General features: G+C 64.3%; 98 protein-coding genes, 2 tRNA genes, 1 other RNA gene, 2 pseudogenes and 1 riboswitch (2 of these 104 cut by a window edge). Of the genes and pseudogenes, 69 read left to right on the top strand and 34 right to left on the bottom strand.

What is annotated here, in order from left to right; all coding sequences use genetic code 11:
* From IB234_RS14270 to IB234_RS14250, 5 genes are all read left to right on the top strand, one after another.
* Positions 1-410, top strand: the 3' end of a protein-coding gene (locus tag IB234_RS14270) for an efflux RND transporter permease subunit (protein ID WP_192318802.1). The gene continues 2,116 nt to the left of window position 1, outside the view; 410 of the gene's 2,526 nt are visible here — the last part of the coding sequence; the start codon falls outside the window, past its left edge; the stop codon is at positions 408-410.
* Positions 403-1,290: a hypothetical protein gene (locus IB234_RS14265; protein WP_192318800.1), complete on the top strand. Its 888-nt coding sequence runs from the start codon at positions 403-405 to the stop codon at positions 1,288-1,290. Before IB234_RS14270 ends, IB234_RS14265 begins: the two co-directional genes overlap by 8 nt.
* 10 nt (positions 1,291-1,300) lie before the next feature.
* Positions 1,301-2,083, top strand: coding sequence for an outer membrane lipoprotein-sorting protein (locus IB234_RS14260; protein ID WP_192318797.1), 783 nt, complete (start codon positions 1,301-1,303; stop codon positions 2,081-2,083).
* Complete coding sequence (locus IB234_RS14255) at positions 2,083-3,285, top strand: DUF1302 family protein (RefSeq protein WP_192318795.1); 1,203 nt, start codon at positions 2,083-2,085, stop codon at positions 3,283-3,285. Before IB234_RS14260 ends, IB234_RS14255 begins: the two co-directional genes overlap by 1 nt.
* A gap of 315 nt (positions 3,286-3,600) precedes the next feature.
* Entirely contained in the window at positions 3,601-4,353 is a 753-nt protein-coding gene (locus tag IB234_RS14250) for an RsiV family protein (RefSeq protein ID WP_192318793.1), read from the top strand.
* Here the strand turns inward: IB234_RS14250 and cytX are convergent, their stop codons facing one another.
* The gene (gene cytX / locus IB234_RS14245; RefSeq protein ID WP_192318791.1) at positions 4,354-5,619 is read right to left on the bottom strand and encodes a putative hydroxymethylpyrimidine transporter CytX; all 1,266 of its coding nucleotides are present in this window, start codon (positions 5,617-5,619) and stop codon (positions 4,354-4,356) included.
* A 69-nt stretch (positions 5,620-5,688) separates the two neighbouring features.
* Positions 5,689-7,572 carry a phosphomethylpyrimidine synthase ThiC gene (gene thiC, locus IB234_RS14240; protein WP_192318789.1) on the bottom strand — a complete coding sequence of 628 codons (1,884 nt, stop codon included), beginning with the start codon at positions 7,570-7,572 and terminating at the stop codon, positions 5,689-5,691.
* Positions 7,573-7,652: 80 nt separating this feature from the next.
* Positions 7,653-7,759, bottom strand: a riboswitch (TPP riboswitch).
* A gap of 224 nt (positions 7,760-7,983) precedes the next feature.
* On the opposite strand from thiC, the gene IB234_RS14235 reads away from it, so the two are divergent.
* The 3 genes and pseudogenes from IB234_RS14235 to IB234_RS24405 all read left to right on the top strand — a co-directional run bounded on the left by IB234_RS14235 (position 7,984) and on the right by IB234_RS24405 (position 11,501).
* Positions 7,984-9,426, top strand: coding sequence for a TolC family outer membrane protein (locus IB234_RS14235; protein ID WP_192318787.1), 1,443 nt, complete (start codon positions 7,984-7,986; stop codon positions 9,424-9,426).
* A 98-nt stretch (positions 9,427-9,524) separates the two neighbouring features.
* Positions 9,525-10,643, top strand: a pseudogene (locus IB234_RS24410) (HAMP domain-containing protein); the annotation flags it as partial.
* Positions 10,617-11,501, top strand: a complete 885-nt coding sequence (locus tag IB234_RS24405) for a methyl-accepting chemotaxis protein (RefSeq protein ID WP_412547923.1) — start codon at positions 10,617-10,619, stop codon at positions 11,499-11,501. The pseudogene IB234_RS24410 and the gene IB234_RS24405, both read left to right, overlap by 27 nt.
* A gap of 108 nt (positions 11,502-11,609) precedes the next feature.
* On the opposite strand, the gene IB234_RS14225 is transcribed toward IB234_RS24405, so the two are convergent.
* A tRNA-Leu gene (locus IB234_RS14225) sits at positions 11,610-11,696 on the bottom strand.
* A gap of 107 nt (positions 11,697-11,803) precedes the next feature.
* Positions 11,804-11,890 (bottom strand) — tRNA-Leu (locus IB234_RS14220).
* Positions 11,891-12,086: 196 nt separating this feature from the next.
* Here IB234_RS14220 and rnr point away from each other — a divergent pair.
* The 8 genes from rnr (at position 12,087) to alr (ending at position 20,436) form a co-directional block, all read left to right on the top strand.
* Positions 12,087-14,615 (top strand): ribonuclease R, encoded by a 2,529-nt coding sequence (gene rnr / locus IB234_RS14215; RefSeq protein ID WP_192318783.1) that lies wholly within the window; start codon positions 12,087-12,089, stop codon positions 14,613-14,615.
* Positions 14,612-15,382 (top strand): 23S rRNA (guanosine(2251)-2'-O)-methyltransferase RlmB, encoded by a 771-nt coding sequence (gene rlmB / locus IB234_RS14210; RefSeq protein WP_192318781.1) that lies wholly within the window; start codon positions 14,612-14,614, stop codon positions 15,380-15,382. The genes rnr and rlmB overlap by 4 nt, the downstream gene beginning before the upstream one ends.
* A gap of 161 nt (positions 15,383-15,543) precedes the next feature.
* Positions 15,544-15,957 (top strand): 30S ribosomal protein S6, encoded by a 414-nt coding sequence (rpsF, locus tag IB234_RS14205; protein ID WP_043310390.1) that lies wholly within the window; start codon positions 15,544-15,546, stop codon positions 15,955-15,957.
* Between the two features lie 28 nt (positions 15,958-15,985).
* Entirely contained in the window at positions 15,986-16,216 is a 231-nt protein-coding gene (rpsR, locus tag IB234_RS14200; RefSeq protein ID WP_043310391.1) for a 30S ribosomal protein S18, read from the top strand.
* 37 nt (positions 16,217-16,253) lie between these two features.
* The gene (locus IB234_RS14195; RefSeq protein WP_043310392.1) at positions 16,254-17,147 is read left to right on the top strand and encodes a hypothetical protein; all 894 of its coding nucleotides are present in this window, start codon (positions 16,254-16,256) and stop codon (positions 17,145-17,147) included.
* Between the two features lie 21 nt (positions 17,148-17,168).
* Entirely contained in the window at positions 17,169-17,615 is a 447-nt protein-coding gene (rplI, locus tag IB234_RS14190) for a 50S ribosomal protein L9 (protein WP_192318779.1), read from the top strand.
* Positions 17,616-17,765: 150 nt separating this feature from the next.
* Positions 17,766-19,160, top strand: a complete 1,395-nt coding sequence (gene dnaB / locus IB234_RS14185) for a replicative DNA helicase (RefSeq protein WP_043310394.1) — start codon at positions 17,766-17,768, stop codon at positions 19,158-19,160.
* Positions 19,161-19,362: 202 nt separating this feature from the next.
* Positions 19,363-20,436: an alanine racemase gene (gene alr, locus IB234_RS14180; RefSeq protein WP_192318777.1), complete on the top strand. Its 1,074-nt coding sequence runs from the start codon at positions 19,363-19,365 to the stop codon at positions 20,434-20,436.
* Positions 20,437-20,536: 100 nt separating this feature from the next.
* Here the strand turns inward: alr and IB234_RS14175 are convergent, their stop codons facing one another.
* Complete coding sequence (locus IB234_RS14175; RefSeq protein ID WP_192319111.1) at positions 20,537-22,411, bottom strand: diguanylate cyclase; 1,875 nt, start codon at positions 22,409-22,411, stop codon at positions 20,537-20,539.
* Positions 22,412-22,620: 209 nt separating this feature from the next.
* Between IB234_RS14175 and IB234_RS14170 the strand changes: the two genes are divergently transcribed.
* Complete coding sequence (locus IB234_RS14170; RefSeq protein ID WP_192318775.1) at positions 22,621-24,933, top strand: YgiQ family radical SAM protein; 2,313 nt, start codon at positions 22,621-22,623, stop codon at positions 24,931-24,933.
* Positions 24,934-24,977: 44 nt separating this feature from the next.
* On the opposite strand, the gene IB234_RS14165 is transcribed toward IB234_RS14170, so the two are convergent.
* Entirely contained in the window at positions 24,978-25,382 is a 405-nt protein-coding gene (locus IB234_RS14165; protein ID WP_192318773.1) for a bacteriohemerythrin, read from the bottom strand.
* 132 nt (positions 25,383-25,514) lie between these two features.
* On the opposite strand from IB234_RS14165, the gene IB234_RS14160 reads away from it, so the two are divergent.
* The 3 genes from IB234_RS14160 to IB234_RS14150 are packed head-to-tail and all read left to right on the top strand — an operon-like array spanning position 25,515 to position 32,262.
* Positions 25,515-28,826 carry a DUF2126 domain-containing protein gene (locus tag IB234_RS14160; RefSeq protein WP_192318772.1) on the top strand — a complete coding sequence of 1,104 codons (3,312 nt, stop codon included), beginning with the start codon at positions 25,515-25,517 and terminating at the stop codon, positions 28,824-28,826.
* 32 nt (positions 28,827-28,858) lie between these two features.
* The gene (locus tag IB234_RS14155; protein ID WP_192318770.1) at positions 28,859-31,351 is read left to right on the top strand and encodes a circularly permuted type 2 ATP-grasp protein; all 2,493 of its coding nucleotides are present in this window, start codon (positions 28,859-28,861) and stop codon (positions 31,349-31,351) included.
* A complete protein-coding gene (locus IB234_RS14150; RefSeq protein ID WP_192318768.1) occupies positions 31,348-32,262 on the top strand; it encodes a transglutaminase family protein in 915 nt (304 codons plus the stop codon). Before IB234_RS14155 ends, IB234_RS14150 begins: the two co-directional genes overlap by 4 nt.
* A gap of 143 nt (positions 32,263-32,405) precedes the next feature.
* On the opposite strand, the gene IB234_RS14145 is transcribed toward IB234_RS14150, so the two are convergent.
* Positions 32,406-33,644 carry a TIGR03862 family flavoprotein gene (locus tag IB234_RS14145; RefSeq protein ID WP_192318766.1) on the bottom strand — a complete coding sequence of 413 codons (1,239 nt, stop codon included), beginning with the start codon at positions 33,642-33,644 and terminating at the stop codon, positions 32,406-32,408.
* A gap of 120 nt (positions 33,645-33,764) precedes the next feature.
* Here IB234_RS14145 and IB234_RS14140 point away from each other — a divergent pair, with 120 nt between their 5' ends.
* On the top strand, positions 33,765-34,895 hold the full coding sequence (locus IB234_RS14140; RefSeq protein WP_192318764.1) for an aminotransferase class V-fold PLP-dependent enzyme: 1,131 nt from the start codon (positions 33,765-33,767) through the stop codon (positions 34,893-34,895).
* 124 nt (positions 34,896-35,019) lie between these two features.
* Here the strand turns inward: IB234_RS14140 and IB234_RS14135 are convergent, their stop codons facing one another.
* Positions 35,020-35,940, bottom strand: coding sequence for a histone deacetylase (locus tag IB234_RS14135; RefSeq protein WP_192319108.1), 921 nt, complete (start codon positions 35,938-35,940; stop codon positions 35,020-35,022).
* Between the two features lie 184 nt (positions 35,941-36,124).
* Between IB234_RS14135 and IB234_RS14130 the strand changes: the two genes are divergently transcribed.
* The 4 genes from IB234_RS14130 to IB234_RS14115 are packed head-to-tail and all read left to right on the top strand — an operon-like array spanning position 36,125 to position 39,732.
* A complete protein-coding gene (locus tag IB234_RS14130) occupies positions 36,125-36,679 on the top strand; it encodes a GNAT family N-acetyltransferase (RefSeq protein ID WP_192318762.1) in 555 nt (184 codons plus the stop codon).
* Complete coding sequence (locus tag IB234_RS14125) at positions 36,669-38,279, top strand: SagB/ThcOx family dehydrogenase (RefSeq protein ID WP_192318760.1); 1,611 nt, start codon at positions 36,669-36,671, stop codon at positions 38,277-38,279. The genes IB234_RS14130 and IB234_RS14125 overlap by 11 nt, the downstream gene beginning before the upstream one ends.
* Entirely contained in the window at positions 38,276-39,145 is an 870-nt protein-coding gene (gene tesB / locus IB234_RS14120) for an acyl-CoA thioesterase II (protein ID WP_192318758.1), read from the top strand. The genes IB234_RS14125 and tesB overlap by 4 nt, the downstream gene beginning before the upstream one ends.
* Before the next feature lie 32 nt (positions 39,146-39,177).
* Complete coding sequence (locus IB234_RS14115) at positions 39,178-39,732, top strand: HAD family hydrolase (protein WP_192319105.1); 555 nt, start codon at positions 39,178-39,180, stop codon at positions 39,730-39,732.
* On the opposite strand, the gene IB234_RS14110 is transcribed toward IB234_RS14115, so the two are convergent.
* Positions 39,726-41,555 carry a long-chain-acyl-CoA synthetase gene (locus IB234_RS14110; protein ID WP_192318756.1) on the bottom strand — a complete coding sequence of 610 codons (1,830 nt, stop codon included), beginning with the start codon at positions 41,553-41,555 and terminating at the stop codon, positions 39,726-39,728. The genes IB234_RS14115 and IB234_RS14110 overlap by 7 nt on opposite strands.
* Before the next feature lie 145 nt (positions 41,556-41,700).
* On the opposite strand from IB234_RS14110, the gene IB234_RS14105 reads away from it, so the two are divergent.
* Positions 41,701-42,717 carry an AraC family transcriptional regulator gene (locus IB234_RS14105; RefSeq protein ID WP_192318754.1) on the top strand — a complete coding sequence of 339 codons (1,017 nt, stop codon included), beginning with the start codon at positions 41,701-41,703 and terminating at the stop codon, positions 42,715-42,717.
* Positions 42,718-42,730: 13 nt separating this feature from the next.
* On the opposite strand, the gene IB234_RS14100 is transcribed toward IB234_RS14105, so the two are convergent.
* Complete coding sequence (locus IB234_RS14100; RefSeq protein ID WP_192318752.1) at positions 42,731-43,603, bottom strand: neutral zinc metallopeptidase; 873 nt, start codon at positions 43,601-43,603, stop codon at positions 42,731-42,733.
* Positions 43,604-43,671: 68 nt separating this feature from the next.
* Entirely contained in the window at positions 43,672-44,103 is a 432-nt protein-coding gene (locus IB234_RS14095; RefSeq protein WP_192318750.1) for a DUF411 domain-containing protein, read from the bottom strand.
* Between the two features lie 125 nt (positions 44,104-44,228).
* Between IB234_RS14095 and IB234_RS14090 the strand changes: the two genes are divergently transcribed.
* Positions 44,229-44,618, top strand: coding sequence for a DUF4345 family protein (locus IB234_RS14090; RefSeq protein WP_192318748.1), 390 nt, complete (start codon positions 44,229-44,231; stop codon positions 44,616-44,618).
* Here IB234_RS14090 and IB234_RS14085 read toward each other — a convergent pair.
* Entirely contained in the window at positions 44,604-45,239 is a 636-nt protein-coding gene (locus tag IB234_RS14085; protein ID WP_192318746.1) for a TetR family transcriptional regulator, read from the bottom strand. The two genes, IB234_RS14090 and IB234_RS14085, sit on opposite strands and share 15 nt — an antisense overlap.
* A gap of 168 nt (positions 45,240-45,407) precedes the next feature.
* Here IB234_RS14085 and IB234_RS14080 point away from each other — a divergent pair, with 168 nt between their 5' ends.
* Genes IB234_RS14080 through adeC form a run of 3 tightly spaced genes read left to right on the top strand, consistent with a single transcriptional unit; the run spans position 45,408 to position 51,140 of the window.
* Complete coding sequence (locus IB234_RS14080; RefSeq protein ID WP_192318744.1) at positions 45,408-46,550, top strand: efflux RND transporter periplasmic adaptor subunit; 1,143 nt, start codon at positions 45,408-45,410, stop codon at positions 46,548-46,550.
* A 10-nt stretch (positions 46,551-46,560) separates the two neighbouring features.
* Positions 46,561-49,698: an efflux RND transporter permease subunit gene (locus IB234_RS14075; RefSeq protein WP_192318742.1), complete on the top strand. Its 3,138-nt coding sequence runs from the start codon at positions 46,561-46,563 to the stop codon at positions 49,696-49,698.
* Positions 49,695-51,140 carry an AdeC/AdeK/OprM family multidrug efflux complex outer membrane factor gene (gene adeC / locus IB234_RS14070; protein WP_192318739.1) on the top strand — a complete coding sequence of 482 codons (1,446 nt, stop codon included), beginning with the start codon at positions 49,695-49,697 and terminating at the stop codon, positions 51,138-51,140. The genes IB234_RS14075 and adeC overlap by 4 nt, the downstream gene beginning before the upstream one ends.
* Before the next feature lie 128 nt (positions 51,141-51,268).
* Here adeC and trmA read toward each other — a convergent pair whose 3' ends face one another.
* Together trmA and IB234_RS14060 are read right to left on the bottom strand one after the other, a co-directional pair.
* Entirely contained in the window at positions 51,269-52,354 is a 1,086-nt protein-coding gene (trmA, locus tag IB234_RS14065; protein WP_192318737.1) for a tRNA (uridine(54)-C5)-methyltransferase TrmA, read from the bottom strand.
* Entirely contained in the window at positions 52,351-53,649 is a 1,299-nt protein-coding gene (locus IB234_RS14060) for an NCS2 family permease (protein ID WP_192318735.1), read from the bottom strand. Before IB234_RS14060 ends, trmA begins: the two co-directional genes overlap by 4 nt.
* A gap of 193 nt (positions 53,650-53,842) precedes the next feature.
* Here IB234_RS14060 and IB234_RS14055 point away from each other — a divergent pair, with 193 nt between their 5' ends.
* Positions 53,843-54,400 (top strand): DJ-1 family glyoxalase III, encoded by a 558-nt coding sequence (locus tag IB234_RS14055; RefSeq protein WP_192318732.1) that lies wholly within the window; start codon positions 53,843-53,845, stop codon positions 54,398-54,400.
* Positions 54,397-54,846 (top strand): SecDF P1 head subdomain-containing protein, encoded by a 450-nt coding sequence (locus IB234_RS14050; RefSeq protein ID WP_192318730.1) that lies wholly within the window; start codon positions 54,397-54,399, stop codon positions 54,844-54,846. Before IB234_RS14055 ends, IB234_RS14050 begins: the two co-directional genes overlap by 4 nt.
* A 114-nt stretch (positions 54,847-54,960) precedes the next feature.
* Here IB234_RS14050 and IB234_RS14045 read toward each other — a convergent pair whose 3' ends face one another.
* Complete coding sequence (locus IB234_RS14045) at positions 54,961-55,488, bottom strand: hypothetical protein (protein WP_192318728.1); 528 nt, start codon at positions 55,486-55,488, stop codon at positions 54,961-54,963.
* A gap of 140 nt (positions 55,489-55,628) precedes the next feature.
* Positions 55,629-56,048, bottom strand: a complete 420-nt coding sequence (locus IB234_RS14040; RefSeq protein WP_192318726.1) for a MerR family DNA-binding protein — start codon at positions 56,046-56,048, stop codon at positions 55,629-55,631.
* 61 nt (positions 56,049-56,109) lie between these two features.
* Here IB234_RS14040 and IB234_RS14035 point away from each other — a divergent pair, with 61 nt between their 5' ends.
* On the top strand, positions 56,110-56,742 hold the full coding sequence (locus tag IB234_RS14035; protein WP_192318724.1) for a cation transporter: 633 nt from the start codon (positions 56,110-56,112) through the stop codon (positions 56,740-56,742).
* Positions 56,732-57,073 carry a DUF3703 domain-containing protein gene (locus tag IB234_RS14030; protein WP_192318722.1) on the top strand — a complete coding sequence of 114 codons (342 nt, stop codon included), beginning with the start codon at positions 56,732-56,734 and terminating at the stop codon, positions 57,071-57,073. Before IB234_RS14035 ends, IB234_RS14030 begins: the two co-directional genes overlap by 11 nt.
* Before the next feature lie 42 nt (positions 57,074-57,115).
* On the opposite strand, the gene IB234_RS14025 is transcribed toward IB234_RS14030, so the two are convergent.
* The 3 genes from IB234_RS14025 to IB234_RS14015 are packed head-to-tail and all read right to left on the bottom strand — an operon-like array spanning position 57,116 to position 59,669.
* Positions 57,116-57,238 carry a DUF2474 domain-containing protein gene (locus IB234_RS14025; RefSeq protein ID WP_192318719.1) on the bottom strand — a complete coding sequence of 41 codons (123 nt, stop codon included), beginning with the start codon at positions 57,236-57,238 and terminating at the stop codon, positions 57,116-57,118.
* Positions 57,238-58,242, bottom strand: coding sequence for a cytochrome d ubiquinol oxidase subunit II (gene cydB, locus IB234_RS14020; protein ID WP_192318716.1), 1,005 nt, complete (start codon positions 58,240-58,242; stop codon positions 57,238-57,240). Before cydB ends, IB234_RS14025 begins: the two co-directional genes overlap by 1 nt.
* Entirely contained in the window at positions 58,239-59,669 is a 1,431-nt protein-coding gene (locus IB234_RS14015; RefSeq protein ID WP_192318714.1) for a cytochrome ubiquinol oxidase subunit I, read from the bottom strand. Before IB234_RS14015 ends, cydB begins: the two co-directional genes overlap by 4 nt.
* A gap of 165 nt (positions 59,670-59,834) precedes the next feature.
* Here IB234_RS14015 and IB234_RS14010 point away from each other — a divergent pair, with 165 nt between their 5' ends.
* The 3 genes from IB234_RS14010 (at position 59,835) to IB234_RS14000 (ending at position 63,798) form a co-directional block, all read left to right on the top strand.
* Positions 59,835-60,341 carry an RNA polymerase sigma factor gene (locus tag IB234_RS14010; protein ID WP_192318712.1) on the top strand — a complete coding sequence of 169 codons (507 nt, stop codon included), beginning with the start codon at positions 59,835-59,837 and terminating at the stop codon, positions 60,339-60,341.
* Entirely contained in the window at positions 60,338-61,264 is a 927-nt protein-coding gene (locus IB234_RS14005) for a FecR family protein (protein ID WP_192318710.1), read from the top strand. The genes IB234_RS14010 and IB234_RS14005 overlap by 4 nt, the downstream gene beginning before the upstream one ends.
* Before the next feature lie 131 nt (positions 61,265-61,395).
* Complete coding sequence (locus IB234_RS14000; protein ID WP_192318708.1) at positions 61,396-63,798, top strand: TonB-dependent receptor; 2,403 nt, start codon at positions 61,396-61,398, stop codon at positions 63,796-63,798.
* A gap of 58 nt (positions 63,799-63,856) precedes the next feature.
* Here the strand turns inward: IB234_RS14000 and IB234_RS13995 are convergent, their stop codons facing one another.
* Positions 63,857-64,981, bottom strand: coding sequence for a methyltransferase (locus IB234_RS13995; RefSeq protein ID WP_192318706.1), 1,125 nt, complete (start codon positions 64,979-64,981; stop codon positions 63,857-63,859).
* 290 nt (positions 64,982-65,271) lie between these two features.
* Here IB234_RS13995 and IB234_RS13990 point away from each other — a divergent pair, with 290 nt between their 5' ends.
* The 3 genes from IB234_RS13990 (at position 65,272) to IB234_RS13980 (ending at position 68,913) form a co-directional block, all read left to right on the top strand.
* Positions 65,272-66,255: a DctP family TRAP transporter solute-binding subunit gene (locus tag IB234_RS13990; RefSeq protein WP_192318704.1), complete on the top strand. Its 984-nt coding sequence runs from the start codon at positions 65,272-65,274 to the stop codon at positions 66,253-66,255.
* A 75-nt stretch (positions 66,256-66,330) separates the two neighbouring features.
* Positions 66,331-67,107, top strand: coding sequence for a ferredoxin--NADP reductase (locus IB234_RS13985; RefSeq protein WP_192318701.1), 777 nt, complete (start codon positions 66,331-66,333; stop codon positions 67,105-67,107).
* 246 nt (positions 67,108-67,353) lie between these two features.
* Positions 67,354-68,913 carry a TerC family protein gene (locus tag IB234_RS13980; protein ID WP_192318699.1) on the top strand — a complete coding sequence of 520 codons (1,560 nt, stop codon included), beginning with the start codon at positions 67,354-67,356 and terminating at the stop codon, positions 68,911-68,913.
* A 33-nt stretch (positions 68,914-68,946) separates the two neighbouring features.
* On the opposite strand, the gene mscL is transcribed toward IB234_RS13980, so the two are convergent.
* Both mscL and IB234_RS13970 read right to left on the bottom strand, forming a co-directional pair.
* Positions 68,947-69,354: a large-conductance mechanosensitive channel protein MscL gene (gene mscL, locus IB234_RS13975; RefSeq protein WP_192318696.1), complete on the bottom strand. Its 408-nt coding sequence runs from the start codon at positions 69,352-69,354 to the stop codon at positions 68,947-68,949.
* Between the two features lie 112 nt (positions 69,355-69,466).
* Positions 69,467-69,715 carry a YdcH family protein gene (locus IB234_RS13970; protein ID WP_192318694.1) on the bottom strand — a complete coding sequence of 83 codons (249 nt, stop codon included), beginning with the start codon at positions 69,713-69,715 and terminating at the stop codon, positions 69,467-69,469.
* 159 nt (positions 69,716-69,874) lie between these two features.
* Here IB234_RS13970 and IB234_RS13965 point away from each other — a divergent pair, with 159 nt between their 5' ends.
* Complete coding sequence (locus tag IB234_RS13965) at positions 69,875-70,153, top strand: YdcH family protein (RefSeq protein WP_192318692.1); 279 nt, start codon at positions 69,875-69,877, stop codon at positions 70,151-70,153.
* Between the two features lie 79 nt (positions 70,154-70,232).
* Here the strand turns inward: IB234_RS13965 and IB234_RS13960 are convergent, their stop codons facing one another.
* The gene (locus IB234_RS13960) at positions 70,233-70,727 is read right to left on the bottom strand and encodes a GNAT family N-acetyltransferase (RefSeq protein ID WP_192318690.1); all 495 of its coding nucleotides are present in this window, start codon (positions 70,725-70,727) and stop codon (positions 70,233-70,235) included.
* Between the two features lie 114 nt (positions 70,728-70,841).
* On the opposite strand from IB234_RS13960, the gene IB234_RS13955 reads away from it, so the two are divergent.
* From IB234_RS13955 to IB234_RS13945, 3 genes are all read left to right on the top strand, one after another.
* Positions 70,842-72,335: a lytic transglycosylase F gene (locus IB234_RS13955; protein ID WP_225580574.1), complete on the top strand. Its 1,494-nt coding sequence runs from the start codon at positions 70,842-70,844 to the stop codon at positions 72,333-72,335.
* Positions 72,336-72,401: 66 nt separating this feature from the next.
* Positions 72,402-73,769 (top strand): DNA repair protein RadA, encoded by a 1,368-nt coding sequence (radA, locus tag IB234_RS13950; RefSeq protein WP_192318688.1) that lies wholly within the window; start codon positions 72,402-72,404, stop codon positions 73,767-73,769.
* Positions 73,770-73,876: 107 nt separating this feature from the next.
* Complete coding sequence (locus IB234_RS13945) at positions 73,877-74,041, top strand: hypothetical protein (protein ID WP_192318686.1); 165 nt, start codon at positions 73,877-73,879, stop codon at positions 74,039-74,041.
* A 129-nt stretch (positions 74,042-74,170) separates the two neighbouring features.
* Here IB234_RS13945 and IB234_RS13940 read toward each other — a convergent pair whose 3' ends face one another.
* From IB234_RS13940 to IB234_RS13930, 3 genes are read right to left on the bottom strand one after another with little or no spacing between them, the layout of a single operon-like run.
* Entirely contained in the window at positions 74,171-74,542 is a 372-nt protein-coding gene (locus tag IB234_RS13940) for a PilZ domain-containing protein (RefSeq protein WP_192318684.1), read from the bottom strand.
* Positions 74,535-76,727 carry a hypothetical protein gene (locus tag IB234_RS13935; protein WP_192318682.1) on the bottom strand — a complete coding sequence of 731 codons (2,193 nt, stop codon included), beginning with the start codon at positions 76,725-76,727 and terminating at the stop codon, positions 74,535-74,537. Before IB234_RS13935 ends, IB234_RS13940 begins: the two co-directional genes overlap by 8 nt.
* Complete coding sequence (locus IB234_RS13930) at positions 76,714-77,892, bottom strand: DUF3142 domain-containing protein (RefSeq protein ID WP_192318680.1); 1,179 nt, start codon at positions 77,890-77,892, stop codon at positions 76,714-76,716. The genes IB234_RS13935 and IB234_RS13930 overlap by 14 nt, the downstream gene beginning before the upstream one ends.
* A gap of 153 nt (positions 77,893-78,045) precedes the next feature.
* Here IB234_RS13930 and IB234_RS13925 point away from each other — a divergent pair, with 153 nt between their 5' ends.
* The 4 genes from IB234_RS13925 (at position 78,046) to yjiA (ending at position 81,519) form a co-directional block, all read left to right on the top strand.
* Entirely contained in the window at positions 78,046-80,112 is a 2,067-nt protein-coding gene (locus IB234_RS13925) for a carbon starvation CstA family protein (RefSeq protein ID WP_192318633.1), read from the top strand.
* Between the two features lies 1 nt (position 80,113).
* Complete coding sequence (locus IB234_RS13920) at positions 80,114-80,317, top strand: YbdD/YjiX family protein (protein WP_043308942.1); 204 nt, start codon at positions 80,114-80,116, stop codon at positions 80,315-80,317.
* A gap of 60 nt (positions 80,318-80,377) precedes the next feature.
* Positions 80,378-80,457: non-coding RNA, sX9 sRNA (locus IB234_RS13915), on the top strand.
* Between the two features lie 54 nt (positions 80,458-80,511).
* Positions 80,512-81,519 carry a GTPase gene (gene yjiA / locus IB234_RS13910; RefSeq protein WP_192318631.1) on the top strand — a complete coding sequence of 336 codons (1,008 nt, stop codon included), beginning with the start codon at positions 80,512-80,514 and terminating at the stop codon, positions 81,517-81,519.
* 134 nt (positions 81,520-81,653) lie between these two features.
* On the opposite strand, the gene glyA is transcribed toward yjiA, so the two are convergent.
* Both glyA and IB234_RS13900 read right to left on the bottom strand, forming a co-directional pair.
* On the bottom strand, positions 81,654-82,907 hold the full coding sequence (gene glyA / locus IB234_RS13905) for a serine hydroxymethyltransferase (RefSeq protein WP_192318628.1): 1,254 nt from the start codon (positions 82,905-82,907) through the stop codon (positions 81,654-81,656).
* Between the two features lie 181 nt (positions 82,908-83,088).
* Positions 83,089-87,174: an EAL domain-containing protein gene (locus tag IB234_RS13900; protein WP_225580573.1), complete on the bottom strand. Its 4,086-nt coding sequence runs from the start codon at positions 87,172-87,174 to the stop codon at positions 83,089-83,091.
* Positions 87,175-87,540: 366 nt separating this feature from the next.
* Between IB234_RS13900 and ettA the strand changes: the two genes are divergently transcribed.
* On the top strand, positions 87,541-89,208 hold the full coding sequence (ettA, locus tag IB234_RS13895) for an energy-dependent translational throttle protein EttA (protein ID WP_192318626.1): 1,668 nt from the start codon (positions 87,541-87,543) through the stop codon (positions 89,206-89,208).
* A 159-nt stretch (positions 89,209-89,367) separates the two neighbouring features.
* Here ettA and IB234_RS13890 read toward each other — a convergent pair whose 3' ends face one another.
* Both IB234_RS13890 and IB234_RS24400 read right to left on the bottom strand, forming a co-directional pair.
* Positions 89,368-89,979: a sulfotransferase family 2 domain-containing protein gene (locus tag IB234_RS13890; protein WP_192318596.1), complete on the bottom strand. Its 612-nt coding sequence runs from the start codon at positions 89,977-89,979 to the stop codon at positions 89,368-89,370.
* Positions 89,980-90,087: 108 nt separating this feature from the next.
* Positions 90,088-90,197 (bottom strand): annotated as a pseudogene (locus tag IB234_RS24400) (hypothetical protein); the annotation flags it as partial.
* 237 nt (positions 90,198-90,434) lie between these two features.
* Between IB234_RS24400 and gdhA the strand changes: the two are divergent.
* The 5 genes from gdhA to IB234_RS13865 all read left to right on the top strand — a co-directional run bounded on the left by gdhA (position 90,435) and on the right by IB234_RS13865 (position 96,469).
* Positions 90,435-91,772, top strand: coding sequence for an NADP-specific glutamate dehydrogenase (gdhA, locus tag IB234_RS13885; RefSeq protein ID WP_192318594.1), 1,338 nt, complete (start codon positions 90,435-90,437; stop codon positions 91,770-91,772).
* A gap of 262 nt (positions 91,773-92,034) precedes the next feature.
* A complete protein-coding gene (locus IB234_RS13880; RefSeq protein WP_192318592.1) occupies positions 92,035-94,485 on the top strand; it encodes a Lon protease family protein in 2,451 nt (816 codons plus the stop codon).
* 189 nt (positions 94,486-94,674) lie between these two features.
* Complete coding sequence (locus tag IB234_RS13875; protein ID WP_192318590.1) at positions 94,675-95,016, top strand: hypothetical protein; 342 nt, start codon at positions 94,675-94,677, stop codon at positions 95,014-95,016.
* Positions 95,017-95,211: 195 nt separating this feature from the next.
* Positions 95,212-95,703 carry a TIGR00645 family protein gene (locus IB234_RS13870; protein WP_192318588.1) on the top strand — a complete coding sequence of 164 codons (492 nt, stop codon included), beginning with the start codon at positions 95,212-95,214 and terminating at the stop codon, positions 95,701-95,703.
* Positions 95,704-95,851: 148 nt separating this feature from the next.
* Positions 95,852-96,469, top strand: coding sequence for an FKBP-type peptidyl-prolyl cis-trans isomerase (locus tag IB234_RS13865; protein ID WP_192318586.1), 618 nt, complete (start codon positions 95,852-95,854; stop codon positions 96,467-96,469).
* A 139-nt stretch (positions 96,470-96,608) separates the two neighbouring features.
* On the opposite strand, the gene IB234_RS13860 is transcribed toward IB234_RS13865, so the two are convergent.
* Positions 96,609-96,851 (bottom strand): hypothetical protein, encoded by a 243-nt coding sequence (locus IB234_RS13860; RefSeq protein ID WP_192318584.1) that lies wholly within the window; start codon positions 96,849-96,851, stop codon positions 96,609-96,611.
* Positions 96,852-96,984: 133 nt separating this feature from the next.
* On the bottom strand, positions 96,985-97,953 hold the full coding sequence (locus tag IB234_RS13855; RefSeq protein WP_192318582.1) for a polyprenyl synthetase family protein: 969 nt from the start codon (positions 97,951-97,953) through the stop codon (positions 96,985-96,987).
* A 304-nt stretch (positions 97,954-98,257) separates the two neighbouring features.
* On the opposite strand from IB234_RS13855, the gene rplU reads away from it, so the two are divergent.
* The 5 genes from rplU (at position 98,258) to IB234_RS13830 (ending at position 101,840) form a co-directional block, all read left to right on the top strand.
* Positions 98,258-98,569 carry a 50S ribosomal protein L21 gene (gene rplU / locus IB234_RS13850; RefSeq protein WP_192318580.1) on the top strand — a complete coding sequence of 104 codons (312 nt, stop codon included), beginning with the start codon at positions 98,258-98,260 and terminating at the stop codon, positions 98,567-98,569.
* A 24-nt stretch (positions 98,570-98,593) separates the two neighbouring features.
* Positions 98,594-98,851 (top strand): 50S ribosomal protein L27, encoded by a 258-nt coding sequence (rpmA, locus tag IB234_RS13845; protein ID WP_021702937.1) that lies wholly within the window; start codon positions 98,594-98,596, stop codon positions 98,849-98,851.
* A 107-nt stretch (positions 98,852-98,958) separates the two neighbouring features.
* Entirely contained in the window at positions 98,959-100,182 is a 1,224-nt protein-coding gene (cgtA, locus tag IB234_RS13840; protein ID WP_192318578.1) for an Obg family GTPase CgtA, read from the top strand.
* Positions 100,183-100,248: 66 nt separating this feature from the next.
* Positions 100,249-101,367, top strand: a complete 1,119-nt coding sequence (gene proB / locus IB234_RS13835; protein WP_192318574.1) for a glutamate 5-kinase — start codon at positions 100,249-100,251, stop codon at positions 101,365-101,367.
* An 11-nt stretch (positions 101,368-101,378) separates the two neighbouring features.
* Entirely contained in the window at positions 101,379-101,840 is a 462-nt protein-coding gene (locus IB234_RS13830) for a CreA family protein (RefSeq protein WP_192318573.1), read from the top strand.
* Between the two features lie 112 nt (positions 101,841-101,952).
* On the opposite strand, the gene rpsT is transcribed toward IB234_RS13830, so the two are convergent.
* Positions 101,953-102,225, bottom strand: coding sequence for a 30S ribosomal protein S20 (gene rpsT, locus IB234_RS13825; protein WP_192318572.1), 273 nt, complete (start codon positions 102,223-102,225; stop codon positions 101,953-101,955).
* 183 nt (positions 102,226-102,408) lie between these two features.
* On the opposite strand from rpsT, the gene murJ reads away from it, so the two are divergent.
* The 5 genes from murJ (at position 102,409) to IB234_RS13800 (ending at position 108,784) form a co-directional block, all read left to right on the top strand.
* On the top strand, positions 102,409-103,953 hold the full coding sequence (gene murJ / locus IB234_RS13820; protein WP_192318571.1) for a murein biosynthesis integral membrane protein MurJ: 1,545 nt from the start codon (positions 102,409-102,411) through the stop codon (positions 103,951-103,953).
* A gap of 82 nt (positions 103,954-104,035) precedes the next feature.
* Positions 104,036-104,974: a bifunctional riboflavin kinase/FAD synthetase gene (gene ribF / locus IB234_RS13815; RefSeq protein ID WP_192318569.1), complete on the top strand. Its 939-nt coding sequence runs from the start codon at positions 104,036-104,038 to the stop codon at positions 104,972-104,974.
* Positions 104,975-105,005: 31 nt separating this feature from the next.
* The gene (ileS, locus tag IB234_RS13810) at positions 105,006-107,837 is read left to right on the top strand and encodes an isoleucine--tRNA ligase (RefSeq protein WP_192318567.1); all 2,832 of its coding nucleotides are present in this window, start codon (positions 105,006-105,008) and stop codon (positions 107,835-107,837) included.
* The gene (gene lspA / locus IB234_RS13805) at positions 107,830-108,339 is read left to right on the top strand and encodes a signal peptidase II (RefSeq protein ID WP_192318565.1); all 510 of its coding nucleotides are present in this window, start codon (positions 107,830-107,832) and stop codon (positions 108,337-108,339) included. Before ileS ends, lspA begins: the two co-directional genes overlap by 8 nt.
* Positions 108,332-108,784, top strand: a complete 453-nt coding sequence (locus tag IB234_RS13800) for an FKBP-type peptidyl-prolyl cis-trans isomerase (RefSeq protein ID WP_192318563.1) — start codon at positions 108,332-108,334, stop codon at positions 108,782-108,784. The genes lspA and IB234_RS13800 overlap by 8 nt, the downstream gene beginning before the upstream one ends.
* 39 nt (positions 108,785-108,823) lie before the next feature.
* On the opposite strand, the gene thiO is transcribed toward IB234_RS13800, so the two are convergent.
* Entirely contained in the window at positions 108,824-109,924 is a 1,101-nt protein-coding gene (thiO, locus tag IB234_RS13795) for a glycine oxidase ThiO (protein ID WP_318652019.1), read from the bottom strand.
* A 163-nt stretch (positions 109,925-110,087) separates the two neighbouring features.
* On the opposite strand from thiO, the gene IB234_RS13790 reads away from it, so the two are divergent.
* From IB234_RS13790 to IB234_RS13770, 5 genes are all read left to right on the top strand, one after another.
* Positions 110,088-110,594 (top strand): GspH/FimT family pseudopilin, encoded by a 507-nt coding sequence (locus IB234_RS13790; RefSeq protein WP_192318560.1) that lies wholly within the window; start codon positions 110,088-110,090, stop codon positions 110,592-110,594.
* A gap of 117 nt (positions 110,595-110,711) precedes the next feature.
* Positions 110,712-111,251, top strand: coding sequence for a GspH/FimT family pseudopilin (locus IB234_RS13785; protein ID WP_192318558.1), 540 nt, complete (start codon positions 110,712-110,714; stop codon positions 111,249-111,251).
* A gap of 8 nt (positions 111,252-111,259) precedes the next feature.
* Positions 111,260-111,814 (top strand): type IV pilus modification protein PilV, encoded by a 555-nt coding sequence (gene pilV / locus IB234_RS13780; protein WP_192318556.1) that lies wholly within the window; start codon positions 111,260-111,262, stop codon positions 111,812-111,814.
* Positions 111,811-112,683 (top strand): PilW family protein, encoded by an 873-nt coding sequence (locus IB234_RS13775; protein ID WP_192318554.1) that lies wholly within the window; start codon positions 111,811-111,813, stop codon positions 112,681-112,683. Before pilV ends, IB234_RS13775 begins: the two co-directional genes overlap by 4 nt.
* On the top strand, positions 112,680-113,043 hold the 5' portion of the coding sequence (locus IB234_RS13770; RefSeq protein ID WP_192318551.1) for a pilus assembly protein PilX. Its footprint extends 266 nt past the window's final position; only the first 364 of its 630 coding nucleotides appear in the window; it begins with the start codon at positions 112,680-112,682; its stop codon lies off the right edge, out of view. Before IB234_RS13775 ends, IB234_RS13770 begins: the two co-directional genes overlap by 4 nt.

The raw sequence follows: 113,043 nt of genomic DNA, 5'->3' as shown, positions 1-113,043 counted from the left end.
CGCTGCTGCCGCTGTTGTTTACCCTGGTCGGCATCAGTGGACTGATGGCGCTGTCCGGCACCGACCTGGACATCGGCACCTCGATCATTGCGGCCATCTCCTTCGGCATTGGCATCGACTACGCCATCCATGTGATCGCCGCCATGCGCCACAGCAAAGGCACACCCCAGGAGGCCACCCAGTACGCCTTGCGGCACACCGGCAAGCCGATCCTAATCAATACCCTGGCGCTCGGTCTGGGCTTCCTGGTGCTATGCCTGTCGGGCTACGAGGCGCTGGTCAACCTGGGCTTCTTCATCTCCCTGACCATGCTGTTCGCCGCGCTGTTCGCCCTGCTGGTGCTGCCGGTGTTCGTGCGTACCCGTCAGGAGTCGCAGCCCACTGCGCAACTGGAGCCGGTCAATGCGTAAGCATCTGCTCTGGCTGCTGTGCGTGGCCCTGCCGGCGGGCGCTCAGGACTGGCTGGCGCTGACCCTTTACCCCGGCGGCGACCTGTATCAGGCGGGGCACCTGCAGCAACTGGTAGGTGCCACGCAGAACCTGTGGGAAGTGAAGGATGGCCAGGGACGGACGCCGATCCAGTCCCTGGACAGCCTGGCCAGCACCAACGCCATCGCCACCCAGGGGGACGATGTGCGCTTCCGCCGGTTGATCGAGACCCGTGAGCTGACTCCAGCTGGCCTCAAGACCCTGGCCGGCCTGGTCGAGACGCATCCGCTGCTTGGCCCACGCCTGGTTACTGCCCAGCACGACGGCACGCATTTCTGGCTGCGCCTGGCGCAACCCTACGCCAAGGCCGAGAAGGCCGAGCTGCTGCTGAGTTACGCCAAGCACCTGGCGGCGGACTTCAACCCCAACTGCCGCGTCGCCAGTGGTGCACAAGGGGCGCTGGAGGGCTTCCAGCTCAACGAGTGGACGCTGCAGGCCGAAGGGGCGGTGCCATCGCGCACCGCCACCCTGCAGGCGCTGCAGCAGGCCACCGTGACCCTGCGTGAGCGCAGCCTGCAGGCCTACTCGGCTGCAGACATCCTGGCCTACCTGCGGCAGGTGTTGAACGGCGAGTCCGGCCTCCCGGCCAGCGATGACGAGGTCGGCCAGCTCTACCTGATCGCCGAGAGTCTGCGCAGCCGCGATCTGCAGGACCTGGCCCGGCCCGACTTCCAGCGCCTCAAGGTGGTTGTGCTCGGTCGCCAGCGTCCGGACACCCCATCCCTGCCGGGCTACCGCCTGGACACCACGGCTCGCTGGTCATCCACCCCGAACAGCTACCTGACAGTCGACTGTCGTTAAGGAGTTTTCCATGCGTATTTCCCTGATCGCCCTCGGCCTGCTGCTGAGTCTGCCGGCCCTGGCCGAGGCTCTCGACCCCACTACCATCATGCGCACCGTGCGTGACCGTGATGAAGGCCAGGACCGTCGCTCCGAAGTGACCCTGGTGCAGACCATGGCCGATGGTTTCGTCCGCGAGCGCAAGCTGCTGATGCTGGAGAAGGAGTATGGCGAGGAACGCAAGTCCACCCTGTACTTCACTGCGCCCAGTGACACTGCCGGCACCGGCATCCTCATGCACAGCTACGCCGAGGCTCAGGCCCGTGAAGACGACCAGTGGCTGTACCTGCCGGCGCTGCGCAAGACCCGGCGCATCGCCACCAACTCCAAGGAAGGCCCGTTCCTCGGCACCGACTTCTCCTTCGCCGACATCGAGCGCATGCGTGTCGACGACTACCAGTACAAGCTGTTGCGCGAGGAAGAGTTCAAGGGCCGGCCTGTCTACGTGATCGACGCGCGCACCGCCGACGGCCTGGAAAATCCGCGCACTGGCTACAGCCAGCGCCTGGTGTATATCGACCGTGAGCGCAACCTGATCCTGCGCGACGAGTTCTTTCGGGGCGGTCGTCAGATCAAGACCTTCGAGGTGGTGGATGTAGCCGAGGTGGAAGGTTTCTGGACGGTCAACGAGTCGCTGATGAGCAACCTGGTCGAGGGAGGCCAGACCCGGCTGCTGCGTACCGCCGCCGACTACAACCTGGATCTGGCTGACCAGAACTTCAGCGAGCGCGCCCTGCGCAATGGGGTCCGCTGATGCGTGCAGTGTTTATCGGTCTGTTGGGTCTTACCAGCCTGCCGCTGGCCGCGGCGACCTTCAGCAGTCGCGGCTACCTGGAAGACAGCTACCATCATGACGCCACCGATGCCAGCAGCTCCGGCCATCGGGCCGAGGCGCTGCTGGAAAGTCGTATCAGCGAGGGCAACTGGACCCTCGACAGTGTGCTGCTCGGACGCTACCGCAGCCAGTATGACGATGCTGGAGGCAAGCTGGAGGATCGTATGGAGTCCGACCAGGAGCTGCGCGAGTTGTACGTCACCTGGGCCGGCGACAACTGGCAGTGGCGCCTCGGTCAGCAGCAGATCGCCTGGGGCCGCGGCGACTACTTCCGACTGGTCGATGTGCTCAACCCGCTGGACCTGCGCGAGTTCCTGCTGCCCTATATCGACGACTACTCCCTCGGTCGCCAGACCCGGCCGATGGCTGTGGTGGAGATCTACGGCGGCAGCCTGGAGCAGCAGTTCGTCGTCGCTCCCAAGACCAAAACCACCCGCTACGCGCCAGCCGGTGCCGACTTTGCCATCGCTGGCCGGCCGGAGGGACTGGCCGAGGACGACGAGCACGAGCGACCGGATATCGGCTGGCGCGGAAAGATGCTGGTCGACGGTACTGACCTGGACTTCTATCTGTTCGACGGCCTCAGTCCTGATCCTCTATACGTGGTGGAGAAGGGGCAGATGGTCGAGCAACAGCGCCGCCGTAGTCTGGTCGGCGCCTCGTTCGCCCGCCCGGCTGGCGACTGGGTGGTGCGCGGCGATCTTGTGTACCTGTTCAACGAACCGCTGCAGACCCCGGAAGGCGCCGACAACGTGCCCAAGTCGGCGGCGCTGCTCGGCCTCGACCTGACTCGCAACGAATGGACGGTGAACTTGCAGGCCACGGTCAGTCATCGCCACGGCGCGCCGGCCAGCCTGCAGCGTGAGACCGGTTGGGAAGCATCGGCGGCGGTGCTCAAGGACTGGTCCAAGCAGCGCCTCAACGCCGGCATCCTTTGGCTGTACAACCGAGAAGTGCAGAGCAGCCACATGGTCAAGGCCAACCTCGGCTACCGACCGTGGAACCAGTGGTACCTGGAGACGGGCTACATCGCTTTCAGCGGCGGGCAGACTACCCAGTACGGTCAGTTCGATAACCGTGATCGTCTCTACCTGCAGGTACGCCGCGACTTCAGCCTTTGAGAACCGGTTTACGATCTCCTGGTCGCCGGCCATACGGCGTTAAAAGCAGTCCGGGACGCGGCGTCTCGGAATGCCCATTTACAGCTCGTAAACCCGAATGCGGGCCCCGTCCGTTCCTCGGCGCTTTGACCCGCCGGAGGCTGTTACTGGCGTAGCGCCTTGTCCGGCTGTAGTCCAGAAGCTCGTAAACAGGTTCTGGGCGAGTTGCGGATGGGCTTGGATGGCAAGGCGCGTGCGGCGACAATGGCCGCGCGCGCCGGGAACGCCCGGCGTCGTGAATAGTCGAAACGCCCGTTGCCGTCCCGAGGAAAGTCCATGCGTCCCATTGCTGTTGCCGGCCTGCTGTCTCTCTCGCTGTTGCTGAGCGGGTGCCAGGCAATACTGCTCGCCGCCAAGCCCAAGTCGTCGGCGCTGCCCGTCACGCGTGACGCCTGGGAGCATCGCGCGCCGGGCTGCGAAGGCAAGGAGTGCCCGTTGATCAATGTCGACGTGCAGCGTTTCGACGAGCTGCCCGAGCTGAATGCGCGCATCGAGCAGGAGCTGCTCAAACTGACCATCGAGCTGCCGGGTGATCCGCCGTCGCCCTCGCTGCAGATCTACGAGCGAGAGTTTCTGGCCACGGCCAAACCGGGCTGGATGAGCTACCTGCAGGCCAAGGTGCTGGAGCAGCACGACCGCCTGGTGGTGATCGAGCTGTCCAGCTATCGCTTCACCGGCGGCGCCCATGGCATCCCCGGGCGCGCCTACCTCAACTACGACCGTGAGAAGGGTCGCCTGCTGAGCCTGGACGACCTGCTGCTGCCGGACGGAGAGACCGCCTTCTGGCAGCAGGCCGAGTTGGCGCACCAGGCCTGGCTCAAGTCCAGCGGCCTGGGCGATGACCTGGAATACCAGGCCGAGTGGCCCTTCGCCCGCACCGCCAATGTGGCCCTGCTGCGCGACTCGGTGATGCTCAAGTACGAGGTCGGTCGCATCGCGCCGTACGCCAGTGGCCATCCCGAGTTACGCATTCCCTACTCGCGGCTTAACGGCATCGTCAAACCTTTCTACTTCCCTGGTCGCGGCTGATCAGCGCCCGGCCAGCTTGCCCAGCAGCAGTTGCAGGGCGGCGGCCAGGCTCAGCGCCGGCAGGGTGGCGCCGACGGCGGGGTAGAAGCTGACCAGCACATGGAAGGTGGCCACGCCGCAGGCCCAGGCCAGCAGGCTGTCCCAGCGCAGCAGCGGCACGCTGCTCGGCAGCTGGCGGCGGCGCAGGACGAAGTGGTCCATCAGCACCACGCCGAACAGCGGGGCGAACACCGAACCGATCAGCAGCAGGAAGTGCTCGTACTGCGCCAGCGGGGCGAACCAGGCGATCAGGGTGCAGAGCACGCCGATTGCCAGCGCCAGGTGCTCGACCTTGAGCGGCAGCAGGGTGCCGCTGGAGACGGCGGCCGAGTGGATGTCGGCGAAGGCCTTCTCCGACTCGTCGAGCAGGATCAGCAGCAGCGGGATACCCATGCCAGCACCGGCCAGGGCCAGCAGCAGGCTGTTGGCCTCTTCCGGTGCAGCGAAGGCCAGGGTGTAGGCCACGCCCAGGCTCATCAACCACAGGCAGCCGACGAAGAAGCCCAGCGCCGCGCCGGCGAATATGCCGCCAGCACGCTTGCCGAAGCGCGAGTAGTCGGCGATCAGCGGCAGCCAGGACAGCGGCATGGCGATGGCCAGGTCGAAGCCCAGGGCGAAGCTCATCGAACCATCACCCGGGCGAGCCCACAGTGCGGCCATGTCGGCCTTGGCGAACAGGTTCCAGGTCAGCCAGGCGCAGGCGCCGAGCAGTAGCCAGATGCCCCACTGGCGCAACACGCGACGAACGAAGGCCAGCGGGCCGGCCACTGCCAGCAGGGTGGCCAGGGCGCCGAACACCAGGGTCCACAGGGTGGCGTTGATCCAGGCGCTGTCCGCGCCCAGGTACTTGCCGACCAGCAGGCTGGCGGCGTCACGCATGACGATGATCTCGAACGCGCCCCAGCCGATCAGCTGCAGCAGGTTGAGCAGTGCCGGTAGGGTTGCGCCGTGGCGGCCGAGGCTGAGGCGCAGGGCAGCCATCGAGGCCATGCCGGTGTCGCTGCCGATCACACCTACCGCGCCGAGCAGCAGGGCGCCGAGCGCCACGCCGAGCACGATGGCCAGCAGGGCGCCGGCCAGGCCCAGGCCTGGCGCGAGCAGGGCGCCGGCCTGCAGCACCATCAGGCCCATGCCGAGGGAGAACCACAGCACGAGCAGGTCGCGGGCGCTAAAGGCGCGTTCGGTCAGCGGCACGGCGAGGTTGGGTGAATAGTTGGGCGTGTTCACTTCGTTATTATTCTCTGCAGGGGAATAAACAGGCCCCGAGAACTGCGCGGGGCCTGGCAAGGGCAGGGCTCAGACCTGCTTGTAGATCACCGCACCTTCGTCCTTGAAGCGTTCGGCCTGTTCGGCGAAACCGGCCTCGATGGCCTTCTGTTCGTCGGTCAGGCCGTTTTCCTTGGCGTAGTCGCGCACTTCCTGGGTGATCTTCATCGAGCAGAACTTCGGCCCGCACATGGAGCAGAAGTGCGCCACCTTGGCCGAATCCTTCGGCAGGGTTTCGTCGTGGAAGGCACGGGCGGTGTCCGGGTCGAGGCCGAGGTTGAACTGGTCTTCCCAGCGGAACTCGAAGCGCGCCTTGGACAGGGCGTTGTCGCGGATCTGCGCGCCCGGGTGACCCTTGGCGAGGTCGGCGGCGTGGGCGGCGATCTTGTAGGTGATGATCCCGGTCTTCACGTCATCCTTGTTCGGCAGGCCCAGGTGTTCCTTGGGCGTGACGTAGCAGAGCATGGCGCAACCGAACCAGCCGATCATGGCGGCGCCGATGCCCGAGGTGATGTGGTCGTAGCCCGGCGCGATATCGGTGGTCAGCGGGCCGAGGGTGTAGAACGGCGCCTCGTCGCAGCACTCCAGCTGCTTGTCCATGTTCTCCTTGATGAGCTGCATGGGCACGTGGCCGGGGCCTTCGATCATGCACTGCACGTCGTGCTTCCAGGCGATCTTGGTCAGCTCGCCGAGGGTCTCCAGCTCACCGAACTGCGCGGCGTCGTTGGCGTCGGCGATGGAGCCCGGACGCAGGCCGTCGCCCAGCGAGAAGCTGACGTCGTAGGCCTTCATGATTTCGCAGATTTCCTCGAAGTTCGTATAGAGGAAATTCTCCTTATGGTGCGCCAGGCACCACTTGGCCATGATCGAACCACCGCGCGAGACGATGCCGGTGACCCGCTTGGCGGTCAGCGGTACATAGCGCAGCAGCACGCCGGCGTGGATGGTGAAGTAGTCCACGCCTTGTTCGGCCTGCTCGATCAGGGTGTCGCGGAACAGCTCCCAGGTCAGGTCCTCGGCGATGCCGTTGACCTTTTCCAGGGCCTGGTAGATCGGCACCGTGCCGATCGGCACTGGCGAGTTGCGGATGATCCACTCGCGGGTCTCGTGAATGTGCTTGCCGGTGGACAGGTCCATCACCGTGTCCGAGCCCCAGCGGATGCCCCAGGTCAGCTTGGCCACTTCTTCTTCAATGGAGGAACCCAAAGCCGAGTTGCCGATATTGCCGTTGATCTTCACCAGGAAGTTGCGGCCGATGATCATCGGCTCCAGCTCCACGTGGTTGATGTTGGCCGGGATGATGGCGCGGCCGCGGGCGACTTCCTCGCGCACGAACTCGGCGGTGATCTCTTTCGGGATCGAGGCGCCGAAGCTCTGGCCTCCGTGTTGCTCCTTGAGCAGGCCGGCTTCGCGGGCCTCGGCCAGCTTCATGTTCTCGCGGATGGCGACGTATTCCATCTCGGGCGTGATGATGCCTTGGCGGGCGTAGTGCATCTGGCTGACGTTCTTGCCGGCCTTGGCGCGGCGCGGGTTGCGCACGTGGGCGAAGCGCATGGCGGTCAGCTCGGCGTCGTTCAGGCGGCGCTGGCCGAACTCGGAGGACAGGCCGTCGAGGCGTTCGGTGTCGCCACGATCATCGATCCAGGCGCTGCGCACATCGGCCAGGCCCTGGCGCACATCGATCTGCACGTTCGGGTCGGTGTAGGGGCCGGAGGTGTCGTAGACGGTGACCGGTGGGTTGATCTCGCCGCCGAAGGCGGTGGGGGTGACGTCCAGGCTGATCTCGCGCATCGGCACGCGGATGTCCGGGCGCGAGCCCTGTACATAGACCTTCTGCGAGCGCGGGAAGGGCTGCACGGACTGTTGGTCGACGCGGGCGCTTTCGCTCAGGTGTACTTGTTGTTTGCTGCTCATCGGCTCGGCTCCTTGCGGGATGTCGGAGCGAACCTGATGACGGAAGGCGCGCCATGACTGGCGCGAGAGAACTCGCCGAATGGCGAGGACATCTTGTTCCCTACGCAGGCGTTAACCTGATCAGGTTCAACGGGATCCGGAACTATCCGATCTCAGCCCACGACTCTGGGCACCCCGACAAGAACAGTCGGCAGTCTAATCAAGGTTGACCCAGAACAACAATCGGAGCCGGCGGCCGGCCAGGCATTTCGTCGGGAATCCCCAGGCCTGAGCGGTGCGGCAGTGGCATTGTTGCGAGCAAGCAACAAAGCTTGTCGAAAACCGGCCTGCCGTTGCGTTGCGCCCGCCTTGACCGCCGCCAGCCGCAGCCTTAGCCTTGCCCGATTCCTCTCCCCGTATCTAGGACTGATCATGCTACGCAGACTCTCTCTGGCGCTCGCAGTAGCTGCTGCCACTTCAGGAATGGCCTGGGCTGAAGACGCTCCCCTGGCGACCAAGACCGACTTGGTCACCGTCTACAACGAGGCGGTGAAGAACAACGCCGACCTGGCTGCCGCTCGTGCCAATTACTCCGCCATCAGCGAAGTGGTGCCGCAGGCTCGTGCCGGCTTGCTGCCCAATCTTTCCGCCGGTGCCGATTCGATGAACACCGAGACCGACGTGGATACCCGCGCCGGCAACGTAAGCGCCTCACGCAGCGGCCTGTCCTACCGCGCCAGCTTGAATCAGCCACTGTTCCGCGCCGACCGCTGGTTCCAGTTCCAGGCGGCCAAGGCCACTGATCAACAGTACGCTTTGCAGCTCTCCGCTACCGAGCAGAACCTGATCCTGCAGAGCGCCGAGACCTACTTCGCTGTGCTGCGCGCCCAAGACACTCTGGCCTCGACCAAAGCCGAGGAAGCGGCGTTCAAGCGCCAGCTGGATCAGGCCAACGAGCGCTTCGACGTGGGCCTGTCGGACAAGACCGATGTGCTTGAGGCCCAGGCTGGCTACGACACCGCCCGTGCCAACCGCATCCTGGCTCAGCGTGCCGTGGAGGACTCCTTCCAGGCGCTGGTCACCCTGACCAATCGCGAGTACGCGTCCATAGAGGGCATCCTGCACACGCTGCCGGTGCTGGCGCCGACGCCGAACGACGCCAAGGCCTGGGTTGATACCGCCGCCCAGCAGAACCTCAACCTGCAGGCCAGCAACTACGCGGTGGATGCTGCCGAAGAGACTCTGCGTCAGAACAAGGCTGGCCATGCGCCGACCTTGGACGCCGTGGCTCAGTATCAGAAGGGGGACAACGACTCCCTCGGCTTCACCAACAACGATCTGTCCTCACCCTATAACGGCGATGCCGAACAGACCAGCATCGGCCTGCAGCTGAACATCCCGATCTACAGCGGCGGCCTGACCAGCTCCCAGGTGCGCGAGGCCTACCATCGCCTGACCCAGAGCGAACAGGAGCGCGAAAGCCTGCGCCGCCAGGTCGTGGAAAACACCCGTAACCTGCACCGTGCGGTGAATACCGACGTGGAAACCGTGCAAGCGCGCCGCCAGTCGATCATCTCCAACCAGAGCGCCCTGGAGGCCACCGAGATTGGCTACCAGGTCGGTACACGTAACATCGTCGACGTGCTCGATGCCCAGCGCCAGCTATACAGTTCGGTGCGCAACTACAACGATGCCCGCTACGATTACATCCTCAATAACCTGCGTCTGAAACAGGCCGCCGGAACGCTGGCACCGACCGATCTGGAAGCTCTGTCCAGCTTCCTCAAGCCGGATTACAACCCAGACCAGGACTTCCTGCCTCCGGATCTGGCCAAGGCTGCGGAATCTCAGCTTAGGGGCAACCCGGAGTACTGATCGACACGCGAAATCGAAGCCCCGCATCTGCGGGGCTTTTTTTTATGCTGGCATTTGGCCTATACCTTGCTTAGCTACAGCTTTGCTGAGCGCGGCCGATGCAATTGGCATCAGGTCGCCTGACCGGAAGGAGTTTCGTTGTGTCCGTTCTGTTCTCGCTGTTGCGCAGTCGGTTGCTGCGCCCCGTATTCATTGCCCTCGGGCTCGCCATGCTGGCGCAGGTCGGCATCGCCGTCTGGCTGACGCGCGCCACTGTCGATAGCCTGGTCAACGACTTGACCCAGCGTCTGGGGGGCGAGAGCCAGCGCCTTGCCGACGAGTTGGGCAGTGCCGAGGATGAGATGCGCGCCGGCCTGGCTGCGCTCTCCACCAATACTCGCCAGCGCCTTTCCGGTGGACTGACAGGTCAGCTCAAGGATGAACAGACGCAGTTGCGCCAGGTGCTGGAAGAGAATCTCAAGCAGTCGGGCAGCTCCATCGCTCAGTTGCTCGCTGGTGTTGCACCCAAGGCCATCTGGGACAACGACGCCCCGGCTTTGACCGCACTGACTCGTATTGTCCAGCGTGATCCGGCCGTGCTTTTCGCCGTGTTCTACGACGCTCAGGGGCAGCGTCTGACGCGCAACTTCAACCGCAGCAATCCGCGCGTGCGCGAGTTGGTGGCGGTGGGGCAGGGAGATACTGCGCTGGCCAAGTTGGTTGACGCTGCTTCACGTGATCCCAAGGTGCATCTGGTCGAGGTGGAGATCAATCCAATGGGGGCGCCCATCGGCAAGGTGCAACTGGGCATGTCGCTGGACGGCGTGGAGCAGGAGTTGACCGCGCTGGATGCTCGTTTCGCCACCCTGGTCGGCAGCGCGGGCGAGCTGGTGGATAAGAGTCTCTCCGGCGCAGCCCAAGACAGCACTCAGGCCCTGCAGCAACGCCTGCAGCTGGCTGAGCAGGCTACCACCGACATGGCGCGCAACGGCAGCGAGACTGTGCAGCAGGCTGCCGAAAGCCTGCGCTGGCGAATTGCGAGTGGCCTGCTGGTGGTCGGTCTGCTGACCCTGGCCGTTGTGGCCTTGGTGCTTGGCTGGCGTGTGCTCAGTCGCCTGCAGCTGTTGATCGCCGCGCTCAAGGACCTGGCTGCCGGCGAGGGGGATCTGACTCGCCGGGTACAGTTGGACAGCAACGACGAGGTCGGCGAGATGGCCGATGCGGTCAACCGGTTCATCGCCAAGCTGCAACCCATCGTCCGCGAAGCGGGTGAAGTGGCACAGCGCACCGGTGAGGAGATTCGCAGCCTGGCCCAGCGTAGCGCTGCGGCTGAAGCGGCGGCTGGGCGCCAGCGCGATGAGGTGGCTGGCAGCCTGCAAGCACTGGAGGAGATGGCGGCGGCGGCCCAGGCCGAGAGCCGGGCCATGCATGATGCTCAGCAGCGTGTCGCGGCGATCCGCCAGGCGGCCCATGAGAATGCCGCTATCGCCAGCAAGGTCGGCAGCCTGATCGAGGCGCTGGTGGCGCGGGTCGACAGCGGCTCGGCGGTAATCGAGAAGCTGGCCAAGCAGAGTGAGCAGATCGAGGTGGTGCTGACGGTTATCCAGTCCATCGCCGAGCAGACCAACCTGCTGGCCTTGAATGCGGCTATCGAGGCGGCGCGGGCGGGAGAGAGTGGTCGAGGCTTTGCCGTGGTCGCCGACGAGGTGCGTGCCCTGGCGAGCAAGACCCAGCAATCCACCGGCGACATCCAGGCTCACATTACTGCTTTGCAGCAGGGGGCGCGCGAGGCGGTGGCTGTGATCGGTCAGGCCGGCGGCCAGGCGGCCGAAGGATTGCAGGCGCTGCGCGACAGCGCGCGCCTGCAGCAGTCTGTGCAGGCGTCGGTGGACGAGGTACATGGTGCGATCGACACCGCGACCCGTTCCGCTGCCCACCAGGCCGATGGTGCCTCGGCTGTGCGCGGTCGGGTTGAGGTGATTCACAGCGAGGCCCAGCGTGCAGCGCAGGCGGTCAGTGAGACAGTGGCCAGCGGCAGGGTGGTGGATGGCCTGGTGGCTCAGCTCAAGGCTAGCTTCGCCCAGTTCAAGGTCTGACGGCCTGGGCGTGGGGAGTAGCCCGACCTGGGGCTGCTCCTGCTGCAGAGATTTGCAGACACCAGAAAAGACAAAACCGAGCCATTAGCTCGGTTTTGCTTTGAAGAGTGGTGCCCAGGAGAAGACTCGAACTTCCACGGTGTTGCCACCGCTAGGACCTGAACCTAGTGCGTCTACCAATTCCGCCACCTGGGCACATTGCGACAATTGCTCGCCGACTTTTGCAGCATTCACCGTTTTCACGGTACGGAAGCTGCTCCGTTAAAAGCGAAACCGAGCTGTTTGGCTCGGTTTCTGAAGAGTGGTGCCCAGGAGAAGACTCGAACTTCCACGGTGTTGCCACCGCTAGGACCTGAACCTAGTGCGTCTACCAATTCCGCCACCTGGGCACGGGAAACTATGATTACTCAGTCGCTTCCGTGTTACAACGTCTCAGCAACGCTGTGGGCGCGAACTATACGGAGCACCCTTTTGCTTGTAAACCCCTGATGGCGAAAAAATTATTGTGCTGACCCCCGATGCCGTTTCGCGCTTCAATAGGGGCATGGCACACCATCTATATATGCGTAAAGGTGATTTCACTTAATGGCCGATTGGCAATCCCTCGATCCCGAGGCCGCCCGTGAGGCGGAAAAATACGACAACCCCATTCCCAGCCGCGAGCTGATCCTGCAGCACCTGTCCGAGCGCGGTTCGCCCGCTGCCCGCGAGGAGCTGGTGGAGGAGTTCAGTCTGACCACCGACGAGCAGCTCGAAGCGCTGCGTCGCCGCCTGCGCGCCATGGAACGCGACGGCCAGCTTATCTACACCCGCCGCGGCACCTACGCGCCTGTTGATAAGCTCGACCTGCTCCGCGGTCGTATCAGCGGCCACCGCGACGGCTTCGGCTTCATGATCCCGGATGACGGCAGTGACGACCTGTTCCTCAGCCCGGCGCAGATGCGCCTGGTGTTCGATGGCGACCGCGTACTGGCCCGCGTCTCCGGTCTGGACCGCCGTGGTCGCCGCGAGGGCGCCATCGTCGAAGTCATCGAACGTGCCCATGAGACTATCGTCGGTCGCTACTTCGAGGAGGCCGGCATCGGCTTCGTCGAGGCCGACAATCCGAAGATCCAGCAAGAAGTGCTGGTTACTCCGGGGCGTACTGGCGGTGCCAGGATCGGCCAGTTCGTCGCGATCAAGATCACCCACTGGCCGACTTCGCGCTTCCAGCCGCAGGGCGACATCGTTGAAGTGATCGGCAACTACATGGCGCCGGGCATGGAGATCGACGTGGCGCTGCGCAGCTACGACATCCCGCATGTCTGGCCGGATGCAGTGACTAAAGAAGCGCGCAAGCTCAAGCCGCAGGTGGAAGAGAAGGACAAGGAGAACCGGGTCGACCTGCGTCACCTGCCGTTCGTCACTATTGATGGCGAGGACGCCCGCGACTTCGACGATGCTGTCTATTGCGAGAAGAACAGCAGCCGCTGGAAGCTGTTCTCCGGCGGCTGGAAGCTCTATGTCGCCATCGCTGACGTGTCGCACTACGTCAAGGTCGGTTCGGCGCTGGACGAAGAGGCGCAGAAGCGCGGCAACTCGGTGTACTTCCCCGAGCGCGTGGTGCCCATGCTGCCGGAAGAGCTGTCCAACGGTCTGTGCTCGCTGAACCCGCACGTCGACCGTCTGGCCATGGTCTGCGAAATGAGCATGTCCAAGTCCGGCGAGCTGGTCGACTACCAGTTCTACGAGGCGGTCATCCACTCCCATGCGCGCCTGACCTACAACAAGGTCAGCTACATGCTGGAGCAGCCCAAGAGCAGCGAAGGCAAGTCCCTGCGCGAGGAATACAAGGAAGTCCTGCCGCACCTCAAGCAGCTCTACTCCCTGTATCAGGTGCTGCTGGCCGCCCGTCACGAGCGTGGCGCCATCGACTTCGAGACCCAGGAGACGCGTATCGTCTTCGGTGCCGGGCGCAAGATCGCCGAGATCCGTCCGACCCAGCGCAACGACGCACACAAGCTGATCGAGGAATGCATGCTGGCGGCTAACGTGGCCACCGCGCGCTTCATGCTCGATCACTCGATGCCTTCGCTGTACCGCGTGCACGATGGCCCGCCGGCCGAGCGCGTGGAGAAGCTCAAGGCATTCCTCGGTGAGCTGGGTCTGGCCCTGCACAAGGGCAAGCAGGCGCCGGTGCCAAAGGACTACCAGAAGCTGCTGGCCAGCATTCAGGGGCGTCCGGACTTCCATCTGATCCAGACCGTGATGCTGCGCTCGCTGAGCCAGGCGGTGTATAGCGCTGACAACAACGGCCACTTCGGTCTGAATTACGAGGCCTATACCCACTTCACTTCGCCGATCCGCCGTTACCCGGACCTGCTGGTGCATCGCGCCATTCGCAGCGTGATTCGTTCCAAACGTGAGACCAAGCACGTGCAGCGCGCTGGTGCGGCGAGCATGCCCAAGGCACGCATCTATCCGTACGACGAGGCGGCGCTGGAGAAACTCGGCGAGCAGTGCTCGATGACCGAGCGTCGTGCCGACGAGGCGACCCGTGACGTGGTCAACTGGCTCAAGTGCGAGTTCATGCAGGATCGCGTCGGCGAGACCTTCGAAGGTGTGATCACTGCGGCGACCGGCTTCGGCATCTTCGTCGAGCTGAAGGATATCTATGTCGAAGGTCTGGTCCACGTCACCGCGCTGCCGGGCGACTACTACCACTTCGACCCGGTGCACCATCGTCTGTCCGGCGAGCGCAGCGGGCGTAGCTTCCGCCTCGGCGACAGCGTGGAAGTGAAGGTCATGCGCGTCGATCTGGACGAGCGCAAGATCGAGTTCGAGCTGAGCGAAGGCAAGGCCGACAAGGCGCCGGCCGGCCGCGGCCGTGCCGGTAGCGACGGGCGCAAGAAGCCTGCGCCGAAGTCTGCCGGCTTCGGCAATGCCGACGTGCAGAAGAGCCGCGACGTGAAGAAGGCGCTGCTCGATGGCGCCAAGAAAAGCGGCGGTAAGGCACCTGCGAGCAAGAGTGGTGCGGCCAAGAAGCCTTCGTCCCATCGCAAGGGTGCGCCCAAGTCGGGCGGCGCCGCGCCTGCGGCCGGCAAGCCGAGCAGCAAGCGTAAGGCGAAGCGATGAGCCAGCTGGAGAAGGTCTACGGCGTGCATGCCGTCGAGGCATTGCTGCGCCACCATCCCAAGCGGGTCAAGCAGCTGTGGCTGGCCGAGAGTCGCCAGGACCCGCGGGTGCAGACCCTGCTGGAGCTGGCTGGGCAGAATCGCGTCCCGGTCGGCAACAAAGATCGCCAGGAACTGGATGAGTGGGCCGAGGGCGTGCACCAGGGTGTGGTCGCTGAGGTCAGCCCGAGCCAGGTGTGGGGCGAGAACATGCTCGACGAGCTGCTCGAGCGTAGCGAAGGCCCGGCGCTGTTGCTGGTGCTGGACGGCGTGACCGACCCGCACAACCTCGGCGCCTGCCTGCGCACCGCCGATGCCGCCGGCGCCCAGGCGGTGATCGTGCCCAAGGACAAGTCGGCCACCCTCAACGCCACCGTGCGCAAGGTGGCTTGCGGCGCCGCCGAGGTGATCCCGCTGGTGGCGGTGACCAACCTGGCGCGCACCCTGGAAAAGCTGCAGAAGAAAGGCTTGTGGATCGTCGGCACCGCCGGCGAGGTCGATCAGGAGCTGTATCAGCTCGACATGACCGGCCCCACGGTGCTGGTCATGGGCGCCGAGGGTAAGGGTATGCGCCGCCTGACCCGCGAGCACTGCGACTATCTGGTGAAGCTGCCGATGGGCGGCAGCGTCAGCAGTCTCAACGTCTCGGTCGCCACCGGCGTCTGTCTGTTCGAGGCGGTGCGCCAGCGCCGCGCGGTCATGCCCAAGGCCGGACGGCTGTTCAAATAATCGCCAATTCGCCTTGCGTGCGGCAGGGGGCTTCTCTAGAATGTCGCCCCTTGCCGTGACGGCAGGCGCTTGCGCGCCTTCGCTTCGGCAAGTTCAAACGAGTCATTCACTCCTTGCCTGACCACCTTCTGTTGGCAGGCTACAACCCGTAAGGAGCATTCATGCGTCATTACGAAATCATCTTCCTGGTTCACCCGGACCAGAGCGAGCAAGTCGGCGGCATGGTCGAGCGTTACACCAAGCTGATCGAAGAAGACGGCGGCAAAATCCACCGCCTGGAAGACTGGGGTCGTCGCCAGCTGGCCTACGCCATCAACAATGTTCACAAGGCTCACTACGTGATGCTGAACGTTGAGTGCAGCGGCAAAGCCCTGGCCGAGCTGGAAGACAACTTCCGCTACAACGACGCCGTGATCCGTAACCTGGTCATCCGTCGCGACGAAGCCGTTACCGGTCAGTCCGAGATGCTCAAGGCCGAAGAAAACCGCAGCGAGCGCCGCGAGCGCCGTGAGCGCGTTGAAACCGAATCCGCCGAAGGCGAAGACGGTGACAACAGCGACAACGCTGACGAGTAATCCACGGATCTATTGAGGAGCCACATTCATGGCACGTTTCTTCCGTCGTCGTAAATTCTGCCGTTTCACCGCTGAAGGCGTGAAAGAGATCGACTTCAAAGATCTCAACACCCTGAAAGCCTACGTATCCGAAACCGGCAAGATCGTTCCTAGCCGTATCACCGGTACCAAGGCCAAGTACCAGCGTCAGCTGGCCGTCGCTATCAAGCGCGCCCGCTACCTGGCCCTGCTGCCCTACACCGACAGCCACGGCCGTTGATAGCAGACCGTCGATTTCGTAGTAAGGGATAAATCGCATGCGCGCCTTGGCTGATTTCATCATGCGCGGCCGCATGCAGGCCACCCTAGTGGTGGTCGGTTCGGCGGCAGTGCCGCTGTTGTTCTGGTTGAGCGCCGCTGCCAGTTGCCTAGTGCTGCTGCGGCGGGGGCCGAGAGATGCCGTTGGCATCCTCGCCTGGGCGATGCTACCGGCCGTGGTCTGGTGGCATTTCGGCGAACCGCGCACCTTGCTGGTGCTGCTCGGTTCGCTGGGGCTGGCGTTGTTGTTGCGCGCCGGTCACTCCTGGGTGAGGGTTGTGCTGGCCAGCATCCCCCTTGGTCTGGTGTATGGCGTGATTCTGGGTGCGGTGTTCCGCGAACCCATCACAGCAATGGCGGGTGAGCTGTACAAGCTGATGCCGCAAATGCTCGATGGGGTCTACCAACAGATGTCGGTAGAAGAGCGGACCCGCCTGGAGGCGCTGATCGCCCCGGTGCTCACCGGATTGATGGCTGCGTTGCTGCAGATCGTCAGCCTGCTCTGCCTGATGCTCGGGCGGTACTGGCAGGCGGCGCTGTACAACCCCGGCGGCTTCGGGCTCGAGTTTCGTGCCCTGCGCTTGCCTGCACCGCTGGCCTTCGGGCTGTTGGCGGTCATGCTTCTGGCGCCCAATCTGGGTCTGGAGCTGGCCATGCTGACGCCGCTGTGCAGTGTGCCCCTGGCGTTTGCCGGTGTGGCTCTGCTGCATGGCCTGGCCGCAACAGGGCGCCTGGCGCGCTTCTGGCTGGTGGGGCTGTACGTGTCGCTGCTGCTGTTTATGCAGCTGGTTTATCCGTTACTGGTGGCTGCGGCCACCATCGACAGTCTGATGGATTTTCGCGGTCGCCGAACGCGCAATAACGGCGCCGGTCCCGCGAACGGTGAAGGTTAAAAGTTAAGAGGTAAGACCCAAATGGAAGTTATCCTGCTGGAAAAAATCGCCAACCTGGGCAACCTGGGCGACAAGGTGAACGTCAAGGCCGGTTACGGTCGTAACTACCTGCTGCCGCAAGGCAAGGCCACCGCCGCTACCGCTGAGAACGTTGCTGCGTTCGAAGCTCGTCGCGCCGAGCTGGAAAAAGCCGCTGCCGAGAAGAAGGCTTCCGCCGAATCTCGTGCTGCTCAGCTGGCCGAGCTGGAAGTCACCATCACTGCCGTGGCCGGTGACGAAGGCAAGCTGTTCGGTTCCATCGGTACCCACGACATCGCCGAAGCACTGACCGCCTCTGGCGTTGAAGTGTCCAAAGCCGAAGTGCGTCTGCCGAACGGTACCATCCGCCAGGTCGGCGAATTCGACGTTGCTGTGCACCTGCACACCGACGTAGAAGCCACCGTCAAGGTGATCGTGGTAGCAGCCTAAGGCATGCGACCTGCGGGCTTGCACGAAGGTGCGAGCCTGCCGACAATCGGGCACTCACCGCTTTGCGGTGCGTGCCCGTTGTTTTTTCTAGAGCCTTTTGCAAAGTGGGCCTTTGCCAAAGCCTCTGCGCTTTTCGGAATCACAGGTGCCATGAACGATATCAGCGTCCCCCAGCAGTACGACCTGGAAACCGCCGCACTCAAGGTGCCGCCGCATTCCATCGAGGCCGAGCAGGCCGTGCTGGGCGGTCTGATGAAGGACAACAATGCCTGGGAACGGGTCTCGGATGCGGTGTCCGATGGCGACTTCTACCGCCATGACCACCGCCTGATCTTCCGCTCCATCGTCACCCTGGCCGAGCGCAACTCGCCGTTCGACGTGGTCACCGTGTCCGAGCAGCTGGACAAGGAAGGTCACCTGAGCCAGGTCGGCGGCCTCGGCTACCTCGGCGAGCTGGTCAACAACACTCCGTCCGTGGCCAACATCAAGGCCTATGCGCAGATCACCCGCGAGCGCGCCACCCTGCGCCAGCTGATCGGCATCAGCAACGACATCGCCGACATGGCCTACGCCCCCCAGGGCAAGAGTGCGGTGGAAGTGCTCGACGAGGCCGAGCGGCAGATCTTCCAGATCGCCGAGGCGCGGCCCAAGGTCGGCGGACCGGTGGGGATCAACGAGATACTGGTCAAGACCATCGACCGCATCGACGAGCTGTTCAACACCAACGAGGGCCTGACCGGCATCTCCACCGGCTTCACCGACCTAGATGGCATGACCAGCGGCCTGCAGCCGGCCGACCTGGTGATCGTCGCCGGCCGTCCGTCCATGGGTAAGACCACCTTCGCCATGAACCTGGTGGAGAACGCCGTGCTGCGTTCCGACAAGGTAATCCTGGTGTTCTCCCTGGAGATGCCCAGCGACTCGATCGTGATGCGTATGCTCTCCTCGCTCGGCCGCATCGACCAGACCAAGGTGCGTTCCGGCAAGCTGGATGACGACGACTGGCCGCGCCTGACCTCGGCGGTCAACCTGCTCAACGAGCGCAAGCTGTTCATCGACGATACCGCCGGCATCTCGCCGACCGAGATGCGCGCCCGCGCCCGCCGTCTGGCGCGCGAGCACGGTGAGATCGGCATGATCATGGTCGACTACCTGCAACTGATGCGTATCCCGGGATCAAGCGGCGACAACCGCACCAACGAGATTTCCGAGATCTCGCGCTCGCTCAAGGCGCTGGCCAAGGAGTTCAACTGCCCGGTGATCGCCCTGTCGCAGCTCAACCGCTCGCTGGAACAGCGCCCCAACAAGCGCCCGGTCAACTCCGACCTGCGGGAATCCGGGGCGATCGAGCAGGACGCCGACATCATCATGTTCGTCTACCGCGACGAGGTGTATCACCCGGAGACCGAGTACAAGGGCGTCGCCGAGATCATCATCGGCAAGCAGCGTAACGGCCCCATCGGCACCTGCCGCCTGGCCTTCATCGGCAAGTACACGCGCTTCGACAACCTCGCACCGGGGCTGTACAACTTCGAGGAAGACTGACCCTTCAAGGGGCCAACCTGCCCTGCGATCCATGGGCTGTGGTGCTCGGTGCTCGTCATTCGCATGAGCCATTGAGCTCACTCCTCCTACCTTGTGCCGAGTCACTCGCAACGGTTTAACCGGTGAAGGGCCCGGCCTGGATCAATGAAAACGGGTGCCCAGCGGTTAAGATGGGCGCCCGTTTTCTTTTCGGAAGTTGCCCATGCGCCCCCTCGTCGCTGCCATCGATCTGGAAGCCGTCTGCCATAACTACGCGCTGGCCAAGCGTTGTGCGCCAGGCCGGCAGGCCTTCGCCGTGGTCAAGGCGAATGCCTACGGGCACGGCGTGCGTGAGGTGGTCAGTGTGCTGCAGGAGGCTGATGGTTTTGCCGTGGCCAGCCTGGCGGAGGCTGCGGAAGTGCGTGCCATGCACGGCGAGGCGCGCATTCTGTTGCTGGAGGGCTGCTTCTCCGTCGATGAGCTGCCGATGGTCGCCCACCTTGGCCTGGATCTGGTGTTGCAAAGCTCTGAACAGCTTGAGGCACTGTTGGCCGCCGAGCTGTCGCGGCCACTGAACGTCTGGTTCAAGCTCGACTCCGGCATGCATCGCCTGGGGCTTTCTCCGGAAGCAGTGCGTCAGTATTTCCCCCGCCTGCGTAGCGCCCCGCAGGTAGCCGAACTGAATCTGATGAGCCACTTCGCCTGTGCCGACGAGCGTGGTCACAGCCTGAATGAGCTGCAGCTGGAGTGCTTCCTCGACCTGCTCGACCTCGATTTCGACCAGCGCAGTCTGGCCAACTCTGCCGCCCTGCTGATGATTCCGGCCGCGCACATGGATTGGATTCGCCCTGGCATCATGCTCTACGGCGCCACGCCGTTCGCCGACCTGTCTGCCGCCGAGCTGGGCCTGAAACCGGCCATGACCCTCAGCGCGCAGCTGATCGCCGTGCGCGATGTGGCGGAGGGGGAGAGTGTCGGCTACAGCGGTGGTTGGATCGCCGAGCGTCCTTCGCGCATAGGTACCGTGTGCTGCGGATATGCCGATGGCTATCCGCGCCATGCACCTGCCGGCACGCCGGTCTGGATCGATGGGCGGCGCGTGCCGTTGGCCGGTCGTGTGTCCATGGACATGTTGACGGTCGACCTTACCGATCTGCCCGAGGCCAAGGTCGGTGACGCCGTTGAGCTATGGGGCGCCAACCTGCCGGTGGATGACGTTGCCCAGGCCGCCGGTACTGTCGGCTACGAATTGCTGACCAAGGTCACGGCGCGGGTGCCGCGGCGCTATCATTCCTGATCGCTGATTCGTCCGAGGGATGACGAACTAGGCGTGCATAGCCGCCCTGGCGGCGGGATGCCTGGGCGTGGGGTGATGAGCACCCATCAGCGTGGCTGATTCAGCTCAGCCCGCTGGGCACCTTGAGCACGTCCAGCATCAGGCAGGTCTGTGGGCTCAGCTCGCCGTCGCAGCCCTGCAGCACGAAGCCCGAGCGGCCCTTCTGCTTGGCCCTGTACATGGCCTCGTCGGCGGACTTGTAGAGGCCGGCGAACTGCATCGCGTGCTGTGGGTAGAAGGCCGCGCCGATGCTGATGGTTACCGCCAGGCGGTTGGCGCCGTACAGTACCGGTCGCGACAGTTCGCCGAGCAGACGCACGGCGATTTCCTGGGTGTGCTGCTGGGCGTCCGGGCCGCACACCAGTACGGCGAACTCGTCACCGCCCAGGCGCGCCACCATATCGTTGGCCCGCACGTGCTCGCGCAGGCGATGGCCGATGGTGCGTAGCATCAGGTCACCGGCGTCGTGGCCGTAGCGGTCGTTTATCGGCTTGAAGTGGTCGAGGTCCACCAGCATCAGCGCCACCGACTCATCGCGGCGCTGGGCGTCGGCCAGGGCGACTTCGGCACGCTCGATCAGGTAGCGGCGATTGGGCAGTTCGGTCAGTGGATCGTGGAAGGCGGCGTGCTGCAGACGCTCTTCGCGCTCGCACAACTGCTGGTTGGCCTGAGCCAGCTCGGCAGTACGCAGGCGCACGGCCTCCTGCAGTTCGTCGGCGCTGGCCTGCATCTGCGCCAGGCGTGCGGTCTTCTCGCGGTCGGCCTGCAGCATGGCCTCGGCCTTCTCCTGTTTGAGCATCTGGATGCGGTAGGCCAGGGCAAAGGAGAACAGGATCGATTCGGCCGCTACCGCCAGCGGAAAGACATAGGCATTCCAGGTGGCCGGCTGGACGATGCCGGTGGAGCGCAGCAGCGCTAGGCTGATGCTGGCGAGGATCAGACCATAGCCGAACAGGTAGAGCAGGGCCGGGAAGTAGCCCTGGCGCCAGCGGATCATTGCCGAGCCGAGCGCCGCCGGGATGCTGGTCAGCGACAGCAGGGCGATCAACCAGGCCGCGGCGCCTCGCTGGCCGAGTGCCTCCAGTGCCACGGCGATCACGTAGCAGACGCAGGCGAAGCTCAGCAGGTGATGCGCCCAGCGGACATACAAACGGGTCTGCAACAGGGTCTGGGTGAAGCGACAGGCGCACAGGCCCCACAGCGACGGTAGGGTGATGCGATCCAGCCAGAAGGGCACGGGAGCGTTGGGCCACAGGTACTGGAAGCCGTGGCCGCTCATGCTGACGATCAGCAGCAGGGCGCCTGTGGTGGTCAGCACGTACCAGAAGTAGGCGGAGTCGCGCAGGGTGAAGAAGATGAACAGGTTGTACAGCAACAGGGCGGTGATGATGCCGTAGATCAGCCCCAGGCCGAGATTCTCATGGCTGGCCAGGTGATCCAGCTCGTCCAGTTGCCAGACCTTGAGCGGGAAAGAGTTACCGGCCGGATCGAAACTGCGCAGGTAGAAGGTCTGAGGCGCCTCGCCCAGCTCCGGCAACTGCAACAACGTGCGCCGGTAATCGTGGTCGCGACCCTCGGCGAAGGTGACCTTCTCGCCGGATTGGCGTAGGTTCCACCCGCCCTGGCCGTTGGGCGTGTATAGCTGCAGGTCGAGCTGGGTCACCGCGCCGTTCTCCAGCCACCACAGCGCCGGCGCATCGGCTGCGCGTTGCAATTCCAGCTTGATCCACCAGGGATTGGCATTCTGGCCGACACTGGCGCGGCCATTGGCGGGCTGGAAGCGTGCCTGCACGGCCGGGTCGGCCATATCGTCGATGCTCAGTTTGCCGCCGACATCTTCCAGCAGCACGATCCGGTCGTTCAGCTCCAGCCCGCTACTGTCGGCCTGCAGTTGGATGGGCGCCGCCTGCAGCCGCACGCTGAGCAGGCAAAGCATCACGAGCAGTGCACGCGCAAGAGAGCATCGCACCGGGGGACTCCTTGAACCGGGTTCTTATTGGTGTGGGCAATCAGGCGGGAGTATAGCCATGTAAGTGATCGTGATCACAAATCAGCGGCAGGATGCGTCCGAGTAGCTTGGTCGGACTCTGTATATTTTTTGTGCTATATTCCGCGCCCCCGTGAGAGCCCGTCTGATCAAAAAATATGCAAGCTGCCAAGCCGCTGTTCGACTATCCGAAATACTGGGCCGAGTGTTTCGGACCCGCTCCTTTCCTGCCAATGAACCGGGCGGAGATGGATCAGCTCGGCTGGGACAGCTGCGACATCATCATCGTCACCGGGGATGCATACGTCGATCATCCATCGTTCGGCATGGCCATCATCGGCCGCCTGCTGGAGGCCCAGGGTTTCCGCGTGGGCATCATCGCCCAGCCGGATTGGCGCTCCAAGGACGACTTCATGAAGCTCGGCCAGCCGAATCTGTTCTTCGGTGTGGCGGCGGGCAACATGGATTCGATGATCAACCGCTACACGGCGGACAAGAAGGTCCGCAGCGATGACGCGTATACCCCTGGCGGCCTCGCCGGCAAGCGCCCGGACCGCGCCAGCCTGGTGTATAGCCAGCGCTGCAAGGAGGCCTACAGCCAGACCCCGGTGATCCTCGGCGGCATCGAGGCCTCTCTGCGTCGTATCGCCCACTATGACTACTGGCAGGACAAAGTGCGCCGCTCGATCCTGATGGACGCCACCGCCGACATCCTGCTGTACGGCAACGCCGAGCGTGCGGTGGTCGAGATTGCCCAGCGCCTGGCCTTCGGCGAGCAGATCGAGCAGATCACCGATGTGCGCGGTACGGCCTTCGTTCGCCGCGATACTCCGGAGGGCTGGTTCGAAGTGGACTCCACCCGCATCGACCGCCCGGGCAAGATCGACAAGATCATCAACCCCTATGTGAACACCCAGGACACCGCTGCCTGCGCCATCGAGCAGGACAAGGGCGAGGCCTCTCCGGTCGAAGACCCCAACGAGGCCAAGGTCGTCGAGCTGCTGCCCAGTCCGAAGATGACCCGCGCCAAGACGGTGATCCGCCTGCCGTCCTTCGAGAAGGTGCGCAACGACCCCGTGCTCTACGCCCACGCCAACCGCGTGCTGCACCTGGAGACGAACCCGGGCAACGCCCGCGCCCTGGTGCAGAAGCATGGTGAGGTAGATGTGTGGTTCAACCCGCCACCCATCCCGATGACCACCGAGGAAATGGACTACGTGTTCGGCATGCCCTATGCGCGCGTGCCGCACCCGGATTACGGCAAGGAGAAGATCCCTGCCTACGAGATGATCCGCTTCTCGGTCAACATCATGCGTGGCTGCTTTGGTGGCTGCACCTTCTGCTCGATCACCGAGCACGAGGGTCGCATCATCCAGAACCGCTCGCATGAGTCGATCCTCGCCGAAATCGAGGAGATGAAGAAGGTGCCGGGCTTCACCGGCGTGGTCTCCGACCTCGGCGGGCCGACCGCCAACATGTACCGCATCGCCTGCAAGAGCTCGGAAATCGAATCCGCCTGCCGCAAGCCGTCCTGTGTGTTCCCCGGCATCTGCCCGAACCTGAATACCGACCACAGCTCGTTGATCGAGCTGTACCGCAAGGCCCGCGCCCTGCCGGGCGTGAAGAAGATCCTGATCGCCTCCGGCCTGCGCTACGACCTCGCCGTCGAGTCGCCGGAGTACGTCAAGGAGCTGGTGACCCACCATGTCGGTGGCTACCTGAAGATCGCCCCGGAGCATACCGAGGAAGGCCCGCTGAATCAGATGATGAAGCCGGGCATCGGTAGCTACGACAAGTTCAAGCGCATGTTCGAGAAGTACTCGAAGGAAGCAGGTAAAGAGCAGTACCTGATCCCATACTTCATCGCCGCCCACCCGGGCACCACCGACGAGGACATGATGAACCTCGCGCTGTGGCTCAAGCGCAACGGCTTCCGCGCCGACCAGGTGCAGGCGTTCTATCCCTCGCCGATGGCCTCGGCCACGGCCATGTACCACTCGGGCAAGAACCCGCTGCGCAAGGTCACCTACAAGAGCGACGGCGTGACCATCGTCAAGAGCGAGGAGCAGCGTCGCCTGCACAAGGCCTTCCTGCGTTACCACGACCCGAAGGGTTGGCCGATGCTGCGCGAGGCGCTGGAGCGCATGGGGCGCAGCGACCTGATCGGCAACGGCAAGCACCAGCTGATCCCGACCTACCAGCCGCAGACCGACGAGTACCAGAGCGCCCGGCGCAAGAACTCCACCCCGGCCGGCAGCAAGAAGGTCGCCGGCAATGGCGGTGACAAGGGCAAGACGGTTGGTCGTATCCTCACCCAGCACACCGGTTTGCCTCCGCGCGCTAGCGACGGCAGCAAGGCCTGGGACAAGCGTGAGCAAGCCAAGGCCGCCGCCGAGGCACGGCGCAAGGCAGAGAAGTCCGGAGGCAATTCCGGCAAGAAGCCCATCAAGCGTCCTGTTGCACCGCGCTGAGGCGAGTGCCAGGGTGTGCGCGCACCACTAGGGTGCGCGCTGAGTCAGCCCAGCCCGTGATCGCGGAAGTGCGCCACGTACGCCTTGTCCACCTTGAGGATATGGTGCACCAGCCAGTCCTTGAGCAGCTCCAGGGCATCCGCCCCGACCTCTTCATCGGATTCGTGCCGTGCCAGTAGCGTCATCACCTGGCCGCTGAACAGGTTGTGCTGGGCCTGGTGCGCCTCGGCCTCGGGGTAGCCGAGCCGTGAAAACAGGTTCTCCTCGACGATGAAGTGGTTCATCACATAGTCCATCAGGCCTTCCAGCAACTCGCCAACCTGCTCGCGCGAGGCTCCGCCCTGTAGTGCCTCGTGCAGACTGTTGGTCTGGTCCACCAGCCAGCGATGTTGCTCATCTATCTCCTCTATCCCTACCTCAAGTGCTTGTGTCCACGGCATGAAGACCATGCGCCCCTGCTCCCCTCGTTGTTATTCCGACGATCTTGCCCGGCGCCGCCAATGTCTCTTTGATCCCGGTCAATGCCAGTGGCACAACTCTTGCCCCTCTCAGGTATCGCCCTGGCTCGCAGGAGGCACGCCGTGTCGATCCATGTCGCACTGCAGCACGTCACGCACTACCGCTACGACCGCCCGATCAACCTCGGCCCGCAGGTAGTCCGCCTGCGCCCCGCGCCGCATAGCCGCACGCGCATCCTCTCCTATGCGTTGCAGGTCTCGCCGGGCGAGCACTTCGTCAACTGGCAGCAGGACCCGCAGGGCAACTACCTGGCGCGCCTGGTGTTTCCGGAGAAGACCGAGGAGCTGCGGGTCACCGTCGACCTGGTCGCTGAGATGGCGGTGTTCAACCCCTTCGACTTCTTCCTCGAACCACATGCCGAGAAGATTCCCTTTGCCTATGTCGAGGGCGAGCAGCGCGAGCTGGCGCCGTACCTGGTCACCGAGGCCGGTGGCGCTTTGTTCACCAAGTACCTGGCCGGCGTCGACCGTAAGCCGACCGCGAGCGTCGACTTCCTGGTGGCGCTGAACCAGCGCCTGTCCCACGACATCCGCTACCTGATCCGCATGGAGCCCGGCGTGCAGACGCCGGAAGAGACCCTGGAGCTGGCCTCCGGCTCGTGCCGCGACTCGGCCTGGCTGCTGGTGCAGCTGCTGCGCCACCTGGGCCTCGCTGCGCGCTTCGTCTCCGGTTATCTGATCCAGCTCACCGCCGACGTCAAATCCCTCGACGGCCCCAGCGGCACCGAACAGGACTTCACCGACCTGCACGCCTGGTGCGAGGTGTACCTGCCCGGCGCCGGCTGGATCGGCCTCGATCCGACTTCCGGCCTGTTCGCCGGCGAGGGCCACGTGCCGCTGGCCTGCAGCCCGGAGCCGTCCTCGGCAGCGCCGATCAGCGGCGTGCTTGATGAGTGTGAATGCGAGTTCGAGCACGACATGCGCGTCGAGCGCATCTGGGAGGCGCCGCGGGTCACCAAACCGTACGACGAGGAGCAGTGGCAGGACATCCTCAACCTCGGCCGCCAGGTCGACGCCGAGCTGACCTACGGCGACGTGCGCCTGACCATGGGCGGCGAGCCGACCTTCGTCTCCCTCGACTACCCGGACGACGCCGAGTGGAACACCGCGGCTATGGGCCCGAACAAGCGTGCCCTGGCCGCCGACCTGTTCCATCGTCTGCGCGCGCACTACGCGCCGCAGGCGCTGGTGCATTTCGGCCAGGGCAAGTGGTACCCCGGCGAGCAGTTGCCACGCTGGTCGCTCAACTGTTTCTGGCGCAAGGACGGCGAGCCGATCTGGCAGGACCCGGCGCTGTACGCCGACGAGACCCGCTACTACGGCGCCGATGCGCGCCTGGCCGCGCGCTTCCTCGGCACCCTGGCCGGGCACCTCGGCCTGGAGGCCGAGCATGTGTTCCCGGCCTACGAAGACTGGCTCTACTACCTGTGGCGCGAACGCCGCCTGCCGGCCAACGTCGCCCCGGATGATGCGCGCCTGAGTGATCCGCTGGAGCGCGAGCGCCTGCGTAAGGTGTTCTGCCGTGGTCTCGGCGAGGTGGTCGGGCATGTGCTGCCGTTGATGCGCAGCGCCGGCGACGACGCCTGGCTGACCGGCCCCTGGTTCCTGCGCGACGAACACTGCCGACTGATTCCCGGCGACTCGGCGTTGGGCTATCGCCTGCCGCTGGACTCGCAGCCCTGGGTCGGCGAGCTGGACTATCCCTACGTCACCGGTCAGGACCCGCACCAGCCGTTCCCGCCACTGCCCAGCCGGCAGAGCATCCAGCAACAGCTGCGCCGGCCGCTGCACCCCGCTGGCAACGGCAAGCCGCTGCTCGAGGGCGAGGGCCCGCAGGCGCCCGGACTCAACGAGTCGGCCGCCGGCATCGTGCGTACCGCGCTGTGCGCCGAACCGCGCGACGGCCGCCTGTACCTGTTCATGCCGCCGCTGCAGCGCCTGGACGACTACCTGGAGCTGGTCGCCGCCATCGAGGCCACCGCCCGCGAGCTGCGCTGCCCGGTGCTGCTGGAGGGCTACGAGCCGCCGCAGGACCCGCGTCTGACCTATTTCCGCGTCACCCCGGACCCCGGCGTGATCGAGGTGAACATCCATCCGGCTTCCAACTGGGACGAGCTGGTCGAGCGCACCGAGTTCCTCTACGAGGCCGCACGCCAGTGCCGGCTCTCCAGCGAGAAGTTCATGCTCGACGGCCGCCACACCGGTACTGGCGGCGGCAACCACTTCGTTCTCGGCGGCGCCACTCCGGCCGAGTCGCCCTTCCTGCGTCGCCCGGACCTGCTGCGCAGCCTGATCAGCTACTGGCATAACCACCCGTCGCTGTCCTACCTGTTCAGCGGCCTGTTCATCGGCCCGACCTCGCAGGCGCCACGGGTGGACGAAGCGCGCAACGACGCCCTCTACGAACTGGAGATCGCCTTCGCCCAGATGCCCGAGCCGGGCCGCGAATGCCCGCCCTGGCTGATCGACCGCCTGCTGCGCAACCTGCTGGTGGACGTCACCGGCAACACCCATCGCGCCGAGTTCTGCATCGACAAGCTGTACTCGCCGGACTCCAGCAGCGGCCGCCTCGGCCTGCTCGAACTGCGTGCCTTCGAGATGCCGCCGCATGCGCGCATGAGCCTGGTCCAGCAACTGCTGCTGCGTGCGCTGATCGCGCGCTTCTGGAACGAGCCCTACCGCCCGGCCAAGCTGGCGCGCTGGGGCACCGAGTTGCACGACCGCTTCCTGCTGCCGCACTTCGTCGAGCAGGACTTCGCCGACGTCATCTTCGACCTCAACGCCGCCGGCTATCCGCTGCGCGCCGAGTGGTTCGCCCCGCACCTGGAATTCCGCTTCCCCAAGCTGGGCGACTACGCGGTGAAGGGCATCGAGCTGGAACTGCGCCAGGCCCTGGAACCCTGGCACGTGCTGGGCGAGGAGGGCGCCGTCGGTGGCACCGTGCGCTACGTGGATTCCTCGCTGGAGCGCGTGCAGGTACGCCTCGACGGCCTGGCCCCGGACCGCTACCTGCTCACCTGCAATGGCGTGCCGGTACCGCTGCGCCCGACCGGCAAGGTCGGCGAGTTCGTCGGCGGCGTGCGTTACCGCGCCTGGCAGCCGGCCAACTGCCTGCAACCGACCATCGGCGTGCACGCACCACTGGTGTTCGACCTGGTCGATACCTGGATGCAGCGCTCCCTGGGCGGCTGCCAGTACCATGTGGCGCATCCCGGCGGGCGCAATTTCGAGGCGCTACCGGTCAACGCTTACGCCGCCGAAAGCCGGCGCATGGCGCGTTTCTTCCGTCACGGGCACAGCCCGGGCGAGCTGTCGGTGGAGGCAGCGATCAACAATAATGAATTGCCCATGACCCTGGACCTGCGCCGCGGCTGATGCCCGGCGCCAGGGCGCCTTGCGAGACTTGCATGCCTGATTTGCTTGCCGATTACCCGCGCCCCGGCGCGGCCTACCACGAATTGCTCGACGCCCAGGGCCAGGTGCGCCCGCACTGGCGCCGCCTGTTCGACCAGCTGCAGCGCAGCAGCCCGGCGCAGCTGCAGCAGCGCCAGGCCATGCTGGCGCGGCAGATCCAGGAGAACGGCGTTACCTACAACGTCTACGCCGACCCGGAGGGCGCCGACCGCCCCTGGGAGTTGGACCTGCTGCCCAACCTGATCCCTGCCGAGGAGTGGCAGCAGATCGCCGCCGGCGTGGCCCAGCGCGCCGGCCTGCTCAACGCCGTGCTGGCCGACCTGTACGGCTCGCAGCAGCTGCTCGCCGAGGGCCTGCTGCCGACCGAGCTGGTGTTCGGCCACGACAACTTCCTCTGGCCCTGCCAGGGCATCCAGCCGCCCGGCGGCACCTTCCTCCACCTGTACGCAGTGGACCTGGCGCGTGCCCCGGACGGTCGCTGGTGGGTCACAGCCGACCGCACCCAGGCGCCCTCCGGCGCCGGCTACGCGCTGGAGAACCGGCAGATCCTCTCGCGCGCCTTCCCCGAGCTGTATCGCGACCTGCGCGTGCAGTACCTGGCCGGCTTCTTCCGCACCCTGCAGGACACCCTGGCGCGCCAGGCCCCGGCCGAGGGCGAGACGCCGCTGGTGGTGCTGCTCACTCCCGGCCGCTTCAACGAGAGCTACTTCGAGCACCTGTACCTGGCGCGCCAGCTCGGCTACCCGCTGGTCGAGGGCAGCGACCTCACCGTGCGCGACGCCAAACTCTACCTGAAGACCCTGGCCGGCCTGCGCCGCGTGCACGCCGTGCTGCGCCGCCTGGACGACGACTACTGCGACCCGCTGGAGCTGCGCACCGACTCCGCCCTTGGCGTGCCCGGCCTGCTGGAGGCGGTGCGCCAGGGCAACGTGCTGGTGGCCAACGCGCTCGGCAGTGGCGTGCTGGAGTCGCCCGGCCTGCCCGGCTTCCTGCCGGCCATCGCCGAGAAGTGGCTGGGCGAGGAGCTGCTGCTGCCCTCCATCGCCAGCTGGTGGTGCGGCGAGGAGCCGGTGCTGGAAGAGGCGCTGGGCAAGCTCGACGAACTGCTGGTACGGCCGAGCTTCCCCTCCCAGAGTTTCGTCGCCCAGTTCGGCCGCGACCTCGACGAGGCCCAGCGCGCTGCCCTGGCCGAACGCATCCAGGCGCGGCCCTACGCTTACGTGGCGCAGGCCCGCGCGCAGCTGTCGCAGGCGCCGGTGTGGCTGGCCGAGGAGGGCGGCGTGGTGCCGCGCGCCATCGGTATGCGCGTGTACGCCGTGGCCAGCGCCGACGGCTACCGCGTGCTGCCCGGCGGCCTGACCCGCGTCGCCGCCGATGCCGACGCCGAGGTGGTGTCGATGCAGCGTGGCGGGGCGAGCAAGGACACCTGGGTGCTCGGCGAACGCCACCCCGGCGGCGAGCCCTGGCAGTGGCTGCGCCCGCTCGGCGTGGCCGACCTGGTGCGCAGCGACCCTTACCTGCCGTCGCGGGTGGTGGAAAACCTGTTCTGGTTCGGCCGCTACGGCGAGCGTTGCGAAGATAGCGCGCGCCTGCTGCGCATCATGCTGGCCCGCTACGTCGACGATGATGACGATCCGCAGGCGCTGCAGGCCGCGCTTTCCCTGGGCGAGAGCCTCGGCCTGCTGCCGGATGCCGGCAGCGGCAGCCTGGAGCAGCGCCTGTTCGAGGCGCTGCTCGGCGCCGACTGGCCGACCAGCCTGCGTGCCAATCTGCAACGCTTGCAGTGGGCTGCCGGCAGCGTGCGCGGCAAGCTGTCCCAGGCCAACTGGCAGGCGCTGGTCGAGCTGCAGCGCGAGGCCCAGAGCCTGGAACGCGAGGGTGCGGACTTCGGTGACCTGCTGGATTTCCTCAACCGCCTGCTGATGTCGCTGGCGGCCCTGGCCGGCTTCGCCCTCGACGACATGACCCGCGACGATGGCTGGCGCTTCCTTATGCTCGGCCGCTGCGTGGAGCGCCTGCAGTTCCTCTGCGAGAGCGTCGCCGGCTTCCTGCGCAGCCACGCGGTGCACGACCAGTCGGCGCTGGAGTGGCTGCTGGAGCTGGGCAACAGCAGCATCACCTACCGCACCCGCTACCTGGCCAGCGCCCAGCTGATCCCGGTGCTCGACCTGCTTCTGCTCGACGAACAGAACCCGCACGCCGTGCTGTTCCAACTGCGGCAGATGCTGCGCTCGCTGGAGCGTCTCGAAGAAGGCTTCGGCTTCGTCGCCGGCAGTCGCCTGGATGAGCTGGCCAGCAAGCTCGCCACCTTCCGCCTGGGCAGCCTGGAGAGCCCGCTGTTCGGCACCTCCGGCGTGCGCGCCGTGCTGGGCGGCCTGGCCGGCCTGTTGCTGCAGATCGGCGAAGCGTCTGGCGAGGTCTCCGACCAACTGGCCCTGCGCTTCTTCGTGCACGTGGATGCCAGTCGCGGGACACTCTCGTCATGAAGCGCGCTCATTATCAGGTTCTCCACGACACCCATTACTGCTACTCGGCGCCGGTTTCCCTGGCCCAGCAGTTGGCCCATCTGTGGCCGCGTGACTGCGCCCGACAGCTGTGCCACGAGCGACATCTGACCATCACCCCGCAGCCGACCCGGCGCCAGGACGGTCTCGACCTGTTCGGCAATCCGCTGACCCGTTTGGCCTTCGAGCGCCCCCACGACGAGCTGCGGGTGATCGCCTGCCTGCGCGTCGAGGTGCTGGCTCGCGAGGGTCTGGTGCTGGAGGATTCGCCAGCCTGGGAAGAGGCGGTCGCTGCGCTGCGCTACTCCGGCCAGCCGTTGCCCGCCGAGCTGCTGGAGGCGGCGCGCTACCGTTTCCAGTCGCCCTACGTGCACCTCAAGCAGGCCTTCGCCACGTTCGCTGCCGACTGCTTCGCCCCGGGCCGGCCGCTGCTGCTGGCAGTACGCGCGTTGATGCAGAAGATCTTCAAGGAATTCACCTTCGACGCCGCCGCTACCCAGGTGGCAACCCCGCTGCTGCAGGTGCTGGAGGAGCGCCGCGGCGTGTGCCAGGACTTCGCCCACCTGATGCTCGCCTGCCTGCGCTCCCAGGGCCTGGCGGCGCGCTACGTCAGCGGCTACCTGCTGACCCAGCCGCCACCCGGCCAGCCCCGGCTGATCGGCGCCGACGCCTCGCACGCCTGGGTCTCGGTGTACTGCCCGCGCCAGGGTTGGGTGGACTTCGACCCGACCAACAACCTGCTGCCGGCGCTGGAGCACATCACCCTTGGCTGGGGCCGCGATTTCGCCGACGTCTCGCCGCTGCGCGGGGTGATCCTCGGCGGCGGCAGCCATGATCCGGACGTGCGGGTGACGGTGACGCCACTGGAAGAGCCGTTGCCGGCGGTGGGGTGAGGCGCGCGAGATGCCTGTGCTCCCCTCTCCTGCATGCGGGAGAGGGGCCGGGGGAGAGGGTGATAACCATAAAGCGCCCTCTCCCTAACCCTCTCCCATAAATGGGAGAGGGGATGTCGCCCGTAGCCCGGGTGACATCTGGGCTACCGCCGCTTGAGCCACTCCAGCGCACCCAATCCCGCCACTCGCCCGCTGGCAAAACAGGCGGTAAGCAGGTAGCCGCCGGTGGGGGCTTCCCAGTCGAGCATCTCGCCGGCGCAGAAGGTGCCGGGAAGGGCGCGCAGCATCAGCTGTTCGTCGAGCGCCGCGAAGGTCACCCCACCAGCACTGGAGATGGCTTCGTCCAGCGGGCGGGTGCGCAGTAGTTCGATTGGCAGTGCCTTGATCGCTCGCGCCAGACGGCGCATATCGGCGAAGTCATCGGCACGGGTCAGCTCGCGCAGCAGCGCGGCCCTGGCGCCGTCCAGGCCGAGCTGGCGGTGCAGGTGCTTGGCCATCGACGCCGAGCCGCGTGGCTTGCTTAGCAGTGCAGTGACTTTCTCCAGATCGCGATCTGGCTGTAGATCCAGATAAATCCGCGCGCGGCCGTGCTGCTCGATGCGCTGGCGAATGGCGGCGGACAGCGCGTAGACCAGGCTGCCTTCGATGCCGTGTTCGGTGAGAACGAACTCGCCACGCCGAGGTGCCTCGCCGTCCAGTGCCAGAGTGACGTTCTTCAGCGGTGCGCCGGAGAATCTTCCCCGCAGGTGCTCGCTCCAGCCGGCCACTTCGAAGCCACTGTTGGCCGGGCGCAGCTGTGAGATACCGACTCCGCGCTGCTCCAGCGGCGGCACCCAGGCGCCGTCCGAGCCAAGCCGTGCCCAGCTGCCGCCGCCCAGGGCCAGCACGCAGGCATCGGCGGCAACCAGGCGCTCACCATCCGGTGTGGCGAGACGCAACTCGCCCTGGTCATTCCAGCCCAGCCAGCGGCTGCGCGTATGGATCGCCACGCCGGCCTCGCGCAGGCGCTTGAGCCAGGCGCGCAGCAGTGGCGCGGCCTTCATATCGGTGGGGAACACTCTTCCCGATGTTCCGATGAAGGTGTCGATGCCCAGGCCATGAATCCACTCGCGCAGGGCTTCGGCGTCGAAGTCCGCCAGCAGCGCGGCGATCTCCTGTTCACGCTCGCGGTAGCGGGCGAGGAACGGCGCCTTGGCTTCCGAGTGGGTGATGTTCATCCCGCCGACACCGGCCAGGAGGAACTTGCGCCCGACCGAGGGCATGGCGTCGAACAGCTCGACCCGCGCGCCACCGGCGGCCAGCACCTCGGCGGCCATCAGCCCGGCGGGGCCGCCGCCGATGATGGCGACGCAGGGGGCGGGACGAGTGGCGGAGTTGGTCATGGCGAGTCGCAATTGGCGCGGGAAAGCCGGCATTCTACCCGAGGCATCGGTCGCCAGCCTTGTCATCTGCGCGGGCTTCGGGCAGGGTCTGGGGCTTTAATCCCAGCAGGAGCCAGTGTCATGTCCGGCCTCTATCCCAGCGTCGACCCCGAAGGTCTGCTCGAATATTCGGTGGTCTACACCGACCGCTCTCTCAATCATATGTCGCAGTCCTTCCAGGGCGTGATGCGGGACATTTCCAGCACCTTGAAGCAGGTCTACAACGCCCACGCCGTGGCCGTGGTGCCCGGCAGCGGCACCTTCGGCATGGAGGCGGTGGCGCGCCAGCTGGCGACCGGGCAGAAGGCCCTGGTGATCCGTAACGGCTGGTTCAGCTACCGCTGGACGCAGATCTTCGAGATGGGCCAGATCCCCGCCTCATCCACCGTACTCAAGGCGCGCCCGGTCAGCGAGGGCAGCCAGGCCGCCTATGCGCCGGCGCCGCTGGACGAGGTGCTGGCGACCATCGCCGCCGAGAAGCCGCAGGTGGTGTTCGCGCCCCATGTGGAGACTGCCTCGGGGATGATCCTGCCGGACGACTATTTGCGCGCGGTGGCCGATGCCGTGCATGCGGTGGGCGGCCTGTTCGTGCTCGACTGCATCGCCTCCGGCACCCTCTGGGTGGACATGCAGGCGTGCGGCGTCGACGTGCTGATCAGCGCGCCGCAGAAGGGCTGGAGCGCTTCGCCCTGCTGCGCCCTGGTGATGCTCAGTGCGGCGGCCCAGGCCCGTGTCGAGGCGACCCAGAGCAGCAGCTTCGCCTGCGACCTGAAAAAGTGGCTGCAGATCATGCAGGCCTACGAGCAGGGCGGCCACGCCTACCACGCGACCATGCCCAGCGACGCCCTGGCGCGCTTCCGCGACGCGATGCAGGAGGCCGAGACCAAGGGCTTCGCCAAGGTCTGCGAACAGCAGCGTGAGCTGGGCCGACGCGTGCGTGCGCTGTTGGCGGCCAAGGGCTTCAAGAGCGTCGCCGCCGAGGGCTTCGAGGCGCCCGGCGTGGTGGTCTGCTACACCGACGATGCGCAGATCAAGAGCGGCAGCAAGTTCGCTGCTCAGGGCCTGCAAACCGCTGCCGGCGTGCCGCTGCAGTGCGACGAGCCGGCGGACTTCCAGACCTTTCGTCTCGGCCTGTTCGGCCTGGACAAGCTAGGTAATGTCGAGCGCACCGTCGCTACGCTGGAGCAGGCGCTGGACAAGGTTCTGGCCTAGGCCCTCTTGATCGTCGGCCAGGCTGCGTTGAAATTGGTATCGGGCTGCTCATTTACTGTTTGTAAACTCCGCGCCCTCAACCAATTTCGCTTTGCCTGGCTCTAGCTCAAAAGCCCCTAGAAAATCAGCGCAGCCCCGCCGCGCGCCATACCCGCGCGGCGCTGTGATGCAGAATGCCGTGGCGGCGGGCGAGCAGGGCGCGATCCTGGTCGTAGCCGCCGCCGATCACCCCGACTACCGGAATGTCGCGCTCCAGACAGTGGTGGAACACCACCTCGTCGCGGGCGGCGATGCCGGCGTCGGTCAGCTGCAGATAGCCGAGGCGGTCGTCCTTGTGCACATCGACGCCGCCGTCGTAGAGCACGATATCCGGCTGGTACAGGGCCAGCAGGTAGCCCAGGCTGTCATGCACCACCTTCAGATAATCGGCGTCGCCCATGCCGATGGGCAGGCCGATGTCCCAGTCGCTTCTGGCCTTGCGCGCCGGGAAATTCTTCTCGCAGTGCAGCGATACCGTGATGGCGTCCGGCACCTTCTCCAGCAGGCGCGCGGTACCGTCGCCCTGGTGCACGTCGCAGTCATAGATCAGCACCCGGCCGACGCGGCCGCTCTCCAGCAGGTAACGGGCGATCACCGCCAGGTCGTTGAAGATGCAGAAGCCGGAGGCCTCGGCGAAGTGTGCATGGTGAGTGCCGCCGGCCAGGTGGCAGGCCATGCCGTGTTCGAGGGCCAGGTCGGCGGCCAGCAGCGAGCCACCCACAGCGCGCACGGTGCGCCGGGCCAGCGCTGGACTCCAGGGCAGGCCGAGACGGCGCTGCTCCTGATAGGTCAGCTCGCCGCTGGCGAAGCGCTCGATATAGTCCGGGCAGTGCGCCAGGGCGAGGATCTCCGGTGGGCAGATTTCCGGGCGATGCAGCTCTTCGTCGCGCACCAGACCGCTGTCCACCAGGTGATCGCGCAGAAGGCGAAACTTCTCCATGGGGAAGCGGTGGTTGGCCGGGAAGGGTGGGCTGTAGTCGTCGTGGTAGATCAGCGGCAGCATAATGAGTTCTCAGAACCTATTTACGATCTCCTGGCTCGCGGCCATACCGCGTTAAAAACGGCCCGGGACGCGGCGTCTCGGAATACTCATTTACAGCTCGTAAACTCCGCTTCCTCGGCCGTTTTTGCCTTGTCTGGCTCTAATCCAGAAGATCGTAAACAGGTTCTCTCAAAGGTAAGCGCAGTATATGACCAACCCCCTGAACAGCGAGCGCCTGATCCTGCGGCCCTGGCGCGACGACGATCTCGACGCCCTGGCGCAGCTGTGCGCCGACCCCGAGGTGATGGCGCATTTTCCCGCCGTGCAGGACCGCGCCGGCAGCGCCGCGCTGCTCGGCAAGTTGATGGCGCACCAGGCCGAGCATGGCTTCACCTTCTGGGCGCTGCAGGGGCGCGAGGATGGTGCCTTTATCGGTTTCACCGGGCTGGCGCGGGTTGGCTTCGATGCGCCCTTCGTACCGGCGGTGGAGACTGGTTGGCGCCTGGCTCGATCCTACTGGGGCCAAGGTTATGCTCTGGAAGCGGCGCAGCGTTCGTTGCAGTTCGCCTTCGAGGATTTGGCGCTGGACGAAGTGGTGGCCTTCACCGTACCGGCCAATCGACGCTCCTGGGGCGTGATGCAGCGCCTGGGCATGCAGCGCGATCCGGCCGATGACTTCGAGCATCCCGGCCTGCCGCCTGGCCATCCGCTACGTCCGCATCTGCTCTATCGCATCAAGCGGGAGGGCTGGCATGGACGCTGAACAGCAGGTGCGTGCCTATCACGAACTCAGCAAGCACGCGCCGAACGCCTATGCGCCAGGCCCCGGTCAACTGGACTGGGCGACCCAGCCGGCGCCGTTCCGCCGTTACACCGGCAGTCGTCTGATCGAGCTGTGGCAGCGCCCGCTGGAAGAAACGTCAGGCTACGACGTGCCCTTCGCTGGTCCTATTGGCAAGGCGCAGCCACTGAGTCGCGCCAGCCTCTCGCAACTGCTGTACGACAGCCTGGCCCTGTCGGCCTGGAAGGAGTCCGTTGGCAACCGCTGGGCGCTGCGGGTCAATCCGTCATCCGGCAATCTGCACCCGACCGAGGCTTATCTGCTGTTGCCGCCGGGCAGCGTCGAAGAGGCAGGGCTGCTGGCGCATTACGCGCCGGATGCGCACGGCCTGGAAGTGCGCGCCGAGCTGCCGGCGCCGCTGGGTGAGCAGCTGCAGGCCGCGTTGCCGGCCGGTGGCTTCCTGCTTGGCCTGGCCAGCATCCCCTGGCGCGAGGCCTGGAAGTACGGCGAGCGCGCCTACCGCTACTGCCAGCACGATCTCGGCCACGCCCTGGCCTGCCTGAGCATCGCTGCAGCGATTCAGGGTTGGCAGGTGCGTCTGCTGGGTGGTGTGGCCGAGGCGCGCCTGGACGGCCTGCTGGGACTGGATCGCGAGGGTTTTCACGAGGCCGAGTATGGCGATTGCCTGCTCTGGGTCGGACCGCCGAGCGAAGAGTTCGCTCTGCCCGAAACGCTGCTGCGCGGCCTGACGGCGCTGGAGCTGAGTGGCGCGCCCAATCGTCTGTCGCGCCAGTACCGTGATTGGCCGGAGCTGGCGCTGGTGCATGCGCTGTGCCGGGCACCGGCTCAGTCAGCTCTGAGCTGGCAGGCGCCGGGCGGGCATAGATGCATCGACAATCCTGGCCTACCGCTGCGCCCGATCCTGCATCGGCGGCGCAGCGCCCAAGCCTTCGACGGTCGCAGTGGCATCCAGGCCGCGCTGCTGTTCGCCTGGCTACGCCGCCTGCTGCCGGCAAACTCGCCGGTGCCCTTCGCGCTGAGCGCTGCACCGGCGCAGGTCGACCTGCTGCTGTTCGTCCACCGTGTGCAGGGCCTGGAGCCGGGGCTGTACTGGCTGGCGCGCGGCGATGGCCAGCCGCAGCCGGAGGGGATGCGTGGCGACTTCGCCTGGCAGCGCGTGCACGACGAGCTGCCGCTGTACCGCCTGCTCGAAGGCGATGCCCGTGGCCTGGCCGGCTTCCTCTCCTGTGGCCAGGACATCGCCAGCGACGGCTGCGTGGCCCTGGCCATGCTGGCGCGCTTCGACGCGGCGCTGGCCGCTGGCGCCTGGCACTACCCGCGGCTGTACTGGGAGTGTGGGCATATCGGCCAGCTGCTGTATCTGGAGGCCGAGGCGGCGGGGCTGTCCGGTACCGGTATCGGCTGTTTCTTCGACGATCAGGTGCACGAATTGCTGGAACTGGCCGACAGCCGCTGGCAAAGCCTTTACCATTTCACTATCGGCCGCGCGGTGTGGGATGAGCGCCTCACCAGCGCGCCGGCCTATAACGAATTGCGTGTGCCGCCGAGGAGTGATGTATGAGTCAAGTGCTGGATGATCTGGTGTCCCTGTTGGGCATGGAGCAGATCGAGGAAAACCTGTTCCGTGGGCGCAGCCAGGACCTGGGTTTCCGCCAGCTGTTCGGCGGCCAGGTTCTCGGCCAGTGCGTGTCGGCGGCCAACCAGACCGTCGAGCAGGCGCGCCACGTGCACTCGTTGCACGGCTACTTCCTGCGCCCCGGCGATGCCAGCCTGCCAGTGGTCTACCACGTCGACCGCGTGCGTGACGGTGGCAGCTTCAGCACCCGCCGGGTCACCGCGGTGCAGAAGGGCCAGCCGATCTTCTTCTGCTCGGCCTCGTTCCAGGCCGACGAAGAGGGCTTCCATCACCAGTTGCCGATGCCCGAAGTGCCGGGGCCGGAGAACCTGCCCTCGGAGACCGACATCGCACGCCAGGTGGCGCACCTGATCCCCGAGCGTATGCGTGATCGGATGATCAGCGAGAAGCCGATCGAGATCCGCCCGGTGACCCGCATCAATCCCTTCGCCCCCGAGCCGTGCGAGCCGATCAAGTACGTGTGGTTCCGCGCCAACGGCCAGCTGCCGGACGAGCCGCAACTGCACAAGCTGCTGCTGGCCTACGCCAGCGACTTCAACCTGCTGACCACCTCGATGCAGCCGCACGGCGTGTCGGTGTTCCAGAAGTTCATGCAGGTGGCCAGCCTCGACCACTCGCTGTGGTTCCACGCCGACCTGCGCATGGACGACTGGCTGCTGTACGCCATGGACAGCCCCTGGTCCGGCAATGCCCGCGGCTTCTCGCGCGCCAGCATCTTCGACCGCAGCGGTCGCCTGGTGGCCTCCTCGGCGCAGGAGGGGCTTACCCGCCTGCGTGAGGATTGGAAGTGAGTTTGCAGGACTGCCGCCACTGGGTCTTCGACATGGACGGCACCCTGACGGTGGCCGTGCATGACTTCCCGGCGATCAAACGTGCGCTGAACATTCCCCAGGAAGACGACATCCTCCATCACCTCGCGGCGCTGCCGGCGGACGAGGCCGCGGCCAAGCACGCCTGGCTGATGGAGCACGAGCGCGAGCTGGCCATCGGCTCGGTGGCCGCGGTCGGCGCCGTGGAGCTGGTGCGGGCTCTGCATGAGCGTGGCTGCCGCCTCGGCATCCTCACCCGCAACGCCCACGAGCTGGCGCTGGTGACCCTGGCCGCCATCGGTTTGGGCGACTGCTTCGCATCGCACGATGTGATCGGCCGCGGCGAGGCGATTCCCAAGCCCGATGCCGACGGCTTGCTGCAACTGGCGGCGCGCTGGGGCGTGGCGCCGAGCGCGCTGGTGATGGTCGGCGACTACCGCTTCGACCTGGAGTGCGCCCAGGCCGCCGGCGCCCAGGGCGTGCTGGTCAACCTGCCGGACAACCCCTGGCCGGAGCTGACCGACCTGCACGCGCCAGACTGCGCGGCGCTGCTGGCGCGGCTTCAGTAGCGGTACTCACCGCCCTGGATCGCTGCATGCAGCTCGGCGCTCACCGGCACGTAGCGCTCGGCGCCGGGTAGCCAGGCGTACAGCGGGTCGTCGCAGCGCGCCGGGTCGAAGCCTTGGTCCTTGAGCGGCGCCTTCTTGTGTTTGAAGGTGCCGGTGGTCTCCATCTTCTCGCTCAGGCGCAGGAACAGCGGCACCGCGTAGTGCGGCAGCTCGCGGCGCAGCTCGGCGAGCAGGCCCTGGAAGTCGAAGTCGGCCGGGGCGCGGTCGAGGCGGATGCAGGCCATGCCAGCGCGGCCGTTGGTGCCGGCGATCTCCACGCCGTAGACCACCGCCTCGCCGACACCGTCGATACCGTCCAGTACTGCCTCCACCTCGGTGGTGGAGACGTTCTCGCCCTTCCAGCGGAAGGTGTCGCCCAGGCGGTCGACGAACTGCGCGTGGCGCCAGCCCTGGTGCAGCATCAGGTCGCCAGTGTTGAACCAGGCGTCGCCCGGTTTGAACACGTCGCGCAGGATGCAGCTCTCGGTCTTGGCCGGGTCGGTGTAGCCGTGGAACGGCGTTTTCTCGGTGATCTCGCCGATCAGCAGGCCGGGCTCGCCGGGGCTGACCTTCTGCAGGTGGCCGCGCTCGTCACGCAGTGGTGCCTCGCTGTCGCGGTCGTAGCGGACGATGGCGTAGGGGTAGGGGGTGAAGCCCACCGTGTTGTCCAGGTTGAGCAGGTTGGTGAAGCCGATGTTGCCTTCGCTGGAGGCATAGAACTCGATCACCCGCTGGATGCCGAAACGCTGCTTGAAGGTGCCCCAGATGGCCGGGCGCATGCCGTTGCCGACCATGATGCGCAGCGGGTTGTCGGCGTCATCCGCCAGCGCCGGGCGCTCCAGCAGGTAGCGGCACAGCTCGCCGACATAGCCGAAGGCGGTGGCGCCGTGACGGCGTACTTCGTCGAGGAAGCGGCTGGCGCTGAACTTGCGCACCATGATCAGCGCCGCCCCGGCGGACAGCGCCGAGCCCCAACACACTACCATGGCGGTGGCGTGGTAGAAGGGCAGGCTGCAGTAAATGCGGTCGTCACGGCTCAGGCGCACGGCGCCGTAGCCGAAGATGCCGTAGCCCTTGAGGAAGCGCCCGTGGTTGAACACCACGGCCTTGGGCAGGCCGGTGGTACCCGAGGTGTAGATGTAGAAGCAGGGATCTTCGGCCTGCACCGGGCGCGCCAGCGGCGGCGCCGTGTCCGGTTGTGCGGCCAGTTCGGCGGCCGGGTGCTGCCAGCCGGCCGGGGCCTGGCCGGGGTCGCGCCAGGTCGGGCGGTCGGCGAAGTAGTAGCGGGCGTCGGCCGGCAGTTGCAGCTGCTCCTGCACTTCCTCGAAGGCGCTCAGCAGTTCCTCGCCGACCAGGGCGATACGTGGCTTGACCAGGTTGATGCTGTGGGCCAGTACCTGGCCGCGCTGGCTGCTGTTGAGCAGCGCCACCACCACGCCGAGCTTGGCGCAGGCGATCACGCAGGCCAGCAGCTCCAGGCGATTCTCCAGCAGCAGTACGGCGCAGTCGCCCTGGGCCAGGCCGCCGGCGCGCAGGCGATGGGCCAGGCGGTTGGCCCACTGGTCCAGTTCGGTGTAATTCAGCTGCTCGTCGCCCTGGATCAGCGCGGCGCCCAGCGGGTTGTCGCGCGCGGCGCTCTCCACGCACTGGGCCAGGCCGCCGACGGCACTGCCACGGGCGCGGCTGGCCAGGCTCAGGCCGCGGAGGATGCCGGGCAGGCTGGCGAGCATGTAGGGCACGCGGGACAGTAAGCGTGGCAAGGTGAGAACGGCGGCATGGTTCATGGTGGGCCTGCGATGTTGTTGTTATTCGCCGCAATCTACGCAAGGCATGGCTGAGCTGTTGATAGCCACAGGTCGCAACGGACTGGCAATTCGTCTCACTGGCGCCGCACAATCGGCCATCTCGTAGGTGAAAGGATTTGCCGTCATGCTGGACACCGCCCCCAGCGCCACCGCCTCGCTGCTCCTCGACCTGTACCAGAGCCTGCGCCGTCTGCAGCTGGTCGGCCCGGCCGATCTGGTCGAGCTGGGCCTGGCGCCGAACACGCAGCTGGACCTGGAGGCGCGCATCCCGGTGGCCTGGCTGCTGCGCCTGTGGCAGCTGGCCGCCGAGCGCGGCGCGCCGGCCGATCTCGGCCTGCAGCTGGGCCAGCAGCGTGGCCTGCAAAGCCGTGGCCCGGTGGCCAACCTGGCGGCGATGAGCGCCACCCTCGGCGAGGCGCTGGAGCTGTTCCGCCAACACAGCCCGGTGATGAGCGAGTGCGAGAACCTGCGGGTCGAGCAGGTTGCCGATCGGGTGCGCATCGATTTCCTGTTCACCGCCCCCTTGGCCGGCCACCCGCCCGCCTGTGAATACAGCCTGAGTTCTGCCTTGTGCTGGGGCCGGCAGATGAGCGGCACGCGGCTGGTGCCGCTGCGCGTGGGCTTCCGCCATATGCCGCTGGCCGGCTCGGCCAGCTACCGGCAGATCCTCGGTTGCCCGGTGCGCTTCGGCGAGCCGCTGGATTACCTCGAGATGGCGGCGGCGGACATGCAACTGCCGCTGCTCGGCGGCAACGACTACATCAAGGGCCTGCTGTTGCAGCGGGTTCGTGACATGCAGGCGCATCTGCCCAGCCAGCACAGCCTGCGTCAGCAGGTGCTGCACCTGATCGAGCTTGGCCTGCTCGATGGGGGCTTCTCGGTACAGGCGGTGGCGCGCCGCCTGCGCACCAGTCGGCAGACCCTGCACCGGCATTTGCGCGAGGAGGGCTGCAGCTTCTCCGAACTGTTGGCCGAAGTGCGCCGCGAGCATGCGCTGCGCCGCCTGCAGCAGGCGGGCTGTCGGGTCGAGCAGCTCAGTCGCGAGCTAGGTTTCGCCGAACCGAGTGCCTTCTACAAAGCGTTCAAGGGCTGGTTCGGCGTCTCACCCAAGGCCTACCAAGAGCAGCAACAGAGCGGCTAGCTCCCGGCGCGCTCTACAGCTTGGCCGCCTTGAAGGTGTCGCAGCGCCCCGGCTGGCCGCTGTCGAAGCCGGCGCTGAACCAGCGCATGCGCTGCGCGGAGGTGCCGTGGGTGAAGGAGTCCGGCACCACGGTGCCGCGGCTCTGCTTCTGCAGGCGGTCGTCGCCGATGGCATTGGCGGCGTTCAACGCTTCCTCCAGGTCGCCTGGTTCCAGCCAGTCCAGGCGCTGCTGGGCGTGGTGCGCCCAAACTCCGGCCAGGCAGTCGGCCTGCAGCTCCTGGCGTACCAGCAGACCGTTGTCGCCCTCCACCCGCTCGCCACGCTGGCGCGCCGCGTTGACCTTAGCCGAGACGCCGAGCAGGGTCTGCACGTGGTGACCGACCTCGTGGGCGATCACGTAGGCCTGGGCGAAGTCGCCGGCTGCGGAGAAGCGTGTCTCCATCTCGCGGAAGAACGACAGGTCGAGATAGACCTGGCGATCACCGGGGCAGTAGAAGGGGCCGACGGCGGCATCGGCGAAGCCACAGGCTGAGCGAACGCCGCCGCTGAACAGCACGAGTTTCGGGTCCTGGTATTGCTTGCCTGAGGACTGGAAGATGGCGCGCCAGGTGTCTTCGGTGTCGCCCAGTACGGCGCGCACGAACTCACTCTGCTGGTCGTTGGCCGCCGGAGCACGCTGTTCCTGTACTGGCGCACCCTGCTGCATGCCCTGGTTGACCACGTTGCCGAGGATGGTCAGCGGGTCCTGACCCATCAGCAGACCGATCACCACAACCACGGCGATACCACCCAGGCTCAGGCCCTTGCCGCCGCCGAAGCGCATGCCGCCGCCACTGCCACGGGCGTCCACCACGTTGTCGCTGCGTCTACCTCTTTCCCAGCGCATGGGCGCGCTCCTTCAATCCGTCGAGGCTGATAGTGTCGTCGCCTCGGCGGGAGCGCGCCAGCCCGGATTCACTCCGCCGGATAGTCGGCCAGTACCTGCTCCTTGCCGTCCTTGTCCAGCCCGATCACCTGATAGGCGTGCCGCATGCCGGTCTCCATGCCTGGCGATCCATGGGGCATGCCCGGCACAGCGGCTCCGAGCAGGTCGGGGCGGCCCTGCAGGGCGAGGATGTCGCGTGCCGGTACATGGCCCTCGACGAACTTGCCGTCGATCACCCCGGTATGGCACGACGCCAGGCGCGGCGGTACGCCGAGGCGCTGCTTGACCGTGCTCATGTCGTCCTCGACCAGATCGTTGACCTTGATGCCGTTCTCTTCCAGGTGGCTGATCCAGGCCTTGCAGCAGCCGCAGTTGGCATCACGATGGACGTCCATGGTGACGGGCTCGGCCGCCTGGGTGGTGCTGGCGAACAGGAGGGCGGCTAGAGGCAGGAGGCGCATGGTGGATTCCTCGATGAAATAGATGGTCGGCAGGATAACGCTGTCGATTCGACAGTCCCAGATCGTGACTGTTTCCGCCTGCGACGATGCGTCCTATGCTCGCAGCACCCACAAGGAGATAGATGATGCTGCCCGCTCGTATCCTGCTGGCCGTCCAGGCCCTGTTGCTCGCCGGTTTTGGCCTGGCCTACTTCATTCGCCCCCAGGAGATGGCCAACCTCAGTGGCATGCTGTTGATGGAGCCTGCCTCACTCACCGATGTGCGTGCCTATTACGGTGGTTTGCAGTTGGGCTTGGCGGCGTGGCTGGGGTTGGCCCTGGCGCGTGTCGATCTGCTACGCCCGGCTTTGATGTTGCTGGTGCTGCTCTATGCCAGCCTGTTCGTCGCACGCCTTGGCGGCCTTTGGCTGGATGGTGGTGCCCAGCAGACCTTCAATCTCTACGCGATGCTGTTCGAGGGCGTGTCGGCCGGGGTGGCGTTCTGGCTGTTGCGGCGCGTCTCAGTGACGGCGTAGCGCGTGGCTGCAGCGCAGCATGTCGAGCAGGGCGTCGACTAACTGATCGGCCTGCCCGGCCAGCGAATCGCCGCCTGGCGCCAGCAGCCAGTTGGCCTGGAGGCCGTGGACATAGCCATGCAGGCAGAGGGTGGCGCGGCGACAGTCGAGGTCGGCCGGTAGTTGCCCCTTGCTGACCGCATTGCGTAATGATTTCTCGATACGCTCGTCGCACTCCACATGCAGCGCTTGCATCTTCTGCCGAAGGTCGCCGAGGTCGTCGGTGTACTCGCATTTGTGCGCGAGAATTTCCTGGATGCGCCGGCTTTGCGGGTCCAACTCCACATTGCGCAGCAGGCGCACCAGCAGCTCGCGGGTCTGACCCAGCGGGTTGGGTTCGTCCTCGCGCTCACTGGCCTGCGCCAGTTCTTCCAGCGGCAGGTGCAGGCGCTCGAGCATGGCCTGGAACAGGTCGACCTTGTTCTGGAAGTGCCAGTAGATGGCGCCGCGAGTCACCCCTGCACCGCTGGCGATATCGGCGAGGGAGGTGCGCGACACCCCTCGCTCGTGGAACAGATGTTCGGCGGCGTCCAGGATGCGCTGGCGAGTTTCTTCGGCTTCCTCTTTGGTGCGTCGGGCCATGGTTGGGGCAGTATGTAAAATTCGAGAAAAGTTACGAATGCGATGGTTTTCGCTCATTTACAAACATTCTAGTATGTAAGTATATTTGTTAGCCAGCTAAACAGTTACTCCTTCCCCGCGCCCGGTCTCGTCTGACCGAGCCGTCTCCCTGACATGAGGTCGATTCAGATGCAGAAGAAGCCAGCCTTCACAGCTATGGTTTCCGCCGTCGCTCTGGCTACGTTGGTGCTTACCGGCTGCCAGGAGAGTGCTCCGCCGCCTGCCGCCCAGACACCCCAAGTGGGCGTGGTAACCCTGCAGCCGCAGGTATTTACGCTGACCGCCGAGCTGCCGGGGCGCACCAGTGCCTACCGCGTTGCCGAGGTGCGACCGCAGGTCGATGGCATCATTCAGAAGCGCCTGTTCACCGAGGGATCAGAGGTCAAGGCCGGGCAGCAGCTGTACCAGATCGACTCATCCGTCTATCAGGCCAGCTTCAAGAGCGCACAGGCCACTCTGGCCTCGACCCAGTCGCTGGCCGAGCGCTACAAGGATCTGGTCAGCGACCAGGCCGTGAGCAAGCAGGCCTATGACGAGGCCCAGGCCGCGCGCCTGCAGGCCGAGGCTGCGCTGGAGCGTGCACGCATCGACCTGCGCTACACCAAGGTGCTTGCGCCGATCTCGGGTCGTGTAGGGCGCTCGGTCGTGACCGAGGGGGCACTGGTCAACAACGGCCAGGCCAATGCTCTGGCGACCATCCAGCAGCTCGATCCGATCTATGTCGACGTGACCCAGTCGACCAGCGAACTGCTGCGCCTGCGTCGGGACCTGGCCAGCGGGAAGCTGCAGAAGGCCGGCGACAACGGCGCCAAGGTCAGGCTGAAGCTGGAAGACGGCAGCGACTATGCCCAGGAGGGTACGTTGGAGTTCTCCGAGGTGTCGGCGGACGAGGGGACCGGCTCGGTGACCCTGCGCGCCGTCTTCCCTAACCCAGAGCATCTGTTGCTGCCTGGCATGTTCGTGCATGCCCAGCTCAGCTCTGCGGTCAATCAGCAGGCGATCCTTGCCCCGCAGCAGGGCGTGACCCGTGATCCGAAAGGGCAGGCTACCGCGCTGGTAGTGGGTGAGGGCAACAAGGTGGAGCTGCGCAAGCTCCAGGCTGAGAGGACTTCCGGCAACCGCTGGTTGGTGAACGAGGGGCTGAAGCCGGGAGATCGTCTGATCACCGAAGGCTTGCAGTTCATCAAGCCGGGTGATGAGGTCAATCCGGCCGAAGCCACCAATGTCTCCGGCGACAAGCCGAGTTCGGCCGACCTGGTCCAGAGCCGCTAAGGAGCGAGTGATGTCGAAGTTCTTTATCGACAGACCGATCTTCGCCTGGGTGATCGCATTGGTGATCATGCTGGCCGGCGGGCTGTCCATCCTCAAGTTACCGATCAACCAGTACCCGAGCATCGCCCCGCCTGCCGTCGGCATCCAGGTGTCGTATCCGGGGGCTTCCGCCCAGACCGTTCAGGACACGGTGGTTCAGGTCATCGAGCAGCAGCTCAACGGCATCGATGGGCTGCGCTATGTCAGCTCATCGAGCAACTCCGATGGCAGCATGGAAATCACCGTGACCTTCGAGCAGGGAGTCAATCCGGATATCGCTCAGGTTCAGGTGCAGAACAAGCTGCAGCTGGCCACCCCGCTGCTGCCGCAAGAGGTTCAGCAGCAGGGTATCCGCGTGACCAAGGCGGTAAAGAACTTCCTGCTGGTCATCGGTGTGGTGTCCACCGACGGAAGCATGACCCGCGAGGACTTGGCCAACTATATCGTCTCCAACCTGCAGGACCCGATCTCGCGCACCAAGGGTGTGGGCGACTTCCAGGTATTCGGTGCTCAGTACGCCATGCGCATCTGGCTCGATCCGGCCAAGCTGAACAACTTCCAGCTGACTCCGGTCGATGTGCGCACTGCCATCCAGGCGCAGAACGTGCAGATTTCCTCCGGCCAGTTCGGTGGCCTGCCAGCGGCGCCGGGCAACCAGCTCAACGCCACCATCATCGGCAAGACCCGCCTGCAGACTCCGGAGGAATTCCGCAACATCCTGCTCAAGGTCAACCGCGATGGCTCCCAGGTGCGCCTGGGTGATGTGGCCAAGGTCGAGCTGGGCGGCGAGAACTACGCCATCAACGCCCAGTACAACGGCATGCCGGCGTCCGGTCTGGCCATCAAGCTGGCCACCGGCGCGAATGCTCTCGATACCGCCAAGGCGGTTCGCGAGACCATCGCCAATCTCGAGCCGTTCTTCCCGGCAGGCATGGAAGTGGTGTTCCCCTACGACACCACACCGGTCATCTCGGCCTCCATCGAGGGTGTTGTGAAGACCCTGTTCGAGGCCATCGGGCTGGTGTTCCTGGTGATGTTCCTGTTCCTGCAGAACCTGCGCGCCACCATCATCCCTACCCTGGCCGTACCGGTGGTGCTGCTCGGCACCTTCGGCGTGCTGTCGGCATTCGGATTCTCCATCAATACGCTGACCATGTTCGCCATGGTTCTGGCCATCGGTTTGCTGGTGGACGACGCCATCGTGGTGGTTGAGAACGTCGAACGGGTAATGCGCGAGGACGGCCTTTCTCCGAAAGAAGCTACGCGCAAGTCGATGGGGCAGATCCAGGGAGCCCTGGTCGGTATTGCGCTGGTGCTGTCGGCTGTGTTCCTGCCCATGGCCTTCTTCGGCGGCTCGACCGGGGTGATCTACCGGCAGTTCTCCATCACCATCGTCTCGGCGATGACGCTTTCGGTGCTGGTGGCGCTGATCTTCACCCCGGCGCTGTGCGCGACTCTGCTCAAACCGATCGATGGCGATCACCATGACGCCAAGCGTGGTTTCTTCGGCTGGTTCAACCGCACGTTCGATCGGGGCAGCAATGCCTATCAGCGTGGCGTGGGCGCCATGCTCAAGCGCAAGGCTCCCTACCTGCTGCTCTATCTGGTGATCGTCGGCATCATGGTGTGGATGTTCACCCGCATCCCCACCGCCTTCCTCCCGGAAGAGGACCAGGGCGTGCTGTTCGCCCAGGTGCAGACTCCTGCCGGGTCCAGCGCCGAGCGAACCCAGGCCGTGGTCGATGACATGCGCGAGTATCTGCTCAATGACGAGGCCGGTGCGGTCAAGTCGGTGTTCACGGTCACCGGCTTCAACTTTGCAGGTCGCGGACAGAGTTCCGGCATGGCGTTCATCATGCTCAAGCCCTGGGGCGATCGCCCCGGCGAGGAGAATGGTGTCGCAGCGCTGGCTCAGCGTGCGCAGCAGCACTTCTTCAGCTTCCGTGACGCCATGGTGTTCGCGTTTGCTCCGCCGGCCGTCATGGAACTGGGTAACGCCACCGGCTTCAACCTGTTCCTGCAGGATCAGGCCGGCGTAGGCCACGAGGTGCTCAACGAGGCTCGCGACAAGTTCCTGCAGTTGGCCAACGAACACCCGGTCCTCGACAGCGTGCGTGCCAACGGCCTGCGCGACGAGCCGCAGTACCAACTGCTGATCGATGACGAGCGTGCTCGCGCGCTCGGCCTGTCGCTGTCCGACATCAACAGCACTCTGTCGATTTCCTGGGGCGCCAGCTACGTCAACGACTTCATCGATCGTGGTCGGGTGAAGAAGGTCTACCTGCAGGGTTCGCCGGACTCGCGCATGAGTCCCGAGGACCTGAACAAGTGGTACGTACGCAACGACCAGGGCCAGATGGTACCGTTCAGCGCCTTTGCCAGTGGTGAGTGGACCTACGGCCCGCCCAAGTTGGCACGCTACAACGGCGTGTCGGCGGTCGAGATCCTCGGTGCCCCGGCACCTGGCTACAGCTCGGGTGACGCCATGGCGGCGGTAGAGCAGATCGCTGGGCAACTGCCGGAAGGCGTCGGCTATGCCTGGACCGGACTGTCATACGAGGAGCGCCTGTCCGGTGCTCAGGCTCCGGCGCTGTATGCGATCTCGCTGCTGGTGGTCTTCCTCTGCCTGGCCGCGTTGTACGAGAGTTGGTCGGTGCCGTTCTCGGTCATGCTGGTGGTGCCGCTGGGGATCATCGGTGCGCTGCTGTTCACCAGCCTGCGGGGTCTGTCCAACGACGTGTTCTTCCAGGTTGGCCTGTTGACCACCATTGGCCTGTCGGCGCGCAACGCGATTCTCATCGTGGAGTTCGCCAAGGCCCAGTACGAGCAGGGCATGAGCCTTGCCGAGGCGGCTATCGAGGCGTGCCGCATGCGTCTGCGTCCGATCGTCATGACCTCCCTGGCATTCATCCTCGGCGTCCTGCCGCTGGCAATCGCCAGTGGTGCCGGTGCCGGCAGCAAGCACGCCATCGGTACCGGTGTGATTGGCGGCATGCTCAGTGCTCTGTTGCTGGCGATCTTCTGGATTCCGCTGTTCTACGTGCTGGTCTGCTCGCTGTTCGAGAAGAAACGGGTTGAGCCGGTTGCCGAGAAGGAGGCCCTGCAGTGAGGCAGTCCCTGTTGTCCCTCGCCGTCGCCAGCGTGTTGCTGAGCGGCTGCACGATGATCCCCGACTACCTGCGCCCTGTGGCGCCGGTGGATGGTGCCTGGCCGCAAGGCGAGGCCTACACCGCCAATGGTGCCGCACAGACTTCCACGGCAGCAGCTGAGCTGGGGTGGCGCGAGTTCTTCCGTGATCCGGCACTGCAAGGCCTGGTGGAAACCGCCCTGGCCAACAACCGCGACCTGCGCATCGCTGCGCTTAATGTCGAGGCCTACCGTGCCCAGCACCGCATCCAGCGCTCGGAGCTGTTCCCCAGCATTTCCGCCGCCGGTAGCGGCACCCGCCAGCGTCTGCCCGGCGACCTGTCGCAGAGCGGCGAGCCGACCACCGGCGGCCAGTACAGCGCCACGCTCGGCACCAGCGCGTGGGAGATCGATTTCTTCGGTCGCCTGCGCAGCCTCAACGAGCAGGCCCTGCAACAGTACTTCGCTGGCGAAGAGGCACAACGCAGCGCGCAGATCGCCCTGGTGGCCAGTGTGGCCAATGCCTACCTGACGCTGCAGGCCGATCAGCAACTGCTGCAGCTGACCCGCGATACGCTGGAGACCTACCGCAAGAGCTACACCCTTACGGAGCGCAGCTTCAACGTCGGTGTGGCCGATGCCCTGTCGCTGAGCCAGGCGCGCACGGCGGTGCAGAGTGCCGAGGCCAGCCTGGCGCAGTACAGCCGCCTAGTGGCTCAGGACCGCAACGCTCTGGCCCTGCTACTGGGTGGCGGTGTGCCGGCCGATCTGCCGCAGGGCGAAGTGCTGGGCAACGACCTGCTGGCCGAAGTGCCAGCTGGCCTGCCGTCCGAATTGCTGCAGCGCCGTCCGGATCTGCTCCAGGCCGAGCATCAGCTGCAGGCAGCCAACGCCAGCATCGGTGCCGCTCGTGCCGCGTTCTTCCCCAACATCAGTCTGACCGCCAATGCTGGCACTGCCAGCAGCGAGTTGTCCGGCCTGTTTGACGGGGGCTCCGGCACCTGGCTGTTCCAGCCATCGATCAATCTGCCGATCTTCACGGCCGGTCGCCTGAAGGCCAATCTCGACTACGCCGAGGTGCAGAAGAACATCCAGGTCGCAACCTACGAGAAAGCCATCCAGACCGCCTTCCAGGAAGTGGCTGATGGCCTTGCCGCACGGACGACCTACGAGCAGCAGCTCACTGCCCAGCGCGCGCTGGTCGGCACCAGCGAGGAGTATTACCGCCTCGCCGAACGCCGCTTCCGTACCGGGGTGGACAGCTACCTGACCCTGCTCGACGCCCAGCGCCAGCTGTTCAGCGCCCAGCAGCAACTGATCGGTGATCGCCTCAATCAGCTCACCAGCGAGGTCAACCTGTACAAGGCCCTCGGTGGTGGCTGGAACGAGCAGACCCAGGTGGCGACGGCTCCCTCTGCCGACTGACGGTCTACCTGAAACGAAAAGCCCCGGCATGCCGGGGCTTTTTTGTGGGCGCTGTGTGAGCCACCTGCGTAGGGTTCGCCGTGCGCACCATGAGTTGTGAGCGGTGCGGCGCACCCTGCGCGGCAACGTCAGCGGCGTACCAGCAGTACGCCGGACTCCATGTGATGCGTCCACGGGAACTGGTCGAACAAGGCGCAGCGCTCGATACGGTGGGTATCGTTGAGCTGGGCGATGTTGGCGGCCAGGGTCTCCGGGTTGCAGGAGATGTACAGGATGTTGTCGAAGCGCCGGGTCAGCTCGCAGGTGTCTGGGTCCATGCCGGCGCGCGGTGGGTCGACGAACACGCTGCCGAAGTCGTAGGACTTCAGGTCGATATTGGCCAGGCGACGGAACGGGCGCACTTCGTTGAGGGCCTGGGTCAGCTCCTCGGCGCTTAGACGCACCAGCTCGATGTTGTCGATGCCGTTGTCGGCCAGGTTGGCCAACGCGGCACTCACCGAACTCTTGCTGATCTCGGTGGCCAGCACCTTTCTGACGCGAGTGGATAGCGGCAGGGTGAAGTTGCCGTTGCCGCAGTACAGCTCCAGCAGGTCATCGTCACGCTGGCCGAGGGCTTCGTGGGCCCAGTCGAGCATCTTCTGGCAGACCAGGCCGTTGGGCTGGGTGAAGGCACCCTCGGGCTGGCGATAGCGGAAGGTGCGACCGGCCACCTGCATTGCTTCCTGCACGTAGTCGCGGCCGATCACCAGGCGCTGGCCACGCGAACGGCCGACCAGGCTGACGCCCAGCTTGGTCGCCAGTTGCTCGGCCTCGGCCTGCCACTCGGCGTCGAGCGGACGGTGGTAGCACAGGGTGATCAGCGCATCGCCGCTCAGGGTGGTGAGGAACTCGACCTGGAACAGCTTGAACGACAACACCCGGCTGGCCTGCCAAGCCGCCTTTAGCTGGGGCATCAGCTCGTTGATACGTAGGCTAGCGATGGGGAACTCGTCGATCAGGATCGGCGTGTGCTTGTCGCCAGCGGCGAACATCGCGTAGTGGCGCTCCTCCTGCTCGCGCCACAGGCGGAACTCGGCGCGCAGGCGGTAGTGCTCGCCCGGCGAGTCGAACACCTGCGGCTCGGGGGCGGAAAAGGGTGCCAGCAGCTCGCGCAGGCGGGCGACCTTCTCGTCCAACTGGGCGGCGTAGGCAGCCGCGTCACGCACCTGAGTCATGCGTTGACGCCGAAGGCGAATTTGGCGACGAAGATCGCGGCGAGTACCACCAGTGCCGGGTTGATCTCCTTGAAGCGACCCGCCATGGCCTTGATCACCACCCAAGCGATGAAGCCGAAGGCGATGCCGTTGGCGATGGAGAAGGTCAGCGGCATGGCCAGGGCGGTGATCACCACTGGTGCGGCGACGGTGATGTCGTCCCAGTCGATTTCGGCCAGGCCGGAAGTCATCAGCACGGCGACGAACAGCAGCGCCGGGGCGGTGGCGAACGCTGGTACGGTGCCGGCCAGCGGGGCGAAGAACAGGGCCAGCAGGAACAGAGCGGCAACCACGATGGCGGTCAAGCCGGTACGGCCACCGGCGGCCACGCCCGATGCGGATTCGATGTAGCTGGTGGTAGTCGAAGTGCCCAGCAGCGAGCCGCCCATGGCAGCGGCGCTGTCGGCGATCAGGGCGCGGCCCATCTTCGGCAGATGGCCGTCCTTGCTCATCAGACCGGCGCGCTTGGCGACGCCGATCAGGGTGCCGGTGTTGTCGAACAGGTCGACGAACAGGAAGGCGAAGATCACGCTGATCATGCCCACGTCCAGCGCGCCCATGATGTCCAGCTGCAGGAAGGTCGGGGCCAGCGACGGTGGCATCGATACCACGCCGCCGAACGGGGTGACGCCCAGGCCGATGGCGATGGCGGTAACCACCAGAATGCCGATCATCACCGCACCGGTCACGCGACGGGCTTCGAGGGCGACGATCAGGAAGAAACCGAGTATCGCCAGCAGTGGGCCCGGGCTGTGCAGGTCGCCGAGGCCGACCAGAGTGGCCGGGTTGTCCACCACCAGGCCTGCTTCCTTCAGTGCGATCAGGGCGAGGAACAGGCCGATGCCGGCGGCGATGGCCGAGCGCAGCGGCAGCGGGATGCTGTTCACGATCCACTCGCGGATGCGGAAGATCGACAGCAGGAAGAACAGGGTGGCGGAGATGAACACCGCGCCCAGGGCTACCTGCCAGGTGTGGCCCATGTGCAGGACCACGGTGTAGGTGAAGAAGGCGTTTAGGCCCATGCCCGGCGCCAAGGCGATCGGGTAGTTGGCGATCATGCCCATCAGGGCCGAGCCTATGGCTGCAGCCAGGCAGGTGGCGACGAAGATCGCACCCTTGTCCATGCCCGTCTCACCAAGGATCGCCGGGTTGACGAAAAGGATGTACGCCATGGTCAGGAAGGTGGTGACTCCGGCGAGGATCTCGGTCCGCACATTGGTATTGTGCGCCTTGAGTTGGAACAGCTTTTCCAGCATGGTGGACTCCCGTGGGGCTGGTGCGGCAATGGTTTGCGGACTGCGAAAGCAAAGCACAAAGGCTGCCAGCTCGACGAAGAACGAGTGCAGATTCGGCCGGGTCCGGAAAAGCCGCGCACTATACCAGCTCACCTGCGAGCGGTGAATTTATGACCGGACGGACAGCATCGGTTTCCGTCCGAGGAGCAGCCCGATGATCCAGCGCGCCCTGATTGCCGTCGCCGACGGCGTCGAAGACATCGAAACCATCACCCTGATCGACGTGCTGCGGCGTGCCGAGGTGGAAGTGGTGGTTGCCAGCATCGAGAGCCGCCGCATGTTCACCTGTGCCCGTGGTACCCGGGTCACCGCGGATACCATGCTGGCGGACGTGCTGGCCCAGGACTTTGACCTGGTCGTGCTGCCCGGTGGCATGCCGGGTGCCCAGCACCTGGCCGACCACCAGCCGCTGGCCGACAAGGTTCGCGAGCAGGCTGCCGCTGGCAAACTGTTCGCTGCCATCTGCGCCGCCCCGGCCCTGGCCTTGCAAGGTTACGGCGTGCTCAAGCAGCGCCGGGTGACCTGCTACCCGGCGTTCAGTGATCGCCTGTCCGGCTGCACCTTCGTCGATCAGCCGGTGGTGGTCGATGGCAACTGCATCACCAGCCAGGGTCCGGCCACCGCGCTGGAGTTCGCCCTGACCCTGGTCGAGCAGCTGGTCGGCAAAGCCAAGCGCAAGTCGGTGGCCGAAGCTATGCTGGTGCACGTGTGAGGGCGCTGCTTACGGTACTCATGCTGAGCCTGCTGTCCGGCTGCGCCAGCGAGGCGCGCCTGCCTTCCTCGGAGCATCAGCTCGGCATCCATCCGGCCCGCACCGCCAGTGCCGACGGCCTGCAGGCGATGACCGACCGCCACAGCGGCGTGCGCCTGTGGGTTGCGCCGCAGCCGGTGTTGACCGAGGCGGATATACAGCTGGCAGAGATGGCACTTACCCCAGCCGGTGAGCCAGCGGTGGTGTTGACCCTGAGCTCCGAGGGGCGCGCCACCCTGGCCGAGGTTACCCGCCGCTATCTTGGTCAACCCCTGGCATTCGTGGTCGATGGCGAACTGCGCCTGGCGCCCATCGTCGATGAGCCGGTGCTCGACGGCCGCGTCGCCCTGACCGGCTTCGACTCGCTGCAGGAAGCCGAAGCGCTGGTGCAGGACTGGAATCGCTGAGCACAAAACAAAGAACCGGTGAGCGCGGGGCGATCACCGGTTCGTCTGGGGCACTTCACGCGAACATCCTTCTGCAGTACGAGGAACGCCTGTTCTGTGGTTGCCGGCCTGGGGTCAGGCTACGGCCTTGCCTTGTTTGGTGTTGAAATAGCCACTGTCGGCAACGTCACGACCCTGTTTGGTGTTGAAGTAGCCGCTGTCGGCGACATCGCGGCCTTGCTTGGTCTGGAAGTAGCCACTGTCGGCGACATCACGACCTTGCTTGGTCTGGAAGTAGCCACTGTCTGCGACGTCACGGCCTTGCTTGGTCTGGAAGTAGCCACTGTCGGCAACATCACGACCTTGTTTGGTCTGGAAGTAGCCACTGTCGGCGACATCACGACCTTGCTTGGTCTGGAAGTAGCCACTGTCGGCGACGTCACGGCCTTGCTTGGTCTGGAAGTAGCCACTGTCGGCGACGTCACGGCCTTGCTTGGTCTGGAAGTAGCCACTGTCGGCGACATCACGACCTTGCTTGGTCTGGAAGTAACCGCTGTCAGCAACGGTGCGGCCTTGCTTGGTGTTGAAGTAACCGCTGTCGGCATAGGCGCCGGCGGACAGGGTGGCGGTAATCAGGGCGGTGGTGAGAAGAAGCTTTTTCATGATCGGTGACCTCGTACTGGGGGTGGTTGAGGAGTACGGGGCCTATGGTCGTGGCTGACCCGCCCTGACGGAAGTCAGCCTTTTCCATAGTAGGAATCGATCTCGATAATGATTGAAGAAACCCTTGCCAGCGCTGCGTTTCAGCGCGGCGGGTGGCAGCAGTCTCGCTCGTCGAGGGCCTCCAGCAGCCGGCAATGTTCGGCGTGGCCGCTGTGGCAGTCAGCCAGCTTGCCCAGCTCCGCACGCATGTTCTGCAGGTCGCGAATGCGCGCTTCGATGGTGTCCAGGTGTTCGCGGGCCATGCGGTCGGCGGCGTCGCAGGGGCTTTCCGGGTGGGCGGCCAGGTCCAGCAGGCTGCGGATTTCTTCCAGGCTGAAGCCCAGCTCGCGGCCGCGGCGGATGAAGCGCAGCCTGCGCACATCCACTTCCTGGTAGTGGCGGTAACCCGAGGCGCTGCGCTGCGGTGCCGGCAGCAGACCGCTACGCTCGTAGAAACGGATGGTTTCCAGGTTGACGCCGCTGTCGCGGGCGAGAGCGCCAATAGTCAGTGGCTTTGCCATGTTGACTCCGTAGTGGCTACAGGGTTTAGCGTAGTCTGCACCCTGACAGAGGAGATGCCAAATGGGGGCTCATTGCTGTAATCACGAAACGCCCGAGGCCGCGCTGCGTTCCAAACGCTACCGGCGCATTCTGTGGATCGCGCTGCTGGTCAACCTGGCCATGTTCGCGGTGGAGATAGGCGCGGGTCTCAAGGCCGGCTCGGTCTCGCTGCTGGCCGACTCATTGGACTTTCTCGGCGATTCCGCCAACTACGCCATCAGTCTCTGGGTGCTCGGCATGGCCCTGACTTGGCGAGCCCGTGCCGCGCAGTTCAAGGCGGTGAGCATGCTGCTGTTCGGTCTTGCGGTGCTGGGCATGGCGCTCTGGCACTGGTGGCAGGGCGAAGTGCCGAACGCGCCGACGATGGGCGTGGTGGGTACCCTGGCGCTGTTGGCCAACCTGGGGGTGGCCGTGCTGCTGTATGCCTACCGCGAAGGTGACAGCAACATGCGCAGCGTCTGGCTCTGCACGCGCAACGATGCCGTTGGTAACCTCGCGGTGCTGGCGGCGGCGCTCGGTGTGTTCGGCACCGGCAGTGCCTGGCCGGACCTGATCGTCGCCAGCATCATGGCTGCACTGGCCATCAGCGCCGCTATCCAGGTGCTGCGCCAGGCAGATGGGGAATTGAAGGATGGACACGGTCATGCGCACTGAACTGGAAGCCGCATTGCAGCAGGCCTTTGTCGAGGCCGAAGCGTCGCTGGGCCGGCGCGAGCCTGCCGATGCCCTGATCTGGCTGGAGCGGGCGCATATCCTCAGCCAGCGCATGCCGTTGCGTCATGCGCGCTCGCACTGGCTGATGCTGCAGGCCGGCTGGGCCCTGCGGGACTGGCGCGAGGTGGCAGGGCAACTGCCGCGCATTCTCGCCGCGCTACTCTTCTCGCTGATCTGGGTGCCGCTGGGTAACAGCGGCCGGGCGCGGATCAGTGCGTTCCGGCCGATGCCGCTCAGCGACGAGATGCGCCGTTTGCTGGGACAACGGTAGTGAGCTCCGCGCGCCTCGGGCTACAGCGCAGGGTTCCGGCGATCAGGTCAGGCCCATGCCCCACTTGATGGCGTAGGCGAGAAGGGTCACGGCCAGCACGCCGCCCAGCCATAGGGCGGCGAACCAGGCCAGGCGCTTGGCCAGCGGTTGTTTGCTTTCGTTCATCAGTGGTAGCCCTCGCCGACCTTCACCTTGCCGCGGAACACCCAGTAGCTGTAGGCGGTGTAGATAAGGATGATCGGCACCATGAAGGTCACGCCGACCAGGGTGAACGCCTGGCTGCTGGCCGGGGCCGAGGCCTCCCAGAAGCTCAGCGACGGCGGCACGATGTTCGGCCACAAGCTGATCGCCAGGCCCGTGTAGGACAGGGCAATCAGCACCAGCGTCAGCACGAAGGGCTGCCAGTCGATCTTCAGGTGCACGGCGCGGACGATGCCGAGGATGGTCACCGCCACCAGCGTCGGCACCGGCATGAAGTAGAACAGGTTGGGCAGGGTGAACCAGCGCTCGGCGATCGCCGGATGGGCCAGCGGCGTCCACAGGCTGACGGCGGCGATGAACAACAGCAGTACGCAGGTTAGTGGCAGCATCAGCTTGTACATCTTGTGGCGCAGCTTGCCCTCGGTCTTCAGCAGCAGCCAGGCGCAGCCGAGCATGGCATAGCCGACCACCAGGCCGGCGCCGCAGAACAGCGGGAAGGGCGCCAGCCAGTCGAACGGGCCACCGGCGAACTGGCGATCCTCGATCTTGATGCCGTTGATGAAGGCGCCGAGCACCACGCCCTGGGCGAAGGTGGCGACAACCGAGCCGCCGATGAAGGCAGCGTCCCACACGTAGCGGGTGCGCTTGGCCTTGAAGCGGAACTCGAAGGCCACACCGCGAAAGATCAGCGCGATGAGCATGATCACCAGCGGCAGGTACAGCGCCGTGAGCACCACGGAGTAGGCCAGCGGGAAGGCGGCGAACAGCCCGGCACCGCCGAGCACCAGCCAGGTTTCGTTACCGTCCCAGATCGGCGCCACGGTGTTCATCATGGCGTCGCGCTCGTCCTTGTCGCGGAAGAACGGGTAGAGGATGCCGATGCCCAGGTCGAAGCCGTCCATCACCACGTACATGAAGATGCCGAAGGCGATCACCCCGGCCCAGATCAGCGGCAGATCGATGCTCATTGGCGATTCTCCTGGTCGGCTTCGTCTTCGACGCTGTCCGCGGCGGCAGACAACGGGCGGGCCGGGGTACGGCTGTGGCCGGGACCTCCGTCCTGGTTGGCCTGAGCGAGCAGGCCCAACACCGGACCTTTGCGCATCATGCGCAGCAGGTAGGTGATGCCGACACCGAAGACGATGAAGTACACCACCACGAAGATCGACAGGGATACGCCCATCTGCGTGGCGCTGTGGTTGGACACGGCGTCGCTGGTGCGCAGCAGGCCGTAGATCACCCAGGGCTGGCGGCCGACCTCGGTGGTCACCCAGCCGGCCAGCAGGGCGATGATCCCGGACGGGCCCATCGCCAACATCAGGCGTTGGAAGCCGCGCGCTTCGTAGAGCTTGTCACCGCGACGCAGCCACAAGCCAAGCGCGCCACAGAGGATCATCAGCAGGCCCAGGCCGACCATCACGCGGAAGCTCCAGAACACGATCAGCGCATTCGGCCGATCCTCCGGCGCCCAGTCCTTGAGGCCCTTGATCTCGCCATCGATGTCATGGGTGAGGATCAGGCTGGCCAGGCGCGGGATACCGATGGCGTAGTGGGTGGTCTCGGCCTGCATGTCGGGGATGCCGAACAGCAGCAGCGGCACGCCCTTCTCGGTTTCCCAGTGGCCTTCCATCGCGGCGACCTTGGCCGGCTGGTGCTTGAGGGTGTTCAGGCCGTGGAAGTCGCCGATCACGGCCTGGATCGGCGCGACGATCAGCGCCATCCACAGGGCCATGGAGAACATCATGCGCGTGGCCGGGTCACGCTTGCCCTTGAGCAGGTGCCAGGCGGCAGTGGCGCCGACCACGAACGCGGTGCTGAGGAAGGCCGCCACCGCCATGTGCGCCAGGCGATAGGGGAAGGACGGGTTGAACACGATGTCCCACCAGGATTCGGGCGTGAACACGCCGTCCACCAGGGTGAAGCCCTGCGGGGTGTGCATCCAGCTGTTCGAGGAGAGGATCCAGAAGGTCGAGATCAGCGTGCCGATGGCCACCATCAAGGTGGCGAAGAAGTGCAGGCCTCGCCCGACCTTGTTCAGGCCGAACAGCATGATCCCGAGGAAACCGGCCTCCAGGAAGAAGGCGGTGAGCACCTCGTAGGTCAGCAGCGGCCCCATGATGCTGCCGGCAGCCGTGGACAGCTCGCTCCAGTTGGTGCCGAACTGATAGCTCATCACCACACCGGAGACCACGCCCATGCCGAAGGTGACGGCGAAGATCTGCAGCCAGAAGCGGTAGAGGTCGTAATAGACGTCCTTCTTGGTCTTCAGCCACAGGCCTTCGAGCACCGCCAGGTAACTGGCGAGGCCGATGCTGATGGCCGGGAAGACGATGTGGAAGGAGATGGTGAAGGCGAACTGGATTCTGGCCAGCTCCGTTGCATCCAGGCCGAACATGTATGGCCACTCCTGAAATTGATCTGGATCAATATTCCGTCAACTTAGACCTTGGTCGTAGTCGGCGGATTGTCGCATCGGGCGAAATGTCGCAGGTCTTTCTTTAATTGAAAGTAATTATCAATTGATATATTTTCGCGGATTGTCATTCATCACATCGCCTCCGTGTCTCCGCCACCCGATCCCAGCTCCGTCGACGGTCAGTTCGAGAGCCATTCCGCCGAGCTGCTGCGGTTCCTTACGCGGCGGGTCAAGTGTGCGGAGTTGGCGGCCGATCTGCGCCAGGAAACCTGGCTGCGCTTTCGTCGGCGCGAGTCTGGGGAGGAGATCGGCAATCTGCGTGCTTTCCTCTACCGCATCGCGCGCAACCTGATCATTGACCATCGCCGCCAGCAAGAGTCGCGACCAATTGAGGAGGAGATTTCCACCGAACTGGTCAGTGCCCAGCCTTGCCCGGAGCGGGCGGCCAGCGATGCCCAGCGCCTGGAGCTGTTGCAGCGTGTGGTGCAGGGCTTGCCGCCTCACCTGCGCCAGGCTCTGCTCTGGAATCGTCTGGATGGAATGACCCAGCGCGAGATCGGCGAGCGCCTGGGTGTCTCGGAAAGCATGGCTGGACGCTATATCCTGAAGGCCCTCGAACACTGTCAGCAGCAGATGGACCCGCAGCCGTGATCCACTCTTCGATCTTCGACCAGGCCCGGCAATGGCAGGTGCTACTGCACTCCGGCCGTGCCTCCGCGGCTGATCGCGACGCCGCGCAGGCCTGGCGCCATGCGGCGCCCGAGCATGATCAGGCGCTGCGTGAGGTGGAGGGCCTGTGGGCGTTGCTCGGTGAGGTCGAGCGGCCGGCCGAACTGCCGCAGGTGCGCGCAGTGCGCCGACATCGACGCTGGGCCCTCCCACTGGCCAGTGCGGCGATGCTACTGCTCGCCCTGTGGCTGCCGCGTGGCACCTGGGTCGGTTTGTATGCCGACATCAGCACCCGGCCGGGCGAGGTGCGCGAGCTGCGCCTGGAGGACGGCTCGCTGCTCACTCTCAACGGCGACTCGGCGCTGGACTGGCGGTTCGTCGACGGTCGCCGCGAGGTGCGGCTGTATCGCGGCGAGGCGGACTTCCAGGTGGCCCATGATCCGGCGCGACCGTTCACGGTCAGCGCTGGTGAGGCACGCATCAGAGTGACCGGTACACGCTTCGACGTGCGCCTGGAAGAGGGCGGCGTTGATCTTGCGGTGAGCGAGGGCCGGGTCCTGGCCTCCAGCGAAGGTAGCGAGGCGCAGCCGGTGGTGGCAGGCCAGCAGGTGCAGTGGCGCGCCGGTGAGCTGCAGGCCATACAGGCATTGGACGCCCGCCAGCGCCTGGCCTGGCAGCGCGGCAAGTTGGTGTTCCGCGACAGGCCACTGGAGCAGGTATTCGCCGAGCTTGAGCGCAGCCAAGGCGCTCGGGTGCTGTTCGTCGACGATGCGGCGCGCGCGCTGCAGGTGACCGGGGTGTTTGCCCTGGACGATCCGCAGGCGGTGCTGCGTGCCGTGGAGGGCACACTACCGGTACGTCTGGTGCGCCTGCCGGGGCTGATCCTGGTCGCTTCGCGCGACTGATAGCCCTGCCACGCCTGCTCTCGCGAAGATTTCGAAAATATTTTTGCGGAGCCGGTTCAGAAATGCGTCGTGCTTTCGTCTTCTGTCCCTGCAAATGCGACTTCTTCGCATGAATAGCCAAGGACATCAGCATGCGGTCGACCTCTTTCTTCCCGGCGCTAGCCGCCCTTCCCCTGGCCCTCGCTGCCGCTCACGCGCAAGCCGTCGAGCTCGACGTGCCGTCCCAGCGTCTCGATGCGGCGCTGACCGACTTCGCCGAACAGGCCGACGTACGTCTGTTGTATGACGCGGGCCTGACCCGCAGCAGTGGTTCGGCACCGGCGCTGAAGGGCGATTATTCGGTGGCCGAAGGCCTGCAGCGTCTGTTGCAGGGAAGCGGGCTGACCTTCCAGATCGGCACCGATGGTACCGTCACGCTGGTGCCTTTATCGGCCGAGCAGGGCTCGGTGGAGCTAGGCACCACCACAATCAGCAGCCTCGTGGAGGGGCGGGCCGATCTGCCGAGCGAGTACGCCGGCGGCCAGGTGGCGCGTGGCGCGAACATCGGGGTGCTGGGCAACCAGGACATGCAGGACACGCCTTTCGCCTTCTCCAGCTACACCTCCGATCTGATCGAGACGCGCCAGGCGCAGACACTGGCCGATGTGCTGGCCAGCGACCCGGGCATACGCCAGTCCTTTGGTTTCGGCAACTTCTCCCAGGTGTTCGTCGTACGCGGCTTCCAGTTGTTCAGCGATGACATTTCCCTCAACGGTCTGTACGGCGTGCTGCCGCGCCAGATCATCTCCACCGAGTCGGTCGAGCGGGTCGAGGTGTTCAAGGGGGCCAATGCCTTCATCAACGGTGTCGGCCCTGGTGGTAGTGGCGTTGGCGGTGCGATCAACGTGGTCTCCAAGCGCGCCGAGGATACGCCCACGCGACGCGCCACTCTGGACTACGCCAGCGATGCCCGAGTGGGTGGTCACGTCGACCTCGGCCAGCGTTTTGGCGAGGACAACCGTTTCGGCGTCCGGGTGAATCTGGCCCAGCGTGAGGGCGAGACGGCGGTCGACGAGGAACATTCCCGCTTCAGCCTGGCCACGGTCGGACTGGACTATCGCGGCGAACGCCTGCGCCTGGCTGCTGATCTCGGCTATCAGAAGCAGCGAGTCAACGAAGGGCGTTCGGTGGTCTACCTGACCACCACGGGGGCCACCAGTACCCTGAACGGCAAGACGCCGTCCGCGCCGGATTCAGACCAGAACTATGCACAGCCCTGGAGCTGGTCGCAGCTCGAGGACAGCTACGGCATGTTCAGTGCCGAGTATGACCTGTCACCTTCCTGGACGGCCTACCTGATCGCGGGCGGCAAGTACACTCGTGAGAACGGCATCTATGCGTCCAACTACGTGTATGGCGCGAATGGCGATGCACGCATCGGCCGGCTCTATTCGCCGCTGGATCAGGAGACCCTGAGTGCCGTTACCGGCCTGCGCGGCGAGCTGGCGACCGGCCCGGTCAGCCACCGGATCAACCTGGCGGCCAACGGTATCTGGCAGGAGAAGCGCAATGCCTTCGAGTCCACGGCAGTGGGCAGTCGTGGCTTCGGCAATCTTTACCAGGGGTATCCCGTGGTGGAGCCGCTGGCCACCACCATCTCCGGCGATCTCCATGATCCGGACACCACTGCGAAGGTGCAGAACAAGAGCCTGGCGCTATCCGATACCCTGGGTTTCTATGAGGATCGTGTGCTGCTCACCCTGGGCGTAAGGCGCCAGACCATCGGTGCCGATGCCTGGAGCTCGGCCACCGGCGCACGGACCTCCAATTATCAGGAGAGCATCACCACGCCGGCCTATGGCTTGGTGGTGAAGCCCACCGAGTACCTGTCGTTGTATGCCAACCGCGTCGAGTCTCTGCAGCAGGGGCCAACCGCGCCGGGTGCCGCTATCAACAACGGGGCGATGTTCGCTCCCTATCGCTCCAAGCAGATGGAGGTCGGTGCCAAGCTCGACTGGGGCAGCTTCGGCGGCAGCCTGAGCCTGTTCCGCATCGAGCAACCGCAGGGCGTGCTTGGCGGCGACGGCTACTATCGGGTGGATGCCGAGCAGCGCAATCGTGGCGTCGAGCTGAGCTTGTTCGGTGAACCGCTGAATGGTCTGCGCCTGTTGAGCGGCGTGACCTGGACCGAGGCCGAGCTGAGCGGTACCGCCGGTGGTCGCGATGATGGCAATCAGGCGGTGGGTGTGCCCCAGTTCCAGTTCAACGTGGGTGCGGACTGGGATGTGCCGGGCGTAAACGGGCTGAGCCTGAATGGCCTGTTGTTGCGCACCGGCGGGCAATTCGTCGACACCGCCAACGAGTACAGCATTCCGGCCTGGACCCGCGTCGACCTAGGCGCCCGCTACCAGACCAAGTTGGACGGCAGGGCTGTGACCTTCAACACGGTGCTGGAGAACGTGGCCGACGAGAACTACTGGGCGTCGGCCAACGGTGGCTATCTGACCCAGGGATCTCCGCGCACGCTCAAAGTATCGGCCACCGTCGATTTCTGAGCCGACAACGGTATGCAAGAGGGCGCCTATGGCGCCCTCTTCATTGTGCCCGGCACGCTTACTTGGTGGCTTTCAGCACCACGAACTTGGGGGTGGCCGCGACCTGCTCCACGCCGCGGAACAGGCGTTTGAGCTTGGCGTGATAGCCGAGGTGGCGGTTGCCGACGATCCATAGCTCGCCCCCGGTAACCAGTGCCACGCGGGCCTGCTGGAACATGCGCCAGGCGAGGAAGTCGCCGACCACCTGTTGCTGGTGGAACGGTGGATTGCACAGCACTAGGTCCAGCGAATCCGGTGCCTGGTCGGCCAGGCCGTCGGCGGCACGGAATGTCGCCGGTCGCTCGCCGAGCGCCGCGCGCCAGTTCTCCTCGGCGGACTGCACGGCCATGTAGGACTCGTCCACCAGGGTCAGCTCGGCCTCGGGGTTGGCCAGGGCGTAGGCGATGCCCAGCACCCCGTTGCCGCAACCGAGGTCAGCCACCCGTTGCACCTGCAGGCGTTTGGGCAGGTGTGGCAGAAAGGCGCGGGTGCCGATGTCCAGATCGTCGCGGCAGAACACGTTGGCGTGGTTGACCAACTCCAGGGCCGGCTGGTCCAGCCTGTAGCGGGTCGGGTAGGGCGAAGTCGGTGCTGGTTTGGCTTCGGGCGTCGCCGTCAGCAGGCGCGCCTTCTTCACCGCCAGCGAGGCCTGTAGCGGGCCAATGTACCGCTCCATCAGCTCGCCGGCGGTGCGTGGCAGATGCTTGATCATCGCGCCGGCGATCACCCTGGCGCCAGGCGCCAACTGGCCGTGCAGGCGGATCAGCTGTTCCTCGAGCAGGGCCAGGGTCTTGGGCACGCGTAGCAGCACCAGGTCGAACGGACCCTGCACGGTCTCGCTGGCCGGTACGAAATGCACGCTGTCGGCAACCAGGTCGTTGCGCGCCAGGTTCTTCTGCAGGGCCAGGTGTCCCAGGTGCGAATCGCCGCTGCTGGTCACCCGGCAGTGCGGGGCCAGCGAGCAGGCCAGGGCGCCGAAACCGTCGTTGAGCAGCAGTACCCGGCTGTCCGCCTGCAAGCCCAGCTCATGGACATGGGCGAGCAGATACTCGTCAGCAGCATCGAAGGCCTGCAATGGCTCGTTGGCCATCTCGGGCTGGCGGATCAGGTCGAGCTGGGCGAAGGGCGTGGCGAGAGTCGGCATGGTGGCGGGATCATGTGCAGAACAGCAGGCATTGTCCTAGATGCATAGGTAAATGTCTCGAAGTGAGAAACAAGCGGCTTGTGACCAGCAGGTGCAACCCGGAGAATATGCAGTCACTTGCCGCCGTAGAAGTTCTGCAGTGGGTGGCATGCCCCAATAACAAATCGGATGGCCGCGCGACCTGAGCGCAGGCACCGTCCGAACCCCGGCCCCAGTGGCCCACATCCCCAACCAGTCATCCGCCCCGCAGTCTTGTGGGGCGTAGCTATTGCCTTGCCTCAAGGAAGTCCATGAAGTACCTGTCCGCGCTTTGCCTGTCGTTCGCCATGCTGTTCTCCATGCCGGTTCATGCCGAGCCCATCCTGATCAAGTTCTCCCACGTGGTGGCCGAGGACACACCCAAGGGCCGTGGTGCCCTGTTGTTCCAGCGCCTGGTGGCCGAGCGCATGGGCGATGCGGTAAAGGTCGAGGTCTATCCCAACTCCACTCTGTTCGGTGATGCCGACGAGATGGCCGCGCTGAAGCGCGGCGAGGTGCAGATGCTGGCGCCTTCGGTGTCCAAGTTCGAGTCCTACACCAAGCAGCTGCAGGTGTTCGACCTGCCGTTCCTGTTCGACGACCTGGAGGCCGTGAAGCGTTTCCAGCGTCGCGAGAAGAGCCGCCAGTTGCTGCGCTCCATGGCCAGCCATGACATCTACGGCCTAGCCTTCTGGAACAACGGCATGAAACAGCTCTCCGCCAACCGTGAGCTGCGGGCGCCGGCCGACGCCAAGGGCCTGGCTTTCCGCATTCAGGCCTCCAGTGTGCTGGAGTCGCAATTCGCCGCACTTGGCGCCCAGGCCAAGCGCATCCCCTTCGGCGAGTCGCTCAAGGCGCTGCAGGCCGGCACCGTGCAGGGCACCGAGAACGCCTGGTCGAACATGACCGCGGCCGGCTTCGACCAGGCCCAGCCGTTCATCACCGAAACCAACCACGGCTCGCTCAACTACATGCTGATCAGCTCCTCGTCGTTCTGGCAGAGCATCCCGTACGCCACTCGTACCGAGTTGGAGTCGATCGTCGAGGAAGTCACCGCCCAGGTGAACAAGGACGCCGAACAGCTCAACCGCCAGGGGCGCGAGCAGCTGGCTGCTGCCGGCAAGGCGCACCTGATCGGCCTGAGCAAGGAAGAGCGCGCCGCCTGGCGTGTGGCCATGCAGCCGCTGTGGAAACAGTATGAGGCGGAGATTGGTGCCGATGTGTTGCGCGCCGCGCAGACCGTCAACCGCCGCTAATCCCTGCGAACTGGTGGTGTTTGTCCGGCGCCCTTTGCGCGAGACTGCGAGGGTATGCAGATGCAAGGGGGCGCCATGACCGCCAGCGAAGAGAAGTTCACCCGCCAGACGCTCACCGAAGTGCGTGTCTGGTCGCCCAGCCTGTTCAGCCTGGTTTGCACCCGCGATGCCGGTTTCCGCTTCCGCGCCGGGCAGTTCGTTCGGCTGGGGGTGCGCAAGGCCAGCGGCTGCATCGTCTGGCGCGCCTACTCGATCGTCTCGGCGCCGCATGACGACTATCTGGAGTTCTTCTCCATCGTAGTGCCCGGTGGCGAGTTCACCAGCGAGCTGAGCCGCCTCAAGGCCGGCGACGAACTGCTGGTGGAGAAGCAGGTAACCGGCTTTCTCACCCTCGACCGCTTCCCCGATGGTCGTGACCTCTGGCTGATTGGCACAGGCACCGGGCTGGCGCCGTTCCTCTCGATCCTGCAGGACCTGGAGGCCTGGCAGCGCTTCGAGCGTATCGTGTTGGTGTACAGCGCGCGCGACTGTGGCGAGCTGGCTTATCAAGCGTTGATCGCCGAGCTACCGCAGCGCGAGTGGTTGGAAGGGGCGGGGCACAAGCTGCAGTACATCCCGGTGGTGACTCGCGAACAGGTGCCTGGTGCGCTCAATGCGCGGGTCACCACGCTGATCGAGAACGGCGAGCTGGAACGTGCCGTCGGCCTGGCGCTGAGCCCCGAGCACTCGCGGGTGATGCTCTGCGGCAACCCGCAGATGATCGAAGACACCCGCGCGGTGCTCAAAGCGCGCGACATGCAGCTATCCTTGAGTCGCAGGCCCGGCGCTGTGGCGGTGGAGAACTACTGGTAGAGCGGTTCGCCACGTCGTTAAGAATTGGTAACGGTTTGGCGCTTAGGAGTTGGCGGCGGTCCCGCTAGGATGGCCGTCCCTTTTTCGCTCAATGGAACCCATGGACAGCGACAGTTGCCAGCCACCCCCGAGTGGCCTCCCTTCCCTCGACGCCCGCGCGCGTCTGCCCCTGATTTCGCCTGAACGATACGCCCTGCGCCACGTCTACCGTGCCTGCGCTGCGTCGACGCCTGCCCGGAGGAATGCATGATCTTCGAATGGATGGCCGACCCCACTGCGTGGCTCGGCCTGCTGACGCTGATCGTCCTGGAGATCGTCCTCGGCATCGACAACCTGGTGTTCATCGCGATCCTCGCCGACAAGCTGCCGCCGCACCTGCGTGACCGCGCACGGCTGATCGGCCTGAGCCTGGCGCTGATCATGCGCCTGGGCCTGCTGGCCAGTATTTCCTGGTTGGTGACCCTGACCGAGCCGCTGATCGAGGTGTTCGGCCACAGCTTCTCCGGGCGTGACCTGATCATGCTGTTCGGTGGTGTGTTCCTGCTGTTCAAGGCCACCATGGAGCTGCACGAGCGCCTCGAAGGCCGCACCCATCAGCCGGGCGGCAGCCGCACCTATGCTCTGTTCTGGCCGGTGGTGGCGCAGATCGTCGTGCTCGACGCAGTGTTCTCCTTGGACGCAGTGATTACCGCCGTGGGCATGGTCGAGCATCTGGAAGTGATGATGATTGCCGTGATTATCTCGATCGGCCTGATGATCGTCGCCAGCAAGCCGCTGACCGCCTTCGTCAACGCCCACCCGACGGTGATCATGCTGTGCCTGGGCTTCCTGATGATGATCGGCTTCAGCCTCACCGCCGAAGGCCTGGGCTTCCACATTCCCAAGGGCTACCTGTACGCGGCCATCGGCTTCTCCATTCTTATCGAGGTGGCCAACCAACTGGTACGACACAAGCGTAAGCGGCAGATGCAGAACGGCCGTGGCATGCGTGAACGCACCGCACACGCCGTGCTGCGCCTGCTCGGCGGCAAGGTCGAGGCCGACGAGGTGGGCGAGGAAATCGCCGACATGCTCGAGGGCGGTGCCGGCGAGGCCGCGCTGTTCGACCGTCGTGAACGGGTGATGATCCGCGGCGTGCTGGGCCTGGCCGAGCAGCCGATCACCGAGGTGATGACCGGACGCATGGAGGTCGACCATATCGACCTGGGCCATTCCCCCGAGCAGATTCGCCAGGCCCTGCTGGAGTCGCCGCACTCGCGTCTGCTGGTGATCCGCGACGGCCAGGTCGACGAGCCGCTGGGCTTCGTGCATAAGAAGGAGCTGCTCAAGGAACTGCTGGACCAGCGCGAACCGGATATCGAGGGCCTGCTGCGTCAGCCGCTCAATCTGCCGGACAGCTGCGCGGTGCTCGGCGCCCTGGAGCAGATGCGCCAGGCTTCGACCCACGTGGCCTTCGTGGTCAACGAGTTCGGTGGCTTCGTCGGCCTGCTGACCCTGACCGACATCCTTGAGGCCATCGCCGGTGAGCTGCCGGACGCCAGCGAGGTGGACGGCCCGGACATCGAGCCGGAGGGCGCTGGCTTCCGCGTCAGTGGTGCGCTCAACCTGGCTCTGCTGCGTTCGCGCATCGGCCTGCAGGCCCAGGCCACCGAGGACTACCAGACCCTCGCCGGCCTGGTAATGAGCCTGCTCGACCGCCTGCCTGCGGTGGGTGACGAGGTGCAGTTCGCCGGTTGGCGCATGCGCGTGGAAGAAGTGCACGAACGGCGGGTCAACCGCCTGCTGCTCACCCGCGAGCAGTCGTGAAAATGAAAACGGCGCCCTTGGGCGCCGTTTTTCTTATTGCTTCTGCTGCTTGAGCAGATCACGAATCTCCGTCAGCAGCACTTCCTCTGCCGTCGGTACCGGTGGCACGGTCGGCGCCTCGGCCTCTTCGCGCTTGAGTTTGTTGATCACCTTGACGCCCATGAAGATGGCGAAGGCGACGATGACGAAATCGAGCACGGTCTGGATGAACTTGCCGTAGCTAAGCATCACCGCCGGGATGTCGCCCTCGGCGGCCTTGAGGGTGATGGCCAGGTCGGAGAAGTCGACCCCACCGATCAGCAGGCCGATCGGTGGCATGACTACATCGCCGACGAAGGAGCTGACGATCTTGCCGAACGCCGCGCCGATGATGATACCGACGGCCATGTCGACCACGTTGCCCTTGACCGCAAAGGCCTTGAATTCGTTGAGGATGCTCATGTTTCACTCCCTGGGTTTCTGGTTATGTGGTGCAGTGTAAACCAGCCCAGAGGCCGCTCGGTGCGGCCGCGGGGCTGAGGTGGAACCGGTCAGTGCCGGCTCGGCGTGGGGATCAGGCACCGTTGGCCTTGCGCAGGCGCTCGGCGATCTTGTCCTTGAGCTGGACCCGCTCGTTCTTCAGGGCATGCAGGGCCAGGTCGTCCAAGGCCTGGCGGCCGTCTTCCACCTCGTAGATGCGTTTGTCCAGGCTCTCGTAGTGCTGGGCCAGCTGGGCGAAGTGCGCGTCCTCTGCATGCAGGGTCTGCAGCTGCTGGCGGTACTCGGGGAATTCTCGGGTCAGTGGATGGTGTTCGAGCGGCATGGTCAGATGACTCCTTCTGGTGCATGTGGGTTCAGCCTAGCTCAGCGGTCGTTGCCAACTCCTTTCAGGAGGCGGACGGTCGTGACGGTTTGATCCCGGTCAATGGCCCCGGGCTCGGGGGCGGCTAGGGTTAGACACCTTTTTCAGGAGCTTACGCCCATGCATGTCGAACACCACCCGCTGGCCAAGGACTTTCCCGAGCTGCGCAGCGAGCTGCAACGTCTGCGCCAGGAGAACCAGCACTTCGCCCGCCAGGCCGAGGAATATGAGGTGCTGGACAAGCGCATCTGCCGTGTAGAGGACGGTGCGGAACTGCTCGACGATGCCTCCCTCGGCCGCCTGAAGCTGGCTCGTGTCGCCCTCAAGGACGACCTCGCCCGCCAGCTGCGCATCGCCGCCGGCCAATGCTGCGGCTGCGGCAACGGCTGCGCCGGCTAGTCCACCCCGTTCGTAGGGGGCGTCGTACGCATCAGCCTCGCATTCGTTGCGTGCGGCGTTCCCTACACCTCCCTCGCGCTCAGTGCGCCGCCGGGGTGATCAGGTAGTTGATCAGCTCGGGTTCATCGTCCAGCGCCACCTGGCGCGACGGTCGCAGCAGTCCCGGCAGCACGGCCTGCCAGAACGCCGCGGCAATGTTGTCCTGTGGGTGGAAGCGCACCAGCCAGGCTTCGTCGCCCGAACACAGCACCCGCTCGGACAACGCCCGACCTATTCCATGCCGGCGATAGCGCTTGAGCACGAACAGGTCGGCGAACTCCAGGGCGTCTATGCCGGCCAGTTCGCTGCGTTCGATCAGCAGGAAACCGGCGATGAAGCCGTCCGCCAAAATCAGATTGGCGCTCCAGTCGGGTTCCTGCCAGTAGCGCGCCAGGTGCGGCTCGTGGAGGTAGAAGCGTCCGTCCGTTTCCACGTCTTCCTCCTCCCAGTCCGACGACTCGTAGGCGTAGTACTGATAGAGGTTGGCGATCAGCGGTAGCTGCTCGGCCGTGGTCGGGACAAGTTCGATCTGCATGAGGAGGCAAGGGCAGTGAATGGACAGCCATTATCGCCGCATCCGAGCTCCTGAAAAATGGCTAATCTGATCGAAAAAAGACGTCAGCATGGGCAGCAGCAAGGAGTCGTTTCGATGAAGTTATGGATGCAAGGGCTCTTGTTCAGCCTGTTGGCATGGGGAGGGGTGGCCGCAGCGGCCATGCTGGAGGAGGATGTGCTGCCGCCGGCACAGCTGAGCGCTGCTGAGCAGTCCGAGGTCGATGCCATGGTCCTGCCGGTTCCTCCGGCCTGGATCGGCGATCTGGATGGAATGCGCGCCAGCCGCACTGTGCGCATTCTGGTTCCTTACAGTAAGACCTTCTACATGGTCGACCGCGGCCAGCAGCAGGGTGTGGCCTACGAGTACGGCAAGGCCCTCGAAGCCTGGCTGAATGCCAAGCGCCCGCTGGGCAAGAAGTCCCAGCGCTGGAACGTGATGTTCATCCCGACCAACCGCAACGAACTGCTGCCCAAGCTACTGGCGGGCTACGGCGATATCGCCGCTGGTGGACTGACTCAGACCGAAGGGCGTTTGCAGACCGTCGATTTCACTGATCCGGTCTACCACGATGTGCAGGAGGTATTCGTTACCGGCAAGGGCAGTCCTGTGTTGACGCGAATCGAGGATCTGGCTGGGCAGGAGGTTTACGTCCGGCCATCGAGTAGCTACTTCGAACACCTGGTTGCCCTCAACCAGCGATTCAAAGCGCAGGGGCTGGCGCCGATGAAGATCATGCCGGCCAATGAGAACCTGGAAACCGAGGATCTGTTGCAGATGGTCAATGCCGGCCTGTTCGGCATTACGGTGGCCGACGATCACATCGCCAGGCTATGGCAGGCGCTGTACAGCGACCTGGTCATCCACGAGAGTTTCCCGCTGAGCAAGGGCAGCAAGCTGGGTTGGGCTCTGCGCAAGAACAGCCCGCAGCTGAAGGCCGCGTTGAACGAGTTCACCAAGGGCCACAAGATCGGCAGCGAGTTTGGCAACATCATGCATCGCCGCTTCTTCAAGAACAGCAAGCGGGTGAGCAACGCCGTCTCCGAGGCGGAAATGGTCAAGTTCAATGCGTTGGTCGGCCTGTTCGAGAAGCATGCCGGCGCCTACGATTTCGATCATCTACTGCTGATGGCGCAGGGCTTCCAGGAGTCGCAGCTGGATCAGGCTGCGCGCAGCAAGGCCGGTGCGGTGGGCGTCATGCAGCTGCTGCCGAGCACTGCCCAGGAAGTCGGTGTGAGCGGCGTCGAGAGCAGCGCCGACCGTAATATCGAGGCCGGCAGCAAATACCTGCGGCTGATCGCCGACACGTACCTGAATGATCCGGAGATCACCCCGGTCAATCGCCTGCTGCTGAGCTTCGCCGGATACAACGCCGGGCCGGGCAACCTGATGAAGTTCCGCCGGCTGGCGGAGAAGTCCGGGTTGGACCCGAACGTCTGGTTCGGCAATGTCGAGCAGGGCGCCGCGCGCATCATTGGGCGCGAGACGGTGGATTACGTGGGCAACATCTACAAGTATTACGTGGTGTACAAGCTGGCCGCGCAGAAGACTCGTGAGCGCCAGATCGCTGGCCAGTCCGTGGGGTTCTGAACGGGTTGCTGCCGACGCGCGGCCCAGCCGCTATGATCGGCGCTTTTCCAGCGGGCGGAGATTTCCATGGCCAAGGCCAAGCGCATGTATGGCTGCACCGAGTGCGGCGCCACATTTCCCAAGTGGGCCGGGCAGTGCGGAGAGTGCGGGGCCTGGAACACCCTGACCGAGACCATGATCGAGAGCGGCGGCGCCGCTGCGCCGTCCGGGCGTGGCGGCTGGGCCGGGCAGCAGGCGCAGATCAAGACCCTGGCCGAGGTCAGCATCGAGGAAGTGCCGCGCTTCTCCACCGTCTCCGGTGAGCTGGATCGGGTACTCGGCGGCGGCCTGGTGGACGGCTCGGTGGTGCTGATCGGCGGCGACCCCGGTATCGGCAAGTCGACCATCCTGCTGCAGACCCTGTGCAATATTGCCCAGCGCCTGCCTGCGTTGTACGTCACCGGTGAGGAATCCCAGCAGCAGGTGGCCATGCGCGCGCGGCGCCTGGAGCTGCCGCAGGACAAGCTCAAGGTGATGACCGAGACCTGCATCGAATCGATCATCGACGTGGCGCGTCGCGAGCAGCCCAAGGTGATGGTGATCGACTCGATCCAGACCATCTTCACCGAGCAACTGCAGTCCGCCCCTGGCGGCGTGGCCCAGGTGCGCGAGAGCGCGGCGCTGCTGGTGCGCTTCGCCAAGCAGAGCGGCACGGCGATCTTCCTGGTCGGCCATGTGACCAAGGAGGGCGCCCTGGCCGGCCCGCGCGTGCTCGAGCACATGGTCGACACGGTGCTGTATTTCGAGGGCGAGTCCGACGGCCGCCTGCGTCTGCTGCGCGCAGTGAAGAACCGCTTCGGCGCAGTCAACGAGTTGGGTGTGTTCGGCATGACCGACAAGGGCCTAAAGGAAGTCACCAACCCCTCGGCGATCTTCCTCACCCGTGCCCAGGAAGCGGTGCCCGGCAGCGTGGTGATGGCTACCTGGGAAGGCACCCGGCCGATGCTGGTGGAAGTACAGGCGCTGGTCGACACCAGCCATATGGCCAACCCCAAGCGCGTAACCCTGGGCCTGGATCAGAACCGCCTGGCGATGCTGCTGGCCGTGCTGCATCGCCACGGCGGCATTCCCACCTACGACCAGGATGTGTTCCTCAACGTGGTCGGCGGGGTGAAAGTGCTGGAGACCGCTTCCGACCTGGCGCTGATGGCCGCGGTGATCTCCAGCCTGCGCAACAAGCCACTGCCGCACGACCTGCTGGTGTTCGGCGAGATCGGCCTATCCGGCGAGATCCGTCCGGTGCCGAGCGGCCAGGAGCGCCTGAAAGAAGCGGCCAAGCATGGCTTCAAGCGCGCCATCGTGCCCAAGGGAAATGCTCCCAAGGAGGCGCCGCCCGGCCTGCAGATCATCGCCGTGACGCGTCTGGAGCAAGCGCTGGACGCCCTGTTCGAATAGCCTGCGGCGTTCCGCCACCCCGACTGGCCTGGGCTTATTGCTGCAGGTCAATTTTTTCGTCATGAGCCAGGCGCAGCATGAGGCCATATCCCCAAGGAGATGGCCTCATGTTCCTGTTCTTCGATTTCTTCGCCAGAACCATCAACTACGAGCCGGGCCGGCCCAAGGACATCACCGAGGAGCGCCGCGAGGCGAGCATCGGTACACGCCGTGTCCAGGCGCGCCGCGAGCAACGGAAGGCTGTCGATGGAGAAAGACAAGACAGGGTCTGACTGCTGCATACCCTGACGGCGGCGCTGCCCGCCGGGGACGGCGTTTCTTCCTGGGGATCGGCTCTGTGCAGGCATGCCGGTGCGATTTTCCGCGAGGTGCGCTAAGCGCACCCTGCGAGTTTGTCGGGATCAGTCGTCTTCGCCGAGCGCAGCTAGTTCGCGCTCCAGCAGGCTCTCGTCGCCCAGGTTGAGCTCAACCAGGCGGCGCAGGTGGCTGATCGATTCCAGATCGATATGGCGGCAAACGAAGCCCAGCAGCTCGTTGCGCGTGCGGGTCAATACCACCTCCATCTGCAGGCGGGTGCCGGCATCAAGGCTGATGGTGGCGATGAATGGCTGATTGGGATCGCCATTCCAGTCGCGCGGCCGCTTCACCAGCAAGCCTTTGAGCGACACGTCGTGCAGCTCAACCGTCCAGCGCCTCTCGCCCTGGGCGAGTTCGGTGGCGGCGTCGAAGGCGATGCGCTGGAAGCGTCGACGCTCGATTGTCGTATCACTCATGTCGAGTTTCCTCTGCGGTTTTGTCCACTATAGCCAAGCCACGCCGCCGGCGCTGCCAGTAGATACCTGAGGTGATCAGGGCTAGCACGCCCAACGGCAGCCAGTACTTGAAGGAGCCCAGTGCCTGATGCACGGCCTGTGTGCGTTCGTTCCATAGACGTTGACGGGCGCTGGCGAAGTCAGGTTCCTGGCATTCGAAACCAAAGTTGCCTGCCCATTCCACGTAGGGGCCTTCTTTCACGTAGCGCTGGTAATAGCCGCGGGCGCCGGGCAGGTCGCGGTAGTTGATCCAGCCGCTTGCCTTGCACAGTACGGCGGCGAAAGCCTGGCTGCTGGTCGGTAGCTGGTCGGCAGCGCGGTTGGCCAGTTCGGCCGCGACCCAACGATAGTGGTAGCGGCGGTTCGGCTGTGCGGCGCTGGCATTCTGCAGTTGTGCCTCGGCAGGAGTGAGCAGCCCGCCGGCTTGCACCGGCTTGGCGAACTCCTCACCGAAGTTGCCGCCAATCCACGCCTCGTCCGGTCCGAGTTCGTAGCCGAGCAGCTCCATGCCCTGCTCGCGCGCTAGCCTGGCGGCCCGATAGTAACCCTCCGCACGACCGATGGTGGTCCAGGCATCCTCGGCCTGTTCGCGGGCCTCGCCGTACTGGCGGGCGGCCTGTTGCAGCTCGGGGCTGGTGAAGTAGGGTACCGCGTCGGCGTAGTGGCCTTCACGCAACAGGCGGCGTCCGAGCAGCTCCCGCAGGGCGGTGGCCGGTGGGCGATTCCAGTAGCTGTACTGTTCGCCATCGGTTGTTGGCGGTGCGGTGGTGACCTTGGCATCCACATAGCCTTTGAGCTCGGTGCTGCTCAACACCCGCTCGGCTACTTCGGCGGCATCCTGCCAATAGTTCTCTCCACTGCGATAGAGCTGATCGAAGGCCTCAAGGTAGTCGCCACGCTCCAGCGCCAGGATGGCCATTTCGCCTTCTATCCGGCAGCGTGGCTTGAGTGTCTCGTAGCTCCAGTTGGCAGCCCTGCGCAAACCCCAGTCTTCGGTGGCTGGGAATGCCTCGGCGGCCTTCGCGTATGCCTGGACAGCGGCGTTCTTGTCGCCGTCCTGCAGCGCCAGCTTGGCGCGCAGCCACCAGGCCAGTCCGCCGTCTCCAGCCTGGGTAACGAAGCGGCGGGCGGATTCATAGTCGCCCAGCTGATAGCTGAGTGCGGCCAGGCGGTCGGCGATCTGCGGTTGGATCTGCATCGATTGCAGCAACTGCAGCAGGCGTTGGTTGACCTTGCTGTCGGTGTCGTAGGCATCCAATCGGCTGAACAGATGGGCGGCCAGCAGTTGCTGAACCTCCAGCTCACTCAGTAAAGGGCGTAGTTCGGTGTCGTCCATGCGATTGAGCTGGCGTGCCAGCTCGCGCAACGAACTGTATCCCGTGGTCGATCCCTGGCGGGATTGGCTGGCATAGAGACGGATGGCCGAGCTCCAGTCTCCTTCCTCCAATGCCAGCCGGGCCTCCTCCCCGAGACTGGCGATGCCCAGCTCCAAGGGGTCTTCGAGGCCTGCAACGCTTGCCGCGCGGGCCTGCTGGAAGGCTATACGGGCTTGCTGGCGCAGTTCGCGCTGGCGCTGCAGGGCCGCCGCCTCGTCCATGACGGTATCCGGGGCGCTGACTGCGTGTTCGGCCAGGGCGCGTCCCAGGGAGTAGGCGGCCCAGGTGGTGCGCTGTGCTCGTTCGGCTGCTGGCAGCGCCAGCACGCGGCGGAAGTAGTCGGCGGCCAGGCCCATGTCGTGCTCGGCGAAAGCCACGGCACCGGCGGTGTAGAGGCGCAGCTCGGCGGGCAGCTCGGCACCTTCGGTTTCGGCCTGGTGGGCGTCGGTCAGGGTGCGCAGGTGGCTGACCAGGGCGAAGCGCTCAGCATTGAGCTGCTCCTTCTCCACGCCGACGCGTGCGTCCAGGTAGCGTTGGTTGTTCTCGTCCCAGTAGGGCTCCAGGGTGGCTGGCCCGGCTTGGCCGAGGCCCTGGATACTTGGTGCGATGCGGGCTATCTCGAAGGCGAAGTTGCCTTCAGGCATTTCGCCGAGCGCGTTGGTACGGTCGGAGAGCAGTCGATAGGGAAATTCCGGGCCGCACGCCTGGGTCGCGCCCAGCGGAAGCAGACTGGCGATGGCCAGGGCCAGTAGGGTTCTAGAACTGCACATGCATGCCTCCTTGGTCGATCTGTTCGCAGCGTGCCCAGCCCAGGGCAAGGTATTCACCGGCATTCAGCCGGCCGTCGCGGCGCCGCACGAAGGCCAGGCGGTTGTCGTCACGCTCTACCCGGTAGTCACCCACTGCGTCGGCCGCCGCGCATGCCCGCGCGGGCAATTCGATACGCTTGGGCAACGGGCTGGCGAGATTGCCGTTATTGAATAACTGCAACTGGCTGAAACCATCCTTCTGCTGGCGCTGCAGGGCCAGCGAAGGTGCCAGTGGCTGGCCTCGTACCACTGCCAGCAGGGTCGGCAATGGCCAGGCGCGGCGGTCGCCGACCAGTGGCAGGCGGAACCAGAGGATGCCGCTCAGGTGTTCGGGGGGATCGGCGCGCAGTTCGTTCAGTAGTTCGCTGACCTGCACCGGGTCGGCGCGCAGTTCGTGGCGCGGCCCACCCTGGCGGAGAGGCGTCTCGCTCTCGACCTGACCGTCGCTGGTAAGGGCCACGCCATACGCCGGCAGAGCCAGGTGGAAGGGCTTGCGGCTGCGCGCGCCATAGAGTTCTGCCCATTGCAGGGCCTGTTCCGGGGCGAACAATCCGCTCTTGGGATCGCTTACCGCGTGCACCTGCAGCACCGAGGTATCGACGGCGGCGAGTACCTCATCCAGTGCCGTACTGTTCAGCCAGGCGGGCAAGGCGGTGATGCTCAGCTGCAGGTCATCCGGCAGGTCGCGGTGCAGCTCACGCAGCAGTGCGGCGTAGGCGGGCAGGCGTGCGGTGGCGCAGTCGTGATCGATCTCAAGGCCTTGCAGGCGAAGGCCAGCTGCGCGCCAGTCCTGCAGCAGGATGGCGATCTGCCGGCCGATCTCGTCCGGGTCCAGCTGTGGTAGCTGACCGTCGAGGCGCACTACTGCCACCAGAGGTCGACCATCGCGGCGCAGCAGCTCCAGATCGGGAAGGGCGCGGCTCCAGCCAGCTTGTGGATGGGCCTGCAGAGCCAGTACGCGCAGTGTGGAAAAATCGGCGCGGCTTTGTGCCAGCGCCTCGGCATGGGCCGGGCGCCACTGGCGCTGCCAGATATAGAGTTGTTGATCCAGCAGCACGCTTTCCTCGGTGCAACCGACCAGGTAGGCCAGCAGGAGGGCGAGTAGCGGGCGGGGCATTGAAAACATGCGGCGTAGCATCCTGGCGGTCGCCGAAAAGGGCGCTAGTGTAACTGCGTGGAACGCTTTGAAATGCCTACTAGACCAAGGTCGAGTAATGCAGGTGCGATCCAGCGTCTAAGCTTGAGCGGCAGCCTGTCTGTCCTTCAGTTAGGAGTAATCATGAACAATAACAATAGCCTGCTGCGCCACCTGCCTTGGGCAGTGCTGGCAGTGGTGGGCGCCTGTGCCTTGGGTGTCGTGGCGTTGCGCCGCGGTGAAGCCATCAACGCGTTGTGGATAGTAGTGGCGGCCGTCGCTCTCTATCTCGTTGCCTACCGTTACTACAGTCTGTTCATCGCCAACAAGGTGATGCAGCTGGACCCCACCCGCGCCACCCCGGCGCTGCTCAACAACGATGGTCTGGACTATGTGCCGACCAACAAGCACATCCTCTTCGGTCACCACTTCGCCGCCATCGCCGGCGCTGGCCCGCTGGTCGGCCCGGTACTCGCCGCGCAGATGGGCTACCTGCCCGGCACGCTCTGGCTGATCGCCGGCGTGGTGCTGGCCGGTGCGGTGCAGGATTTCATGGTCCTGTTCATCTCCACCCGTCGTAACGGCCGCTCGCTCGGTGAGCTGGTGCGCGAGGAGATGGGCCAGATACCGGGCACCATCGCCCTGTTCGGCGCCTTCCTGATCATGATCATCATCCTCGCGGTGCTCTCGCTGATCGTGGTCAAGGCGCTGGCCGAAAGCCCGTGGGGCATGTTCACGGTGATGGCGACCATCCCCATCGCGGTGTTCATGGGCGTGTACATGCGCTACATCCGCCCGGGCCGCATCGGCGAGATCTCGGTGATCGGCGTGGTCCTGCTGCTGGCCTCGATCTGGGCCGGCGGCCAGGTGGCTGCCGACCCGACCTGGGGTCCGGCCTTCACCTTCACCGGCGTGCAGATCACCTGGATGCTGATCGGCTATGGCTTCGTCGCCGCCGTGCTGCCGGTGTGGCTGATCCTTGCCCCGCGTGACTACCTGTCGACCTTCCTCAAGATCGGCACCATCATCGCCCTGGCTATCGGCATTCTGGTGGTCATGCCTGAGCTGAAAATGCCGGCGCTGACCCAGTTCACCGACGGCACCGGCCCGGTGTGGAAGGGCACCCTGTTCCCGTTCCTGTTCATCACCATCGCCTGCGGCGCGGTGTCCGGCTTCCACGCGCTGATCAGCTCGGGCACCACGCCCAAGCTGCTGGCCAACGAGTCGCATGCCCGTTACATCGGCTACGGCGGCATGCTGATGGAGTCGTTCGTCGCCATCATGGCCATGGTCGCTGCCTCGGTGATCGAGCCGGGCGTGTACTTCGCCATGAACAGCCCGGCCGCGGTGGTCGGCTCCGACGCCGCCGCCGTGGCCGCCACCGTCAGCAGCTGGGGCTTCGCCATCACGCCTGACGCGCTGGAGGCCGTGGCCAAGGACATCGGCGAGAACACCATCCTGGCTCGTGCCGGCGGTGCGCCGACCCTCGCCGTGGGTATCGCGCAGATCCTCCACAGCGTGCTGCCGGGCGAGAACACCATGGCGTTCTGGTACCACTTCGCCATTCTGTTCGAGGCGCTGTTCATCCTCACTGCGGTGGACGCCGGTACCCGTGCCGGTCGCTTCATGCTGCAGGACCTGCTCGGTAACTTCGTGCCGGCCCTGAAGAAGACCGAATCCTGGGGCGCCAACGTGATCGCCACCGCCGGCTGTGTGGCGATGTGGGGCTGGCTGCTGTACCAGGGCGTGGTCGATCCGCTGGGCGGTATCAACACCCTGTGGCCGCTGTTCGGCATCTCCAACCAGATGCTCGCCGGTATCGCCCTGATGCTCGGCAGCGTGGTGCTGATCAAGATGAAGCGCCAGCGCTACGTCTGGGTCACCCTGGTGCCGGCCTGCTGGCTGCTGATCTGCACCACCACCGCTGGCCTGATCAAGCTGCTCGACCCGAACCCGGCCGTCGGCTTCCTGGCCCTGGCCAAGAAGTACAGCGATGCGCTGGACGCCGGTCAGGTCCTGGCTCCGGCCAAGGACATCGGCCAGATGCAGCACGTGATCTTCAACGCCTACACCAACTCGGTGCTGACCGTGCTGTTCCTGTTCGTGGTGCTCAGCGTGCTGTTCTACGCGATCAAGGTCGGCCGCGCCGCCTGGATCAAGCCTGAGCGCACTGATAAGGAAACCCCGTTCCAGCCGATTCCGGACGCCTGATATGTTCAATGACCTGAGTCGCATGGGTAAGTATCTCGGGCAGGCCGCCCGCATGCTGGTGGGCATGCCCGACTACGACAACTATGTGGAGCACATGGCCAAGAAGCATCCGGACAAGCCGGTGATGAGCTACGAGGCGTTCTTCCGCGAACGCCAGGAGGCTCGCTACGGTGGCGGTAAAGGACGCCCCATCCGCTGCTGCTGAACCTACCCCGCTAAGCTACTGCGCTTGGCATCTTGGGCGCGGGCAGTGCTCGGAATCCTCATGTACTGGAGTACATTGCGGTTCCTGTGCGCTGGCCGCTCCCAACCTGCCTACGCTCGCAACGCTTATCGAGGCAGGTTAGGTTTACCCACGCGCCACGCCTAGTCGTGGCGCGTGTCATTTTGGAGATCGCGATGTATCCCGAACCCATTCCCGTCACCGTGCTCACCGGCTTCCTCGGTGCCGGCAAGACCACCCTGCTGCGCCACATGCTGCAGGCCGAGCATGGCCTCAAGCTGGCGGTCATCGAGAACGAATTCAGCGCCACGCCGATCGATGGCCAACTACTCGGCGACAAGCCGGTCGAGTTGCTGACCCTGGCCAACGGCTGCGTCTGCTGCTCGATCCATGTCGAACTGGAGAAGGCCCTGTACCTGCTGTTGGACAAGCTGGACGCCGGCGAGCTGGCTTTCGACCGCCTGGTGATCGAGTGCACCGGCCTGGCCGACCCGGCGCCGGTGGCGCAGACCTTCTTCGCCGACGAGGAGCTGGCCCAGCGCTACGTGCTCGACGGCATCGTCACCCTGGTCGATGCGGTGAACGCCGAGCGCCACCTGCAGGAGGCCATCGCCCAGGCCCAGGTCGGTTTTGCCGACCGCATCCTGCTGAGCAAGACCGACCTGGCCGAGCCTGCGCAGGTCGAGGCACTGAGCACGCGCCTGGCGCGGATCAACCGTCGTGCGCCGCTGCGCGTGGTCGAGCATGGGCGCATCGACCTGGCCGAGCTGCTCGACATCCGTGGCTTCAACCTCAATGCCGATGTCGCCCCGGCGCCCTTGCTGCGCCCGCTGGCGCCGGTCGGCCAGGCGGTGGACCGCATCCGCACGCTGGTGCTGCACAGCGACCAGGCGCTGGATATGGAGCGCCTGAGCGCCTACATGGAAGACCTGCTGGAACGCCACGGCAACGCGCTGCTGCGCTACAAGGGCGTGCTCAGTGTGGCTGGCGACGAGCGCCGCCTGGTGTTCCAGGGCGTGCTGCGCCTGTACGGCTTCGACTGGGACGAACCTTGGGCCGAGGGCGAAGCGCGCGAGAGCGTGCTGGTGTTCATCGGCGACGACCTGCCCGAAGATGAGATTCGCGCCGGGTTTGCCGCGCTTGCTCCCTCTCCCTCCGGGAGAGGGATGGGGCGGCCCGCGTAGGGTGAGGGTGTCTCGGGTGGCTCGGCGCTGCCAGCCAGCCCCTCACCCCCGGCCCCTCTCCCGAAGGGAGAGGGGAGATAGCGGAAACGAAAAAGCCCGGCGTGTGCCGGGCTTTTTCGTTTCCGCGCTGACGCTTACTTGCCGTATACCGGCAGCTTGGCGCAGACGGCCTTGACCTTCTCGCGTACTGCGTCGACCACGGACTCGTCGCCCATGTTCTGCAGGATGTCGCAGATCCAGCCAGCCAGCTCCTTGCACTCGGTTTCCTGGAAGCCGCGGGTGGTGACGGCCGGGGTGCCGATGCGCAGACCGGAGGTAACGAACGGCGAACGCGGGTCGTTCGGCACGCTGTTCTTGTTCACGGTGATGAAGGCGCGACCCAGGGCGGCGTCGGCGTCCTTACCGGTGATGTCCTGCTTGATCAGGGACAGCAGGAACAGGTGGTTCTGGGTGCCGCCGGAGACGACGTCGAAACCGCGCTCGATGAACACGCTGGCCATGGCCTGGGCGTTCTTCACCACTTGCTGCTGGTACACCTTGAACTCGGGCTGCAGGGCTTCCTTGAAACAGATGGCCTTGGCGGCGATCACGTGCTCCAGCGGACCACCCTGGGCGCCCGGGAAGACGGCGGAGTTCAGCTTCTTCTCGATCTCTTCGTTCTTGCGAGCGAGGATCAGGCCGCCGCGCGGGCCGCGCAGGGTCTTGTGGGTGGTGGTGGTGACCACGTCGGCGAATGGTACCGGGTTCGGGTACACGCCAGCGGCAACCAGGCCGGCCACGTGGGCCATGTCGACGAACAGGTAGGCACCGACCTTGTCGGCAATGGCGCGGAAGCGGGCGAAGTCCAGCACCTGCGAGTAGGCGGAGAAGCCGGCGACGATCATCTTCGGCTTGTGCTCGACGGCCAGGCGCTCGACTTCGTCGTAGTCGATCAGGCCGGCGTCGGTGATGCCGTACTGCACGGCGTTGTACAGCTTGCCGGAGGAGGAAACGCTGGCGCCGTGGGTCAGGTGACCGCCGTGGGCCAGGCTCATGCCGAGGATGGTGTCACCGGCCGACAGCAGGGCCAGGTAGACGGCGGCGTTGGCCTGGGAGCCGGCGTGCGGCTGGACGTTGGCGTAGTCGGCGCCGAACAGTTCCTTGGCGCGGTCGATGGCCAGCTGCTCGACCACATCGACGTACTCGCAGCCACCGTAGTAGCGCTTGCCCGGGTAGCCTTCGGCGTACTTGTTGGTCAGCACGCTGCCCTGGGCTTCCATCACCGCCGGGCTGGTGTAGTTCTCGGAAGCGATCAGCTCGATGTGATGCTCCTGGCGCTGGGCTTCCTGCTCCATGGCGGCAAAGAGGTCGGCATCGTAACGGGCAATGGTCAAATCACGGCTGAACATGGTGGTCACCTGATCTATCAGCGGGCGGTAGTAAGAGTCTGTCTGACGACCCATGGCCGACGAGCGGCGGATCGTAAACAGGTTCTAAGGGAGGCGGGCATTCTACCCGATGTGCCGCCGCCTGGCACATGAAAGGCGGTCAAGTGCCGGACAAGCGGGGTTCACGCACCGCCGCCGGCGATCAGGTGAGCATGAACAGCGCGTTGCCGCCGAACTGCGCCTCCAGTTGCTCGGCCGCCATCGGTTTACCGAACAGGTAGCCCTGTACCTCGTCGCAGCCGTGGTCGCGCAGGAAGTCGAGCTGTTCCTGCGCTTCCACACCCTCGGCGATTACCGCCAGATTGAGGCTGTGGGCCATGGCGATGATGGCACGGGCGATCTGCGCGTCCTGCTCGCCCCCCGGCAGGCCGTCGACGAAGCTGCGGTCGATCTTCAGCACGTCGATGGGGAACTGTTTGAGGTAGTTGAGCGACGAGTAGCCGGTGCCGAAGTCGTCGACCGCGATGGACAGGCCGAGCCGCTTGAGGCTGGCCAGCACCTGCAGGGTCTCGCTGACATCGCGCATCAGGATCGATTCGGTCAGCTCAAGTTCCAGGCTGGCCGGCTTCAGGCCGCTCTCGCCGAGCACGCGGGAAATGCGCATGCCCAGCTGGCCATCGGCGAACTGGCGGGCGGAGAGGTTGACCGAGACCTTGGGTACGCGCATGTCGGCATCGTGCCAGGCCTTGAGCTGGCGGCAGGCCTCGGCGATCACCCAGTCACCGACCTGGACGATCAGGCCCAGCTCCTCCAGTACTGGTATGAACTCATGAGGTGCCACCAGGCCACGGCGTGGATGATTCCAACGCAGCAGGGCCTCGACGCCGGTCAGGCGTTTGCCGTCGCTGGACAGCTGCGGCTGGTAATAGAGGAGGAACTGACCCTGCTCCAGGGCATGGCGCAGGTCGCTCTCCAATTCCAGGCGCTGCAGGGCGGTGGCGTTCATCTCCGCCTGATAGAACTGGAAGTTGTTCTTGCCGCGTTCCTTGGCGTGATACATGGCCGTGTCGGCGTTCTTCATCAGTTGGCTCAGCTCGTCGCCGTCCTGCGGGCTTAGGGCGATGCCGATACTGGCGGTAACGAAGAACTCGCGACCTTGCAGCACGAACGGCTGGGCCAGGCTGGCGAGGATCTGTTCGGCCACGTGGATGGCGCGGTTGAGGGCGCCCGCACGGGTGTTGCGCGGCTGTAGCAGCAGGGTGAACTCGTCGCCCCCCATGCGCGCCACGGTATCGTCCTCGTCGACACAGGCGGCCAGACGCACGGCCACGTCCTTTAGCATGCGGTCGCCAGCGGCGTGGCCGAGGGAGTCGTTGATTGGCTTGAAACGGTCGAGGTCGAGGAACATCAGCACCACCCACTCCTCGTGCCGTTCGGCGTGCTGCAGGGCGGTGTGCAGGCGGTCCTGGAACAGGGTGCGGTTGGGCAGCAGGGTCAGTGCGTCGTAGTAGGCCAGGCGGTGGATGCGTTGTTCGCTGGCCTTGCGCTCGCTGATGTCGTTGAAGAAGCACACGTAGCTGACCAGGTCGCCGTCGTCGTCGTGCACCGCGGTGATGCCGACCCAGGCCGGGAACTGCTCGCCATTCCTGCGCTTGAGCCACAGCTCGCCCTCCCAGCTGCCGTGTTGGTTGAGCTGAGTGAGAATGTAGGCGAACTGGGCGGCCTGCTGACGATCAGCGGTGAGCATGCCGGGCAGCTGGTCGAGCACTTCCTTGCCGGCATAGCCGCTGATGCGCTGGAAGGTCTCGTTGATGCGCACGATGTAGCCGGCCGGATCGGTGACCAGGATGGCTGCGGTAGAGTGATCGAATACGGTGGCGGCCATGCGCAGATCGCGTTCGGCGCGGCGCTGCTGGGTGATGTCGCGGCCGATACCGAGTACGCCTTCAAAGCGCTCCTGTTCGTCCCACATCAGCGTCAGTCGCATCTCCACGGTGATCTTGCGGCCGTCGGCACGCAGGCAGTCGAAGACGAAGGTGCGGCCACTCAGGCCGGCCTGCAGCTCGACGAGACGCTCCGCGTTGCCGAGGGAACTGCGCACCTGCTCCAGTAGCTGCAGCAGGCTGGCCAGTTGGCGGGGGTTGGTGACGATATTGAGCAGATCGTTGTCCAGCAGCCATTCCGGGCTGTAACCGAAGAAGCCTTCGGCCGACGGGCTGACGTAGTTCAACTGCAGAGCGCTGTTGGTAGAGAGGATCACGTCGCTGATGCTCTCCGCCAGCAGACGGTAGCGGCGTTCGCTATCGAGCAGGCTGGCCTGGGCGTTGATCTCGCCGGTGATGTCTTTGGCAATGCCGATCAGGTGGCTTACGCGGCCGTGACGGTCGCGGCTGAGGGCGTGTTCGCGGATGTCGAACCAGTGCCAGCTGCCGTCGCGGTGGCGCCAGCGCAGGCGGAATTGCAGCTGCTGACCCTTGCCAACCACCTTTTGCAGGTTGCGCACACGTTGGTACAACTCGACATCGTCCGGGTGGAGAATCTTCTCCCACAGCTTTTCGCCGAGCTGATGCAGCTCCTTCTTGCTGTAGCCCAGATCGGGGCCCAGGCGATTGTTGCTGAACATCACCTGCATGCTGCTCATGTCATGCACGTAGAGGGTATCCGGCACCGAGCGCAATACATCGGACCAGAAGCGCTCGCGCTCCACCAGCGACAGCTCGACGCGTTTGCGGCTGGTGATGTCATGCACGCTGAGTGTCACCGCGCGCAGCTCGTCGCGGCTCTCGGGGAACTGCAGGTTCAGCCACAGATAGCGCTCGTGGCCTTGCGGCGTGCGCATGCGGCTCTCGACCATCATGTCGTGCTCGCCGTCGAGCAGGGCGCTGATCAGCGCATGGCGCGCACCTTTTGGCCGCAGCGGCGCCGAACCGATCAGATGGTCCCAGACCTGCTGCACCTCATCCACGCCAAGCAACTGCAGGGCGACCTTGTTCACTTCGCTGATGCGAATGTGTCGCAGCAGTTCGCCGTTGCGTGTTTCATCTTCCTCCAGCCACGGCAGCAGCTGGGCACTGTGTTGCAGGTCCTGGGTATCGAGGTAGGTGCGCAGTTCGTACAGGTCGAGCACGCAGAGGGCCACGCCGCTGCCTTCGAAGATGTCCTGGTAGCGCCGGCGAGTGTCCTGCAGTACACGCAGGGCCTGCTGTTCCTCGGTGACATCGCGCAATACCCAGGCTCGCCCCGGTTCCGGGTTGTCGGTATAGAGGGCGTGGCAGGTGACGTGGTACAGGCGGCGCTGGCCGTCCTGTAGCACCTCGATGGGCGCGCTCTGCTCGTAGAACGCATTTTCCATCCAGGGGGTCAGTGCGGGCAGCAGCTCCAGCAGGTGCATCTGGCTGGCGGTGGCCAGATCGAGACCGAACATCTGCTCGGCGCGTGGATTCAGGTAGCTGATATGGCCATCGGGCTGGGTTACCAGTACGCGCTCGTCGATCGCCCCGAGGGCGCCGATGGCATCCTCCATGGAACGTCGCGACAGGGCGTGGTAGGCGCGCAGGCGGTTTTGTTCACGTAGCAGGCTGAACAGGGCTAGCAGGGTCAGGGCGCCGCAGAGGATGAACAGCAGTAACTTGCTGGCTTGACGTGGCAATACGTCGGCGCGCAGGGCTGCGGCATCGAACAGAGCGACGATTCGCCAATCGCTGCCGGCCAGGGGCAGTTGCTGGAGGCTCAGGCCCTGTTCCCTGGCGGTCAGGGGCGTGCTGCCGGCCCCTGCGGGGTGGCGAAGCATCGCCAGACCACTGCTCGCATCCTGCAATACCCACGGCAGGTCGGCCGGTTGCTCGGGCAGCCATCGCTGCAGCGCTTCGATCTTGAAGCGCACCCGCCAGCCACCACTGCCTTCCGGATAGGGCAGGTCGACCTGGACCAGGCCGTTGTTCAGCCGGGAGAGCGTGAAGTGGTATGGCTGCTGCTGGTTAAAGAGGGTCTTGTCGTCCGCGGCCGGATTGCTGTCGGACAGCGTCTGACCGTTGGTCCCGATCCAGGCCAGGCTATCCAGGCGTGGGTAGTCGCGATGCAGGCGCTCCAGCAGAGCGCCGAGCTGTGGTTCAGTCAGCGGCTGAGGGGCATGGTTGGCCAGGAAGGTGCGGCCGGACTCGGCCTTGAGTTTCATGGCCAGGGCCAGGTGATCGCTTAGCTGGCTGGCATGGTCCAGATGGCGCTGGCGCTCGCTCCGCTCCTGATTACTGGCCTCCTGCTGCAACTGCCACAGCAACAGACCGAGCATCAACGCTACTAGCAGAGCCAGTGCGCCTTTCAGAGAGCCACGGTGTGGGCGGGCGAGCGGATCGCTGGATGAGCGTGAAGAAGGAGGGCGAGATAGTGACACGCGTATGAACCCTGCTGATACAGCTGCTGGATCGGGCCTTGCCTGGCAATCGGGACCGCGTAGCATGCCCGGAAAAGCGGCCAAGTGCTATCACTGTCCATCGGGTCCGGTTTGCCCCTCCGGGAGCATTCCGGTAGCTTTGCCGCACGCGCGTGGCGCACGGGGCTATGATGCTTCCTTGCCTCAGAGTATTGCCCAGTAGCCGGTCGGCCGCTGGCGCAATTGCCTCTTCAATCCCTCAGTTATGCAGAACCAAGGTCATCCATGGCTCAATACGTCTACACCATGCATCGGCTCGGCAAGGTCGTGCCGCCGAAGCGGGAAATCCTCAAGAACATCTCCCTGTCATTCTTCCCGGGCGCCAAGATCGGCGTACTCGGCCTGAACGGTGCCGGTAAGTCCACCCTGCTGCGCATTATGGCCGGCGTCGACACCGAGTTCGACGGCGAAGCCCGTGCCATGCCCGGCATCAATGTCGGCTACCTGCCGCAGGAGCCGCAGCTCGACCCGAGCAAGAGCGTGCGCGAGATCGTCGAGGAGGCCGTAGGCCAGATCAAGCAGGCCCAGGCCCGTCTGGACGAGGTGTACGCCGCCTACGCCGAGCCGGACGCCGACTTCGACGCCCTGGCTGCTGAGCAAGCCAAACTGGAGGCCATCCTCCAGGCCAGCGACGGCCACAACCTCGAGCGCCAGCTGGAAGTCGCTGCCGACGCCCTGCGCCTGCCGGCCTGGGATGCGCGCATCGAACACCTGTCCGGTGGCGAGAAGCGCCGCGTGGCGCTGTGCCGCCTGCTGCTGTCGGCCCCCGACATGCTGCTGTTGGACGAGCCGACCAACCACCTGGACGCCGACTCCGTCGCCTGGCTAGAGCACTTCCTCCACGACTTCCCGGGCACCGTGGTGGCGATCACCCACGACCGTTACTTCCTCGACAACGTCGCCGGCTGGATTCTCGAGCTCGACCGCGGCGCCGGCATCCCGTACGAAGGCAACTACTCCGGCTGGCTGGAAGCCAAGTCCGACCGTCTGGCCCAGGAATCCAAGCAGCAGTCGGCCCACGAGAAGGCCATGAAGGACGAGCTGGAGTGGGTGCGCAAAGGCGCCAAGGCCCGCCAGTCCAAGTCCAAGGCCCGTCTGCAGCGCTTCGAGGAAATGCAGTCGCAGGAATTCCAGAAGCGCGCCGAGACCAACGAGATCTACATTCCTGCCGGCCCGCGTCTGGGCGACAAGGTCATCGACTTCGTCAATGTCACCAAGGGCTATGGCGACCGCGTACTGATCGACAACCTGTCGTTCAGCATCCCCAAAGGCGCCATCGTCGGCGTGATCGGCGGTAACGGTGCCGGTAAGTCGACCCTGTTCCGCATGCTGATGGGCAAGGAAACCCCGGATTCCGGCAGCATCGAGCTGGGCGACACCGTGCAGCTGGCCTGCGTGGACCAGAGCCGCGATGACCTGGACGGCAGCAAGACCGTGTGGGAAGCCGTGTCCGATGGCTTCGACATGATCAAGATCGGCAACTACGAAGTCCCGTCGCGCGGCTACGTCGGCCGCTTCAACTTCAAGGGCGGCGACCAGCAGAAGTTCGTCAAGGACCTCTCCGGTGGTGAGCGTGGCCGCCTGCACCTGGCCCTGACCCTGAAGCAGGGCGCCAACGTGCTGCTGCTCGACGAACCGTCCAACGACCTCGACGTGGAAACCCTGCGTTCGCTGGAAGAGGCGCTGCTCGACTACCCGGGCGCCGCCATCGTGATCAGCCACGATCGCTGGTTCCTGGACCGCGTGGCCACCCACATCCTGGCGTACGAGGATGACTCGCACATCGAGTTCTTCGAAGGCAACTACACCGAGTACGAAGCTGATCGTAAGAAACGCCTGGGTGATGCCGCCGCGCAGCCGCACCGCGTACGCTACAAGAAGCTGGCGCAGTAAGCGTCCGCTATAAAAGAAAACGGGGCCTGTGGGCCCCGTTTTCTTTTGGCTGGCTACCGCTTAGTGGGCGCTCCACTGGCGCGAACCGGACCTCCTATGCGCTGTGTTCTTGTCTGGATATTGCCCGGCAAGATGGCGTGGACTGGCGCCAGGAAAGGCTCAGTAGCGGTAGTTGAACATCTTGATCTCCTGTTGGAAGGCTGCACCGATCAGTGCAGCTTGTTCACTGTCGAGGACTTCCCGGTAGCTGCGTCGGTCGGTGCGGAACTCCGACTTCGCCTGGACGCCCAGTGAGCCTGGGTAGGGGATACCAAGATGGGAGAAGACATCGCCCAGCTCGCTGTCTAGGTTCTCGTAGTGCAGCACACGATCAACCAGCAGTCGGTCGGGCTCCCCAGGCTCGGTGTAGGCCGGGTGGTCGACGCAGAAGTCGGCGGAATTCAGATGCTCATCGAGCGTCGAAGTCCCGTCCAGGCGGTAGTTGTTGACGAAGTGAAAGTAGGAAAGCGTCTTGTCCCAGGGATTGCGTTCGACGCAAAAGCGAAAGTAGCTGTGCCAGCAGTCGTCGCCGATAGCTGTACGAATCGCATGGCCTTGCATGTGGTTGAAGAAGCCTTCGTGATTGCGCGCCTGGTGCGGTTCGACATGCGGTTCAATCGGCGTGACTATGTCATCTGGACCGCACTGCGAGGAGAGGAATACTTCAAGGCTGGTGCCGGCGGTCTTGCGGGTCTTGATAAAGATGAATCGGTATTTGTGGGAAACGATCATCATTCTTCTCGTATCTGGCGTGTGAGGGATGTATCACATGTGCTGGGTATGGGGCAGGTACGTGCGGAGTCGCGTAACGAGGGGCTGATCCCGTCCCTGCATATTGTCTCAACCCTTTTCGCATACCACCTGGCGCAGGCCAGGTCGCGGCGAGCCACTATCACCACGTCGATGTCCCTGTAGGCCATGGTGATCTCGTCGATCACCCCCTTATCCTTTGTGGCGCTCGACATGGACGGTAGCGTGTGGCTCATCACCCGGACGGCGCCATGGCTGCAGGGGCAGAATGGTGCAATGCAGGTGGGGCTTTTGGCCTCACTTTTTATGGGTAATTGAATCGCTCTTATGTTTTTTGCACCAAAAAGATTCATAAAGGCGTCATTTTGTTCTTTATTGGTGCAGCTTCGATTGTTAGAGTTTCGCCCCCTGAAATATCGAACCAGTGCGGGTGCTTCATGATCCAGTCCGTCGATGCCTTCCTCTCACGCCTCAAGCAACGTGATCCCGATCAGCCCGAGTTCCACCAGGCGGTGGAAGAGGTGCTGCGCTCCCTGTGGCCCTTCCTCGAGGCTAATCCGCATTATGTGGAGGCGGGCATCGTCGAGCGTATCGTCGAGCCAGAACGAGCCATTCTGTTCCGTGTGCCGTGGGTCGATGATCGCGGCCGGGTCCAGGTCAATCGTGGTTTCCGCGTGCAAATGAGCAGCGCCATCGGCCCGTATAAGGGCGGCCTGCGTTTCCACCCCTCGGTGAACCTGGGCGTGCTCAAGTTCCTGGCCTTCGAGCAGGTATTCAAGAACTCGCTGACCTCATTGCCCATGGGGGGCGGGAAGGGCGGTTCTGACTTCGATCCGAAGGGCCGTAGCGATGGCGAGGTGATGCGCTTCTGCCAGTCCTTCATGAGCGAGCTGTATCGCCATGTGGGCGCCGATCTTGACGTGCCCGCGGGCGACATCGGGGTTGGCGCGCGCGAGATCGGCTACATGTTCGGTCAGTACAAGCGCCTGGCGAACGAGTTCACCTCCGTGCTCACCGGCAAGGGGCTGACCTACGGCGGTAGCCTGATCCGCCCGGAAGCCACCGGCTATGGCTGCGTGTACTTCGCCGAGGAAATGCTCAAGCGTCAGGGGCGTGGCTTCGATGGCCAGCGCGTGGCGATCTCCGGTTCGGGCAACGTCGCCCAGTACGCCGCGCAGAAGGTCATGGAGCTGGGTGGCAAGGTCATCTCGCTGTCCGACTCCGAAGGCACCCTGTTCGCCGAAGCGGGCCTGACCGATGAGCAGTGGCAGTACCTGATGGACCTGAAGAACGTGCGCCGTGGCCGCATCAGCGAGATGGCCGAGCGTTTCGGTCTGCAGTTCCTCGCCGGCCAGCGCCCGTGGAATCTCGTGTGCGATATCGCGCTGCCCTGCGCTACCCAGAACGAACTCGATGCTGAAGACGCCCGCACGTTGCTGCGCAACGGCTGCATCTGTGTCGCCGAGGGCGCCAACATGCCGTCGACCCTGGAGGCCGTTGACCTCTTCATCGAGGCCGGCATCCTCTATGCCCCAGGCAAGGCGTCCAACGCCGGCGGCGTGGCCACCAGCGGCCTGGAGATGAGCCAGAACGCCATGCGCCTGCATTGGACTGCCGGTGAGGTGGATCAGCGTCTGCATGGCATCATGCAGAACATCCATCACGCCTGCGTGAGCCATGGTGAGGAGAACGGTCGGATCAACTACGTGAAGGGCGCCAATATCGCCGGCTTCGTGAAGGTCGCCGACGCCATGCTGGCCCAGGGCGTGGTCTGATCTTTTGCTGTGCAGAATGGCCGCCAGATGGCGGCCTTTTTCATGGGCGATGGTCTGCGGGTAGTGAATTGGTGATGCTCCATTCTTTGCGATATTCAGGAGTCGGACCTGCTGTCCCGCTCGTGTCGTCGGATGGGGCGTCGTCGGTTGGAATTTGTATGGATGGCCTCGGAAGGCGTGGCCGATCTGCCTTGCCAGCGGCGCCGGGGCAGCGCCAGAATGGCTCCATCTTGCGGCCTAGCCGCTTCGACAAGGACTTCCGATGCCTGAATCCTTCGCTGCCAGCCTGCGCCTGGCGCCCGATGCCCTGACCCGCCCCTGCGCCCCCGACCAGTTCAACTTCACCACTACCGATGATCTCGAACCCTTCCGTGGCGTGCTTGGCCAGGAGCGTGCGGTCGAGGCGTTGCAGTTCGGCGTGGCCATGCCGCGCCCGGGTTACAACGTGTATGTGATGGGGGAGCCTGGAACCGGCCGTTTCTCCTTCGTGCAGCGTTACCTGAAGGCTGAGGCCAAGCGCCAAGCCACGCCGGTCGATCGGGTGTACGTGAACAATTTCGACGAACCGCGCGAGCCACGGGCATTGGATCTGCCGGCAGGCACTGCTGCTGCGTTCGTTGCCGACATCGGTCATCTGATCGACAACCTGTTGGCGACTTTCCCGGCTGTGTTCGAGACGCCGACCTATCAACAGAAGAAGAGCGCCATTGATCGTGTCTTCAATCAGCGCTACGACAAGGCGCTGGATGTGATCGAGAAGCTTGCGCTTGAAAAAGACGTAGCGCTCTATCGCGACAGCGCCAACATCGCCTTTACCCCGATGAAGGATGGCAAGGCGCTGGATGAGGCGGATTTCGCCCAGTTGCCCGAGGCCGAGCGCGAGCGCTTTCATCTGGACATTTCCGAGCTGGAGGAGCGCCTCAACGAGGGCCTAGCCAGCCTGCCGCAGTGGAAGCGCGAGACCAGCAACCAGTTGCGTCAGCTCAATGAGGAAACCATCACCCTGGCCCTGCAGCCGCTGCTGGCGCCGCTCTGCGAACAGTATGCAGAGAATGCCGGGGTCTGTGCCTACCTACAGGCTGTACAGGTCAATCTGCTGAAGACCGTGGTCGACCAGTTGCTGGACGACAAGCCGGATGCCCAGCGCCGCGAGATGCTCGAGGAGCAGTACAGCCCCAGTCTGGTGGTCGGTCATCACGCCGACGGCGGCGCGCCGGTGGTATTCGAGTCGCACCCGACCTATGACAACCTATTCGGCCGCATCGAGTACAACACCGACCAGGGGGCGCTCTACACCAGTTATCGCCAGCTGCGCCCGGGTGCACTGCACCGGGCCAACGGCGGCTATCTGATCGTCGAGGCTGAGAAGTTGCTCAGCGAGCCCTTCGTCTGGGACGCGCTGAAACGCGCCCTGCATTCGCGCCAACTGAAAATGGAGTCGCCGCTCGGCGATCTAGGGCGCATTGCCACGGTGACCCTGACCCCGCAGCTGATTCCGCTGCAGCTCAAGGTCATCATCATCGGCTCGCGCCAGCTCTATTACACGCTGCAGGACCTGGATTCCGACTTCCAGGAGATGTTCCGCGTGCTGGTGGACTTCGACGAGGAGATCCCCGTTGCCGATGACAGCCTTGAACAGTTCGCCCAGTTGCTCAAGACGCGGACCTCGGAAGAGGGCATGGCGCCGCTGACGGCTGCTGCCGTGGCGCGTCTGGCGACTTACAGTGCTCGCCTGGCCGAGCATCAGGGCCGGCTGTCGGCGCGTATCGGTGACCTTTTCCAGCTGGTCAGCGAGGCCGACTTCGTTCGTCAGTTGGCCAGTGATGCCGTGACCGATGTCGGCCATATCGAGCGGGCGCTGAAAGCCAAGTCCGATCGTACTGGGCGTGTCTCGGCGCGAATCATCGACGACATGTTGGCCGGTATCATCCTGATCGATACCGCCGGTGAGGCCGTTGGCAAGTGCAACGGGCTGACCGTGCTCGAGGTGGGTGATTCCGCCTTCGGGGTGCCGGCGCGCATCTCGGCCACTGTCTATCCGGGCGGCTCGGGTATCGTCGATATCGAGCGTGAGGTCAGCCTGGGGCAGCCTATTCACTCCAAGGGGGTGATGATCGTCACCGGCTTCCTCGGTAGTCGTTATGCCCAGGAATTCCCGCTGGAGATTTCTGCCAGCATCGCCTTGGAGCAATCCTACGGCTATGTGGATGGCGATAGCGCATCGCTGGGCGAGGTCTGCACGCTGATCTCGGCGCTGTCACGCACGCCGCTCAAGCAGTGCTTCGCCATCACCGGTTCGATCAACCAGTTCGGCGAGGTGCAGGCAGTCGGTGGGGTCAACGAGAAGATCGAGGGCTTCTTCCGTCTCTGCGAGGCGCGCGGCCTGACTGGCGAGCAAGGGGTGATCATTCCTCACTCCAACGTCAGCAACCTGATGCTCGACGAGCGTGTGCTGCAGGCGGTGCGCAACGGCCAGTTCCATGTGTATGCGGTTCGCCATGTCGATGAGGCGCTCGCGCTGTTGCTCGGCGAGCCTGCCGGAGCGCCGAATGCCAAGGGTCAGTTCCCCAAGGGCAGCGTGAATGCGCGAGTGGTCGAGCGCCTGCGCAGCATCGCCGAGATGGGCATGGAAGAGGATGAGAAGGACAAAGAGCCGAAGGTCAAGGAAGCGAAAACCCGCGCCAAGCCGGTGGCGAAACCGTCCAAGGAGTGATGGGGTCGGCAGGGCGACAACTGGTCAGTCATTGCCCACATCGGTGGGGCCCGCAGCGGGTCTCACCGGAACGGCTTTTCCCCCGCTCCATCCACAGAGTTATCCACAGTGTGCGGGGATAACTTTTACCTTCCCGTGGCGGCGTATCGAGGTGTAGGCTGCAAGCCAGACCTCGCGAGGATCGCCGCCATGTCGCGCAGCCTCTGTCTCACCCGTCAGTGCCTTGGCCTGACCACCCGTATCGAGTGTGAGATTCGTCCGCTGGCTGGCGAGCGCGGTCTGTGGACGCTGCTGTGTGCGGCGGGTATGACGGGAGGGCAGCCGTCGGCGATCAAGGCGCAAGGCCCATTCCACGGGCCTTTCGTGGCTGAGGAGGTGCTCGATTCGATTGCCCAGTGCCTCGCGGTTCAGGGCTATGAGCCCTGCGAAGAGCCGATGATCTGGTGCCTGCACCTGCAGGCCGAGCTGCGCAAGCTCAATGGCGAGCGGTGTCGTCATCTCGGTGACTATCAGTTCCGCCCGGAAAGCTGATCGAGCTGCTGAACGCTTTTTGCCCAATCTGAAGCTGCCTCCCGTTGCGCTGGGCGTGCAGACATCCTTCCCGTGTCTGCCCACAAGGTTATCCACAGTAAGCGGGGATAAAACTCGGCAACGCTTGCCGCCTTGCCCGTCATGGTCGGCTGAGTATACTCGCGACCTGTTTTCCCTCTACTCAGACGAGACAACATGGAACGCTTTATCGAAAATGCGATGTACGCCTCGCGCTGGCTTTTGGCGCCTATCTATTTCGGCCTCTCGCTGGGGCTTCTGGCTCTCGCGCTGAAGTTCTTCCAGGAAGTCTTTCATATCCTGCCGAATGTGTTTGCCATGGCCGAGGCCGACCTGATTCTGGTGTTGCTGTCGTTGATCGACATGGCGCTGGTGGGTGGCCTGCTGGTGATGGTGATGATTTCCGGCTACGAGAATTTCGTGTCTCAGCTGGACATCGACGAGAGCAAGGAAAAGCTCAGCTGGTTGGGCAAGATGGATTCCAGCTCACTGAAGATGAAGGTGGCCGCATCGATCGTGGCGATCTCTTCGATTCATCTGCTCCGGGTTTTCATGGATGCCAAGAACCATGACCCCGAGCACCTCAAGTGGTACGTGATCATCCACATGACCTTCGTCGTGTCGGCATTCGCCATGGGTTACCTGGACAAGTTGACCAAGCACGATTGATCCGCACCTGAGTAAACCGAGCCCGGCACCGCGAGGTGGCCGGGCTTTTTCTGTGTGCTGGATTTGCGTGCGTCTGGCTCCGTCTCGCCGCGAGGCAGCTTGTGCTAGTCTGGCCGCCCTTTTTCGACCCCTAACGTGGAGCCCGGCCATGTCCGAACTCAACCTGTCCACCGACGAAACGCGCGTCAGCTACGGCATCGGCCGCCAACTGGGCGACCAACTGCGCGACAACCCGCCGCCTGGCGTGAGCCTGGACGCCGTGGTCGCTGGCTTGCGTGACGCCTTCGCCAATCAGCCAAGCCGCGTCGCTCCGGAAGACCTGAACACGGCCTTCCGTGCCATCCGCGAAATCATGCAGGCCGAAGCAGCTGCCAAGGCCGAAGCGGCTGCTGGCGCAGGCCGTGAGTATCTGGTCGAGAATGCCAAGCGCGAAGGCGTGACCGTGCTCGAGTCCGGCCTGCAGTACGAAGTGCTGGTGGCGGGTGAGGGCGCCAAACCGTCCCGCGAAGACCACGTACGTACTCACTACCACGGCACCCTGATCGACGGCACCGTGTTCGACAGTTCCTACGAGCGTGGCCAGCCGGCCGAATTCCCGGTGGGCGGTGTGATTGCCGGCTGGGTCGAGGCTCTGCAACTGATGAATACCGGCAGCAAGTGGCGCCTGCATGTGCCGAGCGAGCTGGCCTATGGCGGCCAGGCTGCCGGCAGCATCCCGCCGCACAGCGTACTGGTGTTCGACGTCGAGCTGCTCGACATCCTGTAAGAGGTGATGCCCGGCTGGTCATCCTAACTGGTCCGGGCACCTGCGGTGCGTCATCGCTCCGCATGTCTCCCGGCGCCTTCCCTGGCGTCGGGCTGGCCGACGAGGCTGACCGACATTGGCCGCCCTCGTCGAGCGCTGCTCAGTGCAGTTCGCCCTGCGGCCTCAGCGCCCGGGCATAGCAGAACAGAAACAGGCCTCGCACCAGTTCTTTCAGTACCCCTGGCTCACATGAGCTGAGGCTGGCGAGATCGAGATCACCCTGATCCCGTAGTTCACCGATGGCTTCCTCTTCCAGTACGGCACACACTTCGCCTGTTTCGCGATTGAGGATGCGCAGGTAGGGGTGTGGGCGATCCAGCCAGGCGTCGATCAGATAGGTCATGGCTCATCTCCGTGTCGTCCATTTGATGAATATGAGAATAATTCCTATTATCAAAATAGCAAGCCTCAATCGTGCCTTTTGTCGGGCAATAAAAAACCCGTCACAGGGACGGGCTTTTGTTTGAGCGGTTTTCTCAGTGGGTGCGGGCTACTGCGAAACGGCTCAGTTCGATCAGTGCGTCGCGGTAGGTGTTGTCCGGCAGGGCATCGAGACAGGTGATGGCCTTCTCGGCATGTTCGCGGGCCAGTTTGGCGGTGTAGTCCAGCGAGCCCGAGGCCTGCACGGCGGTGCGAATGCTTTCCAGATCCTCGATGCCGCCTTTCTGGATCGCAGTACGGACCAAGGCAGCCTGTTCGGCATTGCCTTCGCGCATGGTGTAGATCAGTGGCAGGGTCGGCTTGCCTTCGGCCAGGTCGTCGCCGACGTTCTTGCCGAGAGTGGTGGCGTCACCCTGATAGTCGAGCAAATCATCCACCAGCTGGAAGGCGATGCCCAGATGGTCGCCGAAGTGACGAAGGGCTTCGCTCTGCGTTTCGGAACTGCCGGCTAGCGCTGCGGCGCTGTGGGTGGACGCCTCGAACAGCATGGCGGTCTTGCCGCGGATGACCTCCATGTAGGTCTCTTCCGTGGTGCTGGCGTCGCGTACCTTGGACAGCTGCAGCACCTCGCCTTCGGCGATCACCCGGGTGGCACGCGAGAGAATGCGCATTACCGGCATGGAGCCAAGCTCGACCATCATCTCGAACGAGCGGGAATAGAGGAAGTCGCCTACCAGCACGCTCGGCGCATTGCCCCACTGGGCGTTGGCGGTGGCACGGCCGCGGCGCATGCCGGACATGTCCACCACGTCGTCATGCAGCAGAGTGGCGGTGTGCAGGAACTCGATGGTGGCAGCCAGCAGGCGCAGGTCGTCGGCCTGATAACCCAGAGCTTTGCCGCTGAGCAGGACCAGCAGCGGGCGTAGGCGTTTGCCGCCAGCGGAGATGATGTAGTCACCGATCTTCTCTACCAGGGGTACGTGGGATTTCAGCTGCTGGCGGATGATGCTGTCGACGGCGGTGAAATCGTCTGCGACCACGCTTTGGAAGACCTGGGGTTGCATCGGTGACGGGAGCTCCTGGACGGGGCCGGCAGCCTCGCAGGGCGGAGGGCGGCGAAATGGCGGGTCGGGCAGGGCCAGACCTAGCTGCGCGGCATGCTAGGGGCCGGGTTGGGGGCTGTCAAGGCAAGGGCCGGCGGGGCTTGCCTCGGGGGTTGCCTTTCCGTACAATCGCGGCCCCAAACTTCTTATGGGCACTCCCTGCCTTACGCAATTGCATGGCGTCAGTTCCGGCTCCATGCAGCCATGCCGGCCAATAACTCTTCCTATAAAGAGTCGGGTGAGCAGGTTTAACGGAGAAAAATCCATGTACGCAGTAATTGTTACCGGTGGCAAGCAGTACAAAGTCGCCGAAGGCGAATTCCTCAAGGTCGAGAAGCTGGAAATCGCTACCGGCGAATCCGTGACTTTCGACCGCGTTCTGCTGGTTGGCAACGGTGACGACGTGAAAATCGGCGCTCCGGTGGTCGATGGTGCCAAGGTTGTCGCTGAAGTGGTCTCCCAAGGCCGTCACGACAAAGTGACCATCATCAAGTTCCGCCGTCGTAAGCACCACATGAAGCGTCAGGGCCACCGTCAGTGGTTCACCGAAATCAAGATCACCGGCATCCAGGCCTGATCCCTTTTTAGGAGGCTATGACTCATGGCACACAAAAAAGCTGGCGGTAGTACTCGTAACGGCCGCGACTCAGAAAGTAAACGCCTTGGCGTGAAGATGTACGGCAGCCAGGCGATCAAGGCCGGCAACATCATCGTGCGTCAGCGCGGCACCCAGTTCCACGCCGGTTACGGCGTAGGCATGGGCAAAGACCACACTCTGTTCGCCAAAGTCGACGGCGTGGTCAAGTTCGAAGTGAAGGGCGCCTTCGGTCGTCGTTACGTGAGCGTCGTGACTGCCTAAGTCCGCGTTTGCTGAAAAAGCCCTGTCTCGCGACGGGGCTTTTTTGTTTCTGTGTATCCTGTATTCCTGAGTTCACTGGCCCGCCGTCGCGGTGGGAGGCAGCCCTAATGAAATTCGTCGACGAAGTTTCGATATTTGTAAAAGCCGGTGACGGCGGTAACGGCATGATGAGCTTCCGTCGCGAGAAGTTTATCGAGAAGGGTGGTCCCAACGGCGGCGATGGTGGTGACGGCGGCTCCGTGTTCATGGAGGCCGACGAGAATCTCAATACCCTGGTCGATTACCGCTATACCCGCCGCTTCAATGCGCGCAATGGTGAGAAAGGCGGCAGTACCGAGTGTACGGGTGCCAAGGGTGAAGACCTTATCCTGCCGGTGCCGGTCGGCACCACCATCATTGATGCGGCGACCCAGGAGGTCATTGGCGACCTGACCAAGCCGGGTCAGCGCCTGATGGTGGCTCAAGGTGGTTGGCATGGCCTGGGTAACACTCGCTTCAAGTCCAGTACCAACCGTGCGCCGCGCCAGACCACGCCAGGCAAGCCAGGTGAGCAGCGTGATCTCAAGCTGGAGCTGAAGGTGCTGGCGGACGTAGGTCTGCTCGGTCTGCCGAATGCCGGCAAGAGCACCTTCATTCGCTCGGTGTCCGCCGCCAAGCCGAAGGTTGCCGACTATCCCTTCACCACCCTGGTGCCAAACCTGGGCGTGGTCAGTGTCGGTCGCTACAAGAGCTTCGTGATCGCCGACATTCCTGGTCTGATCGAGGGTGCCTCTGAGGGTGCGGGCCTGGGTATCCGCTTCCTCAAGCACCTGGCGCGCACACGCCTGCTGTTGCATCTCGTGGACATGGCGCCGCTGGATCAGAGCGATCCTGCTGACGCTGCTGAAGTCATCATCAGTGAGTTGGAGAAATTCAGCCCTGCACTGGCCGAGCGCGAGCGCTGGCTGGTGTTGAACAAGTGCGATCAGCTGCTCGACGACGAGCGTGAGGAGCGCATGCGTGCCGTGGTCGAGCGTCTCGACTGGCAGGGTCCTGTCTTCGTCATCTCCGCGCTGGAGAGCGAGGGTACTGAGGCGCTGAGCCAGGCGATCATGCGCTATATGGATGAGCGTGCCATTCGTATCGCCGAAGAGCCGGCCTTTGCCGAGGAGCTGGCCGAGTTGGATCGGCGCATCGAAGATGAGGCGCGAGCGCGCCTGCAGGCGCTGGATGACAAGCGTGCCCTGCGTAAGGCGGGTCTGAAGAGTGTCGACGATGTCGGTGACGACGATGACTGGGATGACTTCGAGGATGACGAAGACGGTCCTGAGATCATTTACGTTCGGGACTGACAATAGGTATCGTGCAGCGCCGCTTTATAGCGGCGTTGTGCTGACTGGCTTGGGGTAGAGGGCATCATGCGGGACAAGGTGACCGGCGCGCAGCGCTGGGTAGTGAAGATCGGTAGTGCGCTGCTGACCGCCGACGGGCGTGGGCTGGATCGTTCCGCCATGGCTGTGTGGGTCGAGCAGATGGTGGCCCTGCGCGAGGCGGGCGTTGAGTTGGTGCTGGTGTCGTCCGGTGCGGTGGCGGCGGGTATGAGTCGCCTGGGTTGGTCGGCCAGGCCGAGCGCGATGCATGAGTTGCAGGCGGCGGCGGCCATCGGTCAGATGGTGCTGGTGCAGGCCTGGGAGTCCAGCTTTGCCGAGCATGGCAAGCACACTGCTCAGGTATTGCTGACTCACGATGATCTGTCTGATCGCAAGCGCTACCTGAATGCTCGCAGCACTCTGCGTACTTTGGTTGATCTGGGCGTGGTGCCGGTGATCAACGAGAACGATACCGTCGTCACTGATGAGATTCGCTTCGGTGACAACGACACCCTGGCTGCTCTGGTGGCCAATCTGGTGGAAGCCGATCTACTGGTTATCCTCACAGATCGTGACGGCATGTTTGATGCTGACCCGCGGCACAATCCCGATGCGCAGCTGATCTTCGAGGCGCGCGCTGACGATCCTTCTCTGGATGCGGTGGCGGGTGGCACTGGCGGTGCTTTGGGGCGCGGCGGCATGCAGACCAAGCTGCGCGCGGCGCGCCTGGCGGCGCGTTCCGGTGCGCATACCGTGATCGTTGGTGGGCGTATCGAGCGCGTGCTGGATCGCCTCAAGGTGGGCGAGCGTCTGGGTACTCTGCTGGCGCCTGAGCGCGGCATGTTGGCGGCGCGCAAGCAGTGGTTGGCGGGGCATCTGCAGACTCGCGGCACGCTGGTGCTGGATGCGGGGGCGGTTAAGGCGCTGGTTGTCGATCACAAGAGCCTGCTTCCGGTTGGGGTGCGCGAGGTGCAGGGCAGTTTCCGGCGTGGCGAGATGGTGGTCTGCGTCGGTCCGGATGGGCGTGAGATCGCTCGCGGTCTGGCCAACTACAGTGCTCTGGAGGCGCAGAAGATCGTTGGTCGGCCGTCCGACGCCATCGAGAAGCTGCTGGGTTATGTCGACGAGCCGGAGCTGGTGCATCGGGACAATCTGATTCTGGTCTGAGGGGGCGCGCGATGCGCATTGCGAAGGGATTGCTGGTTGCGTGTCTGGTGCTGCCACTGGTGGTGCAGGCGGAGGAGATCGGTGAGGTTTCCACTGTGTTCAAGTGGGTGGGGCCGAACGACAAGATCGTGGTCGAGGCCTTCGATGATCCGAGGGTGGAGGGTGTGACCTGCTATCTGTCGCGCGCGAAGACGGGTGGGGTCAAGGGTGGCCTGGGTCTGGCCGAGGATCGTGCCGAGGCGTCCATCGCCTGTCGCCAGGTCGGGCCTATCCGCTTCACTGGTAAGCTGAAGGATGGCGAGGAGGTGTTCAAGGAGCGCACTTCGCTGGTCTTCAAGACCATGCAGGTGGTGCGTTTCTTCGATGAGAGGCGCAATACCCTGGTTTATCTGGTGTACAGCGATCGGGTGATCGAGGGTAGTCCGCAGAATGCGGTGACGGCCATTCCGATCCTGCCCTGGGCGGCGCAGTAAGCTAAAAAAGCCGGGGCATGCTCCGGCTTTTTTCTGTCTGCGGTTCTTGGTTGATCAAATCGCGGGCAATAAAAAACCGGCCCTAAGGCCGGTCTTTTCAAGAACAGACCAATCAGGCGGCGGTAGCCAGAACCTTGATGTGGCCGTTCAGGCGGCTCTTATGGCGAGCAGCCTTGTTCTTGTGAATGATGCCTTTGTCGGCCATGCGGTCGATGACCGGAACAGCCAGGGTGTAGGCGGTCTGAGCCTTTTCCAGGTCTTTGGCGTCGATAGCCTTGACTACGTTCTTGATGTAGGTACGGACCATGGAGCGCAGGCTGGCGTTATGGCTACGACGCTTCTCAGCCTGTTTGGCGCGTTTTTTGGCAGAAGGTGTATTGGCCACCGTCAAGCTCCTCGAAAACTAGGGGGATAGCAACAAATAAGGCCGCGAATCATGCCGATGCTCTGCGCGCCTGTCAAGTGCGTAAGTGTCTTCATTGGCTGGTCTGACCAGCGGTGGCTGGTTACACTTCTCGCCTTCAGTGCGTCGGCTGCCCGTGCCGGCCTTTCGGATCATCGAGACTCCATGAATCTGCTCAAGTCCCTGGCTGCCGTCAGCTCCCTGACCATGGTTTCCCGCGTGCTGGGTTTCGTTCGTGACACCCTGATCGCGCGCATCTTCGGCGCTGGCGTGGCGTCGGACGCCTTCGTCGTCGCCTTCAAGTTGCCCAACCTGCTGCGGCGCATTTTCGCCGAAGGTGCATTCTCCCAAGCCTTCGTGCCGATCCTGGCCGAGTACAAGACTCAACAGGGCGAGGAGGCGACCCGCACTTTCCTTGCCTATATAGCCGGCCTACTGAGCCTGGTGCTTGCGTTGGTCACGCTGCTCGGTATTCTCGCCGCGCCCTGGATCGTCTGGGTCACCGCGCCGGGCTTCGCCGACGAGCCGGAGCGCTTCGCCCTGACCACCGATCTGCTACGGGTGACCTTCCCCTATATCTTGCTGATCTCGCTGTCGTCGCTGGTCGGGGCGGTGCTCAACACCTGGAACCGCTTCTCGGTACCAGCCTTCGTGCCGACTCTGCTGAACGTCAGCATGATCATCTTCACTGTCTGGCTGGCGCCGTATTTCGATCCGCCGATCATGGCTCTGGGGTGGGCGGTGCTGGTCGGTGGCCTGGCGCAGCTCCTCTGGCAACTGCCGGCGTTGAAGAAGACCGGCATGCTGGTGCTGCCGCGCCTGAGCCTGCGTGATACCGGCGTATGGCGCGTGCTCAAACAGATGGGGCCGGCGATCTTCGGCGTGTCGGTGAGCCAGATCTCGCTGATCATCAACACCATCTTCGCCTCCTTCCTGGTAGCGGGCTCCGTATCCTGGATGTACTACGCGGATCGCCTGATGGAATTGCCATCCGGCGTGCTCGGCGTGGCGCTGGGCACCATTCTGCTGCCGGCGCTGGCCAAGACCTACGCCAGCGCTGACCGTGAGGAATATTCCAAGCTGCTCGACTGGGGGCTGCGCCTGTGCTTCCTGCTGGTGCTGCCCTGCACCCTGGCGCTGGCAATCATCGCCGAGCCGCTGATCGTCTCGCTGTTCCAGTACGGCAAGTTCACGGCCCACGACTCGGCCATGACCCAGCAGGCGCTGGTTGCCTACTCGGTCGGCCTGCTGGCGCTGATCCTGATCAAGATACTGGCGCCGGGCTTCTACGCCCAACAGAACATCAAGACCCCCGTGCGCATTGCCATCGTCAGCCTGCTGGCGACCCAGGCGATGAACGCGCTGTTCGTCTTCGGTCTGGATCTGCGCCACGCAGGGCTGGCTCTGGCCATCAGTCTGGCGGCTTGCCTCAACGCAGGGTTGCTCTACTGGCAGCTGCGCAGTCGGCGCATGTACCAGCCGCAACCGGGCTGGGCCGCATTTCTGCTCAAGCTGGTGCTGGCGGTCGTAGTCATGGTGGCGGTGTTGCTGGCGATGATGCATTTCATGCCGGACTGGGAGCAGGGCAGCATGCTGGTGCGGCTGCTGCGCCTCGGCGCGCTGGTGGTGGCTGGCGTGGTGGCTTATTTCGGCATGTTGCTGCTGCTTGGCTTCCGCCCGCGCGACTTCGCCCGCCGCGCCATTCACTGACTCGCCAGGCGGCTGACACACTGCCTGTCGCCGCCAGTCGCCTGTGCGTATAATCGACCACTTTGTAAGCAAGAAGCGCGCTATGCAGCTGGTCCGAGGCCTCCACAATCTGCTACCCCTGACCCAGGGATGCGTTGCCACCATCGGCAATTTCGATGGTGTGCACCGTGGTCACCAGGCCATCCTGGCGCGCCTGCGTGAGCGCGCCATCGAGCTGGGCGTACCGAGCTGCGTGGTGATCTTCGAGCCGCAGCCGCGTGAGTTCTTCGGCCCGGATACCGCGCCGGCGCGTCTCAGCCGTCTGCGCGAGAAGCTCGAGCTGCTGGCCGCCCAAGGCGTCGACCGAGTGCTGTGCCTGGCATTCAACCGCCGCCTGCGCGAGCTGGCGGCCGACGAGTTCGTACGCCAGGTACTAGTGGATGGCCTGCATGTGAAACATCTGGAGGTTGGTGACGACTTCCGTTTCGGCGCCGGGCGCACCGGCGATTTTGCTTTCCTGGTCGGGGCCGGTGAACGCCACGGTTTCAGCGTCGAGGCGGCGCTGACCGTCGAGCTGGACGGCGAGCGCGTCAGCAGCACCCGTGTGCGTGAAGCCCTGCAGGCTGGCGAGCTGGAACTGGCTGAGCGTCTGTTGGGCCGCCCTTATGCTCTTGCGGGGCGTGTACTGCATGGTCAGAAGCTGGCACGCCAACTGGGTACGCCAACCGCCAACGTGCAGTTGAAACGGCGCAAACCTCCGCTGCGCGGAGTGTTTCTGGTGACCGCGGCGTACGAAGGTCACCGCTTCCCCGGCGTTGCCAACATCGGTCAGCGGCCAACCGTGGCCGGCGATGGCCGCCCGCATCTGGAAGTACATTTGCTGGAATACGCTGGCGATCTTTACGGCCAGCGTCTGACGGTGGAGTTCCACCACAAGCTGCGCGATGAGCAGCGTTTCGCCTCCCTGGAGGCGCTGAAGACGGCGATAGACGCGGATGTCTCCGCCGCCCGGGCCTACTGGCTTGGCCAACCGCTTGATTGACCGCTGTATTAGATGAGTCCAAGAGCCTGAGATGACCGACTACAAAGCCACGCTGAACCTCCCGGATACTGCCTTCCCGATGAAAGCCGGCCTGCCGCAGCGCGAGCCGGAGACCCTGGCGCGCTGGGACAGCATTGGCCTGTACCAGAAACTGCGTCAGCTCGGCGAGACCCGGCCGAAGTTCGTCCTGCATGACGGCCCGCCCTACGCCAACGGCAGCATCCATATCGGTCACGCGGTCAACAAGATCCTCAAGGACATGATCACCCGTTCCAAGACCCTGGCCGGCTTCGACGCGCCTTACGTGCCGGGTTGGGACTGCCATGGCCTGCCGATCGAGCACAAGGTCGAGACCACCTTCGGCAAGAACCAGCCGTCCGACCTGACCCGTGAGCGCTGCCGCACCTATGCCGGCGAGCAGATCGAAGGGCAGAAGGCCGACTTCATCCGTCTCGGTGTGCTGGGCGACTGGGAAAATCCATACAAGACCATGGCCTTCGCCAACGAGGCCGGCGAGATCCGTGCGCTGGCCGAGATGGTCAAGCAAGGCTTCGTGTTCAAGGGCCTGAAGCCGGTCAACTGGTGCTTCGATTGTGGCTCGGCACTGGCCGAGGCCGAGGTCGAGTACCAGGACAAGAAATCCGACGCCATCGACGTGGCCTTCGTCGTCGAGGACGCCGCTCAGCTGGCCGCTGCGTTCGGCCTGGGCAGCCTGGCCAAGCCGGCCAGCATCGTGATCTGGACCACCACGCCCTGGACCATTCCGGCCAACCAGGCGCTCAACGTTCACCCGGAATTCACCTATGCCCTGGTCGATGTTGGCGACAAGCTGCTGTTGCTGGCCGAGGAGCTGGTGGAAAGCTGCCTGAGCCGTTATGGCCTGCAAGGCGAAGTGATCGCCACTGCCGCTGGTGCGGCGCTGGAAAACATCCGCTTCCGCCATCCGTTCTACGAGCGCCTGTCGCCGGTCTACCTGGCCGACTACGTCGAGCTGGGCGCCGGTACCGGCGTCGTGCACTCGGCGCCGGCCTACGGCGAGGACGACTTCCGTTCGTGCAAGCGCTACGGCATGCACAACGACGACATCCTCAGCCCGGTGCAAAGCAACGGCGTGTACGTGGCCGACCTGCCGTTCTTCGGCGGCCAGTTCATCTGGAAAGCCAACCCGGCCATCGTCGCCAAGCTCGGCGAAGTCGGCGCGCTGCTCAAGCACGAAGCGATCCAGCACAGCTACATGCACTGCTGGCGCCACAAGACCCCGCTGATCTACCGCGCCACCGCGCAGTGGTTCGTCGGCATGGACAAGCAGCCTGCGCAGGGCGCGACCCTGCGCGAACGCGCGCTGTCCGCCATCGAACAGACCGAGTTCGTACCGGCCTGGGGCCAGGCGCGCCTGCACAGCATGATCGCCGGTCGTCCGGACTGGTGCATCTCGCGCCAGCGCAACTGGGGCGTGCCGATCCCGTTCTTCCTGCACAAGGCCAGCGGCGAGCTGCATCCGCGCACTGTCGAGCTGATGGAGGACGTGGCTAAGCGTGTCGAGCAGGAGGGCATCGAGGCCTGGTTCAAGCTGGACGCCGCCGAGCTGCTCGGCGCCGAGGCTGCCGACTACGACAAGATCAGCGACACCCTGGACGTCTGGTTCGACTCCGGCACCACCCACTGGCACGTGCTGCGCGGCTCGCACCCGCTGGGCCACGAAGTTGGTCCGCGCGCCGACCTCTATCTGGAAGGCTCCGACCAGCACCGCGGCTGGTTCCACTCGTCCTTGCTGACCGGCTGCGCCATCGACGGCCACGCGCCCTACAAGGCACTGCTGACCCATGGCTTCGTGGTCGACGAGAACGGCCGCAAGATGTCCAAGTCGCTCGGCAACGTGGTGGCGCCGCAAGAGGTCAACGACAGCCTGGGCGCCGACATCATGCGCCTGTGGGTCGCCTCCACCGACTATTCGGGTGAGATGGCCGTGTCCAAGGTCATTCTGCAGCGCAGCGCCGACGCCTACCGGCGTATCCGCAACACCATGCGCTTCCTGCTGGCCAACCTCGGCGACTTCGATCCGACCAAGGACCTGCTGCCGGCCGAGCAGATGCTCGACCTCGACCGCTGGGCGGTGGATGCCGCCGCGCGTCTGCAGGCCGAGATCATCGAGGCCTACGCCGAGTACCGCTTCTGGAACGTCTATTCCAAGGTGCACAACTTCTGCGTGCAGGAGCTGGGTGGCTTCTACCTGGACGTGATCAAGGACCGCCAGTACACCACCGCCGCCAATAGCGCGGCACGCCGCTCCTGCCAGAGCGCGCAGTACCACATCGCCGAGGCGCTGGTGCGCTGGATCGCGCCGATCCTGGCCTTCACTGCCGACGAGATCTGGTCGTTCCTGCCGGGCGAGCGCAATGAGTCGGTGATGCTGAACACCTGGTACGAATGTCTCGACCGACTGCCGGAAGGCTTCGAACTGGATCGCGCCTACTGGGAGCAGCTGACCGAGGTGCGCGCCGCGGTGAACAAGGAGCTGGAGAACCTGCGCAACAGCAAGGCCATCGGCGGCAATCTGCAAGCCGAGGTCACCCTGTATGGCGACGAGGCGCTGCAGCAGTCGCTGGCCAAGCTCGACGACGAACTGCGTTTCGCCCTGATCACCTCCGCCGCCACCGTCGCGCCGCTGGCCGACGCGCCGGCTGACGCGGTGGCTACCGAGGTGCCGGGCCTGAAGCTGAAAATCGTCAAATCGGCCCACGCCAAGTGCGGCCGTTGCTGGCACTTCCGTGCCGATGTCGGCAGCAATGCCGCGCATCCGGAGCTGTGTGAGCGCTGCGTAAGCAACATCGAAGGTGCAGGCGAGGTGCGCAAGCATGTCTGATGCCTCGCGCTTCGGTCGCCTAGCCTGGCTGTGGCTGGCCGTGCTGGTGTTCGTCCTCGATCAGGGTACCAAGCAGATCGTGCTGCAGGTGCTGGAGTACGGGCAGCGGGTCACCGTGATCGACGGTTACTTCGACTGGGTCCATGTCTACAACCGTGGCGCCGCCTTCAGCTTCCTGGCTGGCGAGTCCGGCTGGCAGCGCTGGCTGTTCGCCGCCATCGCCATCGGCGTCAGCGCCGTGTTGGTGGTGTGGATGAAGCGCCTCAAGAGTGACGAGACCTGGCTGGCCATCGCTCTGGCACTGGTGCTGGGTGGCGCGTTGGGTAACCTGTACGACCGGGTCGTGCTCGGCCATGTCGTCGATTTCATCCTGGTGCACTGGCAGGACCAGTACCGCTTCCCGGCCTTCAACCTGGCTGATAGCGGCATCACCCTCGGCGCCGTGATGTTGGCGCTGGACATGTTTAAAAGTAAGAAGTCCGGAGAACCCGCCCATGACTGAACCACTCTCTCAAGAGCTGCGTATTGGCCCGGACAAGGAAGTCACCCTGCATTTTGCCCTCAAGCTGGCCAATGGCGATGTGGTAGACAGTACCTTCGACAAGCAGCCGGCCACTTTCAAGGTCGGCGACGGCAATTTGCTGCCGGGCTTCGAGGTCGCGCTCTACGGCTTCAAGGCTGGCGACAAGCGCAGCCTGCAGATCGAGCCTGAGAACGCCTTCGGCCAGCCCAACCCGCAGAACGTCCAGATCATGCCGCGCAGCCAGTTCGACGACATGGAGTTGTCCGAGGGCCTGCTGGTGATCTTCAACGATGCCGCCAACGCCGAGCTGCCGGGTGTGGTCAAGGCGTTCGACGACTCGCAGGTGACCGTCGACTTCAACCATCCGCTGGCCGGTAAGACTCTGACTTTTGACGTCGAAGTCTTGCAGGTGATGGAGGGCTAAGTCGCCCCCCTTCCAGAAGGCTCGATGGATGAAGGCTTTCTAGGGGCGCTTCGGTGCTGGAGGGCTGTAGCTTTCTGGCGCCACTATGGGGGGGCGGCCTAGCATTAGATCGGCGAGGAGCCGGCAAGAGGCCGGAGCCAGGACAAGCCCATTGCGGTAGTGTCCGCAGTTCAGCCACAGGCCTTTGATTCCTGGCACCGCGCCTATGTAGGGGATTCCTTGGGGAGAGCCGGGGCGTAAGCCACCCCAGTGCCGTATTATTTCTGCCTGGCTCAAGGCCGGTAGAAGTATCTCGGCAGAGGCTTTGAGGCTGGAGAGTGCCTCATCGGTAGGCGTCTTGTCGAAGCCGGTATGTTCAATTGTGCTTCCTACAAGAATGTGCCCATCCCTGCGCGGAATAGCATATCTGCCGTTTGCCAGCACTATGCAGGGTAGGAAGTCTCTTGAGCACTTGTAGAGGATCATTTGCCCCTTGACCGGTTCTATGGAGATATCCAGATTCACGCCGCTCAGTAGCCTTGCGCTCCACGCTCCGGCAGCAACAACCACATGATCCGCAGTCATTTCCCCTTGGCTCGTCAGAACTCCCCGGGCGTTTCCTGCGCCGTCTAAAAGAATCTCCGTCACAGTGCAGTGCTCACGAAAGCTTACATTTTCCGTGTTCAGCAACGCCTGCTTCAGCGCCCTGAGAAGCTGAGGGTTGCGAATGCTTGCCACGCCTGGCATGTAGATTGAGCGGCTGAAGCCGCTGCCTAGCGAAGGCACTCGTACATGAACTTCCTCCATGGGGGGGGCTAGTAGCGAGGCACTGCTGCCGGCCGCCCACTCCAACGCTGCGACTTCGTCCTCCAGATCCAACCAGTAGAGCCCGGTTGTGTGAAGTTCGGGATCTATTCCCGTGTGCTTCAGGAGATACGTGGCGAGTTCTGGGTAGGCGCTTTGCGACCATGCTGACAGGGCTGTTACAGCCTGGCTGTATCTCCATGGATAGAGCGGCGAAATGATTCCTCCACCTGCCCACGAGGCCTCCTGGCCTGTTTCCGATTGCTCAAGCAGGGTAACGGGCAACCCTTGTTGAGCGAGATTGAGTGCGGATAGCAGGCCGATGGCCCCGCCTCCGATCACAATGATGTTATCCACGGATTCTCCTGTGATGCGAGTCACGGCTTGAGGGCGGCGTGTTTGATTCCCATAGTCGTTGGTCTATAGGGGTAGGGTCGCAGCTGTAGCGTTGTCTCTAATCTGTAGTAGATGCGATTGCCGGCCAGGACGGCCGTAATGATATATGCAAAGGATTTGCATCATGTCGCTGAATCGCCGCGCCGGTTTGTCGCTGGTGGAGTTGCTTTTTTCGATGGCTTTATTGGCCATATCTGCTGCCATAGCCGTTCCTGTCTTTGCTGACCTTATAGAGCGGAACCGGCAGCTAGCCTTGCAGGTGGAGCTGCGGAGTGCTCTTCAAGTAGCTCGTGCTCAGGCAGTGATAGAAGGGCGGAGCGTGGAAGTGTGTGGCTCGAGGGATGGATTGAGTTGCTCATCTGGGTGGTCGGATGGCTGGCTCATCCGGGCTGCGAGGACCCAGGAGCCGTTCCGTGTTCGTCATGGCGATGGCCTCAAGGGGCTTGCTTGGAGCGGGTTTGGTACGAGCATCCTATTTCGCGGTAATGGCAGCTCCCCTATTTCCAATGGTCGCTTCTTTCAGTGCCATCAAGGCCGGGTCGCGTGGCAGCTGATACTCAATCGACAGGGGCGAGTCCGGGAGGCCAGCTTTAAGGAGAATCAGGCGGAGCAGGGGCGATGTGCCGATTGATATACATGATCGGAGCGGTTGCCACCTGTCGTGGTAAAGGGGCCGGCCATCTCTGGCTGCGGGACAATCAATGGTGGCTGACCAATGATATGAGTAGGTATTTGAATGGAGCCCCCCATGTCCCGCAAAGACGGCATACATGGATTCACCTTGGTCGAACTGGTCATTACGCTCGCGCTGGTGGCCATAGCGGCAACGATAGCTGTGCCCAGCTTTACAACTCTCATCCGCAATAACCAACTGCTTGGTCAGGCGGAGGAGGTTCGATCCTTCTTGCAATACGCACGCAGCCAGGCCGTGGTGAATCGTGTCAGTTATGAGGTAAAGATCTGTGCAGGCTCGGCTTGGGTCGTACGTCCGTTCGACGCCTCGAATGCAAACAACTGTACCGATGGCACCATCGAGCGAGAACTGCGCACTGACGCGGCGGCGGCAGGGTTGTTGGCCTTTTCTTCGGCAGGAGCCGCAGTCGATACGATTATCTATCGACCAAATGGCAGCGCTGATCGCGCAACAATTGTCACCGTATGTCGCGATGGTGAAGCGACTACAGGTTACCGTTTGAATCTGAGTGCGGCGGGTTATTTGGAACTTTCAAAACCGGGTAAGAAGGGTGGCTCGGGCAACGTGGACATGACAAGTTGCACCAATCCATGAGGCTTTTCATGAGTAAGAATAACGGCTTCAGTTTGATTGAAGTATTAATCACTCTTGTCCTGACAACTATCGGGATATTGGGCGTGGTTGCTATGCAGACTCGCTCGATTCAGTACACCCAGGATTCGGTGCAGCGCAATGCTGCTGTGGCTTTGGCCGGTGAGTTGGTGGAAATCATGCGTGCGAACCCTCAGCTGGTGCGAGGAGCGCAGGGCGGAATGTTAAATAATAATAGCTCGATGCTTTTTAAATCTAGAGCGGCCGGATTTAACCCGGCACCTGCCTCTTGTGCAGACCCAGCATCCGCAAAAACGGCCCAGCAACAGCGTGATTGCTGGATCGCCAAGGTTCGGCGTGTTTTGCCCGGCGCAGATGGCTTGTTGAATAGTGATTTCTATATGTGCCGTAGTCCCAGTATCAGTAATGCTGTCGCTCCTGTTTGCGCAGATCGGGGGACCATGATAGAGATTCAGCTCGCATGGACTGTGAAAGAGGGTGGCTGTATTGATGATCGCGCGCCGAATGAAACTACCTGCATATACAGGACTCGGGTAGAGCTATGAAAAGTATAGGGTTTGCCAGAGATAGTGGGTTGTCGATGATCGAGTTATTGGTGGCTCTCGCTATCAGTGGCTTTCTTATTCTTGGCATTAGTCAGATATATATAGATAACAAGCGAAATCATGTGTTCCAGCAGGATCAAATGGTTAATCAGGAGAGTGCGCGCTTTGCAGAGCTTTTGCTGGATGAATACTTGGGGCGCGTAGGTTACCTGCGAGATCCTAGGAGGAAGATGGAGGTGGCTTTCCCATCTCAAGGAGCTGCCAACGGATGCGCTGCTTTTGATAAGGGAGAGAGCGTAACGGCTGTTCAGGGCGGAAGTGGTATTTGTATCCGTTACGAGCCGTTCTCCAGTGGGGAGCCTGACTGCGAAGGTAATGCAAGTGCTGCGTTCTCTTTCGTAGAGGGAGCCAAGGGTAATGTATTCAAGTCTCCCGATAATCTGATTGTCATGGCTCTGCGCTATGAGCCAGCGGCAGATGCGACTGATCTGAGTGGCGGGCGGTTAACTTGTGAGAGTTTTGGGGTTGGTGCTCCCGGTGCTGTGGAGTTGTTGACTGGTGTTGCCGATCTTCGTTTGGAGTTTGGTATCGGAGCCAGCGATTTACTCACGAAGGCCCTGCGAAAAGACGATGATCCCAAAAGATATGTCTCGGCGAAGACTTGGCAGCAGTCCGATGGACCTATCCGAGTTGTTCGATATTCATTGCTGCTGGCTGGTAAGGAAGGGCAGCGTGAGGGAAGGTCTAGAGTTTTAACGGAATGGAAGACTGCGGCACCTGATAGTGCGGCCCGCCTTGATGCAGGAGATCGCGATCGCCTTTATCAGATAGCAGGTGGAGAGTTATCGTTGAGGAATCTCATGCCATGATTATCGCTCAGTCATCGCGTCAACGGGGCGCGGTTCTACTAGTGGCTTTGGTGATGCTTCTTGTTCTGACCTTGCTAGCGGTTGGCAGCATGAGTGGCGTCGCATTGGAGTCTCGCGTAACCGGCAATCGCGTGCTTACCGTGAGGATGCAGAACTCCGCAGAAGCAGCTCTTAGAGAAGCGGAGTTTCGCATCAACTCCCCGGAAACGAGGGCTACACGCCGCCAACAATTGGAGCCACATCCGGCCGAATGTAAGGTCACAAATGTGCTGCAAGGCTCGGGATTCAATAAAACCTGCCTCTTGGCTATCAAAGATACCTCTCTTCATGGCTTCGTGAAGTATCCGCAAAATATTAAAA

Origin of the sequence: Pseudomonas sp. PDM16, assembly GCF_014851865.1 — a bacterium.
In the GTDB taxonomy this organism is placed as follows: Bacteria; Pseudomonadota; Gammaproteobacteria; order Pseudomonadales; family Pseudomonadaceae; genus Aquipseudomonas.
Note: the sequence above shows the minus strand (reverse complement) of the source record. Positions and strands in the feature narration are given on the sequence as shown.

Bases quoted from the DNA above. Each gene is read 5' to 3' on its own strand.
- IB234_RS14265 (WP_192318800.1), top strand. From the start codon at position 403: ATGCGTAAGCATCTGCTCTGGCTGCTGTGCGTGGCCCTGCCGGCGGGC.
- IB234_RS14260 (WP_192318797.1), top strand. From the start codon at position 1,301: ATGCGTATTTCCCTGATCGCCCTCGGCCTGCTGCTGAGTCTGCCGGCC.
- IB234_RS14255 (WP_192318795.1), top strand. From the start codon at position 2,083: ATGCGTGCAGTGTTTATCGGTCTGTTGGGTCTTACCAGCCTGCCGCTG.
- IB234_RS14250 (WP_192318793.1), top strand. From the start codon at position 3,601: ATGCGTCCCATTGCTGTTGCCGGCCTGCTGTCTCTCTCGCTGTTGCTG.
- thiC (WP_192318789.1), bottom strand. From the start codon at position 7,572: ATGAGCAGCAAACAACAAGTACACCTGAGCGAAAGCGCCCGCGTCGAC.
- IB234_RS14235 (WP_192318787.1), top strand. From the start codon at position 7,984: ATGCTACGCAGACTCTCTCTGGCGCTCGCAGTAGCTGCTGCCACTTCA.
- IB234_RS24405 (WP_412547923.1), top strand. From the start codon at position 10,617: ATGGCCGATGCGGTCAACCGGTTCATCGCCAAGCTGCAACCCATCGTC.
- rnr (WP_192318783.1), top strand. From the start codon at position 12,087: ATGGCCGATTGGCAATCCCTCGATCCCGAGGCCGCCCGTGAGGCGGAA.
- rlmB (WP_192318781.1), top strand. From the start codon at position 14,612: ATGAGCCAGCTGGAGAAGGTCTACGGCGTGCATGCCGTCGAGGCATTG.
- rpsF (WP_043310390.1), top strand. From the start codon at position 15,544: ATGCGTCATTACGAAATCATCTTCCTGGTTCACCCGGACCAGAGCGAG.
- rpsR (WP_043310391.1), top strand. From the start codon at position 15,986: ATGGCACGTTTCTTCCGTCGTCGTAAATTCTGCCGTTTCACCGCTGAA.
- IB234_RS14195 (WP_043310392.1), top strand. From the start codon at position 16,254: ATGCGCGCCTTGGCTGATTTCATCATGCGCGGCCGCATGCAGGCCACC.
- rplI (WP_192318779.1), top strand. From the start codon at position 17,169: ATGGAAGTTATCCTGCTGGAAAAAATCGCCAACCTGGGCAACCTGGGC.
- dnaB (WP_043310394.1), top strand. From the start codon at position 17,766: ATGAACGATATCAGCGTCCCCCAGCAGTACGACCTGGAAACCGCCGCA.
- alr (WP_192318777.1), top strand. From the start codon at position 19,363: ATGCGCCCCCTCGTCGCTGCCATCGATCTGGAAGCCGTCTGCCATAAC.
- IB234_RS14175 (WP_192319111.1), bottom strand. From the start codon at position 22,411: ATGCTTTGCCTGCTCAGCGTGCGGCTGCAGGCGGCGCCCATCCAACTG.
- IB234_RS14170 (WP_192318775.1), top strand. From the start codon at position 22,621: ATGCAAGCTGCCAAGCCGCTGTTCGACTATCCGAAATACTGGGCCGAG.
- IB234_RS14165 (WP_192318773.1), bottom strand. From the start codon at position 25,382: ATGGTCTTCATGCCGTGGACACAAGCACTTGAGGTAGGGATAGAGGAG.
- IB234_RS14155 (WP_192318770.1), top strand. From the start codon at position 28,859: ATGCCTGATTTGCTTGCCGATTACCCGCGCCCCGGCGCGGCCTACCAC.
- IB234_RS14150 (WP_192318768.1), top strand. From the start codon at position 31,348: ATGAAGCGCGCTCATTATCAGGTTCTCCACGACACCCATTACTGCTAC.
- IB234_RS14145 (WP_192318766.1), bottom strand. From the start codon at position 33,644: ATGACCAACTCCGCCACTCGTCCCGCCCCCTGCGTCGCCATCATCGGC.
- IB234_RS14140 (WP_192318764.1), top strand. From the start codon at position 33,765: ATGTCCGGCCTCTATCCCAGCGTCGACCCCGAAGGTCTGCTCGAATAT.
- IB234_RS14130 (WP_192318762.1), top strand. From the start codon at position 36,125: ATGACCAACCCCCTGAACAGCGAGCGCCTGATCCTGCGGCCCTGGCGC.
- IB234_RS14125 (WP_192318760.1), top strand. From the start codon at position 36,669: ATGGACGCTGAACAGCAGGTGCGTGCCTATCACGAACTCAGCAAGCAC.
- tesB (WP_192318758.1), top strand. From the start codon at position 38,276: ATGAGTCAAGTGCTGGATGATCTGGTGTCCCTGTTGGGCATGGAGCAG.
- IB234_RS14115 (WP_192319105.1), top strand. From the start codon at position 39,178: ATGGACGGCACCCTGACGGTGGCCGTGCATGACTTCCCGGCGATCAAA.
- IB234_RS14110 (WP_192318756.1), bottom strand. From the start codon at position 41,555: ATGAACCATGCCGCCGTTCTCACCTTGCCACGCTTACTGTCCCGCGTG.
- IB234_RS14105 (WP_192318754.1), top strand. From the start codon at position 41,701: ATGCTGGACACCGCCCCCAGCGCCACCGCCTCGCTGCTCCTCGACCTG.
- IB234_RS14100 (WP_192318752.1), bottom strand. From the start codon at position 43,603: ATGCGCTGGGAAAGAGGTAGACGCAGCGACAACGTGGTGGACGCCCGT.
- IB234_RS14095 (WP_192318750.1), bottom strand. From the start codon at position 44,103: ATGCGCCTCCTGCCTCTAGCCGCCCTCCTGTTCGCCAGCACCACCCAG.
- IB234_RS14090 (WP_192318748.1), top strand. From the start codon at position 44,229: ATGCTGCCCGCTCGTATCCTGCTGGCCGTCCAGGCCCTGTTGCTCGCC.
- IB234_RS14085 (WP_192318746.1), bottom strand. From the start codon at position 45,239: ATGGCCCGACGCACCAAAGAGGAAGCCGAAGAAACTCGCCAGCGCATC.
- IB234_RS14080 (WP_192318744.1), top strand. From the start codon at position 45,408: ATGCAGAAGAAGCCAGCCTTCACAGCTATGGTTTCCGCCGTCGCTCTG.
- IB234_RS14075 (WP_192318742.1), top strand. From the start codon at position 46,561: ATGTCGAAGTTCTTTATCGACAGACCGATCTTCGCCTGGGTGATCGCA.
- trmA (WP_192318737.1), bottom strand. From the start codon at position 52,354: ATGACTCAGGTGCGTGACGCGGCTGCCTACGCCGCCCAGTTGGACGAG.
- IB234_RS14060 (WP_192318735.1), bottom strand. From the start codon at position 53,649: ATGCTGGAAAAGCTGTTCCAACTCAAGGCGCACAATACCAATGTGCGG.
- IB234_RS14055 (WP_192318732.1), top strand. From the start codon at position 53,843: ATGATCCAGCGCGCCCTGATTGCCGTCGCCGACGGCGTCGAAGACATC.
- IB234_RS14045 (WP_192318728.1), bottom strand. From the start codon at position 55,488: ATGAAAAAGCTTCTTCTCACCACCGCCCTGATTACCGCCACCCTGTCC.
- IB234_RS14040 (WP_192318726.1), bottom strand. From the start codon at position 56,048: ATGGCAAAGCCACTGACTATTGGCGCTCTCGCCCGCGACAGCGGCGTC.
- IB234_RS14035 (WP_192318724.1), top strand. From the start codon at position 56,110: ATGGGGGCTCATTGCTGTAATCACGAAACGCCCGAGGCCGCGCTGCGT.
- IB234_RS14030 (WP_192318722.1), top strand. From the start codon at position 56,732: ATGCGCACTGAACTGGAAGCCGCATTGCAGCAGGCCTTTGTCGAGGCC.
- IB234_RS14025 (WP_192318719.1), bottom strand. From the start codon at position 57,238: ATGAACGAAAGCAAACAACCGCTGGCCAAGCGCCTGGCCTGGTTCGCC.
- cydB (WP_192318716.1), bottom strand. From the start codon at position 58,242: ATGAGCATCGATCTGCCGCTGATCTGGGCCGGGGTGATCGCCTTCGGC.
- IB234_RS14015 (WP_192318714.1), bottom strand. From the start codon at position 59,669: ATGTTCGGCCTGGATGCAACGGAGCTGGCCAGAATCCAGTTCGCCTTC.
- IB234_RS14000 (WP_192318708.1), top strand. From the start codon at position 61,396: ATGCGGTCGACCTCTTTCTTCCCGGCGCTAGCCGCCCTTCCCCTGGCC.
- IB234_RS13995 (WP_192318706.1), bottom strand. From the start codon at position 64,981: ATGCCGACTCTCGCCACGCCCTTCGCCCAGCTCGACCTGATCCGCCAG.
- IB234_RS13990 (WP_192318704.1), top strand. From the start codon at position 65,272: ATGAAGTACCTGTCCGCGCTTTGCCTGTCGTTCGCCATGCTGTTCTCC.
- IB234_RS13985 (WP_192318701.1), top strand. From the start codon at position 66,331: ATGACCGCCAGCGAAGAGAAGTTCACCCGCCAGACGCTCACCGAAGTG.
- IB234_RS13980 (WP_192318699.1), top strand. From the start codon at position 67,354: ATGATCTTCGAATGGATGGCCGACCCCACTGCGTGGCTCGGCCTGCTG.
- mscL (WP_192318696.1), bottom strand. From the start codon at position 69,354: ATGAGCATCCTCAACGAATTCAAGGCCTTTGCGGTCAAGGGCAACGTG.
- IB234_RS13970 (WP_192318694.1), bottom strand. From the start codon at position 69,715: ATGCCGCTCGAACACCATCCACTGACCCGAGAATTCCCCGAGTACCGC.
- IB234_RS13965 (WP_192318692.1), top strand. From the start codon at position 69,875: ATGCATGTCGAACACCACCCGCTGGCCAAGGACTTTCCCGAGCTGCGC.
- IB234_RS13960 (WP_192318690.1), bottom strand. From the start codon at position 70,727: ATGCAGATCGAACTTGTCCCGACCACGGCCGAGCAGCTACCGCTGATC.
- IB234_RS13955 (WP_225580574.1), top strand. From the start codon at position 70,842: ATGAAGTTATGGATGCAAGGGCTCTTGTTCAGCCTGTTGGCATGGGGA.
- radA (WP_192318688.1), top strand. From the start codon at position 72,402: ATGGCCAAGGCCAAGCGCATGTATGGCTGCACCGAGTGCGGCGCCACA.
- IB234_RS13945 (WP_192318686.1), top strand. From the start codon at position 73,877: ATGTTCCTGTTCTTCGATTTCTTCGCCAGAACCATCAACTACGAGCCG.
- IB234_RS13940 (WP_192318684.1), bottom strand. From the start codon at position 74,542: ATGAGTGATACGACAATCGAGCGTCGACGCTTCCAGCGCATCGCCTTC.
- IB234_RS13935 (WP_192318682.1), bottom strand. From the start codon at position 76,727: ATGTGCAGTTCTAGAACCCTACTGGCCCTGGCCATCGCCAGTCTGCTT.
- IB234_RS13930 (WP_192318680.1), bottom strand. From the start codon at position 77,892: ATGTTTTCAATGCCCCGCCCGCTACTCGCCCTCCTGCTGGCCTACCTG.
- IB234_RS13925 (WP_192318633.1), top strand. From the start codon at position 78,046: ATGAACAATAACAATAGCCTGCTGCGCCACCTGCCTTGGGCAGTGCTG.
- IB234_RS13920 (WP_043308942.1), top strand. From the start codon at position 80,114: ATGTTCAATGACCTGAGTCGCATGGGTAAGTATCTCGGGCAGGCCGCC.
- yjiA (WP_192318631.1), top strand. From the start codon at position 80,512: ATGTATCCCGAACCCATTCCCGTCACCGTGCTCACCGGCTTCCTCGGT.
- glyA (WP_192318628.1), bottom strand. From the start codon at position 82,907: ATGTTCAGCCGTGATTTGACCATTGCCCGTTACGATGCCGACCTCTTT.
- IB234_RS13900 (WP_225580573.1), bottom strand. From the start codon at position 87,174: ATGCTCGGTCTGTTGCTGTGGCAGTTGCAGCAGGAGGCCAGTAATCAG.
- ettA (WP_192318626.1), top strand. From the start codon at position 87,541: ATGGCTCAATACGTCTACACCATGCATCGGCTCGGCAAGGTCGTGCCG.
- IB234_RS13890 (WP_192318596.1), bottom strand. From the start codon at position 89,979: ATGATCGTTTCCCACAAATACCGATTCATCTTTATCAAGACCCGCAAG.
- gdhA (WP_192318594.1), top strand. From the start codon at position 90,435: ATGATCCAGTCCGTCGATGCCTTCCTCTCACGCCTCAAGCAACGTGAT.
- IB234_RS13880 (WP_192318592.1), top strand. From the start codon at position 92,035: ATGCCTGAATCCTTCGCTGCCAGCCTGCGCCTGGCGCCCGATGCCCTG.
- IB234_RS13875 (WP_192318590.1), top strand. From the start codon at position 94,675: ATGTCGCGCAGCCTCTGTCTCACCCGTCAGTGCCTTGGCCTGACCACC.
- IB234_RS13870 (WP_192318588.1), top strand. From the start codon at position 95,212: ATGGAACGCTTTATCGAAAATGCGATGTACGCCTCGCGCTGGCTTTTG.
- IB234_RS13865 (WP_192318586.1), top strand. From the start codon at position 95,852: ATGTCCGAACTCAACCTGTCCACCGACGAAACGCGCGTCAGCTACGGC.
- IB234_RS13860 (WP_192318584.1), bottom strand. From the start codon at position 96,851: ATGACCTATCTGATCGACGCCTGGCTGGATCGCCCACACCCCTACCTG.
- IB234_RS13855 (WP_192318582.1), bottom strand. From the start codon at position 97,953: ATGCAACCCCAGGTCTTCCAAAGCGTGGTCGCAGACGATTTCACCGCC.
- rplU (WP_192318580.1), top strand. From the start codon at position 98,258: ATGTACGCAGTAATTGTTACCGGTGGCAAGCAGTACAAAGTCGCCGAA.
- rpmA (WP_021702937.1), top strand. From the start codon at position 98,594: ATGGCACACAAAAAAGCTGGCGGTAGTACTCGTAACGGCCGCGACTCA.
- cgtA (WP_192318578.1), top strand. From the start codon at position 98,959: ATGAAATTCGTCGACGAAGTTTCGATATTTGTAAAAGCCGGTGACGGC.
- proB (WP_192318574.1), top strand. From the start codon at position 100,249: ATGCGGGACAAGGTGACCGGCGCGCAGCGCTGGGTAGTGAAGATCGGT.
- IB234_RS13830 (WP_192318573.1), top strand. From the start codon at position 101,379: ATGCGCATTGCGAAGGGATTGCTGGTTGCGTGTCTGGTGCTGCCACTG.
- murJ (WP_192318571.1), top strand. From the start codon at position 102,409: ATGAATCTGCTCAAGTCCCTGGCTGCCGTCAGCTCCCTGACCATGGTT.
- ribF (WP_192318569.1), top strand. From the start codon at position 104,036: ATGCAGCTGGTCCGAGGCCTCCACAATCTGCTACCCCTGACCCAGGGA.
- ileS (WP_192318567.1), top strand. From the start codon at position 105,006: ATGACCGACTACAAAGCCACGCTGAACCTCCCGGATACTGCCTTCCCG.
- lspA (WP_192318565.1), top strand. From the start codon at position 107,830: ATGTCTGATGCCTCGCGCTTCGGTCGCCTAGCCTGGCTGTGGCTGGCC.
- IB234_RS13800 (WP_192318563.1), top strand. From the start codon at position 108,332: ATGACTGAACCACTCTCTCAAGAGCTGCGTATTGGCCCGGACAAGGAA.
- IB234_RS13790 (WP_192318560.1), top strand. From the start codon at position 110,088: ATGTCGCTGAATCGCCGCGCCGGTTTGTCGCTGGTGGAGTTGCTTTTT.
- IB234_RS13785 (WP_192318558.1), top strand. From the start codon at position 110,712: ATGTCCCGCAAAGACGGCATACATGGATTCACCTTGGTCGAACTGGTC.
- pilV (WP_192318556.1), top strand. From the start codon at position 111,260: ATGAGTAAGAATAACGGCTTCAGTTTGATTGAAGTATTAATCACTCTT.
- IB234_RS13775 (WP_192318554.1), top strand. From the start codon at position 111,811: ATGAAAAGTATAGGGTTTGCCAGAGATAGTGGGTTGTCGATGATCGAG.